General features: G+C 70.3%; 114 protein-coding genes, 1 tRNA gene and 1 pseudogene (2 of these 116 cut by a window edge). 56 read left to right on the plus strand and 60 right to left on the minus strand.

The features are described 5' to 3' along the window. The 6 genes from EXE51_RS07275 to EXE51_RS07300 all read left to right on the plus strand — a co-directional run. Nucleotides 1–294, plus strand: partial view of a hypothetical protein gene (locus EXE51_RS07275; RefSeq protein WP_137692337.1) — the 3' portion only. It extends 270 nt beyond the left edge of the window; the window shows 294 of its 564 coding nt (coding positions 271–564); the start codon falls outside the window, past its left edge; the stop codon is at nucleotides 292–294. A 61-nt stretch (nucleotides 295–355) separates the two neighbouring features. Beyond that, on the plus strand, nucleotides 356–826 hold the full coding sequence (locus EXE51_RS07280; RefSeq protein ID WP_089308181.1) for a DUF5812 family protein: 471 nt from the start codon (nucleotides 356–358) through the stop codon (nucleotides 824–826). 82 nt (nucleotides 827–908) lie between these two features. After that, nucleotides 909–1,793, plus strand: coding sequence for a protein translocase subunit SecF (gene secF / locus EXE51_RS07285; RefSeq protein ID WP_049931679.1), 885 nt, complete (start codon nucleotides 909–911; stop codon nucleotides 1,791–1,793). Beyond that, nucleotides 1,793–3,385 carry a preprotein translocase subunit SecD gene (locus tag EXE51_RS07290; protein ID WP_049931680.1) on the plus strand — a complete coding sequence of 531 codons (1,593 nt, stop codon included), beginning with the start codon at nucleotides 1,793–1,795 and terminating at the stop codon, nucleotides 3,383–3,385. Before secF ends, EXE51_RS07290 begins: the two co-directional genes overlap by 1 nt. Nucleotides 3,386–3,565: 180 nt before the next feature. Then, on the plus strand, nucleotides 3,566–4,270 hold the full coding sequence (locus EXE51_RS07295; protein WP_049931681.1) for a metal-dependent transcriptional regulator: 705 nt from the start codon (nucleotides 3,566–3,568) through the stop codon (nucleotides 4,268–4,270). Next, complete coding sequence (locus EXE51_RS07300; protein ID WP_049931682.1) at nucleotides 4,267–4,968, plus strand: TMEM165/GDT1 family protein; 702 nt, start codon at nucleotides 4,267–4,269, stop codon at nucleotides 4,966–4,968. The genes EXE51_RS07295 and EXE51_RS07300 overlap by 4 nt, the downstream gene beginning before the upstream one ends. Before the next feature lie 31 nt (nucleotides 4,969–4,999). On the opposite strand, the gene rnhB is transcribed toward EXE51_RS07300, so the two are convergent. From rnhB to EXE51_RS07315, 3 genes are all read right to left on the minus strand, one after another. Continuing rightward, nucleotides 5,000–5,707, minus strand: a complete 708-nt coding sequence (rnhB, locus tag EXE51_RS07305; protein WP_137692338.1) for a ribonuclease HII — start codon at nucleotides 5,705–5,707, stop codon at nucleotides 5,000–5,002. Nucleotides 5,708–5,755: 48 nt separating this feature from the next. Further along, nucleotides 5,756–6,127 (minus strand): 30S ribosomal protein S8e, encoded by a 372-nt coding sequence (locus tag EXE51_RS07310; protein WP_049931684.1) that lies wholly within the window; start codon nucleotides 6,125–6,127, stop codon nucleotides 5,756–5,758. A 149-nt stretch (nucleotides 6,128–6,276) separates the two neighbouring features. After that, nucleotides 6,277–7,911, minus strand: coding sequence for a TrkA family potassium uptake protein (locus tag EXE51_RS07315; protein WP_049931685.1), 1,635 nt, complete (start codon nucleotides 7,909–7,911; stop codon nucleotides 6,277–6,279). 110 nt (nucleotides 7,912–8,021) lie between these two features. On the opposite strand from EXE51_RS07315, the gene EXE51_RS07320 reads away from it, so the two are divergent. The 4 genes from EXE51_RS07320 to EXE51_RS07335 all read left to right on the plus strand — a co-directional run bounded on the left by EXE51_RS07320 (nucleotide 8,022) and on the right by EXE51_RS07335 (nucleotide 10,118). Then, on the plus strand, nucleotides 8,022–8,420 hold the full coding sequence (locus EXE51_RS07320) for a helix-turn-helix domain-containing protein (RefSeq protein WP_049931686.1): 399 nt from the start codon (nucleotides 8,022–8,024) through the stop codon (nucleotides 8,418–8,420). Next, the gene (locus EXE51_RS07325; RefSeq protein WP_049931688.1) at nucleotides 8,417–8,695 is read left to right on the plus strand and encodes a hypothetical protein; all 279 of its coding nucleotides are present in this window, start codon (nucleotides 8,417–8,419) and stop codon (nucleotides 8,693–8,695) included. Before EXE51_RS07320 ends, EXE51_RS07325 begins: the two co-directional genes overlap by 4 nt. Before the next feature lie 94 nt (nucleotides 8,696–8,789). Then, on the plus strand, nucleotides 8,790–9,491 hold the full coding sequence (locus tag EXE51_RS07330) for a helix-turn-helix domain-containing protein (RefSeq protein WP_049931690.1): 702 nt from the start codon (nucleotides 8,790–8,792) through the stop codon (nucleotides 9,489–9,491). An 81-nt stretch (nucleotides 9,492–9,572) separates the two neighbouring features. Continuing rightward, a complete protein-coding gene (locus tag EXE51_RS07335) occupies nucleotides 9,573–10,118 on the plus strand; it encodes a DUF1684 domain-containing protein (RefSeq protein ID WP_137692339.1) in 546 nt (181 codons plus the stop codon). Between the two features lie 118 nt (nucleotides 10,119–10,236). Here the strand turns inward: EXE51_RS07335 and dpsA are convergent, their stop codons facing one another. Continuing rightward, entirely contained in the window at nucleotides 10,237–10,785 is a 549-nt protein-coding gene (gene dpsA / locus EXE51_RS07340) for a DNA starvation/stationary phase protection protein DpsA (protein WP_049931694.1), read from the minus strand. A gap of 79 nt (nucleotides 10,786–10,864) precedes the next feature. Next, nucleotides 10,865–11,674, minus strand: coding sequence for a carbon-nitrogen hydrolase family protein (locus EXE51_RS07345; protein ID WP_089308183.1), 810 nt, complete (start codon nucleotides 11,672–11,674; stop codon nucleotides 10,865–10,867). A gap of 87 nt (nucleotides 11,675–11,761) precedes the next feature. Here EXE51_RS07345 and EXE51_RS07350 point away from each other — a divergent pair, with 87 nt between their 5' ends. From EXE51_RS07350 to EXE51_RS07360, 3 genes are all read left to right on the plus strand, one after another. Continuing rightward, nucleotides 11,762–12,433, plus strand: a complete 672-nt coding sequence (locus EXE51_RS07350) for a hypothetical protein (RefSeq protein WP_049931697.1) — start codon at nucleotides 11,762–11,764, stop codon at nucleotides 12,431–12,433. Nucleotides 12,434–12,457: 24 nt separating this feature from the next. Continuing rightward, entirely contained in the window at nucleotides 12,458–13,456 is a 999-nt protein-coding gene (locus EXE51_RS07355) for an A/G-specific adenine glycosylase (RefSeq protein ID WP_137692340.1), read from the plus strand. Nucleotides 13,457–13,655: 199 nt separating this feature from the next. Continuing rightward, on the plus strand, nucleotides 13,656–14,936 hold the full coding sequence (locus EXE51_RS07360) for an RNA-guided endonuclease TnpB family protein (protein ID WP_137692341.1): 1,281 nt from the start codon (nucleotides 13,656–13,658) through the stop codon (nucleotides 14,934–14,936). A 327-nt stretch (nucleotides 14,937–15,263) separates the two neighbouring features. On the opposite strand, the gene EXE51_RS07365 is transcribed toward EXE51_RS07360, so the two are convergent. Next, nucleotides 15,264–15,494: a hypothetical protein gene (locus tag EXE51_RS07365; protein ID WP_049930670.1), complete on the minus strand. Its 231-nt coding sequence runs from the start codon at nucleotides 15,492–15,494 to the stop codon at nucleotides 15,264–15,266. Between the two features lie 356 nt (nucleotides 15,495–15,850). On the opposite strand from EXE51_RS07365, the gene EXE51_RS07370 reads away from it, so the two are divergent. The 4 genes and pseudogenes from EXE51_RS07370 to EXE51_RS07385 all read left to right on the plus strand — a co-directional run bounded on the left by EXE51_RS07370 (nucleotide 15,851) and on the right by EXE51_RS07385 (nucleotide 18,981). Continuing rightward, the gene (locus EXE51_RS07370; protein WP_049930668.1) at nucleotides 15,851–17,317 is read left to right on the plus strand and encodes an amidohydrolase family protein; all 1,467 of its coding nucleotides are present in this window, start codon (nucleotides 15,851–15,853) and stop codon (nucleotides 17,315–17,317) included. Nucleotides 17,318–17,404: 87 nt separating this feature from the next. Further along, a pseudogene (locus tag EXE51_RS07375) lies at nucleotides 17,405–17,842 on the plus strand (A/G-specific adenine glycosylase); the annotation flags it as partial. A gap of 73 nt (nucleotides 17,843–17,915) precedes the next feature. Further along, complete coding sequence (locus tag EXE51_RS07380; protein WP_049930667.1) at nucleotides 17,916–18,314, plus strand: DUF5778 family protein; 399 nt, start codon at nucleotides 17,916–17,918, stop codon at nucleotides 18,312–18,314. 28 nt (nucleotides 18,315–18,342) lie between these two features. Then, nucleotides 18,343–18,981 (plus strand): CocE/NonD family hydrolase, encoded by a 639-nt coding sequence (locus EXE51_RS07385; protein ID WP_049930665.1) that lies wholly within the window; start codon nucleotides 18,343–18,345, stop codon nucleotides 18,979–18,981. A gap of 15 nt (nucleotides 18,982–18,996) precedes the next feature. Here the strand turns inward: EXE51_RS07385 and EXE51_RS07390 are convergent, their stop codons facing one another. From EXE51_RS07390 to EXE51_RS07425, 8 genes are all read right to left on the minus strand, one after another. Next, on the minus strand, nucleotides 18,997–20,241 hold the full coding sequence (locus EXE51_RS07390) for a glycosyltransferase family 2 protein (protein ID WP_049930663.1): 1,245 nt from the start codon (nucleotides 20,239–20,241) through the stop codon (nucleotides 18,997–18,999). A gap of 187 nt (nucleotides 20,242–20,428) precedes the next feature. After that, on the minus strand, nucleotides 20,429–20,980 hold the full coding sequence (locus tag EXE51_RS07395) for a hypothetical protein (protein ID WP_086215639.1): 552 nt from the start codon (nucleotides 20,978–20,980) through the stop codon (nucleotides 20,429–20,431). A gap of 5 nt (nucleotides 20,981–20,985) precedes the next feature. Continuing rightward, a complete protein-coding gene (locus EXE51_RS07400; protein WP_049930661.1) occupies nucleotides 20,986–21,315 on the minus strand; it encodes a transcription factor S in 330 nt (109 codons plus the stop codon). A gap of 465 nt (nucleotides 21,316–21,780) precedes the next feature. Beyond that, entirely contained in the window at nucleotides 21,781–22,878 is a 1,098-nt protein-coding gene (locus EXE51_RS07405) for a putative sulfate/molybdate transporter (RefSeq protein WP_137692342.1), read from the minus strand. A gap of 87 nt (nucleotides 22,879–22,965) precedes the next feature. Then, on the minus strand, nucleotides 22,966–23,694 hold the full coding sequence (locus tag EXE51_RS07410) for a hypothetical protein (protein ID WP_137692343.1): 729 nt from the start codon (nucleotides 23,692–23,694) through the stop codon (nucleotides 22,966–22,968). Further along, nucleotides 23,691–24,704, minus strand: coding sequence for a hypothetical protein (locus EXE51_RS07415; RefSeq protein WP_137692344.1), 1,014 nt, complete (start codon nucleotides 24,702–24,704; stop codon nucleotides 23,691–23,693). Before EXE51_RS07415 ends, EXE51_RS07410 begins: the two co-directional genes overlap by 4 nt. A 133-nt stretch (nucleotides 24,705–24,837) precedes the next feature. Further along, entirely contained in the window at nucleotides 24,838–25,674 is an 837-nt protein-coding gene (locus tag EXE51_RS07420) for an HTR-like protein (protein WP_086215630.1), read from the minus strand. Nucleotides 25,675–25,728: 54 nt separating this feature from the next. Further along, complete coding sequence (locus tag EXE51_RS07425; RefSeq protein WP_137692345.1) at nucleotides 25,729–26,760, minus strand: beta-ribofuranosylaminobenzene 5'-phosphate synthase family protein; 1,032 nt, start codon at nucleotides 26,758–26,760, stop codon at nucleotides 25,729–25,731. A gap of 163 nt (nucleotides 26,761–26,923) precedes the next feature. On the opposite strand from EXE51_RS07425, the gene hemC reads away from it, so the two are divergent. The 4 genes from hemC to EXE51_RS07445 all read left to right on the plus strand — a co-directional run bounded on the left by hemC (nucleotide 26,924) and on the right by EXE51_RS07445 (nucleotide 30,360). After that, nucleotides 26,924–28,078 carry a hydroxymethylbilane synthase gene (hemC, locus tag EXE51_RS07430; protein ID WP_137692346.1) on the plus strand — a complete coding sequence of 385 codons (1,155 nt, stop codon included), beginning with the start codon at nucleotides 26,924–26,926 and terminating at the stop codon, nucleotides 28,076–28,078. Then, nucleotides 28,071–28,958: a uroporphyrinogen-III C-methyltransferase gene (cobA, locus tag EXE51_RS07435; protein ID WP_137692347.1), complete on the plus strand. Its 888-nt coding sequence runs from the start codon at nucleotides 28,071–28,073 to the stop codon at nucleotides 28,956–28,958. Before hemC ends, cobA begins: the two co-directional genes overlap by 8 nt. Further along, a complete protein-coding gene (locus EXE51_RS07440) occupies nucleotides 28,955–29,731 on the plus strand; it encodes a uroporphyrinogen-III synthase (RefSeq protein WP_089308189.1) in 777 nt (258 codons plus the stop codon). The genes cobA and EXE51_RS07440 overlap by 4 nt, the downstream gene beginning before the upstream one ends. Before the next feature lie 227 nt (nucleotides 29,732–29,958). Beyond that, nucleotides 29,959–30,360 (plus strand): hypothetical protein, encoded by a 402-nt coding sequence (locus tag EXE51_RS07445; protein WP_049930647.1) that lies wholly within the window; start codon nucleotides 29,959–29,961, stop codon nucleotides 30,358–30,360. On the opposite strand, the gene EXE51_RS07450 is transcribed toward EXE51_RS07445, so the two are convergent. The 3 genes from EXE51_RS07450 to pdxS form a co-directional block, all read right to left on the minus strand. Then, nucleotides 30,361–31,419, minus strand: coding sequence for a DUF4382 domain-containing protein (locus tag EXE51_RS07450; protein ID WP_094593391.1), 1,059 nt, complete (start codon nucleotides 31,417–31,419; stop codon nucleotides 30,361–30,363). A gap of 128 nt (nucleotides 31,420–31,547) precedes the next feature. Then, the gene (locus tag EXE51_RS07455) at nucleotides 31,548–32,873 is read right to left on the minus strand and encodes a 5'-deoxyadenosine deaminase (RefSeq protein ID WP_137692348.1); all 1,326 of its coding nucleotides are present in this window, start codon (nucleotides 32,871–32,873) and stop codon (nucleotides 31,548–31,550) included. 271 nt (nucleotides 32,874–33,144) lie between these two features. Next, on the minus strand, nucleotides 33,145–34,053 hold the full coding sequence (gene pdxS / locus EXE51_RS07460) for a pyridoxal 5'-phosphate synthase lyase subunit PdxS (protein WP_049930642.1): 909 nt from the start codon (nucleotides 34,051–34,053) through the stop codon (nucleotides 33,145–33,147). 165 nt (nucleotides 34,054–34,218) lie between these two features. Here pdxS and EXE51_RS07465 point away from each other — a divergent pair, with 165 nt between their 5' ends. After that, nucleotides 34,219–34,899: a molybdenum cofactor guanylyltransferase gene (locus tag EXE51_RS07465; RefSeq protein ID WP_094582915.1), complete on the plus strand. Its 681-nt coding sequence runs from the start codon at nucleotides 34,219–34,221 to the stop codon at nucleotides 34,897–34,899. Between the two features lie 16 nt (nucleotides 34,900–34,915). On the opposite strand, the gene EXE51_RS07470 is transcribed toward EXE51_RS07465, so the two are convergent. Beyond that, nucleotides 34,916–35,461 (minus strand): DnaJ domain-containing protein, encoded by a 546-nt coding sequence (locus EXE51_RS07470; RefSeq protein ID WP_137692349.1) that lies wholly within the window; start codon nucleotides 35,459–35,461, stop codon nucleotides 34,916–34,918. Between the two features lie 180 nt (nucleotides 35,462–35,641). On the opposite strand from EXE51_RS07470, the gene mutS reads away from it, so the two are divergent. The 3 genes from mutS to EXE51_RS07485 all read left to right on the plus strand — a co-directional run bounded on the left by mutS (nucleotide 35,642) and on the right by EXE51_RS07485 (nucleotide 40,888). Then, the gene (mutS, locus tag EXE51_RS07475) at nucleotides 35,642–38,509 is read left to right on the plus strand and encodes a DNA mismatch repair protein MutS (protein WP_137692350.1); all 2,868 of its coding nucleotides are present in this window, start codon (nucleotides 35,642–35,644) and stop codon (nucleotides 38,507–38,509) included. Further along, a complete protein-coding gene (gene mutL / locus EXE51_RS07480; protein WP_137692351.1) occupies nucleotides 38,499–40,286 on the plus strand; it encodes a DNA mismatch repair endonuclease MutL in 1,788 nt (595 codons plus the stop codon). The genes mutS and mutL overlap by 11 nt, the downstream gene beginning before the upstream one ends. Before the next feature lie 83 nt (nucleotides 40,287–40,369). Beyond that, entirely contained in the window at nucleotides 40,370–40,888 is a 519-nt protein-coding gene (locus EXE51_RS07485) for a hypothetical protein (RefSeq protein ID WP_049930633.1), read from the plus strand. 65 nt (nucleotides 40,889–40,953) lie between these two features. On the opposite strand, the gene EXE51_RS07490 is transcribed toward EXE51_RS07485, so the two are convergent. Beyond that, nucleotides 40,954–42,189: a mechanosensitive ion channel family protein gene (locus EXE51_RS07490; protein ID WP_198943844.1), complete on the minus strand. Its 1,236-nt coding sequence runs from the start codon at nucleotides 42,187–42,189 to the stop codon at nucleotides 40,954–40,956. Between the two features lie 106 nt (nucleotides 42,190–42,295). Then, nucleotides 42,296–43,654 (minus strand): hypothetical protein, encoded by a 1,359-nt coding sequence (locus EXE51_RS07495; RefSeq protein ID WP_137692352.1) that lies wholly within the window; start codon nucleotides 43,652–43,654, stop codon nucleotides 42,296–42,298. Between the two features lie 248 nt (nucleotides 43,655–43,902). Between EXE51_RS07495 and EXE51_RS17530 the strand changes: the two genes are divergently transcribed. Next, nucleotides 43,903–44,056: transfer RNA gene (locus EXE51_RS17530), tRNA-Met, on the plus strand. A 69-nt stretch (nucleotides 44,057–44,125) separates the two neighbouring features. On the opposite strand, the gene EXE51_RS07505 is transcribed toward EXE51_RS17530, so the two are convergent. Continuing rightward, nucleotides 44,126–44,620: a metal-dependent hydrolase gene (locus EXE51_RS07505; RefSeq protein ID WP_137692353.1), complete on the minus strand. Its 495-nt coding sequence runs from the start codon at nucleotides 44,618–44,620 to the stop codon at nucleotides 44,126–44,128. A 145-nt stretch (nucleotides 44,621–44,765) separates the two neighbouring features. Between EXE51_RS07505 and EXE51_RS07510 the strand changes: the two genes are divergently transcribed. Beyond that, on the plus strand, nucleotides 44,766–45,266 hold the full coding sequence (locus tag EXE51_RS07510) for an HPP family protein (protein ID WP_086217016.1): 501 nt from the start codon (nucleotides 44,766–44,768) through the stop codon (nucleotides 45,264–45,266). A gap of 61 nt (nucleotides 45,267–45,327) precedes the next feature. On the opposite strand, the gene EXE51_RS07515 is transcribed toward EXE51_RS07510, so the two are convergent. Genes EXE51_RS07515 through EXE51_RS07525 form a run of 3 tightly spaced genes read right to left on the minus strand, consistent with a single transcriptional unit; the run spans nucleotide 45,328 to nucleotide 48,795 of the window. Beyond that, a complete protein-coding gene (locus tag EXE51_RS07515; RefSeq protein ID WP_049930625.1) occupies nucleotides 45,328–46,500 on the minus strand; it encodes an ABC transporter permease in 1,173 nt (390 codons plus the stop codon). A 13-nt stretch (nucleotides 46,501–46,513) separates the two neighbouring features. Then, nucleotides 46,514–47,389: an ABC transporter ATP-binding protein gene (locus EXE51_RS07520; RefSeq protein ID WP_080508558.1), complete on the minus strand. Its 876-nt coding sequence runs from the start codon at nucleotides 47,387–47,389 to the stop codon at nucleotides 46,514–46,516. After that, entirely contained in the window at nucleotides 47,386–48,795 is a 1,410-nt protein-coding gene (locus tag EXE51_RS07525; protein WP_137692354.1) for a CARDB domain-containing protein, read from the minus strand. The genes EXE51_RS07520 and EXE51_RS07525 overlap by 4 nt, the downstream gene beginning before the upstream one ends. A gap of 227 nt (nucleotides 48,796–49,022) precedes the next feature. Here EXE51_RS07525 and psmA point away from each other — a divergent pair, with 227 nt between their 5' ends. Next, nucleotides 49,023–49,799 carry an archaeal proteasome endopeptidase complex subunit alpha gene (gene psmA / locus EXE51_RS07530; protein ID WP_176450675.1) on the plus strand — a complete coding sequence of 259 codons (777 nt, stop codon included), beginning with the start codon at nucleotides 49,023–49,025 and terminating at the stop codon, nucleotides 49,797–49,799. 166 nt (nucleotides 49,800–49,965) lie between these two features. Continuing rightward, complete coding sequence (locus tag EXE51_RS07535; RefSeq protein ID WP_049930620.1) at nucleotides 49,966–50,364, plus strand: helix-turn-helix domain-containing protein; 399 nt, start codon at nucleotides 49,966–49,968, stop codon at nucleotides 50,362–50,364. Nucleotides 50,365–50,446: 82 nt separating this feature from the next. Here EXE51_RS07535 and EXE51_RS07540 read toward each other — a convergent pair whose 3' ends face one another. The 3 genes from EXE51_RS07540 to EXE51_RS07550 all read right to left on the minus strand — a co-directional run bounded on the left by EXE51_RS07540 (nucleotide 50,447) and on the right by EXE51_RS07550 (nucleotide 51,501). Continuing rightward, nucleotides 50,447–50,650 carry a hypothetical protein gene (locus EXE51_RS07540; RefSeq protein ID WP_094553004.1) on the minus strand — a complete coding sequence of 68 codons (204 nt, stop codon included), beginning with the start codon at nucleotides 50,648–50,650 and terminating at the stop codon, nucleotides 50,447–50,449. A gap of 219 nt (nucleotides 50,651–50,869) precedes the next feature. Then, a complete protein-coding gene (locus tag EXE51_RS07545) occupies nucleotides 50,870–51,259 on the minus strand; it encodes a DsrE family protein (RefSeq protein ID WP_241897863.1) in 390 nt (129 codons plus the stop codon). Beyond that, a complete protein-coding gene (locus EXE51_RS07550) occupies nucleotides 51,256–51,501 on the minus strand; it encodes a sulfurtransferase TusA family protein (RefSeq protein ID WP_004596950.1) in 246 nt (81 codons plus the stop codon). The genes EXE51_RS07545 and EXE51_RS07550 overlap by 4 nt, the downstream gene beginning before the upstream one ends. A gap of 158 nt (nucleotides 51,502–51,659) precedes the next feature. Between EXE51_RS07550 and EXE51_RS07555 the strand changes: the two genes are divergently transcribed. The 3 genes from EXE51_RS07555 to EXE51_RS07565 all read left to right on the plus strand — a co-directional run bounded on the left by EXE51_RS07555 (nucleotide 51,660) and on the right by EXE51_RS07565 (nucleotide 53,860). Further along, nucleotides 51,660–51,917: a hypothetical protein gene (locus EXE51_RS07555; protein ID WP_199234034.1), complete on the plus strand. Its 258-nt coding sequence runs from the start codon at nucleotides 51,660–51,662 to the stop codon at nucleotides 51,915–51,917. A 133-nt stretch (nucleotides 51,918–52,050) separates the two neighbouring features. Beyond that, a complete protein-coding gene (locus tag EXE51_RS07560; RefSeq protein WP_049930612.1) occupies nucleotides 52,051–52,896 on the plus strand; it encodes a universal stress protein in 846 nt (281 codons plus the stop codon). A 43-nt stretch (nucleotides 52,897–52,939) separates the two neighbouring features. Then, nucleotides 52,940–53,860 (plus strand): acetamidase/formamidase family protein, encoded by a 921-nt coding sequence (locus EXE51_RS07565; protein ID WP_049930610.1) that lies wholly within the window; start codon nucleotides 52,940–52,942, stop codon nucleotides 53,858–53,860. Nucleotides 53,861–53,998: 138 nt separating this feature from the next. Here EXE51_RS07565 and EXE51_RS07570 read toward each other — a convergent pair whose 3' ends face one another. Further along, nucleotides 53,999–55,927 carry an ATP-binding protein gene (locus EXE51_RS07570; protein WP_089308201.1) on the minus strand — a complete coding sequence of 643 codons (1,929 nt, stop codon included), beginning with the start codon at nucleotides 55,925–55,927 and terminating at the stop codon, nucleotides 53,999–54,001. A gap of 126 nt (nucleotides 55,928–56,053) precedes the next feature. Here EXE51_RS07570 and EXE51_RS07575 point away from each other — a divergent pair, with 126 nt between their 5' ends. After that, nucleotides 56,054–56,416, plus strand: coding sequence for a DUF5518 domain-containing protein (locus tag EXE51_RS07575; protein WP_049930606.1), 363 nt, complete (start codon nucleotides 56,054–56,056; stop codon nucleotides 56,414–56,416). Nucleotides 56,417–56,879: 463 nt separating this feature from the next. Here the strand turns inward: EXE51_RS07575 and EXE51_RS07580 are convergent, their stop codons facing one another. Both EXE51_RS07580 and EXE51_RS07585 read right to left on the minus strand, forming a co-directional pair. Continuing rightward, nucleotides 56,880–58,571, minus strand: a complete 1,692-nt coding sequence (locus EXE51_RS07580; RefSeq protein ID WP_094520975.1) for a tryptophan--tRNA ligase — start codon at nucleotides 58,569–58,571, stop codon at nucleotides 56,880–56,882. 125 nt (nucleotides 58,572–58,696) lie between these two features. Next, nucleotides 58,697–59,683 (minus strand): TOBE domain-containing protein, encoded by a 987-nt coding sequence (locus EXE51_RS07585; protein ID WP_137692356.1) that lies wholly within the window; start codon nucleotides 59,681–59,683, stop codon nucleotides 58,697–58,699. A gap of 116 nt (nucleotides 59,684–59,799) precedes the next feature. Here EXE51_RS07585 and EXE51_RS07590 point away from each other — a divergent pair, with 116 nt between their 5' ends. The 3 genes from EXE51_RS07590 to EXE51_RS07600 are packed head-to-tail and all read left to right on the plus strand — an operon-like array spanning nucleotide 59,800 to nucleotide 62,318. Next, nucleotides 59,800–60,771 carry a substrate-binding domain-containing protein gene (locus tag EXE51_RS07590; protein ID WP_049930602.1) on the plus strand — a complete coding sequence of 324 codons (972 nt, stop codon included), beginning with the start codon at nucleotides 59,800–59,802 and terminating at the stop codon, nucleotides 60,769–60,771. 2 nt (nucleotides 60,772–60,773) lie between these two features. Next, nucleotides 60,774–61,520: an ABC transporter permease gene (locus EXE51_RS07595; RefSeq protein ID WP_049930601.1), complete on the plus strand. Its 747-nt coding sequence runs from the start codon at nucleotides 60,774–60,776 to the stop codon at nucleotides 61,518–61,520. Between the two features lie 45 nt (nucleotides 61,521–61,565). Further along, nucleotides 61,566–62,318, plus strand: coding sequence for an amino acid ABC transporter ATP-binding protein (locus tag EXE51_RS07600; RefSeq protein WP_094593397.1), 753 nt, complete (start codon nucleotides 61,566–61,568; stop codon nucleotides 62,316–62,318). A 401-nt stretch (nucleotides 62,319–62,719) separates the two neighbouring features. Here EXE51_RS07600 and EXE51_RS07605 read toward each other — a convergent pair whose 3' ends face one another. Both EXE51_RS07605 and map read right to left on the minus strand, forming a co-directional pair. After that, nucleotides 62,720–63,271, minus strand: a complete 552-nt coding sequence (locus tag EXE51_RS07605; protein WP_086215521.1) for an HIT domain-containing protein — start codon at nucleotides 63,269–63,271, stop codon at nucleotides 62,720–62,722. Beyond that, on the minus strand, nucleotides 63,271–64,179 hold the full coding sequence (gene map / locus EXE51_RS07610; RefSeq protein WP_086215522.1) for a type II methionyl aminopeptidase: 909 nt from the start codon (nucleotides 64,177–64,179) through the stop codon (nucleotides 63,271–63,273). Before map ends, EXE51_RS07605 begins: the two co-directional genes overlap by 1 nt. Before the next feature lie 286 nt (nucleotides 64,180–64,465). Between map and EXE51_RS07615 the strand changes: the two genes are divergently transcribed. Next, entirely contained in the window at nucleotides 64,466–64,777 is a 312-nt protein-coding gene (locus EXE51_RS07615; protein WP_049930595.1) for a CGCGG family rSAM-modified RiPP protein, read from the plus strand. Between the two features lie 24 nt (nucleotides 64,778–64,801). Here the strand turns inward: EXE51_RS07615 and EXE51_RS07620 are convergent, their stop codons facing one another. Continuing rightward, the gene (locus EXE51_RS07620) at nucleotides 64,802–66,877 is read right to left on the minus strand and encodes a histidine kinase N-terminal 7TM domain-containing protein (protein ID WP_094520981.1); all 2,076 of its coding nucleotides are present in this window, start codon (nucleotides 66,875–66,877) and stop codon (nucleotides 64,802–64,804) included. Between the two features lie 74 nt (nucleotides 66,878–66,951). Between EXE51_RS07620 and EXE51_RS07625 the strand changes: the two genes are divergently transcribed. Then, nucleotides 66,952–67,419, plus strand: coding sequence for a peroxiredoxin (locus EXE51_RS07625; RefSeq protein WP_049930591.1), 468 nt, complete (start codon nucleotides 66,952–66,954; stop codon nucleotides 67,417–67,419). 31 nt (nucleotides 67,420–67,450) lie between these two features. Here the strand turns inward: EXE51_RS07625 and EXE51_RS07630 are convergent, their stop codons facing one another. The 3 genes from EXE51_RS07630 to EXE51_RS07640 all read right to left on the minus strand — a co-directional run bounded on the left by EXE51_RS07630 (nucleotide 67,451) and on the right by EXE51_RS07640 (nucleotide 70,893). After that, nucleotides 67,451–68,365 carry a DMT family transporter gene (locus EXE51_RS07630; protein WP_094494484.1) on the minus strand — a complete coding sequence of 305 codons (915 nt, stop codon included), beginning with the start codon at nucleotides 68,363–68,365 and terminating at the stop codon, nucleotides 67,451–67,453. Nucleotides 68,366–68,497: 132 nt separating this feature from the next. Continuing rightward, the gene (gene idsA3 / locus EXE51_RS07635) at nucleotides 68,498–69,544 is read right to left on the minus strand and encodes a geranylfarnesyl diphosphate synthase (protein WP_049930588.1); all 1,047 of its coding nucleotides are present in this window, start codon (nucleotides 69,542–69,544) and stop codon (nucleotides 68,498–68,500) included. Further along, nucleotides 69,541–70,893 (minus strand): ribonuclease J, encoded by a 1,353-nt coding sequence (locus EXE51_RS07640; RefSeq protein WP_049930694.1) that lies wholly within the window; start codon nucleotides 70,891–70,893, stop codon nucleotides 69,541–69,543. Before EXE51_RS07640 ends, idsA3 begins: the two co-directional genes overlap by 4 nt. 256 nt (nucleotides 70,894–71,149) lie before the next feature. Here EXE51_RS07640 and EXE51_RS07645 point away from each other — a divergent pair, with 256 nt between their 5' ends. From EXE51_RS07645 to EXE51_RS07675, 7 genes are all read left to right on the plus strand, one after another. Further along, on the plus strand, nucleotides 71,150–71,803 hold the full coding sequence (locus EXE51_RS07645; protein WP_086215526.1) for a hypothetical protein: 654 nt from the start codon (nucleotides 71,150–71,152) through the stop codon (nucleotides 71,801–71,803). Further along, on the plus strand, nucleotides 71,800–73,128 hold the full coding sequence (locus tag EXE51_RS07650) for a hypothetical protein (RefSeq protein ID WP_137692357.1): 1,329 nt from the start codon (nucleotides 71,800–71,802) through the stop codon (nucleotides 73,126–73,128). Before EXE51_RS07645 ends, EXE51_RS07650 begins: the two co-directional genes overlap by 4 nt. Nucleotides 73,129–73,229: 101 nt before the next feature. Continuing rightward, nucleotides 73,230–73,472, plus strand: coding sequence for an LSM domain-containing protein (locus EXE51_RS07655; RefSeq protein WP_049930582.1), 243 nt, complete (start codon nucleotides 73,230–73,232; stop codon nucleotides 73,470–73,472). Then, nucleotides 73,469–73,645, plus strand: a complete 177-nt coding sequence (locus tag EXE51_RS07660; protein ID WP_006112801.1) for a 50S ribosomal protein L37e — start codon at nucleotides 73,469–73,471, stop codon at nucleotides 73,643–73,645. The genes EXE51_RS07655 and EXE51_RS07660 overlap by 4 nt, the downstream gene beginning before the upstream one ends. 154 nt (nucleotides 73,646–73,799) lie before the next feature. Next, complete coding sequence (locus EXE51_RS07665; protein ID WP_089308210.1) at nucleotides 73,800–74,837, plus strand: MsnO8 family LLM class oxidoreductase; 1,038 nt, start codon at nucleotides 73,800–73,802, stop codon at nucleotides 74,835–74,837. A 155-nt stretch (nucleotides 74,838–74,992) separates the two neighbouring features. Next, nucleotides 74,993–75,616 (plus strand): hypothetical protein, encoded by a 624-nt coding sequence (locus EXE51_RS07670; RefSeq protein ID WP_137692358.1) that lies wholly within the window; start codon nucleotides 74,993–74,995, stop codon nucleotides 75,614–75,616. A gap of 138 nt (nucleotides 75,617–75,754) precedes the next feature. After that, nucleotides 75,755–77,164, plus strand: coding sequence for a carotenoid oxygenase family protein (locus EXE51_RS07675; protein WP_137692359.1), 1,410 nt, complete (start codon nucleotides 75,755–75,757; stop codon nucleotides 77,162–77,164). A gap of 39 nt (nucleotides 77,165–77,203) precedes the next feature. Here the strand turns inward: EXE51_RS07675 and EXE51_RS07680 are convergent, their stop codons facing one another. From EXE51_RS07680 to EXE51_RS07705, 6 genes are all read right to left on the minus strand, one after another. Continuing rightward, on the minus strand, nucleotides 77,204–77,923 hold the full coding sequence (locus tag EXE51_RS07680) for an SDR family NAD(P)-dependent oxidoreductase (RefSeq protein ID WP_137692360.1): 720 nt from the start codon (nucleotides 77,921–77,923) through the stop codon (nucleotides 77,204–77,206). A 109-nt stretch (nucleotides 77,924–78,032) separates the two neighbouring features. Continuing rightward, a complete protein-coding gene (locus EXE51_RS07685) occupies nucleotides 78,033–78,506 on the minus strand; it encodes a hypothetical protein (RefSeq protein ID WP_137692361.1) in 474 nt (157 codons plus the stop codon). A 114-nt stretch (nucleotides 78,507–78,620) separates the two neighbouring features. Next, nucleotides 78,621–79,736 carry a deoxyhypusine synthase gene (locus EXE51_RS07690; protein ID WP_137692362.1) on the minus strand — a complete coding sequence of 372 codons (1,116 nt, stop codon included), beginning with the start codon at nucleotides 79,734–79,736 and terminating at the stop codon, nucleotides 78,621–78,623. 39 nt (nucleotides 79,737–79,775) lie between these two features. Beyond that, a complete protein-coding gene (locus EXE51_RS07695; protein WP_049930569.1) occupies nucleotides 79,776–80,060 on the minus strand; it encodes a ubiquitin-like small modifier protein 1 in 285 nt (94 codons plus the stop codon). Between the two features lie 22 nt (nucleotides 80,061–80,082). Beyond that, on the minus strand, nucleotides 80,083–81,426 hold the full coding sequence (locus EXE51_RS07700; protein ID WP_137692363.1) for a potassium transporter TrkA: 1,344 nt from the start codon (nucleotides 81,424–81,426) through the stop codon (nucleotides 80,083–80,085). Continuing rightward, nucleotides 81,423–82,688, minus strand: coding sequence for a potassium channel family protein (locus EXE51_RS07705; protein WP_137692364.1), 1,266 nt, complete (start codon nucleotides 82,686–82,688; stop codon nucleotides 81,423–81,425). The genes EXE51_RS07700 and EXE51_RS07705 overlap by 4 nt, the downstream gene beginning before the upstream one ends. 121 nt (nucleotides 82,689–82,809) lie before the next feature. Between EXE51_RS07705 and EXE51_RS07710 the strand changes: the two genes are divergently transcribed. Next, the gene (locus EXE51_RS07710; protein WP_049930564.1) at nucleotides 82,810–83,985 is read left to right on the plus strand and encodes an NAD-binding protein; all 1,176 of its coding nucleotides are present in this window, start codon (nucleotides 82,810–82,812) and stop codon (nucleotides 83,983–83,985) included. Nucleotides 83,986–84,012: 27 nt separating this feature from the next. On the opposite strand, the gene EXE51_RS07715 is transcribed toward EXE51_RS07710, so the two are convergent. The 6 genes from EXE51_RS07715 to sdhC form a co-directional block, all read right to left on the minus strand. Next, nucleotides 84,013–84,648 carry a uracil-DNA glycosylase family protein gene (locus tag EXE51_RS07715; RefSeq protein ID WP_049930561.1) on the minus strand — a complete coding sequence of 212 codons (636 nt, stop codon included), beginning with the start codon at nucleotides 84,646–84,648 and terminating at the stop codon, nucleotides 84,013–84,015. A 111-nt stretch (nucleotides 84,649–84,759) separates the two neighbouring features. Beyond that, nucleotides 84,760–84,987, minus strand: coding sequence for a helix-turn-helix domain-containing protein (locus tag EXE51_RS07720; RefSeq protein ID WP_086215536.1), 228 nt, complete (start codon nucleotides 84,985–84,987; stop codon nucleotides 84,760–84,762). Nucleotides 84,988–85,314: 327 nt separating this feature from the next. Beyond that, nucleotides 85,315–87,144: an FAD-binding protein gene (locus EXE51_RS07725; protein ID WP_049930559.1), complete on the minus strand. Its 1,830-nt coding sequence runs from the start codon at nucleotides 87,142–87,144 to the stop codon at nucleotides 85,315–85,317. Between the two features lie 53 nt (nucleotides 87,145–87,197). Continuing rightward, nucleotides 87,198–88,088 carry a succinate dehydrogenase/fumarate reductase iron-sulfur subunit gene (locus EXE51_RS07730; protein WP_089308217.1) on the minus strand — a complete coding sequence of 297 codons (891 nt, stop codon included), beginning with the start codon at nucleotides 88,086–88,088 and terminating at the stop codon, nucleotides 87,198–87,200. A 7-nt stretch (nucleotides 88,089–88,095) separates the two neighbouring features. Continuing rightward, nucleotides 88,096–88,467: a succinate dehydrogenase hydrophobic membrane anchor subunit gene (locus tag EXE51_RS07735; RefSeq protein ID WP_049930555.1), complete on the minus strand. Its 372-nt coding sequence runs from the start codon at nucleotides 88,465–88,467 to the stop codon at nucleotides 88,096–88,098. Between the two features lies 1 nt (nucleotide 88,468). Next, nucleotides 88,469–88,894 (minus strand): succinate dehydrogenase, cytochrome b556 subunit, encoded by a 426-nt coding sequence (gene sdhC / locus EXE51_RS07740; protein ID WP_049930554.1) that lies wholly within the window; start codon nucleotides 88,892–88,894, stop codon nucleotides 88,469–88,471. 244 nt (nucleotides 88,895–89,138) lie between these two features. Between sdhC and EXE51_RS07745 the strand changes: the two genes are divergently transcribed. The 5 genes from EXE51_RS07745 to EXE51_RS07765 all read left to right on the plus strand — a co-directional run bounded on the left by EXE51_RS07745 (nucleotide 89,139) and on the right by EXE51_RS07765 (nucleotide 92,650). Further along, on the plus strand, nucleotides 89,139–89,333 hold the full coding sequence (locus tag EXE51_RS07745) for a cold-shock protein (RefSeq protein ID WP_004596869.1): 195 nt from the start codon (nucleotides 89,139–89,141) through the stop codon (nucleotides 89,331–89,333). A 172-nt stretch (nucleotides 89,334–89,505) separates the two neighbouring features. Next, nucleotides 89,506–90,228: a TetR/AcrR family transcriptional regulator gene (locus EXE51_RS07750; protein ID WP_049930552.1), complete on the plus strand. Its 723-nt coding sequence runs from the start codon at nucleotides 89,506–89,508 to the stop codon at nucleotides 90,226–90,228. After that, nucleotides 90,225–91,598: an MFS transporter gene (locus tag EXE51_RS07755; RefSeq protein WP_137692365.1), complete on the plus strand. Its 1,374-nt coding sequence runs from the start codon at nucleotides 90,225–90,227 to the stop codon at nucleotides 91,596–91,598. Before EXE51_RS07750 ends, EXE51_RS07755 begins: the two co-directional genes overlap by 4 nt. 132 nt (nucleotides 91,599–91,730) lie before the next feature. Further along, on the plus strand, nucleotides 91,731–92,207 hold the full coding sequence (locus EXE51_RS07760) for a 50S ribosomal protein L11 (protein ID WP_049930549.1): 477 nt from the start codon (nucleotides 91,731–91,733) through the stop codon (nucleotides 92,205–92,207). 155 nt (nucleotides 92,208–92,362) lie between these two features. Beyond that, nucleotides 92,363–92,650: a hypothetical protein gene (locus EXE51_RS07765; RefSeq protein ID WP_049930547.1), complete on the plus strand. Its 288-nt coding sequence runs from the start codon at nucleotides 92,363–92,365 to the stop codon at nucleotides 92,648–92,650. A gap of 27 nt (nucleotides 92,651–92,677) precedes the next feature. Here EXE51_RS07765 and EXE51_RS07770 read toward each other — a convergent pair whose 3' ends face one another. Together EXE51_RS07770 and EXE51_RS07775 are read right to left on the minus strand one after the other, a co-directional pair. After that, entirely contained in the window at nucleotides 92,678–93,130 is a 453-nt protein-coding gene (locus EXE51_RS07770; RefSeq protein ID WP_049930546.1) for a universal stress protein, read from the minus strand. A 138-nt stretch (nucleotides 93,131–93,268) separates the two neighbouring features. Next, the gene (locus tag EXE51_RS07775) at nucleotides 93,269–95,170 is read right to left on the minus strand and encodes an ATP-binding protein (RefSeq protein ID WP_086215541.1); all 1,902 of its coding nucleotides are present in this window, start codon (nucleotides 95,168–95,170) and stop codon (nucleotides 93,269–93,271) included. 104 nt (nucleotides 95,171–95,274) lie between these two features. On the opposite strand from EXE51_RS07775, the gene EXE51_RS07780 reads away from it, so the two are divergent. From EXE51_RS07780 to EXE51_RS07790, 3 genes are all read left to right on the plus strand, one after another. After that, nucleotides 95,275–95,610 carry a hypothetical protein gene (locus EXE51_RS07780; RefSeq protein WP_049930543.1) on the plus strand — a complete coding sequence of 112 codons (336 nt, stop codon included), beginning with the start codon at nucleotides 95,275–95,277 and terminating at the stop codon, nucleotides 95,608–95,610. Nucleotides 95,611–95,653: 43 nt separating this feature from the next. After that, nucleotides 95,654–96,361, plus strand: a complete 708-nt coding sequence (locus EXE51_RS07785) for a DUF2270 domain-containing protein (RefSeq protein WP_049930541.1) — start codon at nucleotides 95,654–95,656, stop codon at nucleotides 96,359–96,361. Nucleotides 96,362–96,440: 79 nt separating this feature from the next. Continuing rightward, complete coding sequence (locus EXE51_RS07790; protein ID WP_137692366.1) at nucleotides 96,441–97,832, plus strand: M28 family peptidase; 1,392 nt, start codon at nucleotides 96,441–96,443, stop codon at nucleotides 97,830–97,832. 63 nt (nucleotides 97,833–97,895) lie between these two features. Here the strand turns inward: EXE51_RS07790 and EXE51_RS07795 are convergent, their stop codons facing one another. The 4 genes from EXE51_RS07795 to EXE51_RS07810 form a co-directional block, all read right to left on the minus strand. After that, nucleotides 97,896–99,128 (minus strand): alkaline phosphatase family protein, encoded by a 1,233-nt coding sequence (locus EXE51_RS07795; protein WP_137692367.1) that lies wholly within the window; start codon nucleotides 99,126–99,128, stop codon nucleotides 97,896–97,898. 182 nt (nucleotides 99,129–99,310) lie between these two features. Beyond that, on the minus strand, nucleotides 99,311–99,502 hold the full coding sequence (locus EXE51_RS07800; RefSeq protein ID WP_049930539.1) for a hypothetical protein: 192 nt from the start codon (nucleotides 99,500–99,502) through the stop codon (nucleotides 99,311–99,313). 67 nt (nucleotides 99,503–99,569) lie between these two features. Then, complete coding sequence (locus tag EXE51_RS07805) at nucleotides 99,570–100,310, minus strand: helix-turn-helix domain-containing protein (RefSeq protein WP_094580003.1); 741 nt, start codon at nucleotides 100,308–100,310, stop codon at nucleotides 99,570–99,572. A 159-nt stretch (nucleotides 100,311–100,469) separates the two neighbouring features. Beyond that, nucleotides 100,470–101,042 (minus strand): peroxidase-related enzyme, encoded by a 573-nt coding sequence (locus EXE51_RS07810; protein ID WP_049930536.1) that lies wholly within the window; start codon nucleotides 101,040–101,042, stop codon nucleotides 100,470–100,472. Nucleotides 101,043–101,178: 136 nt separating this feature from the next. Between EXE51_RS07810 and EXE51_RS07815 the strand changes: the two genes are divergently transcribed. Together EXE51_RS07815 and EXE51_RS07820 are read left to right on the plus strand one after the other, a co-directional pair. After that, nucleotides 101,179–101,652, plus strand: a complete 474-nt coding sequence (locus tag EXE51_RS07815; RefSeq protein ID WP_049930535.1) for a PaaI family thioesterase — start codon at nucleotides 101,179–101,181, stop codon at nucleotides 101,650–101,652. Beyond that, nucleotides 101,645–102,490: an amidohydrolase family protein gene (locus EXE51_RS07820; RefSeq protein ID WP_089308222.1), complete on the plus strand. Its 846-nt coding sequence runs from the start codon at nucleotides 101,645–101,647 to the stop codon at nucleotides 102,488–102,490. Before EXE51_RS07815 ends, EXE51_RS07820 begins: the two co-directional genes overlap by 8 nt. Before the next feature lie 55 nt (nucleotides 102,491–102,545). On the opposite strand, the gene EXE51_RS07825 is transcribed toward EXE51_RS07820, so the two are convergent. The 6 genes from EXE51_RS07825 to EXE51_RS07850 form a co-directional block, all read right to left on the minus strand. After that, nucleotides 102,546–103,709 (minus strand): phenylacetate--CoA ligase family protein, encoded by a 1,164-nt coding sequence (locus EXE51_RS07825; RefSeq protein WP_049930533.1) that lies wholly within the window; start codon nucleotides 103,707–103,709, stop codon nucleotides 102,546–102,548. A 137-nt stretch (nucleotides 103,710–103,846) separates the two neighbouring features. After that, nucleotides 103,847–104,893 (minus strand): branched-chain amino acid ABC transporter permease, encoded by a 1,047-nt coding sequence (locus tag EXE51_RS07830; protein WP_049930531.1) that lies wholly within the window; start codon nucleotides 104,891–104,893, stop codon nucleotides 103,847–103,849. Between the two features lie 87 nt (nucleotides 104,894–104,980). Further along, the gene (locus EXE51_RS07835; RefSeq protein ID WP_049930529.1) at nucleotides 104,981–105,934 is read right to left on the minus strand and encodes a branched-chain amino acid ABC transporter permease; all 954 of its coding nucleotides are present in this window, start codon (nucleotides 105,932–105,934) and stop codon (nucleotides 104,981–104,983) included. Further along, the gene (locus EXE51_RS07840; protein WP_137692368.1) at nucleotides 105,935–108,013 is read right to left on the minus strand and encodes an AMP-binding protein; all 2,079 of its coding nucleotides are present in this window, start codon (nucleotides 108,011–108,013) and stop codon (nucleotides 105,935–105,937) included. It abuts the gene before it with no gap. After that, nucleotides 108,014–108,847 carry an ABC transporter ATP-binding protein gene (locus EXE51_RS07845; protein WP_129452547.1) on the minus strand — a complete coding sequence of 278 codons (834 nt, stop codon included), beginning with the start codon at nucleotides 108,845–108,847 and terminating at the stop codon, nucleotides 108,014–108,016. Beyond that, a protein-coding gene (locus EXE51_RS07850) for an ABC transporter ATP-binding protein (protein ID WP_049930523.1) crosses the window boundary here: on the minus strand, nucleotides 108,847–109,111 show its end. The gene runs 587 nt beyond the window's last position; 265 of the gene's 852 nt are visible here — the last part of the coding sequence; its start codon lies beyond the right edge, outside the window; the stop codon is at nucleotides 108,847–108,849. The genes EXE51_RS07845 and EXE51_RS07850 overlap by 1 nt, the downstream gene beginning before the upstream one ends.

The following is a 109,111-nucleotide window of genomic DNA, read 5'->3' on the forward strand; positions in this document are numbered from 1 at the left end:
CGCCGCGGCGACCGGGTCGCGGCCACGTACGACCGGTGGATGGGAGTCGCCGGCTTCCTGTTCCTGCTCTCGTTGTACCTCGGAATGGTCATCTCGGCGCCCGAGGGGCTCCGAGACCCGAGCGGCTCCGTCCTCGTCAACGCGCTGTACGCGCTCCCGCAGCTGGCGGGGTTCGTCCCGCCCGTCGCGGCCGCGCTCGCCGTCTTCGCGACGCACTTTCGACTCCGCGGCGGGACTGACGACGGCGCGGCCGTCGACGGCGACGCGTCGGGCGACGCCGGCGGGCCGGCGTGAAACGACGGCCCGCGGCCGCGGCTCGAAAGCCGGAAGTCGTCAGAGCGACTAGCCGAACGCAATGACCGACGAGAAGGAGAGCACGTTCCTCGTCACGCACGTCGAGAGCGACTCGGCGGTGCTGAAAGATGTCCACGACGGACAGGTTCACACGCTGAGCTCGAACCCCGGCCTCGACGTCGACGACGCCGTCGAGGCGACCGTCGCCCCCGACCCGCCGATGGAGGTCACCTATCAGGTGGTCGAGGTCGACGCGCGCCGCGCGCTCTCGATAGAGGAGAGCCCGGAGCCGCCGACCGTTCACGAGCGCGAACTCGCCGCGGAGACCCCGACGGGAGAGCTCGCCCGGCAAGAGCGCGCGGGCGTCGGCGAGGTCCACGTGCTGACCCCGCCGGAGTCGGAGACGGAGGCGGCGGTCACGGACGTGATCGACGACCGGGAGGGGACGCTCTCGCGCGCCGCCCGACTGGGCGTGAACCGCGTCGAGATCCGATCGGAGCCGGGCGTCGTCGCCGTGCGGTACCTCCCGTAACGCGGGGGGTTATAGCCTCGGTCGCCGCCGTCGGCCCACCAGATAAGAAGGCTTATTCGCGCCCGCAGAGGAAGCGGTATTTATGGTAGCGATCGAGGTGCCGGAAGTCAACTACACCGACTACTCGAACCGGCAGCTCGCGGCGGTGCCGCTCGCGTTTCTGGTCCTCGCGCTGGCGATCATCGGCGGCTGGGTCGTCGCCACCGGTGCGCCCGCGAACCTGGGACTGGAGTTCACCGGCGGCGTCGAGCTGCGAGTCGCGGACGACGCGAGCGGCGACGTCGAACAGCAGATCCAAACGGCCTTCGAGCGGGAGCCCGACTCGGTCCGAACGATCCCCGGCGACGACGTCGTCGTCGTCACGTTCCAGGCGTCACAGGACGATCCGGAGGGGCTCGCGAACGACCTCCAAGACCAGGCGGAGGCGGCGGGACTGACCACGACCGCGGTCGATCAGGTGTCGCCGAGCTTCGCGAGCGACACCGCGCGGACCGCCATCATCGGCGTGGCGATCGCGTTCCTCGGGATGAGCGTCCTCGTGTTCGCGCTGTTCCGGACGTTCGTCCCCTCGCTGGCGGTCGTCGCGTCCGCGTTCTCCGACCTCGTCATCCCGATCGCGGCGATGAACCTCCTCGGCATCCAGATGACGCTCGGAACGATCGCGGCGCTGCTGATGATCATCGGGTACAGCGTCGACTCGGACATCCTGTTGAACGACTCCGTGCTGCGACGGACCGGCGAGTTCTACGAGTCCGTGAGCCGCGCGATGCGGACCGGGGTGACGATGACGCTCACTTCCATCGCCGCGATGGTCGTGATGGCGATCGGCGCCTCGGTGTTCGGGGTGGGGCTGCTCCGTGACATCGGGATCATCCTCGCGGTCGGGCTCTGCGCCGACCTGATGAACACGTACCTGATGAACGTCTCGCTGCTTCGCTGGTACAAGTTCGAGGGGGTGGCGCGGTAATGCTCGAACCGATCAAGAAGAACTGGCGAATCCTGCTGCTCGTCGTCGTCGTGATCGGGTCGTCCGTGGCGCTCTTCGCTCCCGGGTTCGGGCCGGAGCCGGCGCCCGGGGAGAACGTCAGCGAGGCCCAGCAGGGGGTCACGAACCTCCAGTACGGCCTCGATCTGGCGGGCGGGACGCGGGTCCGCGCGCCGCTTTCGGGATACACCGCGACGGATGTCGCGTTCGGCGGTGACACGCCCGAGAGCGTCGCGGACGCGGTCGCGGCCGAACTGGACAACGCCTCCGTCCGAAACGTCGGCGTCGTTCCGGAAGAGGGTGCGGTCGAGGTGACGAAGCCGTCCGTGACGGAGTCCCAGTTCCGCGCGGCGATGGACGCCGCGGGCTACGAGTACGCGGAGGTTCGGTCGGGTGTCACGCAGGAGACGCGCGACGAGACGATGAACGTCATCCAGGGGAAGATCAACGAGGCGGGCCTCTCGGGCGGCAGCGTCCAACAGATCCAGTCGATCACCGGGGAGTACTTCATCCTCGTCGAGGTGCCGGGGCAGGGCCGGCAAGAAGTGATCGACCTCCTCGAGGAGCGCGGGACCGTCCGGATCGACATCGCGTACCCGGACGGAAACGGCACCGCGGTTCAGGAGGGAACGCTGACCCAAGGCGACTTCGAGACGATCGGGACCGCGGCCCAGAGCGACCGCGGTACCGGAGCGTACGTCCCGGTCACAGTGCGCAACACCGCCGAGAGCGGCCAGTCGCCGGCGCACTCCTTCCAAGACGCCGTGGCGCAACGCGGCTTCGCCGACGCGTACCAGACGGGGGCGGACCGGTGCGGATACAACGAGGAGACCGGTGAGATAGAGAACTCGAACCCGTGTCTCCTGCTCGTCGTCGACGGCGAGGTCGTCAACTCCTTCGGGATGGACCCGGGCCTCGCGGACAGCATGGCGGCCGGCTCGTGGGCCGACACCGGGAACTTCCGGCTCACGACGGGCGAGTTCGCCGAGGCGCAGACCATTTCGCTGAACCTCCGCGCCGGCGCGCTCCCGGCCGACCTCGACATCAGCGGCGAGGGGACTTCCTCGTCCATCTCGGCCTCGCAGGGTGAGAACTTCCGGACGTACTCGCTGGTCATCGGCGTGCTCTCGGTGTTGGCGGTCGCCGGGATGGTGTTCCTCCGCTACCGCGAACCGCGCGTCGCGCTCCCGATGATCGTCACGGCGCTGACGGAGGTGTACGCCCTGCTCGGGTTCGCGGCGCTGCTCGGCTACCCGCTCGAACTCGCGGTGATCGCCGGCTTCATCGCGGTCGTCGGGACCGGTGTCGACGACCTCGTCATCATCGCCGACGAGGTGATGAGCGAGGGCGACGTGAACTCGAAGAAAGTGTTCGACTCCCGGTTCCGGCGGGCGTTCTGGGTGATCGGCGCGGCCGCGGCCACGACCATCATCGCGATGTCGCCGCTGATGGTGCTGTCGCTCGGCGACCTCTCCGGGTTCGCCATCTTCACCGTCCTCGGCGTGCTGGTCGGTGTGCTGATCACCCGGCCAGCGTACGGCGACATCCTGCGCCGCCTGCTGACGGTCAAATAAGCCGGCCGACCGCGCGTCGGCGACCCCTAATTCTCGACCGGATGTGACGTTCGATCGGTTTCCGATCGCTCACAGCGACGGTTTTCGAGATCACCGTTTCGACTCGCCTCTCGTTATGCCTTTGGCAAGAACAGAAAACGCATCCGACAAACTATTAATTTAGACCGGTCAAAAACGTCTATGCCGACCGACGCCGTCGAAGATTATCTCAAGTCGATCTATCGGATCGAGTCGCGGGTGGGACCGCCCGTCTCGACCTCGCAGATCGCGGACTCGCTCGACAAGACCCCCGCGACGGTGACAAGCATGGTGGAAACGCTCGCCGACCGCGGCCTGCTCTCCCGCGAGAAGTACACGGGCGTCGAGCTCACGCCCGCGGGCGAGGTCGCCGCGCTGGAGGTCGTCCGCCGACACCGCCTCATCGAGGCGTTCCTCGCAGAGCAGCTGGACTACGAGGCGACCGAGGTCCACGACGAGGCCGACGCGCTCGAACACCACGTCAGCGAGGAGTTCACGCGTCGGGTCGAGCGCGTCCTCGACTACCCCGCCGCCGACCCGCACGGTGACCCGATCCCGCCGGCCGACCTCTCGACGCCGGAGGACGCCGGGACGACGCTCGTCGCGGCGCTGGATCCGGGCGAACGGGGAACGGTCGCCCGCGTCAGCGACCGCGACCCCGACGTGCTGGAGTTCCTCGTCGACGCCGAGATAACGCCCGGAACGACCGTCGAGGTCGTCGATATCACCTCTTTCGGGCTGGTCACCGTCCGGACGAGCGACGGGGACGAACACGGGCTGCCGGAGGCGGTCGCGGACCGCGTGTACGTCCGCCGCGCCGCGGAGTCGACCGCCGCGACCGACGGTCAGGAGGCGGGCGACGCATGACCGGCTACGTCGAGATCGTCGCGATCGCGTTCGTGACGCAGCTCGCGGTGCTGCCGGGCGAGAAGGTACAGCTGATGATCGCCGGGCTCTCCACGCGGTACGATCCCAAGGTCGTCGTCGCGGCCGCCGGCTCGGCGTTCGCCGGGTGGACCGCCGTGGAGATCGCGTTCGGGCAGGCACTCCAGTCGGCGCTCCCGCCGGTCGTGTTGGACGCGATCACCGCGGTGTTGTTCTTCGTCTTCGCGGTCCTGCTGTACCGGTCCGCGCCGTCGCGCGGGACGACCCCGGAAGCGGAGCGCACCGACGGCGGCTTGGCCGCGTTCGACGACCTCTCGCTCCCGGGGCGGCTCGACAGGTACTCTGGGTCGCTCGGCGGCTTCTTCCCCATCTTCCTGCTCACCGCGACCGGCGAGTTCGGCGACAAGACGCAGCTCGTCACCATCGGCCTGGCGGTCCAGTACGGCGCGACTTCGGCCATCTGGGCCGGCGAGATGCTCGCGATCATCCCGGTGAGCCTCGCGAACGCCTACTTCTTCCACACGTTCGCCGGCCGGGTCGACATGCGGCTCGCGCACTTCGGCTCCGCGCTGCTGTTCGCCTTCTTCGGCGCGGACACGGTGCTGGCGATCGCGACCGGCTTCTCGGTGTGGGAGACGATCGTCGGGACGCTCGGCGGGGTCATCGCCGGGCTGTTCTGAGGGCTGAGCGCCGAGCGGCTCCGGCCCGCTTTCAGAACTCGTCTAACGCCGACTGCTCGGCGGCCGCCAGCGCGTCCTCACAGGTCGCCCACGACTCGCGCGCACAGTCGGGTAGCGCCTCGTGGTCGCCGACGTACGCGGCGAGGAAGGCTCGCGTGGCCGGGTCGCTCGGGTAGCCGCTCCCGATGTCGTAGTCGGGATACGTGGCGTCGAGGTCGGCCATCGCGGCGTCGCGGACCACCTTGGCGACGACGCTCGCCGCGCCGACGACGGGGTCGTCCTCGTCGGCGCCGTGGGCGGCCGTCACGTCGACCGCGGGGTGGGCCCCATCGTCGCCGCGGGCTCCGTCCGCACCGTCGCCCTCGACGAACTCGCCGAGCCGCCGCGCGAACCGCTCCTCGCTGGTGTCGCCCGCGTCGGCGACGACGCGGACCGGTTCGGCGACGCCAGCGGGGAGGTCGGCGAGGGCGTCCCGGACCGCCAGCGCCTGACCGCGGACGGTGAGGGTGTTCATGTCGGTGTCGGGGCGGTCGATCTCGTCGGGGTCAACGCGGGCGACGCCGACGGCGACGGCCGGGTCGCCCCGGAGGGCCGCCGCTATCTCCTCGCGTCTGGCCGGCGCGACCCGCTTCGAGTCGTCCACGTCGGCGGGGAGGTCCGCCGGGTCGGCGGCGACCGCCGCCGCGACCATCGGTCCGAGCGCGGGTCCCTTGCCGGCTTCGTCGACGCCGAGGTACACGCGTCGCTGGTGGGCGTGCGGGCTGAAATACCTTCAGAAAGGCCGCGTTCAGTCGAGCAGGACCGCGTTGACCTGGCCGGTCTGGCCGGGGCGGGAGGTGACGCGTGCGCGGCCGGCGGATGTCTCGATGACGGCGCCCTTCGTGACGATGTTCCGGCGGGCGTAGTTGACGTTCGCGGGGTTGTCGACGACGTTCTCGATCTCGGCCTCGCTGACCTCGCCGTCGTCGGCGACCTGCGCGACGTTCGTCGAGAGGGCGCGGACCTTCTTCTCCGTGCCGCGGGAGTCGATGTACTGGAGTCGGGTCTCGCCGACGGTCGTCTCGGCGGGCTCGCGGCCGAGCTGGTGGCGCTTCTTGTTCGAGGCGTGCTTGAGTCGGCCGCCGGTCCGCTTGCGCGTGGAGCGTCCCTGGTCTTTCATACGGATACGAACAGCCAGCGAATACTTGAACCGTTCGACTCGTCGCGCCGAGACCGGCGGCGCGAGCGGGAGCAGCGGCGCGAGCCCGCTCGAATCCGCGGCGCGGGCCGAGTCAGCGCCGCGAGCCGAGCGGGCGAACCGACCCGGCTCTACGCGAACGCGCGCTCGAACGCGCGGACTCCCTCGTCGGTGCCGACGACGACGAGCTCGTCGCCCCGCTCGACCCGCGTCTCCGGGCCCACGTCGGTGACGAGCTCGTCGCCCCGTTCAATCGCGATGACGGTACAGCCGGTGGTCTCGCGGACGGCGGCCTGTCCGACCGTCCGGCCGACCAGCGCGGACGCCTCGGTCCTGACGACCTCGACGTGGGTGTCCAGCGAGAGCACGTCCCGGTCCGCGAGCACGGCCGACGCCGACATCCGCCCGGTCACCGTCGAGAGCGAGAGCACGTAGTCGGCCCCGGCGCGGTGCATCTTCGGCACGCTCTCGGCGTCCTCGACCCGCGCGAGCAGCTCCACGTTCGGCGCCAGATCGCGCACCACGAGCGTCGCGAACTCGGCCGTCGTGTCGTCGGGGAGCGCGAGGACGACCGTCCGCGCGTCCGCGACGCCGGCGTCCCGCAGCGTGTCCGGCTCCGTCGCGTCCCCGACCACGTCGATCGCCTCGGCGCCGTCGCGGTCGACGACCGTCACCGGCAGGTCGGCCGATTCGAGCGCGTTCGCGACGGTCTTCCCGACCTGCCCGTGTCCGATGACGACCGTCTCGCCCGCGCCGAACCGGCGGGCTGCCGAGTTCGTCAGGTCCACGAGCCGCTCCACCTGTCCCTCGGTCCCGGAGACGAGCAGAACTGTCCCCGCAGACAGCGTCGCGTCCGGCGGCGGCGCCGCCTCGAACGCACCGTTGAACCACGCACCGATCACGTCGACGCCGGTGCGCTCGCCGATCCGACTCCCGGCGAGCGTCGATCCGGCGAGGCCGCTCCCGTGGTGGATCGACACCTCCGCGATCCGCAGGTCGCCGACCGCGACCGCCTCGTCGAGGTCGGTCCGCACCGCCGTCGTCACCTTCGAGGCGAGGCTCTCGCCGAGCAGCGACCGCGGGGAGAGCACCTCGTCGGCGCCGGCGAGCCGGTGGTACCGCTCTCGGCTCGGGTCCTCGACGACGCTTATCGCGCGGACGTCGGTCGAGAGTTCCTTCGCGGCGAGGACAATGCTCGCGTCGACCCGGTCCGAGAGGTCGGTGACGAGGGCGCGGGCGTCGCCGAGGCGGGCGCTCTCGAGCCCCGCCGTCGTCTCCGGGTCGGCGCGGATCACCATGTGACCCGCCTCGTACAGCGCCAGCGCCCGGTCCGGGTCGGGTTCGACGACGACGTAGGTGACCCCCTCCGAGTCGAACTCGTCCAGGAGCGCGTCGGAGCGCGTGGTGTCGGAGGCGACCACGACGTGGCCGCTCAGGTCCGCGTCCAGCGACCGGGGGACGGTCGTCGAGAACGCGGACTCGAGGAGCGGCGTGGCGACGACCGGCAGCGCCCCGATGAGAAGCACCATGCCGACCAGGTCCATCACGGCGATGAACGCGTGCATCTCCTGGGTCTGCCACGACGAGGCGTCGCCACCGAACCCGGTCGTCGTGAACATCTCGATCGCGAATTGGAACGACTCGATCAGGGTGCGCGGGTCGTTCTCGTACACCCGCATCCCCCACCGGTAGGAAACGGTGGTGGAGACGAGCACGACGGCCACGAACGCGATGTACCCGCCGACTCGACGCTTCCACGTGTCCATGGTATCGCCGTACGGCGGCGCCACACAAAAGAGGGAGGAGTGGCGGCCGCGAGCCCCGCCGCCTCGGCGGAAATTCAATGGTTTAAGTCCCGGGGGCCGAACCGTCACGCATGGTGCGGGACCCGTCGCGAGAGCCGGAGCCGCCGTCGGTCGACGAGGTGCTCGACGCGCTGGCCGACGACGCGGCCCGTCGGATCGTCGCGGCGCTCACCGAGCCGAAGACCGCGAGCGAACTCTCCGAGGAGTGCGACATCCCCCTGTCGACGACCTACCGGAAACTGGAGATGCTCACCGACGCCTCCCTGCTGTCGGAGTCGACCGACATCCGGCGGGACGGACAGCACACGACGCGGTACTCGGTGTCGTTCGACGCCGTCACCGTCTCGGTCGGCGACGGCGACGAGGGCGACGCGGGCAGCCGCGAGTTCGACGTGGAGTTCTCTCGGCCGGAGCGGACCCGAGACGAGCGACTGGCCGACCTGTGGTCGGAGCTACGAGAGGAAACATGACTCCCTACATCGACCTGACGATCATCGTCGCAAAGACCGCCATCCTAGTGCTCGGTGGCAGTATCACCTACTACGCGCTCCGCGCGTACGACCGGACCGGCGACCGGTCGCTGCGCGAACTCGGCGTCGGCTTCGGCATCGTCACCGTCGGGGCGCTGTTGGGCGGCGTCTCGCACCAGATTATCGGCGCCGACCTCGCGGTCGGCATCGCCGTCGACGGCCTCCTCACGGCGATCGGGTTCGCGGTCATCGTCTACTCGCTGTACTTAGAGTGAGCCGCGGCCGCGTCCTCGACCAGGCCGGGCTCCGGTCGGTTTCGACGCGCGACGAACGGTACCCTTTTGCGGCGTTCGGTCGTCCGTTCAGGCCATGAGCGACGCACGCGAGGAGCTCTCCCGCCGGATCGCCGGCGAGATAACGCTGAGCGACGACCCGGGCGCGACGCTCCGGAAGTGGCGGACCGACTTCGACGTCTCGCAGACGGAGCTGGCCGACCAGCTCGGCGTCTCCTCGTCGGTCGTCTCCGACTACGAGAGCGGCCGGCGCGAGAGCCCCGGGATCGGCGTCGTCCGGCGGACCGTCGAAGGACTCCTCGACATCGACGAGCGCCGCGGCGGCGGCCGCCTCCGACAGCACGCTCGGGTGCTCTCGGCCGGGTTCGAGAGCGACATCGTCCACGACCTCCGCGAGTACTCGACGGCGGTCCCCCTGGCGGACTTCTACGACGCGATGGGCGCGACGGAGGTCGTCCGCGGCGACCACGACCACGTGAACGGCCACACCGTCATCGACTCGATCCAGGCGATCACGCGGCTCTCCAGCGAGGAGTTCTACCGGCTGTACGGCCAGTCGACGAACCGCGCGCTCGTGTTCACCCGGGTGACGCGCGGCGAGTCGCCGCTCGTCGCGCTGCGGGTCGTGAGCCCGACGCCGAACGCCGTCGTGCTCCACGGGATCGAGGACGGCGACCTCTGGGACCACGCCGCCGACCTCGCCCGGGTCGACGGCGTGTCGTTGGCCACGTCGAACCGCGACCTCGACGACTGTCTGGCCGACCTCCAAGCGCTGTGACGGCGTCGCGACCGCTTCGGCGGTAGAGACACCGGCGCCGGAACCGCGAGCCTGAAACCGCCGGCGCTCGTCGGACCGGGCATGAGCGAGGACTACGCCGAGCGGCTCCGCGCGAACCGCCGGGAGAAGGACGAGTTCTTCGACGACCACCCGCAGTCGCCGATCCCCCCGGAACACCGGGACGAGTTCGACGGGCTCGACTACTTTCCCCCGAATCCGGACTACCGCGTCGAGGCGACCGTCACCGTCCACGACGACCCCGAGCCGGTCGAGATGGAGACGACCGCGAGCAACCCGGTCCGGTACCTCTGGATCGTCACCTTCGCGCTCGAGATTAACGGGACGGAGCACACGCTCGCGGGCTACCGCCAGAAGGGCGACGACGGCGCCGTCTTCGTCCCCTTCCGCGACAAGACGACCGGCCAGCAGACGTACCACCAGGGTCGGTACATGGAGCTGGCACCCGAGCGCGAGCTCGCCGACGGCGACGCGGTCACGATCGATTTTAACCTCGCGTACAACCCCTTCTGCGCGTACAGCGAGACGTTCTCCTGTCCGCTGCCGCCGGAAGAGAACTGGCTGGAGGTCGTCGTCCCCGCGGGCGAGCGGGCCCCGGACCTCGACTGATCGGCGAGGCGATCGGAAGTACAGTCGGTGACGCGGTCGACGGCGCGGCCGCTACGTAGCGCGAAAAAGCGGAAAATCGAACGTCGGGACGTGCCGGAAGCAGTCCGCCGGGGCCGGTCTACTCGAGCGTCTCGCTCGTGACGAGCGTGTCGTCTTCGAGGTAGTGCTCGAGGTGGTGGCCGTGTTCCTCGATGTCTTCGAGGATGTCACGGAGCTGCTCTTCGGTGTTGTAGTCGCCGAGGTTGTTGGCGAGCTGGATGTGCTCGCGGAGCTGCTCGGTGATGTCGCCGAACATCTCGAGGTCGTGCTCCAGCGACGTCCGGATGTCGTAGGCGTCGGCGTCCTCGGGGGTCACCGGTGCGTGCTCCTCGTAGTTCGCGCCGCCCGAGAGCGGCACGCCGCCGAGCGCCTGCGCGCGCTCCGCGAGGACGTCGGCGCCCTCTTCGAGGTCCTCCGCGACCTCGCCGAGGTACTCGTGGATGCCGAGGAACTCGGCGCCCTCGACGAGCCAGTGGTGCTTCTTGACCTGGTGGTAGAGGACGTACGTCGCCGCGAGGTCGCTGTTGAGCGCGTCGACGAGCTGTTCTGCCTTCTCCTCGGGGACGCGGAGCGCTTCGCTCTCGTGAACGTCGCCGTATCGCTGACGTGACTGCTTCTGGGTGCTCATTTCAACTATACATACGCGCGCGACCTACTTAATAGTTCCTACTGAGAAAACTACTTTTTCGAAACTGAAAAGAATAGTTTCAGATGTCGTCGACAGCCCCCACCAGATCGCGCTGCGCGGAGAGCGTGTCTCGGTCGAGGGTCGCGGTCAGCGTCGCCGGTTCCCGGCCGAGCTCGGCGGCGACCGCGCCGTCGGGGCGGACGACGAGGGAGTTGCCCGCGTAGGTCGCCGCCTCCGCCGGACGCGCGCCGCCCGCGGTTCCCGTGCGCCCCGCGCCGACGGTCCACCTGACCCCGTCGAGCGCGCGCGCTCGGACGAGGAGCCGCCAGTTCGCGACGTGGTCGGCGGGCCACGCGCCGACGACGACGAGGGCGTCGACCGCGCGCTCAGCGAACCACGCACTCTCCGCGACGAAGTTGAGGTCGTAGCAGGTCAGCAGTCCGGTCGGTCCGGCGGGCGTCTCGACGATCACGCGGTCGCCGCCGGGCTCGACCCACTCCGCCTCGTCGTCCCACAGGTGTCGCTTGCGGTAGGCGGAGAACTCTCCGCCGCCGTCCTCGGAGGACCCTCCCGGCGGGACGTACGCGGTCGCGTTGTATACGGCGTCGCCGTCCCGTTCGGCGTACCCCGCGACCACGGCCGAGCCGGCGGTCTCGGCGACGGATTCGAGCCGTGCGCGCGCCACGTCCCGGGACAGCGCGGCCTCCCGGAGCCGTTCGTCGGCCACGAACCCCGTGAGCGCGTACTCGGGAAACACGGCGAGGTCGACGCCGCTCGGCAGGTCGGCGGCCCGATCTCGAAGTCGGTCCGCGTTCGCGTCGACAGCGAGGTCCTCGACCGGGACCTGCGGGACGGCAACGGTCGGATCGTCGGAGGAGCGATCGGTCACGCGGCGGACTTCGACGCGGCGGCCAATAACGTTCGGCCTCTCCGTCCGGCCGCAAGGACGATACGCCCGCGGCGACGACCGGCGGGCATGACCTTCGGCGACCTGTTCGAGCGCGCGGCCGCGCTCGGCGGCGACCTCGACGAGGCGGACGTGCGACGAGCGCTCGACGCCGTGCGCTCGACGGCGGACGGGAACGGTGGCGATTCCGGGGGCGACGGCGACTCCGGCGGTGAGGGGAACGAGGTGACCGACCCCCTCGATCCCAGCCCGGCCCGCGTCGTCGCCGGTGCGGACGCGCTCGCGGCTGATCTCCTCCTCGGCGGCGACGCCCGCGAGGCGCTCGACGCGCTCCGGTCGCACGCGTGGACGACGCTCGTCGCCAGCGACCCGCTCCTCGACGACGCCGAGGCGGTGATCGCGTCCCTCGCGGAGCCGGAGCTAGCAGCAGACTGGCGCGACGCGGTCGAGGCGTGGCGCGAACCGGTCGCGCAGCCCTCGGGCGATCATCCCGCGCTGGCGTCCGCCTACCGCGGCGGCGCGATGCAGGTGATAAGCCTCGACCCCTCGCTGACCGGGCCGGGGGCAGCGGCCGGGCTACGCGACAGACTCCCCGTGAGCGTCCGGGAGTCGCGCGCGTTCGCGACGGTGTTCGACCCGGCGAAGCTGTATCCGGACGCGGTCGGCGGGGAGTACCCCGGCCCCGACCGCGACCCGCGGACGATGGCGCCGGCCCGCACCGACGGGGACCAGCACCGATAAACCGCCGCCGCCCGGACCGGGGATATGACCGACTCGGACGGTGCGGGCGACCGCGCCGAGGGCGAGAGCGGCGGCAGCGAGGGCGGAGGCGCTAGCGGCGAGGGTGGTCCCGAGGACGCGCCGGAGCTCCCCGCCGACCGCGACGCGGTCCGCGACGCGCTCGTCGACTGGTACGAGGCCGACCACCGCGCGTTCCCGTGGCGCCGCACAGAGGACCCCTACGAGATCCTCGTCAGCGAGGTGATGAGCCAGCAGACCCAGCTCGACCGGGTCGTCCCCGCGTGGGAGGACTTCCTCGACGAGTGGCCGACGACCGCCGACCTAGCCGCCGCCGATCGAGCCGACGTGGTCACCTTCTGGTCCGACCACTCGCTGGGGTACAACAACCGCGCGAAGTACCTCCACGAGGCGGCCGGACAGGTCGAGGACGACCACGACGGGACGTTTCCCGAGGACCCAGACGGACTGAGCGAGCTGATGGGCGTCGGACCCTACACCGCCAACGCGGTGGCGTCGTTCGCGTTCAACAACGGCGACGCCGTCGTCGATACCAACGTGAAGCGGGTGCTGTATCGGGCATTCGACGTCTCGGACGACGACGACGCGTTCGAGCGGGTCGCGTCCGCGCTCATGCCGGCGGGCGAGTCGCGGGTGTGGAACAACGCGGTCATGGAACTGGGCGGCGTCGCCTGCGGGAAGAGCCCCAGCTGCGACGAGGCGGGGTGCCCGTGGCGCGAGTGGTGCCACGCGTACCAGACTGGCGATTTCACCGCGCCCGACGTGCCCGAACAGCCCAGCTTCGAGGGGAGCCGGCGGCAGTTCCGCGGTCGGATCGTCCGGCTCCTCGGCGAGCGCGATGTAATAAGCCTCGATACCCTCGGACACCGTATTCGCGTCGATTACTCGCCAGATGGCGAACATGGACGCGAGTGGCTTCGAGGGCTCCTTTCGGATTTGGCAGATGATGGATTAGTCGAGGTCGAAGACTCCGGGGATGAGACGAGCGTCCGGCTCCGAGGGTAACACCCGTTCGTACTCTGCTCACAGATTTACCCGGCAGTGATAGTGCTCTTGATACGGAGAATCGAGGAGAAAGCCTCGCGCTTTAGCGCGGGGATGAATCCGACACTACCCGTCACAGTTCACCGGTCGATGGCACGGCTGGATATTCCACGCTGAGCAAATACATAGGTTCAAGCAAGTTGGTCTACATAGGTTACGTATAGCGAAACAGGTCGTTACCCGTACCTATACTGCTTCCATACGGAACCAGTCGCGGGTACGAGACGATCTTGATTCGCTCGGGTTCGCAGCCAGTAAGCTCTGGAACGTCGGACGGTGGACGTGTAACCGGATTTGGGACGAAATCGGTCACATCCCGAACCACACCGAACTCACCGCGTACCTCAAAACCCACGAATGCTATGGTGACCTGCATTCGCAGTCAAGTCAGCGAGTCCTTCAAGAACTCGCTGAAGCGTTCAACGGCTGGTACGGTAAACGACAAAACGGAGATACACGAGCGAACCCGCCCGGCTACCGCAAACACGGCGACGAACACCCGCGTTCCACGGTCACATTCAAGCAGAAAGGCCTCAAACTCGACACTCAGTACGACCGTGTTCGACTCTCAAAAGGATCGAACCTGAAGGAGTACTGGTCGGACTTCGTCCTGTGTACGTACCAGACTCGCCCCGATATTGACCTCTCTGCCGTGGAGAACGTCCAACAAGTCAAGATTGTGTGGACCGGCGACGAGTGGGAACTACACTTCGTCTGTAAGGTTGAAATGGACGTGGCTGAAGCCCCCGGTGAGAAGACGGTCGGTGTTGACCTCGGTATCAACAACTTCGCCGCGCTCGCGTATGAAGACGGTCACAGCGAGTTGTACCCGCTGAACTGCTTGAAACAGGACGACTACTACTTCAGCAAGCGAATCACCCGGTGTGACGATTCGCATTCTGCGCAAGCCACGCGGCTGAACCAGAAGAAGTCGGCCCGTCGGACCCACTACTTCCACACCCTCTCGAAGCATATCGTCCAGCGGTGTGTTGACGAGGAAATTGGAACAATCGTGGTGGGCTATCTCTCCGGCGTCCGTGAGGATGAGGAGAACGGCGAGTCAAAGGACTGGGAGAAACACGGCAATCTTGACCTACACTCATGGGCGTTCGACCGGTTCACCGATCTCCTCGAATACAAAGCCGAGATGGAAGGCATCACGGTTGAGCAAGTGTCTGAGCGGGATACCTCGAAGTCGTGCTCGTGCTGTGGCCGGAAGTATGACGCGAACCGTGTTGAACGCGGACTGTACGTCTGCGATGAGTGCGGTACAGTGGCCAATGCGGATGTGAACGGTGCTGAGAACATTCGGCAGAAAGTATCTCCGAGTTCACCGAATCTCTCGGTGGATAGGAGTAACGGCTGGTTGACACAGCCATCGACGTTCTTGTTTGACAAGGAACCTGGTGCGTTCGCACCTCAAGAACAGGTAACGTCGTAAACCACAATATCCCAACCCAGCGGTGCGGTACCGTGGGAATCCTCGCGCTTCAGCGCGGGGAGGATGTCAAGAAGGGAGAACCCGCGGAGCGTACCCGCGCTCTCAATTGAGGGGCTCTGTTGAAATCCTCTAAATCTGATATAAACGGCGTGCTGAATAGAGGGCGCAAGTCGGTCACGACAGCTTCTCAGTCGATCCTCTCTCCACAGAATGTACGTAGCCAAACGACACGACCAATCAACTGGACTGGCGTGCTGACTTCGAGTTTTAATCGTCGGGATGTGTTGTACCGGTGGATTGTCTTCTGTGTGTCGACTGCCGCACACACTACTGTTGACCGTCTCGGAACCGGTTTCGAAGACGTGGTCCAACAACAAACGCGACGAGCAGTGCGGAGCTGATTCCAATAGCCAATCCGGCCGCGTCACCGAACAACGCACTGCCAGCGATCAGGGTCACGACGAAAACGACCGCCGCAATGAGCACGACCAGCCACCCACTCAGCTCCATAATAGCCCACCCTTTTAGGCCTGCTACGAGTTCTTTGAGGAGACTCATATCTATCACTCAAAAAGTCACTGTAACAAGTTTTTTTGCTCGCGTCGCAAAGCGGTCTAGAGTTTCGAGTGGTGGTTGCGTAGACTACTCGGGCTGCTATCTCTAACGCTCTCAAATCACGTACACTTGGTGCACGCCATTCTAACGCAGTATTTTCAGTTGTACGAAGTGCTGTCGAGACGCTCAGCGGCAAACTCTAGAGGACTTTGCGACGCGACCAATCGATTGCTGAATCTAACCTCTATATTCAGCACGACCGCAAAAACATATCAACCTCTAAGGATTTCAACAGAGCCAACTGAGGGAAATAGATACTAATAATTACAGCTACACACGACGCTGACGGGTGGGAGGAAATGACGGCTGACTGTGTGATTCACGATGCGTTCGTTCTCACGGTGGACGAGCGAAATCGACTCTACGAGCGAGGAACGGTGCTCATCGAGGATGGCCGGATCACCGACGTGCGGTCATCTCGGGACGATGACGCGGAGTTAGCGGCCGACTTGGTCATCGACGGCGAAGGCAAACTCGTGATGCCAGGTCTCGTCAACGCGCACACCCATCTCGAACTGACGCCGCTGCTTGGCGCGTTCAGCGACCTCGACCTCATGGAAATGATGAGTGGGATGACCGCCATATTCGGCCACATCGCCGAGGGCGAGTACGACTACTTCGCCCGGGCGGGGTACGAACTCGCCGCACTGAACTTCCTCAGTGGTGGGGTCACGACCGTCAACTCGATGGACGTCCGTCCCGGCGGGGGCGCAGAAACGTTCGGCGAGGCGGGCCTGCGCGGATTCTTCGGGATGGCGCTCTCCGACCTCTTCTGGGACGTTTCCGTCGAAGAGCAGTTCGACCGCGCCCGCGAGTTCATCGATGAGTACCACGGCGCGTACGACGGCCGCATCCGGGCGACGATCAACCCCCACGACGACTGGTCATGTACCCGCGAACTGTGGGAACACACCGCCGAACTCGCTGACGAGTATCCCGACCTGCTCGTCCACACGCACCTGCTCGAACTGGAGGCGAGCAACACGATGGCGCGGTCGAATGGCGCCGAGGATTCGCTCGCCCTTCTCGATGACGTTGGCCTCTTGGACGACCGACTTGTAGCCGCGCACTTCCGGCTCGCCGACGACGAAGACATCCAACGGACTGCCGAAGCAGACGCGTCGGTCGCACACTGCCCGTCGATTTTCTGTTACTGGAACACGGGCGGCGACGTACAGTGGACGCCGGTGCCGGAACTCCGCGCCGCGGGCGTTGATGTCGGCCTGGGTATCGACGACCACTACTGGCACGACTCCTACAGTCTGTTCGGCGAGGCGAGGCAAGCCCGGCTCGCAGCAAACCTCAAGCGCTCGACCGGCCAGTACGACTCGATGGAGCTCGTACGAATGCTCACCATCGAAGGAGCAGAGGCACTCGGGGTCGGCGACGAGATCGGGAGCCTCGAACCCGGCAAGCGCGCCGACGTCATTCTGCTGGACGTCGAGAAGCCGAAATTCACCCCGCTGACCAACATCCCGGCGCAGGTGACTAACAACGCAGCGCCGGCTGATGTGGAGACGGTTATCGTGGACGGCGACGTACTGATGAAAGCCGGTGACGTGAAGACCATGGAAACTGATGCGGTGCGCGACCGCGTCGAGGCCGCGGTAGACCGTTTCGAGTCGGAGACGGAGTGGGAGCTAGGCATCGGTGAGAGTGAGCCACCGAGTACGATGAACGTCGCCCGCGACCTGCCAAAGCGCGGCCCCAGCCAGTTGCTCGGACGACTCGCGTTCCAGTCGCTCAGAGATAGATTGCCACTCTGATACGGACATTCGGGGAATGTTCGGCAACAGCCACTCTCAGTTGCTACCGATATTTGAGCTATTTTATGTGTAATAAATTGCCGCAATCACCGCGCGTTCGACGTCTCGGACGACGACGACGCGTTCGAGCGGGTCGCCTCCCGGCCCATGCCCGCGGGCGAGTCCCGGGTGCGGAACAACGCGATCATGGAGTTCGGCGGCGTCGCCTAGGGCAAGAAGCCCCGCTGCGACGAGGCCGGCTGCTCGTGTCGCGAGTGCTGTCACGCCTCCCGGACCTGGGACTTCACCGCGCCCGAACAGCCCGGCTTCGAGGGGAACCGCCGGCAGTTCCGCGGTCGGATCGTGCGCCTGCTCGGCGAGCACGACGAGATGGCGCCGGACGCGCTCGGCAACCGGATTCGGGTGGACTACGCGCCGGGCGGCGAACACGGCTGTGAGTGGTTCCGCGGGCTCGTCGACGACCTCGCGGACGACGCGCTGGTCCAAGCCGACGGGGGCGCCGTCGTCGTGTCGCTCCGTCGCTGAGACGCGTCGCGGCCGGCCCCGACCCGCCCCGCGAACCGTCACCCGTTTATTACGGGAGCCGGAAGGGAGAGACATGAGCGAGACCGTCGATTCGGACCTGTACACCCGCGCGAAGGCCCTCTTAGAGCCCGGCGACATCGAGCTGGTGGGCTGTATCGTCCACACGAATCTCGAGGGTGAGGAGGACCTAGAGATGCACGAGCTGACGGTCGCCGCCAACGAGGTCATCGCCGAGCACGCGGGCAAAGGCGAGACGTACATCGAGGCCGGCAACGACGACACGGACTTCTCGTCGAACCAGTTCCAAGGACTGACGCTCGACGACGAGGCGTTCGTCTGGGAGTGCCAGCAGCTCCTCCGCGACGGCACGTTCGACATCGTGTTCTACTACGAGGCGACCGTCGATCAGGAGGCGCTCGCGGGCGACCTCGTCGAGCTCGACGGCGTCGATCGCGTGACGCAGGTGCCCTGACGGGCGTCGACCCGACCGCCCGATCCCGATGAGCGACACCGTCCTGATCCCCGGCGGTCGCGACGTGCGCGCGACTCTTGATACGGCCGCGAGCGACGCCTCGGCCGACGCGCCGTCCGCGGATGCGGTCGTCGTCGCTTGCCCGCCGCATCCCCAGCAGCGCGGCCACCGAGGCGACGAGCGGCTGGTGGCCGTCTCCGACGCCGTGACCGACCGCGGCGTCGACTGCCTCCGCTTCGACTACGGCGACTGGGACGAGGGGTACGGCGAGACCACCGACGCGGACCGGGCGGTCGGCTGGGCGCGCGAGCGCTACGACCGCGTCGGGCTGTTCGGCTTCTCGTTCGGCGGCACGGTCGCGCTCGTCGCGGCCGCGTCGCGGCCCGAGCTGACGGGCGTCTGCGCGCTCGCGCCGACCGCCCGCCTGAACCCCGACACCGACGCGGTCGACGCGCTCGGAGAGATAGTCGACCGGGGCGTCCCGGTTCGCGTCCTGTACGCGACGCGGGACTCGACGGCGGACTGGGAGCCGGTAGTCGAACGTGCGACGGAACTGGGCGTCGAGACGGTCGCGTTCGAGTCCGACCACTTCTTCGTCGGGCGGAGCGGAAAGGTCGGCGAGGCGGTCGCGGCGTTCCTCGGGCCGCGGCTTCGCGACGGGTCGTAGCCGCGCTCGGAGCGGTTACTCGCTGCCGACCTTCGTCGTCACCCGGAACGTCTCCGGCGGGTTGACGATCCCAGCGACCGTCCCCATCGAGTGGACGACGGTGATGAGCGGCGCCAGCGGCACCGCGAGCGCCCAGCGGCGGTGGTCGTCGCCGTAGTACCGGACGCCGAGCAGGAACCAGCCCAGCGTACAGAGCGCCAGCCCCATCGACGCGGCGAAGAACAGCCCGCTGTGCGCGATGGTCACGCCCAGAAGCGACAACGGGACGACGAGCAGGGTGACGATCGGCGAGAGCGCCCACGCGTAGTTGCGGACCCTAGTCAACAGCTCGTAGCGCAGGGGGAGCATCGTCGACGCCCGGACGTTCCCGGCCGCCCAGCGGCGGCGCTGCTGGAGGATCTCGTACAGCGAGGGCGGCGCCTCGTTGCGGCAGACCGCGTCCGAGAGCGCGAACGTCACGTCGAGCTCGCGGAAGGCCGCCCAGACGAACGCGGTGTCCTCGACGAGCGTCTCACGGTCCCACGTGGTTTCGTCCTCCACCTCGCTGCGGACCGCGATGCCGCCGCCCCACGCGAACAGGGGAATCGAGAGGCGCGCGAACGCGCGCTGTTCGATCTGGACGCCCATCCGGTACATGTCCGCCAAGTAGCTGAGGTTCGACCCCGTGAGCCGGGGCTTCTCGCGGAGCTGAACGATGTCAGCGTCCGGGAGCCCGTCGAGCGACTCGACAACGCTGTCCTCGTCGAGGTAGAGGACGAACGCCTTCCCGCAGTCGAGCGACTGCCGTGCCCACTCCTGCGCGCGGCCCTTCCGGACCGCGTCGCACGTGAACGCCTCCGGGACGGCGTGGACCGTCGCGCCGGTCACGTCGACGGGCGACTCCGCGATCACGTGAACGTCGTCGAGCCCCTCCGGCAGGGAGTCGACGGTCTCCTGAACGACCTCGGCGGCGTCGACGGTCATGATGCGGACTTGGATCTCGTCGAGGCCGTACTCGTTCGGCGGCGTCTCGTGGCCCGCACCCACGACCGCCGCGAACACGAACCAGACGAGCGCGGTCGCGCCGAAGAGGAGCGTCACGCCCCAGAGCGCGAGCCCGAACAGCGACCCGAGTCCGCCGTCGGCGACGGCGGTGGTGACCGCCGCCTGCCCGGGAGCGCCGCCCGGGCCGGCGACGACGGTCGGTGCGAACAGCGTCGCGAGGCCGCCGACGACGAGCGCCAGCGTCACCGCGATCAGTGCGATGCGTTCGGTGTTCATCGTGGCCCCACCTCCCGCCCCGTGCCCTATGAACCGTCCAAACGCTACAGCGGGATTCGGCCGCGTTTCGGCCGAATTTACGCGCTCAATTCCGTCCAACTCGAATAAATCGCCAGAACGCAGTGCTATGGTGTGTGTTAGTTGGTGACGCGTTATTGAAACGCACGAACTGCCGGTGCGCGCCGGCTCACGCCGCCCCGTCGTCGCGCGCGCACCGCAGGTCATCGATCAGTTCGGCCGCCATCCGCTGGCCGCGGGCCGGGTCGTACCCCTCCATCCGCAGGTGCGCCAGCGGGGCCACGTACGGGTTCCGCTCCCAGTGCGCCCACACCTCGGTGGCGCCGTCGGGCGCGGGGAACAGCCGGACGTGGACCTGCCAGTCGCCGGTGAGGCCCTCGGGCCGGTGGACGAAGCTACCGACCTCGTGGACGGCCTCCCCGTCGCGGTCGTACGCGTGGAAGTAGGCCCGGATGAGCTCGGAGAAGCCCTGCTCGGGGAGCTGCTCGCGGGTCTCAGCGGGGGTCGTCTGGAGCGTTCCGGCGTACTCGTCGGCCGGCGGCGGCAGCACTCGGACGTGATCGGGGGCGCCGTCGTCGGGCAGCAGCGCGAGCAGCTTCCCGACCGCGAGCCTGACGCGCCAGAAGCCGACGGCGCGGCCGACGAGGAAGACCGCGGGCGCGGCGAGCGAAAGGGCGGCGAGCGCGCGGACGAGCCGAGTCCGTCGACCTCCCGGCGGCATCGCGGTCAGTTGTATCCCCGCCAGCGGCGGCCACACTCCTTACACTTAAAAAAGCGCGTCGGCGGCTCGTCGGCGGCGCCGGTCTGTTTGATCGTGTACCACGCCTCGCCGTGGCCGCACTCGTCACAGACAACGTCGGTCGCGGTGGGCTTCCCCTCGAAGTTCGCGCCCTCCTCCGTCTCGATCACCTCGTCGCCGGTCTGTTCGGTGGTCGACTCGAACTCGGCGGCGAGCGCCTCGTCGCGTTCGGTCGTCGCGCCGCAGCCGTCGTTCTGACACACCATCTCCCCGTCGCGAGAGACCATCATCGAGCCGCAGTCGTCACAGAACTGCATATACGAGTATCGCATGGGGGCGAGCGGTTTAGGTTCGGGGGGTACGGTCGAATACGCCGCGTGGGGTGAGGCACGTGTCCCGGGGTCTCGGTGTCGTCGAGTGATCGACGGCGTATACCCCCAAAACCCCAGCTGCTCGATTATAAATAAACACCGTCGTGTCGTCGGTGAGTACCTCCAAAGCTCCAGCCGCGAGGGCGCCGCACGTTCGCTTCGGTCCTCAGTCGTTCGCTTCGCTCACTCCCTGCGGTCCTTGCGTCACCTGCGGCGCCCTCGCGTGCCCCTTTGAGTCCCACCCCACACAGCACCGCGCCGCACCTCACGCCTCCCCGCCCTCGTCGGTCGCCGTCGCTTCGCTCGGCGAGCGACTCCCTCGCACGCGCTGGCTCGCGGCCGCCGGTGGCGGCCGCTCGCAGGCGCGCGCCGCAGCAGTTTCATATATAACTGGCGCGTCCGCTCAGCGGCCTAGTCGCTCACTCGGACTCGCTCCCAGGCGAGGTGGATCGCGATCCCGACGAGGAAGGCGACGCCGAGGTTCGTCGCCAGCGCGAGGAGGCCGATACCGACGGAGAGCGCACGGTTCCCCGAGTCGGTGACGTTGCGCGCGAGGGAGACGGCGACGACGGCCAGCAGCGCGCCGAGCATCGCCAGCGGGAACGCCGCGATCAGCGCGGGCGTGGCGAAGAGCGCGGCGACGAGGTAGCCACCCCCGAGGACGAGGTTCGCGCCGCCGGTGCGCGCGCCGAACGCGTGCTTGCCGGCGACCCCGTCGCAGCCGTGACACATCGGAACCCCGCCGAGCGGCACCGCGACCAGGTTCGTCACTCCCATGCTCGTCGACAGCTCGTCGGGGGTGATGTCGGCGTCGAGCAGGTCGGAGAAGAGGAGCGCGGTCGCCAGCGCGGCGTTGCCGATCGTCATCGCCAGCTGCGCGACCACGCCGTCAACGGTGGCGCGCGTGAGCGCCGCGCCGAACGCCGGCGTCGGCGGTGCGCCCGGCAGTCGGGGCGTCGGCACGCCGGCGACGACGAGCGCGGCCGCGACGCCGACGAGGGCGACGGCCAGCGCACTCGCTTTCCCGTGCCCCGTGAGCGCGAACACGGCGGCGATCGCGACGCCGACGAGCGCCACGAGCGGGTCGTCGGCCGCGAGTCGGAGCCCCGTCTCCAAGAGGACGAGGCCGACCGCGAACTGGACGCCGCGGATGACCGGCTCGCCGATCCACCGCTCGACGTACCCGAGCGTCCCCGAGAGGCCGATCGCGAGGAGGACGGCGCCGAGGATAACCCCCGCGAGCGCGAGTTCGGCGTAGGTGAGCGCGCCCGCGATCGCGAGCGCGGCCAGCGCCTTCATCGGCTCGACCGAGATCGGTAGCCCGTACCGGACGCCCCAGACGATCTGGAACGCGCCGAACGCGGCGAGCGCGTGCGGCAGCGAGACGTCCGTCAACAGCGCCAGCGCCACGACGAGCGGGATCACCGTAATCGAATCCCCTATCGCGCCGGTGACCTCCCCGGACCCGAAATCGATGGGGCGGTCCGACTTCGAGAGGGATCCTATCACGTGACGCGCCACTTCCGGGCGAACGCGCTTGAACGTGTTCAGAAATCGGTCGGGAGTACGCAGGCGACCCGAAGGAACTGGTTCCGGTTACTCGCCGTCGAAGGCGGGGTCGTCCGCGTCGATCATCGGGCAGTTGCGGACCCGGAACTGAGAGAAGTCGACCGACTCGACTATCTCGGTCCCCTCGTGCGCACACGCCGTCTCGGGCGGCGCCGTGAAGTGCGGGCACCGCTGGCAGTAGCTCCGCTTGTCGACGACGTGCTCGTCGCCGGCCCTCCCGGCGTCCGATGTCGGGCCCGGCGAGCGCGTCGCCGCGCCGCCCACCTCCCCGTCGGCGCCGAGGTCGTCGAACGCCGTCGCGTCGGTCCCGACCGACGCCTCCTCGTCGAGCGCCTCCCAGACGTCCTCCTCGCCGACTTCGCCGGTCCCCATCGACTCGAACGGGTCCTCGTCGGCCGCCGTGCCGTCGGTGTCCAGATCGGCGAACGGGTCGTCCCCCGGCGCGCGCGGCTCCGGGTCCTCGCGTGGCGCGCCGCCGGTCGCGTCGCCGTCCGACCCGGTCACGGGGCCCGCACTTCCCTCGGTCCCGCCGCCGAGCGCCGCGAAGGGATCGTCGGTCTCGTCTCCGTCAGGCGCGCCGAAGGCCTCGTCGGCCTCGTCTCTGTCGGGCGCGTCGAACGCTTCGTCGACCTCGTCGGTCGGCTCGTCGTCGAAGAGTCCGCCGCCGAAGGGGTCGCCTTCCGGTGCGCCGTCGCCGTCCGATCGGTCGTCGGCGCCGTCAGACCGGTCGCCGTCCGATCGGTCGTCGTCGCTCATCGGTACTCTCCGTCGGGTCCGCCGTCGCTCGCGGCGGTTCCCGTTCGGTCCGTCCCGTCGCCGTCCGCGACGTCGCCGTCGATGGCGGGCTTGTCCGTGACGAGGAGCTTCGAGGTCCCGAGGAAGCCGGCGTTCGGCTCCAAGTCCTCGAACCGGCGGCCGCAGTGGGGGCACTCGGGCGCCGACAACAGTCCCAGTTCCACGCCGCCGCCGCAGTGGCCGCAGTCCGCGGTCCGCACGCCGTGGCGGTTCGCCGTCCGCGTCAGGGCGTCCACGCGCTCTCGGTCGGCGCGGTCGCGCTCGGCCGCGTCGAGCCGGCGCTTGAGCTTCACGACCGCGTTCGCGACCCGCGAGAGCTTCTCGTCGATCTCGGTCAGGTCGTCCGCGGAGATCCCCGCGAGGTCCGACTCGACGCCGTCGAGGCGGTCGTCGACGCTGTCGACCCGCTCTTCGACCGCATCGAAGCGGTCTTCCGCCCCACCGAGCCGCTCGTCGAAGGCGTCGAGGCGGTCGCCGACGGCATTCAGGTCATCGAGCCGGGCGTCGACGGCGTCCAGTCGGTCGTCGACGGCGTCCAGCCGGTCGTCGAGGTCGTCGACCCGATCCGAGGACGGCGCGTCGGCGGCGGCCGCGTCGAGGCGGTCGAGCCGGGCGGCGACCTCCTCCAGTTCGTCGGCGAGGTCGTCGACCCGCGATTCGGCCTCGTCCGCGTCGGCGAGCCCGGGGGCCGACGATTGCGCGTCCTCGGCGGCTTCGCCCGAGTCGAGCGCCTCCACCTCGCGGTAGAGGTCGACGAACCGCTCCCGGAGGTCCGCAACCTTCTCGTCGAGCTCCTCGTCGAGGTCGTCGAGGCGCGCTTCGATCGCCGCCACCTCGTCGGAGTCGGGGACGTCGATCCCCTCGGACTCCGCGAGCGCGACGAGCGCGCGCTTGAGGAGCTCCTCGCGGCTCACGCCGGCGTCCTCGGCGGCGGCGGCGAGGGCGGCCGTCGCCGGGTCGAGGTCGCTCATCGCGGGTCCTCCGTCATCTACGTGACATTGAGCGGCGAGGCTTAAGTAACCTGTCGCGGCGTTCTCCAGATCGATACTCGGCGGGCGCCACTCGATCGGGAGACGGGCGGAGGGTCGGGTCGAACTGCGCCCGCTACCGGATCTTGCGAACGTCGCTGATGTCGAACCCGCCCTCGTGGATCTCCGTCTCGAAGCGGACGATGTTCTCGGCCTCCAGCCGCGAGAGGACGCCGCGGAACTCGCGGACGAACATGGTTCGGGCGCGCTGCGAGCCGCCGCTCTCCCACGAGAACTGGAGTGTCCCGCCCGCGGCGTCCATCAGGGTGCCGAACTCGCGGTCGCGGAGCGCGTCGGTGTTCACCAACACGAGGACCAGGGCGTCCCACTCGTAGGCGGCCTTCTTCAGCCCCTTCATCACCATCGCCACGTCGCTCCAGTCGGTGTCGTCGGAGACCATCGAGACGAGGTCGGTGACGGAGTCGATACAGACGAGGCTCCCCCGGCCGTGTTCCGAGAGGTAGTCGCCGAACGCGGTGAGGACGTCCTCGTACTCGCCGCGGTCGCCGAGCTCCGTGATCGACGCCGTCTCCGTCTCGTACCAGTCGCGCGGCACCGGCGACAGCTGGAAGTACTCCGGCGAGAGGTCGCGGAAGGCGATCTCGTCGACGGCCGTGTCGACGATCTCGTCGGCCATCGTGTACGCCATCTCCCGGGTGATCGCGTCGGTGTCGGCGGTGAAGGAGATGTAGTGGACCGAGTCGGGGAGCGCGGCGTCGGCGTCGATGTCGCCGTAGTACAGGTCGAACAGCTCCTCGTCGGTGCGCGCCAAGGCGTTCATCGCGGCGCTCGTGTACGCGAACTCCCGGGCGCCGGCGCCCGCCTCGCCCGCGAGCAGCACGACGCTCCCGGCGGGTGCGCCGCCCCCGAGAATCGAGTCGAGGCGCGCGATCCCGAACGGAACACTGGACATGGCTTACGCCCCGTCGCCGCGGGGCTTAGTGTTACCCCTCCCAGCCCGTCCCACTCACTCGCCCGCGCTCTCGTCGACTCGCGCCCCCTCGTCGGTCGCCCGGACGACCGACACCTCGCCGCCGACGCCGGCCGCGTCGAGGGCGCGCCGGCCGGCGTCGCGCGCCGCGTCCGCGCGGGCCGCGTCGGTGACGCCGTAGACGGTCGGCCCCCACGAGGACTGTCCGGCGCCGAACACCGACGCGGCCCCCGACAGGGAGTCGACGACCTCCCCCACGGGCGGCCGGTACACCCCGCCCTGCTCGTCGGCGTACCACGCCCCGTTGAGCCGGCCGATCTCGGCGACAGCGGCGCCGAACGCCTCCGCGTTCCCCGACGCGACCGCGGGGAGGGCGCGTCGGGTGACGATGCCGGCGATGCGGTCGGCGAGCCCCGGCTCCGCGCGCTCGACCGCGGTCCGCATCGCGTCGTCCTCCGCCGCGCCGTTCCGACCGGCGGCCGCCTCGGGCGCGACGAGCAGGAAGCGCCAGTCGTCCGGGACGGCGTGGCGCGCCGATACCGGCGGCACGGTCCACTCGCCGTTCGCGGGGCGGTCGGTGGTGAAGCGCGCGGTGGGGTGGCCGGCGTCGAGGACGAACCCCCCGTCCTCGAACGTCGCGACGCCGACGCCGGAGCGCCCGCCGCGGCCGAGCGCCGGGGCGCGCTCGCGCACTCTGGCGGGCAGGTCGTACGCGGCCGCGACCGCCGCGAGCGTCGCCGCCGCCAGTTGCGTCCCGCTGCCGAGTCCGGCGTGGCGGGGGAGCGACTCGCGGACCGTAACGCGGGCGCCGTCGACCCCGAGCAGATCGACCGCCGCGGTCGCGTAGCCGCGGACGTCGTCGCGCACGCTCGGCGACGAATCGCCCGACTCCGACGGCGTCCCCGCCGCTTGCTCGACCGCCACGCGCACCGCCGGGGCCGGTTCCGCGTCGACGACGACGCGGGGGCTGTCGAGCCCGACGCCGAGCGCGCCGTACAGGCGCTCGTGCGAGAGGCTGAGGTTACAGAAGCCGAAGTGGAGCCGCGCCCCGGCGCTCGCGCGTGCCATCTCGCCTCCGACTTGGGGCGCGACAGATAAAGGGCCCGTGACGGTGGCGGGAGTTGCCTCGGTGTCCGCCTGAGCCGCGCCGCGCGAACGGGGACCGAGCCGTCTCGGTCGCCGAGGCGGCCGAACTGGTGCGCTTTTGAACGCGGGGGACCTCGGTCCGGGTATGACCGAAACGCTCAGGCTCGCGACCCGCGGGTCGGACCTGGCCCTCCGGCAGGCCGAGACCGTCCGCGAAGCGCTGTCGAGCCGGCGCCGCGACGTCGAACTCCGGCAGGTGGAGACGCGCGGCGACCAGATCCCCGACGAACTGATCCACCGCCTCGGGAAGACAGGCGCGTTCGTGCGCGCCCTCGACGAGGAGGTGCTCGCCGGCGACGCCGACCTCGCGGTCCACTCGCTGAAAGACCTCCCCACCGAGGAGATGGCGGAGCTCGTCGTCGCCGGCGTCCCCGAGCGGGCGCCCTCCGGCGACGTGGTCGTCCAGCCGGAGGGACTCGGGATCGAGGACCTCCCCGCGGGCGCCGTCGTCGGCACCGGCTCGCTCCGCCGCGGGGCGCAGATCCGGGCGGCCCGCCCCGACCTCACCGTCGAGCCGATCCGGGGCAACGTCGACACGCGGCTGGAGAAGCTGCTCGCGCCCGGCCTCCAGGCCGAACACGAGCGGCGCCTGATCGCGTCGGGCGAGGAGAATGCCCTGACGGCGGAGGCCGACGAGGGCGGCGACGAGAACGCTGACGACACGGACGACGAGGATACCGACGGCGACGAGGTCGACGAGGAGTTCGACGAGACCGTCGAGGAGTGGTTCAACTCGCTGTCCGACCTCGAACGCGACGCGATGGAGCGGAAGGTCGAGACCGAGTACGACGCCGTCGTCCTCGCGGAGGCCGGCCTACGCCGCTCGAACCTCTTCTACGAGGTGGAGACGACACGGCTCCCGCGCGAGGAGTACGTCCCTGCGGCGGGGCAGGGGGCCATCGCCGTCACCGCGAGCGACCCCGACGTGATCGAGGCGGTCCGTAAGGCGGTCGACCACCCGCGGACCCGCGTCGCGGTCACCGTCGAGCGGACGATCCTCGGCGAGCTCAACGGGGGCTGCGTCGCGCCGATCGGCGTCTCCGCGATGGTTCAGGGCGAGCACGTCCACGTCAGAGCGCGGGTGCTGTCGACCGACGGCACCGAGGAGGTGGCCGACACCCGCGACCTCCCGATCCGGTCACACGCGACGGCCGCCGCCGAGTTTGCCGCCGACCTCGCGGACCGCGGGGCGGACGAGCTGATAGCCGAGGCCCGCGAGGAGGCCGACGCCGATGAGTAACGACGGCGCCGGCGCGGGCTCCGGAGCGAACGCGGACGAACCCCCGACGCGTCGGCGCGACGACGGCGTCGGCACCGTCTTCCTCGTCGGGTCCGGCCCGGGCGACCCGGACCTGCTCACGGTGAAAGCGAAGCGACTGATCGAGTCGGCCGACGTGGTCCTTCACGACAAGCTCCCGGGCCCGGAGATCCTCGGCGAGATCCCCGAGGCGAAGCGCGAGGACGTGGGGAAACGCGCCGGCGGCGAGTGGACGCCGCAGGAGTACACCAACCGGCGTATGGTCGAGCTGGCCCGCGAGGGGAACCGCGTCGTCCGGCTGAAGGGCGGCGACCCGTTCGTCTTCGGCCGCGGCGGCGAGGAGGCCGAACACCTCGCCGAGGTCGGGATCCCCTTCGAGGTCGTCCCCGGCGTCACCTCGGCCATCGCGGGGCCCTCCGTGGCCGGGATCCCCGTGACCCACCGCGACCACGCCTCCTCCGTCTCCTTCGTCACGGGCCACGAGGACCCGACGAAAGACGAGTCCGCCGTCGACTGGGAGGCGCTGGCGGCGACCGGCGGCACCATCGTCGTGCTGATGGGCGTCGGGAAGCTGCCGGCGTACACGGCCGAGCTCCGCGACGCCGGCCTCGGCGGCGACACGCCCGTCGCGCTCGTCGAGCGCGCGACGTGGCCCGACATGCGCGTCGCGACCGGCACGCTCGACACGATCGTCGACGCCCGCGACGAGGCGGGGATCGAGCCGCCAGCGATCACCGTGATCGGCGACGTTGCCGCGACCCGCGACCGCGTCGTGACCTTCCTCGAGAACGCCGGCTCCGCACCGGTCCGGTCGGCGACGGAGGGAGACGACGACGGGTCGGTCGGAGGTGACGAGACGTGAGCGAAGACGAGGGTGGCCGCCCGCGCGTGGCCGTCTTCCGGCCGGACGACGAGCGGATCGAGGCGGCCGTCGAGCTGCTCCGGTCGCTCGGCGCGGAGCCGGTCGCCGACCCGATGCTCGAAGTCGAGCCGACGGGCGCCGTCCCCGCCGCCGCGCCGCTCGTCGTGTTCACGAGCAAGACCGGCGTCGAACTGGCCGCCGAGGCGGGCTGGGAGCCGGGGGACGCCGACCTCGCTGCCATCGGCCCGACGACCGCCGCGGCCGCCCGCGACGCGGGGTGGACGGTCGCCGTCGTCCCGGAAGAGTACACCTCCGCGGGCCTCGTCGCGGCGCTCGAACCGCGGGTCGCGGGCGAGCGCGTGACGGTCGCCCGCTCCGATCACGGCAGCGACGTCCTCCTCGACGGGCTCCGCGAGGCCGGCGCCGAGGTGACCGAGACCGTCCTGTATCGGCTCGCGCGGCCGGCCGCCGCGGGGGACTCCGCGGAGCTGGCCGCCGCGGGCGACCTCGACGCGGCGGCGTTCACCTCCTCGCTCACGGTCGACCACTTCCTCGCGGCGGCCGCCGACCGCGGGGTCGAGGAGGCGGCGCGCGCCGGACTGGGGGACGCGGTCGTCGGCGCCATCGGCCCGCCGACGGCCGAGACCGCGGCCGACCGCGGCGTCGACGTCGACGTCGTTCCCGACGCGGCGTCGTTCGAGTCGCTCGCGGCCGCGGTCGTCGACGCGGCCGGCAAAGCGTCGACCGCCGCGTCCGGCGACGGTCCGCGCTGACCCCGCGGTCGCGTGACTGAAGCGGAACGACAGCGGCGCGGCCGCGTCGAGGCGGCCGTCGCGGCCGCCGAATATCCGGAGCGAAAACGCGAGGCGGCGTCGGGGTCTCTCGTCGCTTCGGCTCGCTCGCGGGTAACGACGCGGTCGCGTCCCGATTCGGCCGCGAAAATACCACTCGTGATATTCGGGAGCGCGGATTTATTATCGGGAACGTGATATCAGGTGCCATGGAACCGAGCGAGCGCTGGCTGCTGCGGGTCGAGGAGGATATCCTCGTCGTCGAGTTCCCACACGGGACTGGGCTGAGCCCCGCAGACGGCGAGGCGCTGCTCGACCGCTGGCGGAGCGCGACCGACCCCGACGATGTCGACGCGATCGTGATCGTCGTGCGGACGAGCAGGCCGTGTTCGGACGCCGGCCGGCGCGCGCTCCGCGAGTCGGCGCAGATAGCGGTCGCCCGCGGCGTCGACCGCTTCGCCGTCGTCGGGCAGCGCTCGAAGCGGCGGTACCTCAAGCGGACCATCGACGTCGAGGGCGTCGACACCGAGGCGTTCAACGACGACGACGCCGCGATGCAGTGGGCGAGGAGCCCGTCCGCGACCGCATCGTCGGTCGGGACCTCCTCGTAGTTAGCTTCCGGTCTCGGTCCCGTTCTCCGGGTCGTCCGTCTCGTTACCACCGGTGGCGTCGCCGTCACCGGAGTCGTCGGTCGTCTCCCCGTCGTCGCTCTCCTCGCCGCCGCCCTCCTCACCGTCTTCGTCCGCCTCTGACTCTTCGACGTCGTCGTCGCCGTCCTCGTCTTCGTCGATCTCGTTGACCTCGACGTCGCGGCCCGCGACCCCGCTGCCCGAGATCACGGGTTTGAGGATGTAGCCGTTGTTCTTGCCGCGCTTGACGACGTTGATATCGAAGACGAAGCTGACCGGCTCGTCGGCGGTGACCTCGAACTCGTTCGTGATCTGGAGCTTCTCGCTCGGGAGCTTCACGTCGACCTCGCCACCGTCGACGATCCCCTCGATAGCGGAGACCGCCAGTTCGATCTTCTCGTAGTCCCCGGCCGGGAGCTCGCCGTCGAAGACGGCGATCGCGTCCTCGTCGATCACCTGCGTGAGGTCGACCGTCGCGCCGTCGAGGTCGACGACCCTGAAGCCGCGGTCCTCGCCCTCGTCCGCGTCGTCTTCCTCGTCGTCGTCTCCTTCGGTGTCTTCCTCGTCGTCTCCGCTCTCGTCTCCTGCCACGTCGTCCCCCTCGTCCTCGTCATCCGCCGTTCCGTTGGGGGACCCGTCGTCACCGTCGGTGTCGGTGACGTTCTCGCCGGCGTCGTCCTCGTTTTCATCTCCGGCTTCGTCGTCCTCGTCCTCGCCGTCACCAGCCTCGAACACGCGGGCTCGGTCGAGGGTCACGTCCAGCCGGTCGAAGTCGTCGATGTCGGCCGGGGCGTCGCTGATGAGGAGCCGGAAAGTGCCGGTTAGCGGTTCCGAGCCGTCCGAGCCGTCGGAGCCGTCCGAGCCGCCAGACGACGGGGGCGATTCGCCGCCGGTACAACCGGCGAGGAGCGTCGCGCTCGCGCCGGCGCCGACGGCGACGAACTCGCGTCGGCCGAGGCCGCCGGTGGCCGCGTCGGCCGGTCGGTCGTCGTCTGTCGGCTGCGATCCGTCGTCGTCTGCCGTCCGCGATCGGTCCGTCATGGTGATTCGACGGACGGGCCGCGGACGGGTATAAACGAGAGATACTCCGGTCGGATTTGCGCCGATAAAGCCGATTTTATCGGGTATCGAGGTGGTTTACGGTGAGCGGCCCGCTCTCGCCGGCGGACCTACGGTTTGGCCGTGTCGATGCCGGCCTGCTCGACCACGCGCTCCGCGTGGCGCGTCGCTCGCTCGCGGACCGCCGCCGCGTCGGTCCCGACGTGCTCGCCGTCCGCGTAGCGGACCGCGCCGTCGACCATGGTGAAGGTCACGTCGTCGCCGTGGGCCGCGTACACGAGGTGCGAGAGGGGGTCGTGGAGCGGCGTCGCGCGCGTCAGATCGGTCGTGATCCCGATCACGTCGGCGCGGTGTCCCTCGCGCAGCGCGCCGAGGCGGTCGAAGCCGGCGGCGCGGGCGCCGTGTTCGGTCGCCATCTCCAGCACGGTCGACGCGGGGAGCCTCGTGGGGTCGCGGGCGTTGACCTTGCCGAGGAGGCTCGCCTGTCGCATCTCGGTGAAGGGGTCGAGCGTGTTGTTACACGGCGGGCCGTCGTTGCCGAGCGCGACCGTCATCCCGCGGTCGAGGTAGTCCTGAACCGGGGCGATCCCCGAGGCGAGCTTCATGTTCGAGGAGGGGCAGTGGGTGACGACCGTGTCGGTCTCGGCGAGCACCTCGCGCTCGCGCTCGTCGGTGTGGACGCAGTGGGCGAGCGTCACGTCCGGCCCAGTCAGCCCGACCTCGTCGAGCCAGAGGATGTTCCGCTTTCCGGTGTCGGCCTCGACCGTCTCGATCTCGTCCTCGTTCTCGCTGGCGTGGGTGTGGATCGTCACGCCGTCGTACCGGTCGGCCAACTCGCGGCAGCCGCGCAGGCAGGCCTCCGTACAGGTGACGGCGAACCGCGGGGTGACCGCGTACCGGACGCGCCCGCCTGCGGCCCCGTGGTACTCCCGGATGAGCGCCTCGCTCTCCGCGAGCGCGGCGTCGGTCTCCTCCAAGAGGCCGTCCGGCGAGTCGCGGTCCATCAGGACCTTCCCGAGCCGCGCGCGGATCCCGGTCTCGATCGCGGCCTCGAACGCCTCGTTCGCGTGGTTCACCGAGAGGTGGTCGACGACGGTCGTCGTGCCCGACTCGAGACACTCCAAGTAGCCGAGTTCGGCGGCCGCGCGGGTGGCCTCGGCGTCCATCGCGGCCTCCATCGGCAACACCGCGTCGAACAGCCAGTCGAGGAGGGCGGCGTCGTCCGCGATCCCCCGCCCCAGCGACTGGACGGAGTGGACGTGGCCGCCGACGAGGCCGGGCGCGACGACGTCGAACGCGCGCCGCTCGTGGTCGGGATATCGGTCCCGCAGGATGCTCTCGTCGCCGACCGCGGCGATCGTGTTCCCCTCGACGACGACGGCGCCCTCGGGGATGACGGTCTCGGAGTCGGCCACGACGGTTCCGGCGATCAGCATGTCCGTCCGTTCCTGACGGTCGACCGGGAAGAGGCTGTCCGTTCGCGACCCCCGGCCCGATCAGTTCGAGACCGACGAGCGTGCGATCGCCGGGGCGGCGAGTCCGGCGGCGGGAGCGACGAGACGTTCGGCGCAGTCGAGCGGTCGCCGCGTGTCGCTATCAACGTCGGAACGGTCGCAGGCGGGGTTCGCGGTCTGACGGTCGCTCGTCGCTACGCCCGCCACACGGGCTCAGTTATCACAGATCGTCGCGCGGCCCGAGACCGCGTATTTAAACGCCGCGGCCCTGGAGCTGCTCTTCTTCGGCCATGTCCTCGTTGGACTGACCCTTCATCCCCTTGCCGCTGCCGCTCGCGATCCGGGCGAGCTCCTCGGGGTCGTCCCAGTTGTTGACGGCCTCGACGATGGAGGTGCCCATCGCCTCGGGGTCCTCCGCGCCGAAGACGCCGGAGCCGACGAAGATGCCGTCGCATCCGTGGTACATCATCAGCGCGGCGTCGGCCGGCGTCGCGATGCCGCCGGCGGCGAAGTTGACGACCGGGAGCCGCTCGGCCTCGGCGGTCTCGTGGACCAGATCGCGCGGTGCGCCGTGTTCGCGGGCCCACTTCTCGCGCTCCTCGTGGTTGAGGCCGGTGAGCGTCCGGATCTGGTTTTTGATCGTGCGCTGGTGTTTGACGGCCTGGTTCACGTCGCCCGTGCCGGCCTCGCCCTTCGTCCGGATCATCGCCGCGCCCTCGTTGATGCGGCGGAGCGCCTCCGGCAGGTTCCGGGCCCCGCAGACGAACGGGGACGTGAAGTCGCGCTTGTCGGTGTGGTACTCGTCGTCGGCGGGCGTGAGCACCTCGGACTCGTCGATCATGTCGATCCCGAGCGCCTCCAGGATCTCCGCCTCCTTGCGGTGGCCGATCCGCGATTTCCCCATCACCGGGATCGACACCTCGTCGATGATCTCGGGGACGCGCTCGGGGTCGGGCATCCGGGCGACGCCGCCGCGCTTCCGGATGTCGGCCGGGACGTGTTCGAGGACCATCACGGCGACCGCGCCGGCGTCCTCCGCGATGCGGGCCTGCTCGCGGTTGACGACGTCCATGATCACGCCGCCCTTCTGCATCTGCGCGAAGCCGCGCTTGACCAGCTCGGTCCCCCGCTTCAGCTCCTCCAGATCCGTGGCCTCTGGCATGAATATAGCTTGGGTCGCCGGCCACTTAACGGGTCGCTTTCGGGCGGATGGACGGGCGAGCGCGCCGTTCAGTCGCGATCGGAAGCGCGGTCCGTCGCGGCCGCGCTCCGCGCTCGCGCGTCGCCACCGCAACCGCGAAGTCTCCCCGCCGTCTACGCCGCGAGCGTGACGACCGGAGCCATCCTCGCCGGCGGCCGCTCAACGCGCTTCGGCGACGCGGACAAGGCGGTGGCGCCGATCGCCGGGACCCCCATGATCCGTCGGGTCGCGGACCGGCTCGCGGGGACCGACGACCCGGTCCCGCCCGGCGCCGACCGCGCGAGCGGCGGCGACCCAGTCGTCGACGAACTCGTCGTCAACTGCCGCCCGGGCCAGCGCGAGGCGATCGCCGACGCGCTGGCCGCGGTCCCGCTGTCCGTCCGCTGGGCGCTCGACGAGGCGCCGGACCGCGGCCCGCTGGCGGGGATCCGGGACGCCTGCCGGGCGGCGACCGACCCCTACGCCGTCGTCGTCGCCTGTGACATGCCGTTCGTCGACCCGGGCTTCCTCGCCCACCTCCGCGAGGCGGCCGCGGGCGCGGAGGCCGCGGTCCCACGGCTCGACGGGCGGTGGTACCAGACGACGCAGGCGGTCTACGCGACGGAGCCGGCCGCGGTCGCCTGCGACCGCGCGCTCGGTCGCGGCGACCGGAAGGTGCTGGCGCTGGTGGACCGGCTGGACGAGGTCGTCGTCGACGACGCGGCGATCCGCTCGCTGACGACCGACCGCACGTTCACCAACGTCAACACGCGGTCCGACCGCGACGACGCGGAGCGGGCGGTCGCCGCCGCGCTCGACGCGGCGTGAGGCGCTCGGCCGGCGGTCACTCCTTCAGCACTTCGTATGCCTCGTTGAGCTGCTTGAAGTCCTCCTCGTCGCCGTCCTCGCCGTCCGGGTGGAGCCGCTTCGCGCGCTCTCGGTACCGCCGGCGAACCGTCTCGCCGTCGGCCGTGCGGTCGAGGCCGAGGGTCTCGTACGCCTCCCGTTCGCTCATCCGGTCGGCCGCGGGCGCGCGGTCACTGGGGTCCCCACCCCCGGCTCCGCCGGGACCGCGAGCGCCGGCCCGTCGGCCGCGCGCGCTCCGACCGCCGTCGGTCCCGGCGGCGTGGTACGCTCGCTCTCGGTTGGCCTCGGCGCGGGCGCGCTGTCTCGCGCGCTCGCGCTCAGTCGGTCCCGCCCGCTCGGCGGACCGCCGGGCCTGGTCGTCGAGGCGTCCGCTGGCGTGGTACCAGAGGAAGTACGAGACGGCGCCGAACGGCAGCGCGAGCGCTAACGCGATCGGGTGGAGGACGATCCCCGCGATCACGAGCAGCGCCGTCATGCCGACGAACGCCCCGGCGAGCACCACGACGATCGTTCGGTTCGTCACGGACGTACTGGGGGACGGAGGACCGTAAGAGTCCCGACGGCGGCCGTCCGGCGAGGCGGGGGTCACGTCGGGGGCGGCGTTCGCGTCGCCCGCCGCCTCCGCTCGCTCCCTCGCGGCCCCACTCGCTTGCCGCTCCTCGCCTCCGCACCGTTTATCACCGCGGCCGCCCGGGTACGGCGTATGGAACCGGCGGACAGGGAGACGGTGACGGGGCTACCGCCCGGGATCGCCGCCGCCCGCGAGGATCTCACGCCGATGCTCTCGCAGTACGCCGACCTCTGTGCGGCCCACGGGGACGCCCTCGTCCTGTTTCAGGTCGGCGACTTCTACGAGGCGTTCTGCGAGGCGGCCGAGACCGTGGCCCGCGTCTGCGAGGTGACGCTGACCGAGCGGTCCGACTCGACCGGCGACTACCCGATGGCCGGGATCCCGATCGACAACGCGGCCCCCTACCTCGAGTCGCTACTCGACGCGGGCTACCGCGTCGCGCTCGGCGACCAGGTCGAGGACGCTGCGCAGGCGTCGGGGCTCGTCGACCGCGCCGTCACCGAGGTGATCACGCCCGGGACCGTCGTCGAGGACGACCTCCTCGAGTCGGGGACGACGAACTACGTCGCGGCGGTGGCGGCCGAAGACGACGACTCCGCCGAGACGACCGTCGGGCTCGCCGCGGTCGACGTCTCGACCGGCGAGTGCCTCGTCACGTCCGGCGGTCCGGACGCGGTCGCGGGCGAACTCGACCGGATCGCCCCGGCCGAACTCATCGCGGGGCCGGACGCGCCGGCCTTCGAGCCGAGCGACGCGGAGCGCGGGTGGACGACGCACGACTACGACGCCGGCGCCTTCGACCGCCGGACTGCGACCGAGCGGCTGGAGCCGTACCTCCCCGCGCCCGAGCGGCGCTTCGACGCGGACGCGGAGCTGCGGGCGGCCGGCGCGGTGCTCGCGTACGCCGAGTACACGCAGGGTGACGACGGCCCGCTCTCGTACGTGACTCGGGTCCGGCGGTACGACCCCCGCGACCGGCTCCGGCTCGACGCGGCGGCCCAGCGCAGCCTGGAGCTGTTCGAGAACCGGGGGCTTGGCGCGAGCGACACGCTGTTCGACGCGCTCGACGAGACGAACTGCGCGCTCGGGCGACGGTGTCTGGAGCGCTGGCTCCGGCGCCCGCTCGTCGACGCGGACGCGATCCGGAGCCGCCACGACGCGGTCGGCGAACTCGCCGACCGGAGCCTCGCTCGCGAGGGGGTCGCCGACGCGCTCGCGACCGCCTACGACCTCGAACGGCTGGTGAGCCGCGTCTCGCGGGGGCGGGCCGACGCCCGCGACCTGCGCTCGCTCCACCGGACGCTCGCCGTCGTCCCCGACCTGAAGGCGACGCTGGCGGGCGCGGGGGGAGAGGAACGCCACACCACCGACGACCCCGCCCTCCCCCGAACCGAGCACCTCCGCGACCTCGGTGACCGGCTCGACGAGCTGGCCGGGGTCCGCGGGCTGATCGACGACGCGATCGCGACCGATCCGCCACAGGAGATCACCGAGGGCGGGGTGATCCGCGAGGGGTTCGACGGCGATCTCGACGACCTGCGCGCCACCGAGCGCGAGGGCCGCGAGTGGGTCGCGGATCTGGAGGCGAGCGAGCGCGAACGCACCGGGATCGACTCGCTGTCCGTCGGCCACAACCAGGTCCACGGCTACTACATCGAGGTGACGGACGCGAACCTCGACCGCGTCCCCGACGACTACCGGCGTCGGCAGACGCTGAAGAACAGCGAGCGCTACGTCACGCCGGAGCTGAAGGAGCGCGAAGAGGAGATCGTCGGGGCCGCAGAGCGCGCGGACGCGCTGGAGTACGAGCTGTTCGTCGACGTCCGCGAGCGCGTCGCGGCCGAGACCGAGCGGATCCAGGCCCTCGCCGACGCGCTCGCCGAACTCGACGCGCTGGCGTCGCTCGCCGCGGTCGCGGTCGAACACGACTACGTCCGGCCCGAACTGCGGGAGGGCGTCGACGAGTCCCCCGACGCGGACGGGGCGGCCACCGCGGGCGTCGAGATCGAGGGCGGCAGACACCCGGTCGTCGAGCGGGCCGAGGACGCGTTCGTCCCGAACGACGCGGACCTCCCGCGCGGCTCCGTCGCCGTGATCACCGGGCCGAACATGAGCGGGAAATCGACGTACATGCGGTCGGTCGCGCTCGCCGTCGTGCTCGCGCAGACGGGGTCGTTCGTTCCAGCGCAGGCCGCCACGCTCCCCGTCTTCGACCGGGTGTTCACCCGCGTCGGGGCCTCCGACGACATCGCGGGCGGCCAGTCGACGTTCATGCGAGAGATGAGCGAGCTGACGGAGATCCTCCACGACGCCGGCCCCGACTCGCTCGTCCTCCTCGACGAGGTCGGCCGGGGCACGGCCACGACCGACGGGCGCGCCATCGCCCGCGCGGCCGCCGAGTTCCTCCACGACGAGCTGGGCGCGACCGCGCTCTTCGCGACGCACTACCACGGGCTCACCGACCTCGCCGACGAGCGAGAGCGCGTCTTCAACCTCCACTTCACCGCCACCCGGGAAGACGGCGACGTTACCTTCCTCCACCGGGTCGTGCCGGGCGCCTCGTCGTCGTCGTACGGCGTCGAGGTGGCGGAGCTCGCCGGGATCCCGGGGGCGGTCGTCGACCGCGCCCGCGACCTCGTCGCCGCGGAGGAGGCGGACCGGTGGCGGGCGGCGAGCGGAGCCGGACGCGAGGACGCGGTCGACCCGGCGGACCGGTCGGGCGAGGGCGAGGCAGAGGGCGACCGGGACGGCGACGCGTCGCTGCGCGAGTTCCTCGCGGAGGAGGCGTCGGAGGACGGCAGCCGATCCGGGTCCGAGGCGGACACCCCGCCCGAAAGCGAGCGGGCGGAGCCGACGGGCGGCGACGACGACAGGCCTGCCGCCGGCGCGCCTCCCGGCCTCGCCGCGGAGCTTCGCGACCTCGACCTCGCGCGGATGACGCCGATCGAGGCGCTGAACGCCCTCCACGACCTCCAGTCGCGAGTCGGCGATGACGGGTGAGCGAGACGGCGAGCGCGGCCGGTCGGGTACCGGTGATCGGTCCAAGAGCGAGAGTCGCGTCCGTCGGCTTGACCCGGCGACCGTCGACCGGATCGCGGCCGGCGAGGTCGTCACTCGACCCGCCCGCGTCGTCGGCGAACTCGTCGACAACGCGCTCGACGCGGGCGCCTCGCGGATCGACGTCGCGGTCGACGGCGACGGCACCGACCGGATCCGCGTCGCGGACGACGGTCGGGGCATGGCCCGCGCGGACGCGGCCCGGGCCGTCGAGCGCCACGCGACGAGCAAGCTGGCGCCCGACGGCGACCCGGTGGGCGTCCCGTCGCTGGGGTTCCGCGGCGAGGCGCTCGCGGCGATCGCCGAGGCCGCCCGGCTGGAGGTCGTCACGAGCTCCGGCGACGGGGTCGGCACCCGCGTCGTCGTCGACGGGACCGCCGACCGGGGGAACCGGTCGAGCGCGTCCGACTCGACCAACGGCGTCAGCGTCGAACCCGCGGGCCGCGCCCGCGGGACGACGGTCCTCGTCGGGGACCTGTTCGCGACCCGGCCGGCGCGTCGGGAGTCACTCGCGGGGGCGAACGCGGAGTTCGCGCGGATCTCCTCGCTCGTCGCCGACTACGCGCTGGCGAACCCGTCGGTGGCGTTCACGCTCGACCACGACGGGTCGACGACGCTGTCGACGCCGGGGACCGACCGCACGGACGCGCTGCTCGGCGTGTACGACCGCGACACCGCGAGCCGGTCGACGACGGTGGCCGCGAGCGTCGACGCGCCGCCCGGCAGGGGGGGTGACGCGGACGCCGTCGGCGTCGAGGTCTCGGCCACGCTGGCGTACCCGTCGATCACCCGGTCCTCCCGCGATCACGTCCGCGTCTCGGTGAACGGCCGCCCGGTCCGGAACGACCGGCTCGCGGCCGCGGTCCGCGACGGCTACGGGCGGCTCCTCCCCGACGGCCGCGAGCCGGTGGCCGCGGTCGACGTGTCGCTGCCGCCCGCTCGGGTCGACCCGAACGTCCACCCGGCGAAGCGGGACGTGGGGCTCCGCGACGCCGACGCGGTCGCCGACGCGGTCGCGTCGGTCGTCGAGGACGCGCTCACCGGCGCGGACCTCCGGCGGGCCGCGGACGTCGCCACCGACCTCGACGGCGCCCTCGATCCGGTCGGCGCGGACGACGGCTCGCGGCCCGGCGCGTTCGCCGACGCCGTGCCGATAGGCACGTTCCGCGACCTGTACGTCCTCGTCGAGGCCGGCGACGAGCTCCTCGTGATCGACGGCCACGCGGCCCACGAGCGGGTGAACTACGAGCGGCTGGCCCGCGCGTTCGACGGCGAGCCGGTGCCGACGGCCCCGCTCGACCCGCCCACGACCGTCTCGCTGTCGACCGACGAGGCGGCGGCCGCGAGGGCGCACGCGGACGACCTCGCCGCGCTCGGCTTCGAGACCGAGGCGTTCGGCGGCGGCACGCGTCGCCTCCGGACTGTCCCGGCGCCGTTCGGCCGGACCGCCGACGCCGACGCCTTCCGCGACGCGCTCGCCGCGCTCGTCGGGGCGGACCCGAGGACGGCGCGAGACGCGCGCGACGACCTGCTCGCGGACCTGGCGTGTCACCCGTCGCTGAAGCGCGGCGAGTTCTCGGACCTCGCTCGCGACGACCTCCGGGGGCTGCTCGACCGTCTCGGCGAGTGCGACCGCCCGTACGCCTGTCCGCACGGCCGGCCGACCGTCCTCTCGGTCGACGAGGAGACGGTCGCGGCCGGGTTCGGTCGGGACCGCTGAGCCGCGAGGCCGGTCGCCCCGCGGCGAGGCGATCGACAGTACCGACCGATATCTATTAACGCGATGGGACCGGGGATACTCGCATGGGAGAGCGGACCGAAGTGACGCGGGGGTCGCTGCCCGCGGAGCGGTCGGCCGGCCGGTTCTCGGGGCCGGACGGCTTCCGCGACCTCGTCGAGCGACTGCTCGCGTGGCTTCGGAAGCGACGCGCGTCGAGCTTGGAGAGCGTCTCGGCGGCGACGACGATGCGGAACGTCGTCGACGCGGACGCGCTCGCCGAGGAGACGCCGCCGAAGTGGAGCGTCCTCCACGACGTGGTCACCTACGGCGCGGACTCGCTCACGGACGTGCTCGTCTTCCGTCACGGCCCCACGAGACAGGACCTCGTGGTGATGCCGGAGCGGAACACCGACCCCGAGGGCGAGGTCAGCTTCTACCACGCCGACCGCACGAAGGGGGCGCGCCACCTGCTCTCGATCGGCGCGGACTCGCTCACCGCGGCGCTCAGTTACGTCTTGGACAAGATCGAGCGGTTCGAGCGGCTGTTCACCGGCCGCGGGTCGGAGCTGCCGAGCGGCTACACCGGTCCGTCCGACCGGTAGCGGGAGGGTCCGGCGGGTAGCAGAAGGGGCCAGACGGGTAGCGAGAGCGCCGCCGCGGCGGCGCGTCAGGCCGGTCGGTCTCGCGACCGCCCGTCGCCGTTTTCGTCGGTCTGTTCGACGCGTTCGACCGTGTCGTCAGCCGCCGCCTTCTCCGGCGGGTACGAGACGGTCCGCTGCGGGTAGGGGATCGAGATGCCGGCGTCCGCGAACCGCTCTTGGATCCGCTCGACGGCGAGCGCCTTCGAGCGCCACCGCGCCTGCGGGGTCGGCGGGTCGATCCAGAACCGGAGGTCGAGCAGGATCGCCGAGTCGCCGAATCCGGACGGGATCGCGTACGGCTGGGGGTTGTTCGCGATGACGCCGATGTTCTCTAAGACATCCTCGGCGATCTCGCTGGCCTCGTCCGGGTCGTCGTCGTAGCCGATCCCGACCTCCATGTGGATCCGGAGGCGCCCCTCCCGGCTTCGGTTGGTGATCGCCTGATTGGCGACGAGGTCGTTTGGCACCACGACGTACTCCCCGTCGAAGTTGCGCATGTGGGTGTTCATGATCGTGATGTCGGTGACGAACCCCTCCTCGTCGCCGATCGCCACCCAGTCGCCGATCTCGAAGGGGCGGGCGAACATCAACACGAAGCCGGCGATGAGCGAGCCCAGCGTCTGCCGGGCCGCCATCCCGAGGACGATCCCGAGGAACCCAGCCCCGACGAGGAGGCCGCCGAGGTTCACGCCCCAGATGCCAAGGACGGTTATCAGCGCGAGCACGAGCAGGCCGACCTGTGCGAGCCGGGTGAGCAGCTGTTCCTGGTGGGCGGTGATCCGGTCGCTGTCCGCCGACAGCTCGCCGACGTACGTCTCCACCACGTCGCTGACGACGTACGCACCGCCGAGCAGCAGCGCCGAGGCGATCACCTGCCCGCCGACCCGGGCGGCGTTCTCCACGAGCGGCAGCACCGCGACCACGAGTGCGAACCGGCCCCACAGCGTCAGCACGGCGACGCCCGCGAGCGCGAACAGCGCGAGCTGTAGGAGTCCGACCGCGAGCCGCAGGAGGAACGACGCGGGGATCCCCTCCCGCAGCGTCTCCACCGCGCCCTCCGTCGACTCCGACAGCCGCTCGTCGAGGAGCCGCCCGACCCAGTCGGTGACGGTCTGCTCGCCGGCGCGGACCGCCCGCGGCAGCAGCAGCCAGCCGACGCCGAGCGTCGCGAGGGCGATGGCCGCGGTGACCGCCAGCCGCCCCTCCGTGCTCGATACGTCGCTCAACACCGCGCCGATCCGCGTTCCCAGTCCGCCTATCACGGTCTGACGTTCGCCGCCGCTCGGTTAACGGATCCGACGCGAGTCTCAGCGGAGAGAATCGGCACGACCGCTGCGGGGAAGGAGGCCGCGACTGCCCTGCTCCCGGTCACCGGCCGCGTCGGAGCTCTTCGATCAGCTGTTCGATGAGCGTCGACTGCCGGTCCAGGCGCTCGGACTGCGCCTCGACCGTGCGCCGCAGCGCGGCGACCTCGCTCGCGAGGTCCGCGTCCTCGACGCCGGCGCTCTCGAACGGCGAGCCGTCGAACGCGTCGTCGTCCGGGACGACGCCGTCGGTCTCGCCGTCCGCCGCGACCGCTTCCTCGCCGACCGCCGCCGCGGGCTCGCCTCCGGCCCCTCGCTCGGCGCCTTCCGCCGGGGCTTCGGGCGCGTCGCCGGCGGGGGAGTCCGTCGACTCCGCCCCGGCCTCGTCTCCCGCTAGGGGGCCCGTCGACTCCGTCGCGCCCGCGTCTCCCGCGAGAGGGTCCTCGGCCGCGTCGTCGACGGCGGCGTCCGCGGCGAGCGGGTCGTCGAGCGGGTCGCTGCCGCCGCTCGGTTCCGGCGATCCGACCGACGCCGACTCCGCGCTCTCGGTCGTCGCTCCGGGCCCGTCGCCCCCGGCGAGCGACTCCGACCCCCCGGCGGAGTCGCGTCCGCCCGCGCCCTTCGGTTCCGTTCCGAGCCCGCTGGAGTCTGGCTCCGCCTCGGCGCCGGGCGCCGCGTCGGCGTCCGCCTCGGCGTCGGCGGCCGGGGAAGCCGACAGCGGGTCCGGCCCCTCGCCGAAGTCGGTCGTGCCGGTCTGTTCGGCGTCGGACGCCGCCTCCTCGGCCTCAGCGGCGGCAACGCGGAACTCCTCTAAGCTGTCGACGCCGTGGAACGAGCACACCGCGTCGGCGAGCGTCTCCCGGACCGCCCGGGCGGACTCGTTCGGGGCCTTGAACCGCTCCGAGCGGCCGTCGTGGACGAGGACGACCGCGGTGGCGACGGTCCCCTCCTCGAAGTCGAGCCCGGTGAGGTCGTCGTAGCCGAACTCCTCGAACTCGGGGTCCCAGACCGCCGAGCCGACGTGTTTGACCAGTCGCTCGCTGGTGACGATCAGGGTGAGCTCCGAGAAGCGGAAGGTGCGCACGACCGTCTCGCCGGGGCCGGTGACGCCGCTCGCGGAGAGGACGCCCGCGAGGATCGGGTGGAGGACATCGTCGACGCGCTTGGTCGGTACCGAGAGCGTCTCGTCGCCGTCGAGGCCGTACCCGAGGGTGATCTTCGCCTTGCGGCGTCCCGTCGAGACCTCGATTCGCTCGACGTCGTGGCCGTACTCGTCGACGGACTCGTCGGACAGGAGTCCGTCGCCGCGGTAGACGAGGGTCCGGGTGGGCGTGACCGCGAGTCGATCGTCGCCGCCCAACGGCACCTCGGCGACGACGTCCTCGTCGCCGACGGTCCCCGCGAGCAGGTCGGGAAGGCTCATACGCCGGAGATACGCCGCGCCCGGCATAAATCCGCTGGCTCGGGGTCGATCGAGCCCAGTCACCGCGTTCACCGCGCTCCCGACGCGCCGCCCGCGCCGCCGGCCCGAGGCGGGAGCGATCGCCCCCGAAAGCGACAGCCCCCGAAGCGATCCTCCCGAAGGCGACCGGCCGCGGCGATCTGCGATCGGTTCACAACCCTCCGACGGATGGGAAGGTTAAAGGGTCTCATCGCGGTACGAGAAGGTGAGGCCGGGTGGCTTAGCTGGACATAGCGCCGCACTCATAGGGTTCGGAGATTCGGTGCGGTGACGCCTTGGAAGCGTCCGCGTCCTTCCCGTGGCTCCGCCGAGCCTCGGACCTGGGACATGCGGAGATCGTGGGTTCGGAGCCCACCCCGGCCATTTCTACGACCGACCGGTCGGCGAGCGCCGGCCCCGCCGATCCGTCCGCCGTCGCCGCCGGATCGAGTGCTACACCGGAACCGCCTCGCCGGCGACGAGCGCGACCGCGACGACGACGCCGCCCAGTCCCAACAGTCCGTAGTTCGCGAAGGGATTCGCCGCGGTGAACAGGTCGAGCGAATACTCGGTGTCTCGCACGGGCGCGTACGGTCGGATGCCCGTCGGTGTGAGCGCGTCCGCGAGGATGTGCGAGACGATCATCACGGCGCCGAACAGGAACGCGGCGGCGCCGAACAGCAGCGCCTCGGCGAGTCCGCGCTGAAGCCCGACCGCCAGCCCGACGCCCCCGAGGACGACTCCGACGAACAGCGCGAACCAGACGGTGTGCGTGATCCCCCGATGCCTGACGACGGGAACTCGCATGTCGAGGTCGGGGACCATCGCCGTCGAGACGACGCCGGCGGCGCCGACGAGGCCGGCCTCTATCGAGAGGAGGGCGGTGACGAGAAACCCGAACGGGGCGTAGACGACGAGCGAGGCCCCGACGTGTCCCTTCCGGTACATGTTGACGACTGCGTTCCGGGTCCGTAAGTCCGTTACGTCGAGACGCGACCCCCCACGGCGCGTCTCCGGACGCGTCCGCGGAGTTCGCGGTCCCGTCGCGTTGTCGGGGCGAAACGCCTACGGCCTCCCGCCGTGACGCTCCGGTATGACACTGACCGCCCGCGACCTGATGGAGCCGGACGTGAAGACGGTCTCGCCGGACGACGACGTCGCCGACGCGTTCAAGCGGTTCGCTCGGTACGAGTTCAGCGGGTTCCCGGTCGTCGACGAGGACGAGCGGGTGGTCGGGATCGTCACCGAGTCCGACCTCGTCGACCTGTTCGAGCCGGAGGACGAGACGCTGTGGATCCCCGTCGGACTCCCTCCGTTCGTGGACACCCTCTCGTATCAGGTGAAGCGCCCGTGGGCCGACCTCGATCTGGGCGTCGACATGCTCCGCAACGCGGACCGACCCGTCTCCGAGGTGATGAGCGCGGACGTGGCGACCGTGACGCCGGACGTGAGCGTCGACGACGTGCTGGACCTGCTCGTCGGCGACGACCCCGACATCAACCGCGTGCCCGTCGTCGACGACGACGGCCGTATCATCGGGATCATCGCGCGTCAGGACGTGATCCGCGCGTTCCGCGACCGCCGACTGGAGTAGATCCGGTCGGACCGTCGCGAGGGGTCCCGCGGACGCTCGGCTGTGGATGTCGGCGACCGCGTCAGCTCCGAAGCGCCTCGACGGGCCGCTCGTTGGCCGCCTTCCACGCGGGGTACGCGCCGCTGACGAGCCCCACGCCGACGCCGAAGCCGAGCGCCAAGAGGAGGTAGTAGGCGTTCGTACGGTCGAGCACGAGCGCCGTGTCGACGGCGGGCGTCGCGAGGACCAGGCCCGCGACGAGCAGGACGGTGAGCAGGGTGCCGGCCGCGGCGCCGGCCGCGCCGATCAGCCCGGCCTCCGCGAGCAGGACGCGCAACACGTCGCGGCGAGCGACGCCCACCGCGCGCATCACCCCGATCTCCTGCCGGCGCTCGACGGTACTCATCAGCATGACGTTGAGGATCGAGACCCCGGCGACGACGAGGGAGATCGCGCCGAGCCCGAGCAGGAACGTCGAGAGGAGGCCGAAGAACTCGTTGATCTCGTCGACGAGGGCGGCCAGCTCGAACAGCTCCACCCGGTCCTCGCGGGCGTTCACCTCCTCGCGGATGGCGTCCGCGGCCGCCCGCGCCTCGGCGCCGGTGTCGGAGACGACGAGCGCCTGCGCGTAGCCGTCGGCCGAGAACGCCGACTCGGGGAGGTACACCGCGTCGTCGGGCGCGACCGGGCTGAACGTCTGGCTCTCGACCAACACCGCGATGACGCGGACCTGCGAGCCGGCGATCTCGACGGTGTCGCCCGCGCCGGCGCCGAGGTCCTCGGCGATCCCCGCGCCGAGGATCGCGCCCTGTCGGTGCCGCTCGGGGAGTCGCCCCTCGGCTGCCTCGTACGCCAGCGCGGGCTCTTCGACCCCGTACACCGTCGCGAACGTCTGGTCGCCCTGCCGCGCGACCGTGGCGCTGTCGGAGTACAGCGGGATCACTGCGGGCTCGCCGACCGCCCGGCGGATCGAGGCGATGTCCGCGTCGGACAGCGACTCCACGCCGGCGTCGGTGTTCGGCGACACGACGACCTGCGTGCCGATATCGCCGATGGCGTCGTCCGCGCCCAGCGCCAGCACGTTCCCGAAGATGCCGAGCGCCGCGACCGCGAGGACCCCGATACAGACCCCGAGGACCGCCAGCACGGTCCGGACCCGGTTTCGTCGGAGGTTCCGCGACGCCATCGACACCGCGGGGCGCCAGCCGCGGAGCCAGCCGGCGGCGCCCCCCGGTGCGCGGTCGTCGGCGCTCATCCGCGGTCACCGCTCATCCGCGGTCACCGCCCATCTGCGGTCCCGGAGCGGTCCGGCCGGCGTCGCGGCCGCCGCGCCGGTCCGCGTCGGCGTGCGGATCGGACTCGCCGGGCAAGCCGCCGGTCAGCACGCCGTCGGTGAGGTCGACGACGCGGTCGGCGTACTCCTCGACGAGCGGATCGTGCGTGACGGCGATGACGGCGACCCCCTCGGCCTTGACGCGCTCGAACTCGGCGAGGATCGCCTCGCCGGTGTCGGTGTCGAGGTTCCCCGTCGGCTCGTCCGCGAGCAGGACCGCGGGCTCGTTTATCAGCGACCGGGCGATCGCGACGCGCTGTTTCTGCCCGCCGGAGAGCTCGTTCGGTTCGTGGTCGAGCCGGTCGCCGAGCCCGAACCGCGCGAGCAGGTTCGCGGCCCGGTCGCTCGCGTCGCCGGGGTCGAACGCCGTCGGCATCGCGACGTTCTCGACGGCGGTGAGCGTCGGCAGCAGGTGGAAGTCCTGGAACACGAACCCGATCGACTCCTTGCGCGCCCGCGTTCGCTCCGCGACGGAGAGGCTCGTCACGTCGGTGTCGCCGAGCAGCCGTCGGCCGGAAGTGGGGTCGTCAAGGAGCCCGAGGACGTTCAGCAGCGTCGACTTGCCGGAGCCGCTCGGCCCGACTACCGCGACGAACTCGCCGGGCCGGGCCGCGAAGTCGACGTCGTCGAGCGCGACCACCGGCTCGCCGCCCCCGCTCGGATACCGCTTGACGACCCCGCGGAGCGCGACGGCGTAGTCGTCGTCAGCGAGATTGCTGTCGCCGCTCGTCTCCCAGTCGGCCGCAGCGCCGTTCGTCGCCCGACCGGCCGCAAGATCCTCCGCCTCGTCGGTCGTGCGGTTCCGGCTCACGGCGCCGACCCGTCGCGTCGTCGTCCGGTCGGTCCCCCGATTCGTCCGGTCCTGACCGCGACGCCGACCGCCCCGGCGAGGCCGACGAGCGCGAGGCCGCTCGCGACCGTCCCCACGGTCCCCAGCCCGCCGGCGCCGAGTCGGCCGAGGGTGCCGCCGCCGTCGCGATCGTCGGTAGCCGGCTCCGGCGCGGCCACCGAGAACGTCTCCGTGTACCGCACGCCGCGCTCGGTGTACGTGACGCGGATCGGGATCTCCTCGGCGACCGTGACGTTCGCCGCGGTCGTCACGTCGAAGCCGACGAAGTCGCTGGCGCCGAGCGTCCCGACGAAGTACTCGCCGCCCGCGGGGGTCGGCGCGACGCCGGGCGCGTCGCCGACCGAGACGACCGCACCGGTCATCTCGCCGCTCCCCGCGTTGCCGAGGTTGGCGTCGACGACGACACCGTCAGCGGTCTCGCGCACGGTCGCGTCGGTCACGGTCGGCGTCGCCTCGCGGACGGGGTACGTCACCGTCGACTCCGCGCTCCGGTCGGCGCCGCGATCGTTCCGCCGGTCCGTGTCGGCGCGGAAGGCGGCGGTGACCGTCACGTCCGAGCGCCGGTCGAGCGGTCCGAGATCGACGATCACGCGTCGCTCCTCGCCGGGCGCCACGCCCTCGACGACGAACGGGCCGACGTCGACCGTCTCCGCGCCGTCACCGTCGACCGCGGCCCCGACGGCGCGGAGGCTGATCCGGTCGGCGGCCGTCGTACCGGTGTTGACCACGGTCACCTCGACGGGCGAATCGACGGCCGGCGGCGACGCCTCGCCCTGACCGCCGTCGCCGGTATCGAGCCCGCCGCCCCCGCCGAAGACGCCCTGGATGCCGCCGATGCCGAGGTCGCCGGTGGCGCTCTCGCTCTCGTCGTCGCTCCGGAGGTCCTCGGGGTCGAGCGCGCGGGTGCGGAGGTCGAGCGCGACCTCGGTCGGGCGCACCTCGAACACGACGTCGCGGCTGACAGTCACGAACTCGCCGCTCGTCGACTGGTTCGCGACGACCTCGACGGTGAGCCGCTTCTCGCCCGGTTCCCTGAACGTCGTCCACAGCGTCGCGTCCAGCGAGTCGCCCGCCGAGAGCGCCCCGACGCCCGAGGCGCTGTCGAGCACGTCGCCGTCCGCGTCCCGGACGCGGACCGTCGTGAGGTTCGCCGCCGCGTCGCTGCCGCCGGAGTTCGAGACCGTGACGTTCAGGGTCGCGCGCTCGTCGACGGTCGGAGCGCCCGGAGACACGCCGACCTCGGTGAGGGTGATCCGCGCGTCCGGTACCGCCGCCGCGCCGCCGACCGCGAACCCGCCGCCGACGACGGACAGAACCGTTAACGCGGCCAGCAGCGCGGCTGTAGTTCGTGTGGGCGTCAATGTCACTATAACTACGCGACCTGCGTGGTTATATCCGTCGGCGACGGAAGCTGACGGCTCCTACCGGCGCTTCGTCGGCGAACTCGACTCCGCCGCTAGGCGGCGAACGCGGCCCGCGGGGACCCGCGGTTTCGACGGCCACCGAGACGTACCGGTTACGGATGCTTTTTCAACGGGCCGACGTAAGTGAGGGTAATGACCGAACGCGACACCGCGCGAGCGGGTGATCGGCGATGATGGGCGGCAACGACCAGCAGGCGTACGACCGCGGCACGTCGCTGTTCTCGCCGGACGGCCGGATATATCAGGTCGAGTACGCCCGCGAGGCGGTCTCGCGCGGCGCGCCGAGCGTCGGCGTCCGGACGACCGACGGCGTCGTTTTCGTCGCGATGTCTCGCCCCTCCTCGTCGCTGATGGAGGCCGAGAGCATCGAGAAGCTCCACAAGCTCGACGACCACGTCGGCACCGCGAGCGCCGGCCACGTCGCCGACGCCCGGCAGCTGATCGACCTCGCGCGCCGCCAGTCGCAGGGGAACCGCCTCCGCTACGGCGAGCCCGTCGGCGTCGAGACGCTGACGAAGTTCATTACCGACCACATCCAAGAGAACACCCAGCGCGGTGGCACGCGCCCGTACGGTGCCGCCCTCCTCATCGGCGGCATCGACGACGGCGAGCCGCGCCTGTTCGCCGCCGACCCCTCGGGTACGCCCAACGAGTGGAAGGCGACCGTCATCGGCGGCGGCCGGCAGGACATTCAGGGACACCTCGAAGACGAGTGGAGCGACGACCTCTCGCTCGAGGACGGCATCGAACTCGCGGTCGCGGCCTTGGCCGCCCACGACGACGAGTTCGAGGCGTCCGACCTCGCGGTCGCGACCGTGACCGAGGCCGACGGCTTCCGGACGGTCCCGACCGACGAGGTCGAGGCCGCCGTCGAGGCCGCCGGGCTCGCGGCGGACGAGGAGGACGCGGAGGAGACGGACGACGACGCGTCCGACGGCGACGAGTAGCGACCGCGTGCGGGAGCCGGGACCGAACCGCTCCGCCGCGCCTCCTCGCGGCGGGAGCGACCGGCGCGGGCAGCGCCGGGAGGAGCGGGAGTCCGGGCTCGGAAGCGCGCGATTGTACGACACACACAACACTTTTTGCGGCGGAAACCGTCAGTTACCACGTAAAATGTCCGATTCGATGTCCGAACAGCTCCAACGAGACATGGAGTGCGAGGGGTTACTCGAGTGCTTCCACGGTCTGAAACAGTTGGACAAGGACTGCTACCGAGCGATGGTCTCGGCCGAAGAGGCGCTCACGATCGACGAGGTCGCCGAACGCGTCGACCGCGAGCGCTCGACCGCCTACCGCGCGGTCCAGCGCCTCCTGAACGCCGGCTTCATCCAGAAGGAACAGATCAACTACGACCACGGCGGCTACTACCACGTGTACAGCCCCACGGATCCGTCCCAGATCGCCGACGACATGCAGCGGATGCTCAACGACTGGTACGCGAAGATGGGCCAGCTCATCGGCGAGTTCGAGGAGAAGTACGACGAACCCGAGCGCGCCGCCGTCGAGAGCTGAGCGGAGCACCGAGACCCCTCACGAGGCGGACTCGACGCGAGGACGGTGGGCGTCGCAGAGTTTCGCGCGCTACTTTCGGTCGCTATTCCGCGTAGATGAGGGTCCGCCGGCACTCGGGGCACACGTACGGGACCGGCGTGAGGATCTCGTCGGCGCTGAGGCCGCCGAGAAACCCGTCGCTCGACCCGTCGGAGACCACGGAGAGCGTCCCGAGAGCGTCGGTTCCCTGTAGCTCCATCTCCTCTAGCGGCTCCTCGCAGTCCGGACAGGTCTGTTCAGAGGGCATGTGTGTGATTTTTCCAGTACTCTCCAAAATAGTTGTGATCCGTACGCTCCCGATTGAGGACAGATCCGTTCTCACGTCGAGTCGGACACGTCTCGCGGTGGCAAGCTTCGGACGGCGCGGGAGTTCGGACGGTGGGAGAGTTGTTTCGGACGGCGATACGTCTCAGGGGCACACGTACAGCGGCGGGAAGGGTGGAGCGGACCGACGCGACGCCGGCGCTCAGAACGTGAACACGTGGTCGGCCTCCTCGGCCGCCTCGAGGAAAGTGACCGCGCCGGCGAACTGCGTCGTCAGGTCGTCGTCGATGGCCTCCTGCTCCCACTGGAGCATGTCCAGCGTGGTCGTACACGCGACCGAGGTGACCGCCTCCCCGCCGTCGGCGATCAGCTGGTCGAGCATGTCGTAGGGGTTCGGCATCCCCTCGTCGAGCAGCGGCTGGACCGACGAGAGGTCTTTCTCGCCCTCCAGCAGGTGCGTCAGTCCGTCGAAGGTGAAGTAAAGGAACACGTCGGTGTCCATCGTCAGCGCGACGTGGCCGAGGTTGGTCGCCATCGCGAGGCTCTTCGGGTCGTCGCTGGAGACGATGATGCCGATCTCGTCCATGCTCATTCTTCCTTGCGGACGTAGTGCGTGTACACGTCGTCGCCCTCCTCCTGTTCAAGGAGCGTGACGCCGTCGGTGCCCGTCGCCCACCCGTCGATGTCGCTCACGCTTCCGGGATCGGTCGCGACGACCTCCAGCACCTCACCGGGGGCGAGGTCGTCGATCGCGCCCTTCGTCTTCACGATAGGCATCGGGCAGCTCAGTCCTTTCACGTCCAGCGTCTCCGCGATATCGAGTTCGGTGCTCATGGGTTAGTAGCTTGTGCGCAAAAGACAATACTACACACATATGTTTTAATCTTGCGTATTTGTCTCAATACAGTCCCGTCCGAGGGAATCCGACGCCGGGGCGATCGGCCCAGTAGCCGATAGCGGCACTTACGATGGTCGAGACCGAAGAGAGGGCCATGTCGACGACCGTTCGCGTCCGCTGTACCGACTGTGCGTACGACGAAGCGTTCGACTCGCTCCGGCGGGCGCGGACCGCGCTCGACGACCACGAGCGCGCGACGGGGCACGCCGTCGACTGGCAGATCGGCGGACTCACGGCAGGCGTCGAGCGAGCGGGCGACGACGCCGGCGTCTGTGGCCGGGACGAGTGTGCGAACGCGGACTCGCCGCTCCTCGATCACGGACCGTCGGCGGCGGCCAACCCGGACGCCTGAGGCGGGTTGCTCCCCCGGCAGCGACCGGCCCCGAACCGGAGTGTGCCGTCACCGGCCGACCGCTGTGCCGTCTTCGAAGACTCTTGTATTGTACAACAAAAACAATATTACTTATCAGCACGAACAGTCGCGTATGAGGATCGTATTCGCGACAGACCTCTCGGACGCGAACGAGGCGGCGATCGAGTCTCGGACCTGTCTGGAGTGTCTCGACAACATCGGTGTCAGCGAGGTTCACCTGTTGACGGTCGTCCCGGACAACGTCTCCAGCGGGCTGCCGGGGATGGACGCCGCCAGCGACGCCCGAGAGGCGCTCGCGCCGCAGCGGAGCGTGTTCGAGCGCGCGGGGTTCGACGTGGAGACGCACGTCGCCCGCGGGACGCCGCATCGACGGATCAACGGCTTGGCCGAGCGGCTCGACGCGGACATGATCGTCGTCGGGTCACGCGGACAGGCGCCGCTCCAGAATCGGCTCATCGGCGGCACCGTGCGCAACGTCGCGCGGACGGCCGTCAGGCCGCTGCTCGTCGAGCGGATCGAGGAGACGCCGGACGGACACGCGGTCAAGAAGGAACACCTGTTCCAGGACGTGCTGTACGCCACCGACTTCTCCGAGAACGCGGCGCGCGCCTACGACTACTTCCCGGCGCTGACGGGCGCGACCGAGCGGGCGTACCTGCTCCACGTGGGCGGCGGAGACGCGGAGTCGACGGCGACCGCCGAGGAGCGGCTGGACGAGCTTGCGAGTGACCTCGGCGACCGGACCGGGTTCCACGTCGAGACCAACGTCAGGTCCGGCAACCCCGTCGACGAGATCACGGCCGAAGAGGAGCGCGTGGGCGCGACGACGACGCTCATCGGCGCGCGCGGGACGAGCCGACTCCGGCGGCTCCTCCTCGGGAGCACCGCGGAGTCGATCGTCGCGCGCGGGACGAACAACGTCCTGCTCGTCCCGCCCGAGGCGGCGGCGCCGCGCTGACGCCGGCCGGGCTTTTTGTTACCGGGGCGCCCAAGTGGACGTAATGACGCGAGAAACAGTCTCACACCGCGACGGCCACGTCTACGAGTTCGGTCCGGAGATGGACCCCGTCTACGAGGCCGCCGACGGCGAGTCGCTGACGGTCGAGACGATCGACAGTCTGAACGGCGAGATTCAGCGCGACGACGACCTCCTCGATGCGATCCCGGAAGAGGTCAACGCCGCGACGGGACCGATCGCGGTAGCCGGCGCGAGCCCCGGCGACGTCCTCGCGGTGGAGATCGAGGCCGTGCGCGTCGCCGAAGACCGCGGCCGTGTGCTCACCGCACCCGGGTTCGGACTGCTTCAGGACGACCCCGAGATCGACCACCCCGCGACGCGGATCACCGAGGTCGACACCGACGAGTCGGAGGCCGGGGCGGTCGAGTTCGAGGGGATCGACGTACCGATCGAACCCGTGATCGGAACGATCGGGGTCGCCACCGGCGGCGGGACGGTCTCGACGCTCACGCCCGACGACCACGGCGGTAACCTCGACACGACCGACGTGACCGGGGGGACGACCGTCTACTTCCCGGTGTTTCAGGAGGGCGCCATGTTGGCGCTGGGCGACGCGAAAGCGGCGATGGCGGACGGGGAGATGTGCGGGACCGGCGCGGAGATCGCGGTCGAGGTCGACGCGACGCTCTCCGTGGTCGAGGATCCGGCCGTGCCGCTCGACCGTCCGCTCCTCGACACCGGCGACGCGGTGAAGACGCTCGCGAGCGCCGAGACGCTGGAGGGGGCGGTCGAGCTGGCGAACGCCGACATGCTCGACCTGCTGGCGCACCACCACGGCTTCTCGCGCACCGAGGCGTATCTCTTCTCCAGCCTCGTCGGGGGCTTGGAGATCAGTCAGGTGGTCGACCCGCAGGTGACGGCACGGAACGCGGTGCCGAGCGAGTACCTCTCGGTCCCGTTCTGACCGGGCTACCGAGCGGAGAGTTACCTCGAGAGCCGGCCGCGGGGTTCGCCGACCGCAGCGCTCCGGTCTCAGCGCTCTGGCCCCGGCACTCCGACCGCAGCGCTCCGGTCTCAGCGCTCCGGCCCCGGCACTCCGGCCTCAGCGCTCCGATCGCTCGGCGAACCGACGCGCGGCGTCGCTCAGGCCGGCGTCGGTCGGCGCCGAAGGCTCCTCGTCCCCGTCGGCCGCGTCGGTGTCCGTGTTCTCCTCGGCCTCGTCGTCTCCGGCGGGCGCCCGGTCACCGACCTCGGCCGGAGCGGCGTCCGGCGGGTAGTCCAGTTCGGCGGACGGGACGAAGACGCGCTCGACGGCGCGAACGATCTCGTCGACCTGCGCCTCGTCGAGGCGGTCGGCGTACGCCTCCCGGACGAGGTCCGGGACCGCGTAGGCGTAGCTGCCCCGACCGGCGTGGCGGATGAGTCCCGCCCGCCGGATCGGGCGGTGACGGCTGTACGCGTGGCCGGAGTCGCCGTCGCCCCCGGCGTCGATGTGGGCCGCGACGGGGTCGCTCGCGCCCTCGCGCCGATAGTGGCGGAGCATCCCGCGCGAGAGCTCCGGGAGGGACTCGATCCGCGAGCGGAGCTCATCGATGACCGCTTCGCGGGTACCGAGCTCGATCGCCTCGTCGAACCGGAGCGCGCTCTCGGCCACGTCGTCGCGGGTGACCGGGTCGACGTCGTCCGGGGGGTTCGGTTCGTCCGCAGAATCGGCGGCCGTCGCGTCGACATCCGCGGCGTCACCGGTCGCGGCGTCACCGGTCGCGGCGTCGGCGTCGACCTCGGCGCCGCCGTCGGCGGCCGATGGGCCCGGTCCGGGCGCGGCGTCGGTCTCCGCTTCCGCGTCCGCGTCGCTCTCCTCGGTCGCGGCGACCGCCTCGTCGTACGACTTGAGGACGGACTGGCCCTCGTCGCCGTCGTCCGTCCCTCCGAGTCGTTCGTCGCCGGCCGGAGGTCGACCGCCGCCCCGGTACGGGGCCTCCGCCTTACCGAGGAGCGCCTGCGCGAACTGGTCGGCCATGTCGCTCAGGTCGCGGGCCTCCTCCAGCTCGCGTTCGAGGTCGGCGATCCGCCGGTCCTTCTTTTGTAACTCCTGCTTGAGGTCGGCGATCTCGGACTCGCGGCGCTCCTTCTCGTCGGAGATCGACTGGAGCTCGCCGACGAGGTCGCTGGAGACGGACTTCAGTTCGGGGCGCTCGAAGTCGTCGAGCCCGGGGGTCGCGCCCGCGTCGAACGTCTCCTTGCGGTGGAACTGGATCCGGCGGATCGACTCGTCCCAGTCGGTCATCAGGAACGCCTCGCCGTCGCCGAGGTCCTCGACCGCGCTGGCGTACTTCGAGCCGAGGATGCGCCCGACCACCTTCGTGTCGTTGTCCCAGGTGAGCCGGTGCCAGCAGAGCCAGTCGCACTGGGTGATGAAGTCCTTCTTGACGTCGGCCGGGCGCTGGCTGATGCCGACGATGCCGAGCCCGTGCTTCCGGCCGCGCTTCCCCACCTTGATCAGCATCTTCCCCGTCTCGTCCATGCCGCCGCCCTCGGGGATGTACTCGTGGCACTCCTCGATGACGAGCAGGAAGGGCTTCTTCATGCGCTTCTCCTTCGCGAACAGCTGCTTGACGACCTCCAAGAGGAGCTCGTTGGCCGTGTCCTCTTCGAGGTAGCCGGAGACGTCCAAGATGATCGGGACGTTCTGCTCTAAGGCGAGGGTCGCGAGCTTCTCGGCGTGCTCGGGGGAGACGACGATGTCGCACTCGTCGTCGGCGCCGGCGTGAAGAATTTCATATTCTTCCTTTAAACCGTAATATTCACCGTCTGTGTCCACGATCATGACAGGAAATCCGTTAGATAGCAGATTTTCTATCACGACACTTGCGGTGTTGCTCTTCCCGGACCCGCTCTTCCCGGTGATGAAGGACCGGCCGGTGAGCACGTCGACGACCGGGAGTTCGACCGGCGAGCCGGGTTCCGCCGTCGCGTCGCCGCCGATCCCCTCGCTGACGTCCGCGACGTGGATCGCCTCCTCCTCGCTCATACCCGTGAGAGGTGGCGCCCGCCTCATAAACTATCGGCTCGCTCGCCGTCCGGTCGTGCCGAGCGCGGGCCGGCCCGGCCGCCGCGCTTCGCAAAACGTATGCCGCCGCCGGGAGTTCGACCGCGCATGGACACAGAGAACACCCTCCTCAACGCGGTCGTCGGCGCTATCGCGTCGACGGTGCTCTCGTTTACCGGCATCTCACCGCTCCTCGGCGGCGCGGTGGCCGGGTACTTAAATGGAGACGACGGCCTCCGGGTCGGCGCGCTCTCCGGCGCGATCGCCGCGATCCCGATCGTCGGACTGCTGTTGCTCGTGCTGGTTTTCCTCCCGTTTTTGGGGTTCTTCGGGTTCCCGCTCGAAGTCGGCCTCGCGGCCGGCGGAGTCGTCTTCGTCGCCGCCCTCATCGTGTTGGGCGGCGTCGCCTACTCCGTGGTTCTGAGCGCGCTCGGCGGACTGCTGGGCGTGTACGTGAAGAACGAGCTGTAAGGCGGTCGCTGTTAGTTATAGAAATCGACTGCGACGAGCTGTAAGGCGGTCGCTGTTAGTTATAGAAATCGACTGCGGATCGGCGGCGAACGCCTCCAAAGCCCCAGTCGCTCGGTTATAAACAGCTACCCGTGAATTGGCGGCGAACACCTCCAAAGCCCCAGTCGCGAGGACTCGCGCGGCTCGCTGTGCTCCTCACTCGGTCGCTCACTCCGTTCGCTCCCTCATTGCGGTGCTTACGTCGCCGTGCTTCGTCCTCGCGACTGCCCCTTTGAGTCCCGCCCAGCACAGCACCTCACGCCTCCCCAGCCTCGTCGCTTACACCCTCCGCTTCGCTCCGGGAGCCAGCGACTCCCTCGCGCGTGCTGCTCGGCCGCAAGGCGGCCTCGCAGGCACGCGCCACCGCACCGTTCGTTTATAAAACAGCTCGTGAGAGTTGCCCTGCGGCCTCAATAGAGACGCCTCAGTGCTCGCCGCCGGTGCCGCGCCGGTCGGAGTCGAGGTCGATGTCGAGGTCGTCGAGGAGTTCCTCGGCCTCCGCGCGCTTCTCCTGGTGGTCCTCGAGGAACTCGCGCATGAGCTCCGCGGCCTGCTCCTTACAGCCGCCGCAGAGGCGCTCGCCGTTGACGCACTCGGAGTACACCTCCTTGGTGAGTTCGTCGTCGTCGCCCGCGAGCAGGTAGGCGTACAGCTCGTAGACCGGGCACTCGTCGGCCTCGCCGCCCAGCTCGCGCTGCTCCTCGGCGGTGTCGCGGCCCCCGGTCGTCGCCGCCTTCACCTTGTCGTAGCCGTCCTCGGGGTCGTCGAGCAGCGAGATGTGGCTCGCCGGGATCGACGAAGACATCTTGCCGCCGGTGAGCCCGGTCATGAACCGGTGGTAGATCGAGGAGGGCTGCCGGAAGCCGAACCCGTCGTGGTCGATCTCGACCTCGCGCGCGATGGACTCGGCCTCGTCGCGGGTCAGGTCGAACGCGTCGACGTGGCCCTCGAACACGCGTTTTTCCCCTTCCACGGCCTCGATCAGCGCCTCGAACGCCTCGTCGGTGGCGTTGCGGTCGAAGAACCGCACGCGGGGGCGGAGCGGCTCCTTCCCGCCGGCCTCGAGCTTGTCGAGGGCGCTCGCCTTCGCGGCCGCGAGGTCGACGCTCTCGCGGTCGCTCTCCGGCGGCTCGTAGTCGGCGAGCCACTCGGCGGCGTCCTCGCAGCGCACGTCGGTCTCGGCGGCGTCGTCCGCGTCTCCGGCGGCGTCGTTCTCTTCGTCGCGGGCCGCGAGCGCGTCGTAGGCGGCTCGCACGAGCCGGCGCTCGTCGTCGTCGAGCTCGAAGGAGGCGAACGCCTCTGTCACCTTGAAGTAGCGCACGCGGGTCGCGAGGTCGCGGGTGAGCCGGACGTGCGGGTCCTGATCGGGACCGACCGGGATCACCGTGGGCTTCGGCTCGTCGACGAGCTGCGGGTAGAGGATGTCCGCGGTCTGGGTGATCACGCTCTGCATGTGCGAGATGTTCGTCTCCCCGTCGAAGCCGTAGATCGCCTCGAACTCCGAGAAGTTCGCCTTCGAGCCGAGCTCGAAGCCGAGGTCCTGGACCTCGCGGTTGTCGGACTGGCGGTAGATCTCGCCGTCCTCGGCGTCGAAGCCGAGCGCGAGGAGGCTCAGGAGGTAGTTCCGCGCGTGCTCGTCGATCTCGTCCCACGACATCCCGCGCGCGGAATGCGCTTCGAGGTCGGCGATGAGCCCGAACGCGTCGCCGCCCATCTCTTGGTGCCAGATGATCTCGTCGAACACGAGCTTGTGACCGATGTGCGGGTCCCCCGTGGGCATGAACCCGGAGAGCGCCGCGAACGGCTCGTCGTTCGCCATCGCCTCCGCGACCGCGTCGTACTCACGGTGCCCGAAGATGACGCCGCGGCGCATCAGGTAGTGCGGGTCCGGCACGTCGTCGTCGACCTCGTCGAACGCCTCGATGCCGAACTCCGCGAAGAGGTCCGCGTAGTCCCCGACCGACGCCGACCCCCACGGGTCGAGCGCGACGTCCTCGGTCGGCTCGTCCGCGTCGGTCCCGCCGTCGGTCCGGGGGGGCGTCAACGGCCCGCGGTCGGCGTCGGGCTCGCGCCCGTCACCGCCCGGCGTCGTCCCTTCGGGGGTGTCCTCGTCCATACCACCTCTCCCGTCGGTCGACGCAAAAACCGTTCGCTTGCGCGGGAGCGCTTGGCACGGCCCGCCTGTCCGGAACGCCGGTCCGCCCCCCGGTTCAGAACGCTGGTCTACTCCGGTCGGCCGAGTCACTCGACCTGCGCAACGAGTCGCGTCGCGGTCGCCTTCCACCGGAGCGACACCGGGTCACCGGGCGCGAGGCCGAGCCGGTCGATGCTCTCGGCGGTGATCAGCGCCGCGACCTCGACGGCGGCGTCGTCTGTCCCTCCCCGGTCGACCGGTTCGACGACGATCCGAACCGTCGACACCGTCTCGCCCGAGTCGATGCGCGAGACGCGGCCGGCCAGGCGGTTCCGGGCGCTCGTCGCGTCCGGGTCGACTGCGTTGGCCGCGTCGTTGACGGTGACCGCGTCCGCGCCGATCCGGACTTGAACCGCGTCGCCGACGGCGACCGCGCCGCCGTCGGCCCCGTCGTCTGCGTCTCTGCCGTCGGCCCCGTCGTCTGCGTCTCTGCCGTCGGCCCTGTCGTCTGCGTCTCTGCCGTCGGCCCCGTCGTCTGCGCCTCTGCCGTCGGCCCTGTCGTCTGCGTCTCTGCCGTCGGCCCCGTCGTCTGCGCCTCTGCCGTCGGCCCTGTCGTCTGCGTCTCTGCCGTCGGCCCTGTCGTCTGCGTCTTCGTCGTCCACGGTGCCGCCGTGGAGTCCGGAGAGCTCTCCGACCGGCGTGTCGACGACGGCGAGTTCGCCGTCGACGGCGGCCACGGTCCCGTCGAGGACCGTCTCGGGCACCGACGCGGTCGCCGCGAGGACGGCCTGAAGGCGGTCGTAGCGGTCGAGGAGGTCCCGAGCCGACGCGGCGAGCCGGCTCCCGCCGCCGCCCTCGCCGCCCCGACGGCGCTCAACGAGCGTGCCGTAAGCGTCCTCCAGCGTCTCGATCCGGGTGAGAGCGCGGGCGCGGGAGCGGCCGAGCTCCGAGGCCGCGCCCGCGACCGATCCCGCCGCGTCGACCGCGCGCAACAGGGCCGCGTCGCGGCCGTCGAACTCGACGCCGTCCTCGATCAGCGCGGCCCGTCCGCGCCCCGCGGCCGGGGCGGGACCGGAGTCGGTCGGCTCTCCCATGCTCGGGGGATGCGTCCGGGACGTGTTGGGGGTTTCGACGCGCCCTCGGGCCGCTCCGGGCCGACGTTCCCCACCGTGACGCAACTTATATGTCGTGTCGCCCCGCCGTTGTATCTATGCCGATACAACGACGGAAGTTCGTGGCCGCGGTCGGCGCCGGAGCGATCGTGGGTACGGCCGGCTGTTCGTCGACGAACGACGGCGGCAGCGGCGACGGGACCGGGGGCAACGGCACCGACGGCGGAAACAGCGCTGAGAGCGTCGGCGTCGCCGGCGAGACGCTGACGCTCACGACGACGACGAGCACCTACGACACGGGGCTCCTCGACGCGATCCACCCGGACTTCGAGGAGATGTACGGCGTCACGGTCGACGCCGTCGCGCAGGGGACGGGCGCCGCGCTGGAGACCGCGCGCAACGGCGACTCGGACATCGTGATGGTCCACGCCCGCGGCCTCGAAGACGAATTCATGCGCAACGGGTACGGGATCAACCGCCGCGACCTGATGTTCAACGACTTCGTGATCGTCGGCCCCGAGAGCGACCCGGCGGGAATCGGGGGGACGGGCTCAGCGACCGAGGCGCTGACGACCATCGCGGAGGCGGAGGCGACGTTCGTCTCTCGCGGCGACAACTCCGGGACCCACACGAAGGAGCTGAACCTCTGGGACGCGGCGGGCACGGATCCCGGCGGAGACTGGTATCAGGAGACCGGCACCGGGATGGGCGAGGCGCTGAACATCGCAAACCAGCAGGGCGCGTACACGCTCTCGGACCGCGGAACCTACATCTCGCAGCGCTCGGAGATCGACCTGACGATCCTCGTTCAGGGGCCGATCGAGGGCGGGCCGGAGATCCTCGCGAACCCGTACGGCGTCATGGCGGTCAACCCCGGCGTCCACGAGAACGCCAACTACGACCTCGCGATGGCGTACATCGGCTGGATCACCAGTCCCGGCGTCCAGGAGGCCATCGCAGAGTACCAGGTGAACGGCGAACAGCTGTTCTTCCCCGAGGCCGTCTCGGAGGACCCTGACTTCCAACAGTACGTTCCGGAAGGCTGGAGTAGCGACGACTCGGACGCGTAAGCGTGCCGCTCGAACCGGTCGCACAGCTGGCCCCCGCCCTCCTCGACTCGGGCGCGGGCCCCGCGGCGTCCCTGCTCGGCGCCTCGTTCAGGGAGGGGTACGTCGGGAGCATCATCGCGGTCTCGCTGTACGTGAGCCTCACCGCCGTGGCGCTGAGCACGCTCGTCAGCGTGCCGGCGGCCGTCGCGATCGGCCTCGCGGAGTTCCCGGGGAAGGGGTTCGTGAAGTCGGTCGTCAACACCGGGATGGGGTTCCCGAGCGTGGTGGTCGGGCTGGTAGTGCTGTTCGCGGTCTCCAACCAGGGGCCGCTGGGGTCGCTAGAGCTCATCTTCACCCGCGAGGCGATGATCATGTCGCAGTTCGTCCTCGCGACGCCACCGATCACGGCGATCAGCCTCGCGGCCGTGAGCGGCGTCGACGACGGCGTCCGGGACGCTGCTCGCGTCCTCGGCGGGACGCGGATCGACGTGGCGCTGGTCGTGATCAAGGAGGCCAAGTACGGGATCGCGACCGCGGTGCTGGCCGGGTTCGGTCGCGCGGTGAGCGAGGTCGGCTCCGTGCTGATCGTCGGCGGGAACATCACGAGCGCCGACGGCATCTCGAAGACGCGCACGCTCACCACCGCGATCCAGCTCGAAGCGCGGCAGGGGCGGTACGAGACCGCCATGGTGCTCGGCGCGGTGCTGGTCGCGCTCGTGTTGACCGTCAACGCGATCGTGGTCCGCTTCGGCGATCGGGGGGTGGCCTGATGCGGCGGGAGGTGTCCGGCTGATGCGGCGGGGGGCGTCCGGCTGATGCTCCGCGCGACGGGCGTGTCGCGGTCGTACGGCGACGAGAGAGTGTTCCGCGACCTCACGGTCGACGTCGACGCGGGCGAGGTCGTCGCCGTCATCGGTCCCTCCGGCGTCGGCAAGACCACGCTGCTGCGGACGCTCGCGCTGTCGCTGGAGCCGGACGAGGGGACGGTGACGCTCGACGGGACCGACGCGTGGGCCGTCGACGAGTCGGCGCGGCTCGCGCTGCGCCGCCGCGTCGGGATGGTGTTCCAAGAGGCGAGCCTCTTCGGGGGATCGGTCGCCCGAAACGTCGAGTACGGGCTCCGGGTCCGCCGCTCGTGGAGCGAGCGGATCGCCTCGCTCTTCCGGCTGTCCGGCGCCGCCGACGCGGTCCACGAGTCGCTGGAGGTCGTCGGACTCGCAGACAAGACGGACCAGCCCGCCGACTCGCTCTCCGGCGGCGAGGCCCAGCGGGTGTCGTTCGCCCGCGCGCTGGCGTACGACCCCGACGCCCTCTTGCTCGACGAACCAACCTCCGACCTCGACCCACGGAACACGGCCGTCATCGAGGAGGCGATCGGTGAGGCGAAAGCGCGGGGGATCGGCGTGGTCGTGGCGACCCACGACATGCACCAGGCCGAGCGGGTCGCGGACCGCGTCGCGGTGCTGCTCGACGACGGGATCACGGAGATCGGTCCGACCGAGGAGATCTTCGACGACCCCGCCGACGAGCGCACCCGGAAGTTCATCTCGGGCGAACTGGTGTACTAATTTGCGTCGAGGGGAGGCGGGAGATCGGTCGAATACAGCGATCCGGTCGGGTGATCGACGACGCTGCGGTGAATACCTCCAAAGCCCCAGTCGCGAGGAGACGGTACGCCCGTTGTGCTCCTCGCTCGCTCCGCTCGCTGTGGTGCTTACATCGCCTCCCGCCTTCTCGCGACTGCCCCGTTGAGTCCCACCCCGCACAGCGACCGCACCTCACGCCTCCCCAGCCTCGTCGCTGGCACCCTCCGCTTCGCTCCGGGAGCCAGCGACTCCGGCGAGAATCGAAGATTCTCCGGCAGCCGGTGCTTCGCGCCGGCGACCTCGCGCGGGCGATTCGCGCCATACGGGCGCTCATCGGCACGCGCCGCCACGCCGTTTGTTTATGAGTGATTGACACCGCCGAGTTAGACGCCGAAGTCAAGTTCGACCGCCTCGCCCGCCTCGGCGTCTCCCGGATCGACGACCGCGTCGTCGGCCGCGAAGCCCGCGTGGAGGTGGTCGTAGGTGCGGTCTATCGCCTCCACGATCACCTTCGTGGCGCCGGTGACGGGCATGAAGTTCGTGTCGCCGCTCCAGCGCGGGACGACGTGGGTGTGGAGGTGGTCGATCGACCCCCCCGCGGCGTCGCCGCCGAGGTTCTGGCCCGTGTTGACGCCGTCGGGGTTCACGTCGCGGCGCAGCGCGGCGAGCGTCGCCGCCTTCAGCTTCGCGTGATCGAGGAGTGTCGCGTCGTCGAGGCCGGTCGGATCCTCGACGTGTGCGTCCGGGATCACCATCGCGTGACCGGGGTTGTACGGCGCGTTGTTCAGGAGGACGTAGTTGCGCTCGCTGCGGGCGACGACGCGCGCCTCGCGGGCGTCCTCGCGCTCGGGCAGGACGCAGAACGGGCAGCCGTCGATCGGGTCGGCGTCGCGCTCGACCCATTCGATCCGCCACGGCGCGAAGATCCGGTCCATCAGTCGTCGAAGCCGTGGATGCCCGCGGTCGTCACCTCGACGCCGTCCTCGGTGACGAGCAGCGTGTGCTCCGCCTGACTCACGATGGCGTCGTCGTCCTCCTTCAGGACGGGGTACCCCTTGATCGCGTTCGCCTGCTTCAGGCGACGAAGCGCCATCCCCGCCCGGTCCGTCTCCAGCCAGCGCGCCGCGAACGGGAGGTCGTCGAACGCCTCGATCTCTTCGAGCGCCTGCCGCGCCCGCCGGTCGCGCACGCTCGCGGAGCCCTGCTGCTCGAAGATCTGTTCGTCGGTCCCCTCGCCGACCTTTCCGCGGCCGTCGGTGGCGAACGGCTCGATGGCGACCGCCTGCCCCGGCTCCAGCTCGACCGACCGGTCGACGCCGCGGTTCGGTACCGTGGGCCCGGTGTGGGCGTCGTAGCGCTGGACGCCGTGCCCGGAGAGGTTGAGGACGGGCGTGTAGCCGTAGCCGCGGATCACGTCTTCGATCGCCTGCCCGACGACGCCGACCTCGACGCCCGGCCCGGCCTCGTCGAGCGCGGCCTCCAGCGCCATCTCGGCGGCCTCGACGAGTTCGGGCGTCCCGCTGTGGTCGACCGTCACCGCGGCGTCGGCGATGTAGCCGTCGACGTGGACGCCGACGTCGAGACACACCATCTCCTCGCCGAACTCGGTCTCGTCGTCCCGACCCGGCGTCGCGTGCGACGCCTCGGGGTCGACGCTGATGTTGACCGGGAACGCGAGGCCCGCCCCCTGCTCGCGGACGAAGTCCTCCGTCCACTCGGCGACTTCGAGGTGGGTCCGGCCCGGCTCGACCATCTCGCGGGCCTCGTTCATCGCCTCGACCAGCACCGCGCCGGCCTCGCGGTAGCTTTCGACCGCGTCCTCGTCCAGAGGTCCGTGACTCATGGCTCCGGCTTCGGCGAGGGCGCGCAAAGAGGTTGCGGAGGGCGGTCGACTACGCCCCGTTCGTGACCTCGACGTACCACGCGTCGCCGGTCGGGGTCGTCGTCTATCTCGCGAGCGTCCAAGGGCTCGTCCGCGTCACCGAACGGGTCGCGACTGATGAGTCTGTCGTCGGGTCCCGCGGGAGTGTCTCCTGTCCCCAAGACGTTCGCGCGCCGGTCGTCGGTCGACGCTCCGCGCGAACATGTTCGCTCGAAGACGTAGGGGAACTGAGGGCGTCGGATCGGACATGTCGAGTACACCCTCAGACCACGATCACGACGCGGACCCGGTGACCGACCACGTCCACGAGAATTCGTGGTCCGCGAACCTCGAAGGCCCCGAACACGCGGACGACCGGGATCTGCTCGTCCGACAGGCGATCGAAGCGGTCGAGCACACGGCCGCGGGCAACCACGTCAACCTCGTCACCCACGGCGACCACGGCCACCCGGAGACGTACCTCGTCGACGCGCTCGAATCGGAGCTCGGCGGCGACCTCGACTGGGAGTACATCGAGCAGTGCGGCTGCGGGGGTCACGTCGTCCGCGTCCGCGTCTGAGCCGACACCGGAAGGTCGGCGGATCTACTCGCACTCTTCGGCCGCTCGCGGGAGCCACATCCGGACTACCGTGCCGGTCGGCTCACGGGTGTCGATCTCGAGGTCGCCGCCGGACTCCGTGACGATCCAGTGGACGAGCCAGAGGCCGAGCCCGCTCGCGTGTTCGAGCGCCGTCTCCCGCGCCTCCGAGAACACCGTCCGCTCGACCGGCGGGATGCCGGGGCCGTCGTCGGCCACGTCGAGCCGGAACCGGTCGCCGTCGGCGACGACCGTCGCCTCGACGTGCGGATCATCGTCGTCGTTGTGGACGACAGCGTTCTCCAGCACGTTCCGGACCGCGGACTCCAGCAGTTCGTCCGCGGCGACGACGGCGGAGTCGGGCACCGTCACCGTCACCGTCGCCCGCGGGAACGACGAGCCCAGCGACTCGCAGAGGCGGTCGACGAGTTCGGCGAGGTCGATCTCGGTCTTGTCGGCGTCGCTGTGCAGCGCGACATCGATCTCGCGCGCCTGATCGCTGAGGTGCGTCAGCGTCTGTACCTTCCGGTCGATGACGTCGAGGTACGGGTCGCCCTCCTCGTCGACGTGGTCGCGGAGCAGGTCGGCGTACCCGCCGATGACGTTGGTGTCGTTCTTCAGGTCGTGGCGCAGCACGCGGTTCAGAACCTGGAGCCGCTGTTCGTACCGCCGGGCCTCCGTCACGTCGGTTGCGGTGATGACGACCTCGCGCGCGTCCTCGAACAGCCGCTCGATCACCGTCTCGAACCGGCGCCAACTGCCGTCGCCCCGGGCGATCCGGTGCGTGATCGACTGGGGTTCGGCGCCCTCGAAGGCGCGCTCGAACGCCTGCTGCGCCTCGCGTCGGTCCTCCGGGTGGACCAGGTCGATCACAGGACGTCCCTCGATCGCCGCGGGAGCGTGACCGAGCAGGCGCTCAATCGAGGGGCTCACGTACCTGATCAGGCCGTCCTCGCCGCAGACCGCGATCACGTTCGGCGACTTCTCGATGAGGGCGCGGTAGCGCCGCTGGAGCGTTTCCCGCTCGGTGACGTCGCGGAACAGCAGGACCGTCCCGCCGCGGGTCGTCCCCGGGCCGGTGATGTCGTGGACGTCAACCGTCAGGAACCGCGGCGCGGCGTCGTCGCCGCCGACGGTCACGCGGAACTCGTCGTCGGACGACGCTTCCCCCTCGTCGGACCCCGCCTCCGTCACCGCGTCGACGACCGGCGGGGCGTCGGCGAACGCCTCGTCGGCGCGGGCGCCGAGTTCGGCGTCGGGAAACAGCGCCTGAGCCGGGTCGTTGCGATCGATCACCCGGCCGTCGGCGTCGCAGACGACCACGCCATCGGAGAGGTTCGCGAACACCGCGTCGCGGGCGATCGGCGACACGTCGAGCAGCCGGTACCGGAACACGACCCACGCCAGCAGCGCCGAGGTCCCGCTGAAGGCGATCGGCGTGAAGTCGACCACGCCGTCCGCCGGACCGACGAGCCCGAAGATGCCGGCCGCGCCGAGCGCCGGCGGCGCGACGCCGGCGGCGAAGAGGAGGGCGGCCTGCCGGCGGAACACGCCGTCACGGGAGACCGCGGCGTAGCCGAGCACGCCGAAGGAGAACAGGTTGACCGCGTAGGTGTACCCGACGAATCCGAGCAGGGCGGGCGTCGGCGCGTAGCCGAGGAGGCGGTACCCGCCGGCGTCGACGAGCGAGGGGTCGGCGTAGAACAGCGGGTCGGCGCCGACCGTCAAGACGGCAACGGCGGTCGCGGCCGGGACGACCCAGAAGAGCGCGAACCGGCGGCGACCGAGCCACTCGGTCCGGTCGACGTACGAGAGGACGAAGGCGGGCCACGCGACCGCCAGCCCCGCGGTCCCGAGCCAGACGAAGCGGTTGAAAAGCAGCGTGGGACCGAGCGCGGTCGCCGATAGCTGCGCCGCGTACGCCAGCGACCAGACGCCGGCGCTGCCGGCGACGCCGACGAAACTCCACAGGAGCGCCCGGCCGCCGCGAGAACGGTTCGCGGCCGCGTACGCGGCGAATCCGAACGACGCGACGGCCGCGACGAGCAGCGGAACCGTGTACGGCGTCGGTTGCCACGCCATCGATACCGGTAGGATGCGAGTAGTCGGTAAAAAGGGACCGAATCCTCTAACCAGTTCGAGCGGCGTCGATCCGTATGCTCGAACCCGGCGACGACGCGCCCGCGATCACGCTCACCGACCACCGCGGCGAGACGGCCACCGTCGACCCGACCGCGGCCGGCCACACGGTGGTGTACTTCTACCCGCGCGCCGACACCCCCGGCTGTACCGCCGAGGCGTGCGGCTTCCGCGACGAGTGGGACGCGTTCGAGGACGCCGACATCGCCGTCGTCGGGATCAGCGACGACCCGGTCGAGGACCTCGAACCCTTCGCCGAGGAGTACGACCTCCCCTTCACGCTCCTCTCGGACCCGGACGGCGCGGTGTCGAGCGCGTACGACTCCTACGGCGAGAAGTCGATGTTCGGGAACACCTTCGACGGCGTGTTCCGGAACACGTACGTCATCGACGACGAGGGAACCGTCGTCTTGGCGTACGAGGGGGTCTCCCCCGAGGACCACGCCGTCGAGATACTCGACGACATCCGCGCGCTCGACGGCTGATCGGGGCGGTCGACGCCGTCGAGGGCGACCGCTATCCCGACGGGCTGATCCCGGCGACCGCGTCGGCGATCTCGCGGCGCTTCAGCAGGCCGAAGCCGAGGACGATGACCGCGAAGCCGGCGACGGTGAACGCCGTTACCGGCTCGGCGAGCAGCAGGGCGCCCGCGACGGTGGCGACGACTGGCACGACGTACGAGACGAGGTTGATCTCGAAGGGGCCGAGCCGGTCGAGCAGCGTGAAGTAGATGGTGTACGCCACCGCCGACGAGCAGAGCCCGAGGAACGCCAGCGCGATGAGCGCGCGCGGCGCCGCGGCGGGGAGGCGCTGGCTCTCGCCGATCCCGAGGCTCAGTGCGTGGATGGCCAGCGCGCCGAACCCCATCGCCCACCCGGTGAGCGCGACGCTGGAGAACGACGTCTCGACGGTCCGGAGCCCGACGCTGCCGACCGCGACGGCGACGACGCCGATCGCGATCAGCCCGACGCCGACCGCGACGCCCCCGCCGAGGCTCGCGGGGTCCGGCTGTGCGACGAGGCCGACGCCGAGGAACGCGAGGACGACCCCGACCGCGCCGCGCGCGTCGAGGTCCGCCCCGCCGATCCACAGGGCGGCGACCGCCGCGGTCGCGATGGGGACGAGGCTGTAGGTGATCGAGGCGATGCCGCTCGTGGTGTACTGCTGGCCGACGAACAGCAGCGCGTTGTTCGCGGCCACGGAGAGTCCGCCGCTGAACCCGATCGCGGCGAGGTCGCCGCGCGTCCGCGGAAACGGACCGTCCTGCGTGACGAACACGTACGACAGCAGCGCCAGCGCGGCCACGTCGAACCGGTAGGCGGCGTACAACACCGGCGGATAGTAGTCGAGGCCGACCTCGATGGCGACGAACGATCCGCCCCACAGCAGGGCGAGGGTGAAGAACAGGAGGGCGTCTCGGTACCGTGACACGGTCGACCGAACGCGGGCCGCGGGTAAAGCGGTGTCCGTCGCGGCCCGGACCGCCGGTGCCGGCTCGTCCGGCCGTGACGCCGTGTCTGGAAGTCCCGACCCGTCCGGCGGGTCCGTCGCGCCGCGGCCCGCTCAGTAGCCGCGGACGATGAGGTAGTCCGCGAGGTCTTCGAGCAGGCTCCGAGAGCCGCTCTCGGGGAGCACTCCGAGGTGGTCCTTCGACCGCGCGGTGAGGTCCTCGGCGGTCTCGCGGGCGTACTCGATCGAGCCGACCTCTTCGAGGGCCGCGACCGCGTCGTCGATGGCCGCCTCGGTCACCGCCGCGGGCGTGTCGGCGTCAACGAGCCCGTCGACGTCGACTCCCTGTTGTCGGGCGTGGAGCGTGATGAGCGTCTCCTTCCCCTCCACGAGGTCGGAGCCGCGCTGCTTCCCGAGCTCCTCCGAGGGGACGGTGAGGTCGAGCACGTCGTCTTGGATCTGGAACGCGCGTCCGGAGTCGATCCCGTACTGATACAGGGCGTCGACGACCGCCTCGTCGGCGCCGAGTAGGAGGGCGGGCGTCGCGGCCGAGGCGCCGTACAGCACCGCGGTCTTCAGCTCGACCATGTCCAAGTACTCGTCGGGGAGGATGTCGTCGCGGCTCTCGAAGGCGACGTCGAGGGCCTGCCCCTCGCAGATCTCGGTACAGGTCGACGCGAGCATCCGCATCGCTTCGAGCCCGTGTTGCGGGTCCGCGCCCGTCTCGGTCATGAACTCGAACGCTTTCGAGTAGAGGGTGTCGCCCGCGAGGATCGCCGTCGAGACGTCGTACGCCTCGTGGACTGCCGGGACGCCCCGCCGGAGATCGTCCTCGTCCATGATGTCGTCGTGGATCAGCGTGAACGACTGGATCACCTCGATGGCGACCGCGGCCCGCATCACGTCGACCTCGTCGCCGTCGAGCGACGGGAACGCGCGGAAGTCGGCGCCCATCGGCTCGGTGCCGGTGACCGCCTCAGCGGCCAGGGTTGTCACCGTCGGGCGGAGCCGCTTGCCGCCGGCCTCGAGGATGTATCGGGTGGCCTCGTACAGTCGCTCAGGCTCCTGGACCGGCAGCTCCTCGTCGATAGCGGCGTTGACGAGCTCACGCCGCTCGCGGATGGCGTCGAGCACCCGCGCCTCCTTCGTCTCGCTCGTCATTCGACGAGCTGGATCGTGGACCCGTTCTGCGTGACGTGGACGTCGCGTCCGAGCTTGTACCCCTGCGTCTTCGCGAGGTCGACGTACGGCGAGCGACCCTTGAGCGTCTGGTGGCCGGGGATGAGATGCTGCGGCTGGAGCGCCTGTAGCATCTCGTAGTGGCCCTCCTCGCGGAGGTGGCCGGAGACGTGGATGTCGTCGTAGAGGCGGGCGCCCTGCATCCGGAGCAGCTGTTCGGACTGGTAGCGCTGCCCCTCGTTGGTGGGTTCCGGGATGACGCTCGCGCTGAAGACGACCTTGTCGCCGTCGTCGATCTCGTAGGGGGTCTCGCCGCGGCCCATGCGGGTGAGCATCGCGCGCGGCTCGCCCTGGTGGCCCGTCACGATGGGGAGGAAATTGCCCTTCCCCTCCTTCATGATCCGCTTGAACGCGCGGTCGACCGACTTCCGGTGACCGTACATGCCGACGTCGCCCTGGAAGTCGACGAAGTCGAGCCGCTCGGCCGTACCGGAGTACTTCTCCATCGAGCGCCCGAGCAGGACCGGCTGGCGGCCGATCTCGCGGGCGTACTCGACGAGGGTCTTCACGCGGGCGATGTGCGAGGAGAACGTGGTGGCGATGATGCCGCCCGTGTAGTCCTCCATCGATTTCAGCGTGTCCTCGACGTGTTTCTTCGCGTACGACTCGGAGGGGGTCCGGCCCTTGCTCCCGGCGTTCGTACAGTCCTCGATGTACGCGAGGACGCCCTCGTCCTGCCGGCCGATCTCGCGGAACCGGTCCATGTCGACCGGGTCGCCGATGACGGGGTCGTGGTCCAGGCGCTTGTCGAGGCCGTAGACCACCGCGCCCTCGGGCGTGTGGAGGACCGGGTTGATCGCGTCGATGATCGAGTGGGTGACGTTGACGAACTCTAGTTCGACCTGCTCGGAGTCGCCGATCGCCATCGACGCGCCGGGCTTCATCTTCACGAGGTCGTTGTCCACCTGGAACTTGCCCTCGTCTTCGATCTGCTGGCGCACCAGTTCGATCGTGTACGGCGCGGAGACGATCGGCGCGTCGTAGCGGTGGGCGAGCTTCGGGATCCCCGCGATGTGGTCGAGGTGCCCGTGGGTGGGGACGATCGCCTTGACGTCGCCTTCGAGTTCGCTCATCACCCGATCGTCCGGGATAGCGCCCATGTCGATCAGGTCGAGGCTGTGCATGCTCTCGGTCTCCACGTTGTCGTGGATGAGGACCTTACTGAGGTTCAGGCCCATGTCGAAGATGACGATGTCCTCGCCCGCCCGGACCGCCGTCATCTGTCGACCGACCTCTTCGTAACCGCCGAGTGTCGCAATTTCGATTTCCATGGTGTTGTCGTGTTTGACGCCGTGGTCGGCGCCGGTCACTGAAACCCCGCAAGGAGCCGTCGGCGCTACGTCCTACCGCGCGTCGTTGAAGGCCCCGCTACGGCCGAGTCACCGCGACTCACCGTGTCCCGCGGGAGTGTGGTACATCGGCGTACTCCCGCGCACGTTAAAAACTCCCGGGTTCGGCCCCGCGGCGGGGATTCGCGCCCGAACTGGCCCCACAAAGGGTTTCACGCTCTCGATCGAACCCCCGGCGATGGCAGACGTACCCCGCCGCCGAGCCCTCCTCGCGGCCGCGTCAGGGATCGCCGCGCTGGCCGGCTGCGCCGGTAGCGACTCCGCGTCGAACAGCTACCCCGTCCGGGGCGATCAACCGATAGACGGGTACGAACTCGAACGAGCGCGCGACGAGAGCGGCGAGCCGATCCTCACCGGCGGTGAAGAGACGCCGTCGAGCGAAACCGACGAGCGCGGGCGACGGCGGCCTCGCGCCCGGCGCGTATTGGTCTCGGGCGACGGCCTCGACGCACTCGACTTCGCCGAGACCGCGGCCGCCGACCGCCTGCGGTCGTTCCTCGACGGGACGGACTTCGAGTCGGCGTCGGCCTACCTTCTCTCGATGCCGGTGACGGCCTGTCGCGATGTCCGGCTCCGGTCTGTCGCCGTCGAGCCGTCGGAGCTCGCCGACGGCGACCTCCACCCCCGAGCCGACTTCTGCCGGGCGTACCGCCCGGCCGACGTCGAGTGCGATCCGGAGGCCGTCCACACCGTCGGCTTCGCGATCCGACTCCCCGTGGCGGCGGAGCGGTCGAGCGGGAGCGGAATGGGGATGCGTGGCTCCTGTCGACAGGGAGATCCGCCTGCCGTGTTCAACTCCTCGGCACCCGGCGCGGGAGGTGATGGCGAGTGAGCCGCGAGTCGACGGGTCGCGGGTCCGGTTCGCACGGCGGCTCAAGCTCTCGCCGCCGGTTCCTCGCAGGGGTCGGAGCGGCGGTCGGGACGGCTGCGGTCGCCGGCTGCTCCGGACTCCCGTTCGGCGGCGGCGAGGAGCGCCGCGGCTCGCCCGTATCGCTCCCGTCCGGCGCCGTGGGGACCGTCGACTGGCCGGCGTCGCCGTTTCCGGCGACCGTACCGGAGTCGCTCGCGGACGCCCACGAGGCGCGGGCCCGGAGCCTACTCGACGACGTGCCGGCCGAGCCGGGGATAGCCAACGCTGCGGTGGCGACGGAGATCGGTTCCGACCGCGAGCGGGCGCTGGAGCGGGCGGACGCCGGAGTGACAGCCGAGTGGCCGGTGGACATCCTCTCGGCGTGGCGTCGTCGTCGGGAGGACGCCGCGGCGGTGCGCGGCGCGTACCGCGCGGCCACCGGCGTCGACGACGGCGCCGACCTGGCCGCTCGGCGGAGCGCGGTCCGGGACGCTCGGGGCGCGCTCGCCGCCGAGGTGGAGTACCGAGCCGAGTCGCCGGTCGCGGCGGCGCTGGCGTACGAGCCGGTCGAATCACTGCTCGCGGAGTGCGAGCGGCACGTCCGGCCGGAGCTGACGTACCCCGCCGACCCGGTCGCCGAGCCGTTCCGAGCCGGCGAGGCGACGGCTCGGGTCGAGCGCGGGCGGGCGACCGCGGACGACGCCGAGAGCCTCCGGAACGCGTACCTCGACGGGCGCGACGGACCGGTCCCGCGGTGGGCGTCGCTGGTCGCGGCCGCCGACGAGCTGCGGGGCTCCGTGAGTCGGACACGCTCGACCGTCCGGGAGCGCGCCGGCGGCGACGACCCGCTCGGCGGCGAGGACCTGAGCGGGACGGTCGCACAGGAGCTTGTGGCCACGGGCGAGCTCCGGACCGACTCGGCCGTCGAGGACGTCGAGCGGGCGGTCGACGCCGGCGACTGCGCCACGGCCGTCGTCGAGTCCGGCGTTGCGTTGGCCGAGCTCGACGCGTTTCGGGCGGCCGTCGGCGAGATCCGCGACGGCGAACACCGGGAGGCCCCCTCGGAGTCGTCCGTGCGGTCGGCCGCGGAGCGGGCGCGGACGGCGGTCGGCGAGGCCGTCGCCGGCGACGATCCGCTGGCGACGCGGCTCGTCCGCCCCGGGCTGGACGGCTTCGAGTACGTCGCCGACCGCGTCGAGGAGGGGTACAGCTCGGCCCGGCGGACGCAGGCGACCCTTGAGTACGTCGCCCTGTACGCCGCGGCGGTCCCGGCGGCGAGCGAGTTCGTCCGCGAGCGGCTGGACTGACGGACTGCGGCGGGCGCGAGCGCGAAGTTCGTGTCAAACCGACCGGCCTCGGGGGCTCCGTCCCGGTATTTTTATTACCGCGACGGGCGGCGATACGGACAATGAGTGGACGACCCCTCGACGTGCTCGAAGCGTCGCTCGAGGAGCCCGTGACGGTACACCTGAAGGACGGCACGACGTACTACGGCGTCCTCGGCGGCTACGACCAGCACATGAACGTCGTCATCGAGCCGGAGGCTGACGTGGACGGCCGCGTCGACGAAGACCTCGACGGCGAGTTCGCGGTCGCGATCGAAGACACAACGATTATACGCGGCGATAACGTCGTCACAATCAAAGCATGACCGGCGCAGGTACGCCCTCCCAAGGGAAAAAGAACAAGACGGTTCACGTGAAGTGTCGACGCTGCGGCGAGAAGTCCTACCACGTCAAGAAGGAGCGCTGCTCCTCGTGCGGCTTCGGCGAGTCCGCCTCCCGGCGCGACTACGCCTGGCAGTCGAAGACCGGCGACAACTGAACTGCGGTTCTTCTCTTCGCTTCGTCTTCACCGTCGACTAGCCGCGGCGTTTCGCTCGGCTGGTCCTCCCGGCCCCGCGGTCGGCGCGGTTTCGATCCCCCGACCGCTCCGCCGCCGAGCCAACCGTTAACCGGATCAGTCGCCGAACGCGGGTATGGACCTTTCAGTCGTCGACCTCTCGCCGGTCCCCCGGGGCGGCACCGCGGCGGACGCGTTCGCGAACACGGTCGACGCCGCGCGCCACGCCGAGCGACTGGGCTACGAGCGGTTCTGGGTCGCCGAACACCACGGGATGGGCGACCGCCTCGCCGGCACCACGCCAGAGGTGCTGCTCGGTCGGGTCGCGGGCGCGACCGACTCGATCCGGATCGGAAGCGGGGCCGTTCTCTTGAACCACTACAGCCCGTTCAAGGTGGCCGAGTCGTTCGGCGTCCTCGACGGGCTGGCGCCCGGCCGCGTCGACCTCGGGATGGGCCGCGCGAACGGCTCGCCCGCCTCCGACCGCGCGCTCGGCACCGACCGCCGCGTCGAGAACCCGAACGAGGACCACCGAGAGCGGATCACCGCGGTGGTGAACCACCTCCGCGACGCCTATCCGGACGAACACCCGTACGCCGACCTGTCGGTGCCCGGGTCGGCCGAGGGGCCGGCCGTCCCGTGGGTGCTGGGGTCGAGTCCGGCGAGCGGGGAGATCGCCGGCGAGCTGGGCCTGCGCTACTGCTTCGCCGGCTTCATCCGGCCCGGGTTCGCCGAGCGCGCGTTCGCGGCGTACCGCGAGGCGTTCGACCCCGACGCCGGCCCCGGCGGCCTCGACGAGCCGCAAGGGATGGTCGCGGTCAACGCGGTGGCGGCCGAGACGGACGCGGCCGCGGCCCGTCGGCGCGCGCCCGCAGAGGCGACGTTCCGGCGTATGAAACGCGGTGAGCTCGGCGACGAGACGCCGACCGAGGAGGAGGCGATCGACGAGCTAGGCGGCGCGCCGGACCCGACGCCGGCGACGCTGGACGACGACGAGTGGCCGCGGTCGATCTCCGGGAGCCCGGAGACGATGTCGGGCCTGCTGGAGCAGTTGGCCGACCGCGTCGGCGTCGACGAGGTGATGATCCAGCACACGGTGCCGGACCGCGAGGCCGCGCTCGATTCGCACGCGCTCCTCGCCGAAGCGACGGACCTAGATCTACGCGCCGACTGATGCGCAGACGGCTGGCGAGCGGACGACTGACGCCTCGACGGGGAGCCGTAGCGACCGTGGCGACGACAGACCGTCGAAGTGACGGGAGGTGACGGACGGCCCGCCTCGGTTCCGGTACGGACAGGCGTTTAGTCGTGTGCCTAATAGTCGCACACATGTCCGACGACGAGCCGACGGGGCGACCCTCGCTCGAGGCGGTGACCGAATGGGACGGCGGCGTCAGTTGGGTCGCGCATCCCGAGGAAGACGCGATGCGCGGGAGTCACGCGCTCACGACCGAGGGCGGGGTCTGGATCGTCGATCCGCTCGACGCCGACGGGCTCGACGACCGGCTGAGTGACCTCGGCGAGGTCGCCGGCGTGGTCGTGACCCACGACCGACACACGCGGGACGCCGAAGCGATCGCGGCGCGCCACGGCGTCGCCGTGTTCGTCCCGGAGTGGATGGACCTGACGCGAGAGAAACTCGACGGCGAGCCGGAGCCGTTCGACGCGGAGCTCCCCGGCACGAACTACGAGGCCCACCGCCTCATCGACACGGACGAGTGGGAGGAGGCGGTCCTCGTCGACGAGTCCGGTGGGACCCTCGTCGTCATGGAGACGCTTGGCACCCTCCCGGGGTTCTGTGAGGGCGACAACGACGTCGGCGTCCATCCGGCGCTCGACGAGGCGCCGGAGGGCCTCGCCGACTACCGCCCGGAGCGAATCCTGGTCGGGCACGGCGAGAGCGTCTCCGAGGGGGGCGCGACGAAACTGGCGGCGGCGCTCGACGCCGACTGAACCGGCCCTCATGACGAGTTCCGGTGGTGCCCCTGCGAGTTCCGGAGCCGGGATGCGTGGTTGCTCGGGGTCGTTCCGCCCGTTCCGCCTCGAGAGACGGGTCAATTGATTACCGTACGGTCCGTATCAGCGGTCCGTATGGGGCAGGGCTACGGAGTCGGGTTCCGATCGCTCACGACGGAAGTGACGGACCACCGTCCCCCGGTCGAGGGCGACATCCCGTCGTGGCTGTCGGGGACGCTCATTCGGAACGGTCCGGGGCTGTTCGATGTCGGCGGTGAGCGACTCGGGCACTGGTTCGACGGACTCGCGATGCTTCGGCGATACGCGTTCGAGGACGGGGCACTGTCGTACTCGAATCGCTTCCTCCGCACGGACGCCTACGCGGACGCGATGGACGGCTCCGTCTCCGGGCAGTTCGGGACCGACCGGACGGGCGTGGGGAAAATCGCGTCGTGGCTGCGGGCGCTCGGCCCGCCGGAGATCACGGACAACGCGAACGTTCACGTCGCCCGCCTCGACGGCGAGCACGTCGCGCTCACCGAGGCGCCGCGTCGGATCGCGTTCGACCCCGCGACGCTCGAGACCCGAGGCGCATTCGGCTTCGACGACGACCTCGGCGAACACGTCACCGCCGCGCACCTCGTGCGCGACCCCGAGACCGACGCGTGGTTCGGCTTCGTGACCGAGTTCGGTCGAACGCCCGAGTATCACGTCTACCGGCTCGCCCCGGACCGTCGCGCCAGGGAACGGGTCGCGTCGATCGCGGCGGACGGCCCGGGGTACATCCACGACTGTAGCATCACGACCGATCACGTCGTCCTCGTCGAGACGCCGCTCGTGATGCCGATCCGCCGCGCGCTGAGCCCGTTCTCCGAGGGCATCCTCGACGTCCTCGATTGGCAGCCGGAGCGCGGCACGCGCGTCCTCGTCGTCGATCGCGAGACCGGCGACCTCGTCGCGGATCCCGCGCTCCCGCCAGTCTTCGCCTTCCATCACGTCAACGCGTACGCGACGGGCGACGAGGTCGTCGTAGACCTCGTCGAGTTTCCCGACCCCGGTATCGTCGACGCGATGCGCCTCGACGCGCTCGACGGTGACCCCTCGGACGCCGACGTCCCCGACGGGCGCCCAGTCCGGTATCGGGTCGACCTGCGGTCCAACGAAGTCGACCGGTCGACGCTCCACCGGGTCGGCGTGGAGCTCCCCCGAGTCGCCCCCGACGTCGTCGGCCGCGAGTACCGGTACGCGTACGCGCAGGCGACGGACCGCGAGGGCGCGAACGGACTGGTAAAGCTCGACGTCGAGACCGGTCGGACGCGCGAGTGGTGGGAGGACGGCGTCTTCGTGGAGGAGCCGATCCCCGTGCGGCGGCCGGGCGCGACCGCCGAGGACGACGGCGTCGTCGTCGCGCCGGCGCTCGACAGCCGCGCGGAGGAGACCCGCCTGCTCGTCTTCGACGCCGGGACGCTCGCACTCCTCGCCGACGCGTCGCTCCCCCACGCGGAGCCGTTCGGCTTCCACGGCCGGTTCTTCCGTGACACTTGAGCGTCACCGCACCGTCCGTTGTCCGCTGTACCGACCCCGTTATATGAACTCGGAGTTCCGCGGCCCGTTCGTGACGTGGACCTCGAACGGCTGCGTGCCGACGTCGTCCCGTTCGACGAGGTGCCAGTACGTTTCCGCCATCTCGTCGGGGTCGAGGAACGTGTCGCCGTCCCGGTCCGGGGACCGTTCGCGAACCCCCGGCGAGTCGATCTGCCCGTCGATGACGACGTGAGCGACGTGAACGCCCTCCGGGCCGAACTCCTGCGCGATATCCATCGCCATCCCGCGGGCCGCGAACTTCGCGGCCGTGAACCCGATCGCGCCGCCGAGGCTCCGCACCGACGAGGTGGCGCCGGTGAAGACGACCGTCCCGCCGCCCGTCTCGAGCATGTCGTCGACCGCCTCCTGCGAGCAGGCGAACGCGCCGCGGCCGTTCACCGCCCACGACTCCTCGAACTCCTCGACGCTCGTGTCCATGAGTCCCGTCCAGGAGGCGGCGCTCACGTGGTTCACGAGAACGTCGACCGGTCCGAACGCCTCTCGGACCGTCTCGAACCCGTCCCGGATCTGCTCGACCGCCGTGAGGTCCGTCGGGACGGCGAGCCCCTCGCCCGGGTCCGGCAGGTCCGCGGCGAGGTCTTCGAGATAGTCCGCCGACCGGGCGAAGAGCGCGACTCGACAGCCTTCGGCTGCGAACTTTCTGGCGAGCGACTCGCCGAGTCCCGGACCGACGCCCGCGATGACCGCTGTTCGCGTCATACGTCGCGTACTCGGGCCTCCCGTGTAAATTGTGGCGACGGCGTGGGGTAGCTGTCCCCGCGTGCGATGCCGACATCGGCGGGGCGGACCGGTCGATGCGCACCGAACGTCAGCCGGACGTGCCGGCGCCGCTTCCGGCGGGCGCCCTCGACGGCCGGCGGTGAACCGGGGGTAAGACGTCGTCCTCGTCGATCTCGTCCCAGTCGAAGGCGGGGACGAGGACGTCGAACTCGGGAGCGATGTCGACGGGGTCGATAGCGGTGACCGCCCCCTGGTCGGGGGCGACTCGATGCGGTTCGGCGACGTGGAGCGTCGGCGGCGACGCGAGGCCGAGTCCCTGCGGTGGCTCGTACGCGAGTCCGTCCCTGGCCGTGAGGTAGATCTCGCGACGACCGTAATCGAGGACGACCACTCGCTCCTCGCCGTCGGCTCGCCGCACGACCGCGTACAGCGTCTCGCGGGACCACGGACCGACCGGGTCGAGGTCCGCCGCGCGGGTGACGTGGACGTTGTGCCGCGAGCGCGGATCGAGGACGTCGTCGGGCCCCCCGAGCAGTTCCGGCCGGCCGCCGATCGAGCCCATACGCGCACGTATCGGTGTCTTCACGCATATATCTCTCCCCGTATCGCGTGCGGCGTCCGGCCTCGCTCGTGGCCGAGATCGCCTGCTCGCTCGCCGGCGACCGGCGACGCGACCCTACTCCACGCGGTCGCGGGCGGCGGCGACGAGCATCGGGAGCATCACGGTCGCGTCGCCGTGGACGGAGGCGTTGCGCGCGTCCTTCTCCAGCTTCCCCCACGAGCGCGCCTCCTCGAGCGTCGCGCCGGAGAGCCCCCCGGTCGCCTCGGGGTCCATCGTGATCTGGACGGCGTAGTCGTACGCCCGCGGCGTGACGAGCATCGTCTGGAGCGTGAAGTTCTTCGGCACGCCGCCGCCGACGAGCAGGCAGCCGGCGTCGTCGGCCTCGAACGCGAGGTCGGTCAGCTCGGTCATGTCGGCGAGCGCGTCGAGCGTGAAGTCCGCGGTCTGGGCGTACATCCACGCCTGAAGCCCCAGCACGGAGTCCTGGACCGCCGGACAGTATATCGGCACGTCCGACTCGTAGGCGGCGGCCGCGACCCCCGGCCCTTCGGGCACGTCGTCGCGGTCGTTGACTTCGGCGTTGGCGCGGCCGAGCTCGCGCGTGAGGTCGGCGATGGAGACCGCGTCGGTCCCGTCAGCGTCGGGGTCGGCCTCCAGCGCGGGGAACACCTCCTCGCGGAGGTGCCCCTCGAACTCGGCGAAGTGCTCCTGCGGGAGGTAGACGTTGTAGATGCGGTCGACCCCCTCGTCACGGAGCCCCTCGTCGTGTTCGCGGAGGCTCTTCTCCGGGTCGTGGGTGCGCCCGTGGTGGTGCTTCCCGCCGATGGCCTCGATGGCGTCGTGGGTGAGGTTCGCCCCGGTCGTCACCAGCGCGTCGACGTAGCCGTCGCGGATGAGGTCGGCGACGACCCGGCGCATCCCGGCGGGCACCATCGCGCCGGCGAGCGAGAGGAACACGGTACAGTCGTCGTTCGCGAGCATATCGGCGAGCACGTCGCCCGCCTCGTTGACGGACGCCGCCCCGATCCCCGCGTCGCCGTAGCCGTCGACGAGTTCGCTCACCGTCATCCCCGCCGTCGCGCGCGTGTGGCCGACCGGGTCCTCGTGGAACTCCTCGCGGTTCGGCTCGCCGCCGGTGCCGTCACCGTCGGCGTGATCGCCTTCACCGCCGTGATCCTCGCCACCGGCGTCCGCGGCGTCGTCTCGGGAGTCCCCGTCGCTGTCGGTCATGGCTCCGACTGGGGTCGGCGCGCGTTTGAAACGACCGATCTATCGGTCGGCGGCCCCACCGCTCACCGGCGGGAACAGCGCCAGTTCGTCGCCCGCCTCCAGCGTCGCGTCGAGCCCGTCGTCGTGGCGGACGCTCCGCCCGTTCCGGAGGACGTTGATGTGGTCTGCGACGCTCCCGTCCTCGATCACGCGGTCCCGGAGGTCGGGGTGCGCGTCCAACAGCGCGTCGAGCGCGTCGCCGACCGTGTCGCCCGGCTCCGCGTCGACGGTCACCGCGCGGTCGCCCGCGATCTCCGCGAGGTCGGCGAACAGCTTCCACTCCATAGCAGATCCCCGCGCGGGCGGCTCAAGAGCGTTGCGTCCCGTCGGAGTCGACGGCGGCGTCGCCGTCGTCTTCGACCCCCGCCGCGTCGCCGTCCCCGGTCGCGGCGGACTGGGCGGCGCCTGCGGCCTCCGCGGCCGACGCCGCCGTCTGGGCGCTCCCCGCGGTCGACGCGGCCGCCTCGAACGACCGGATCGCGTCCGGACGCCCGACGAGGTACGCCAGGTCGCCAGCGCCGAACGCGTAGTCGTGCGGCGGGATCGGCTGGACGGACCCCGCCGCCGGTCGGACCGCGGCGACGACGGCGCCGACCTCGCCGACGGTGCTCCCGTCGAGGTCGCTCCCGGCCGCGACCGTGGCCGAGGCCATCGTCTCGTCCGCGCTCCGCAGCAGCGAGGCGAACTCGCGATCCGCCCGCGGCTCGGCGGGGAGCGTCACGAGCCGATAGCCGCCTTGGTCGGTCAGGCGTTCGGCGTCCGACTCGTCGAGCGCGACGGTGACCGCGTCGCCGGCGACGCCCCGCAGTTCGCCGGTCGTGACGCGCTCCGGCTCCGGGTCGTCGCGCCACAGCTGGACCGTGTCCCCGGCGGTGGCGTTGTTCGGCGGGTCGGCCGCCACCGCCACCGCCGCCGACTCCGGCGCGAGCGTCGGGCCGAGCCCGGCGGCGCGGGAGCCGACCGCGAAGTACTCGACCGACCCGTCCGCGTCGAGGTCGACGTCGACGTAGCCGACGCCGTACTCGTCTTTGAGCCGGGTGACGAGCCGTTCGCGGAGCGACTCCGGAGAGAGCTTCCGGGGGAAGAGCAGCGTCTTCTCGGCGATCTCGTCCTTCTTCTCCGGGGAGACGGGGTCGTACGTCTCCATGTCACCGATCTCGTCGGCCGGTGGGAGCGTCACCGCCGTGAACCGCCCGACAGCGCGCACGACCCCGCTGAGTTCGCCGTCGAGCTGCTTGGCGCCGGAGAGCGCGAACACGTCGACCGCGAGCCTGTCGCCCGCGTATCGGCCGACGGGCGCCATCACCACTGCGACGCCGAGCGAGACGAGGTTGAAGAACACGCTCTCGGGCGCCAACAGGGTCGGATTATCGCCGATCGCGACCGACCCCAGCGAGGTCGTGTTGAGGTACAGCGCGACGACCGCGACGCCCAGCAGCCCGGTCACCCCTTCGGGGATCGCCGTTCGGAAGTACCAGCGGTAGGAGAGCGCCGCGCCCCCGGTCAGGAGGGCGGCGACCACCGCGAACGTGACGAGCGTGACGACCGCCTGTCGCGGCCGCGCGAATCCGACCTCGACGGCGGCGAGGGGGACATCAGCGGCGGCGAGGGAGACGCCGACGGCGGCGACCGCACCGAGCGCGGGGCTCACGCGGCCACCTCCGCAAACCGGTCAAGCGCGTCGCGGCTCCCCACGACGAACAGGTCGTCGCCCGCCGACAGCGGCTGCGTCCCGTCGGGCGCGACGCGCCACGAGCCGTGACGGGCCGCGAGGACGGCCACGTCGTAGGCTTCGCGGACCTCGGCCTCGCCGATGGTGTGCCCGTCCAACGGTCCGCCGGCGGCGACGGTGACCTTGCGGAACCGCTTCCCCGTCCGCCGGAGCAGGGCCGTGAGCTCGTACTCGCGGCGGGTGCCCCGCGACAGCACCAGCACGCGCCCGCGGTCGGCGCGGAGGAGATCCGTCGCCTCGGAGCGGTTGACGGCGAGCGTCACCCGCCCCTCACCCCCGGTCGTCGTGGGCGCGGTCGCCGCCGGGGGCGAGGGAGCGTCCGTCTCCCCGCCGTCGGTTCGGAAGTCCTCCGAATCCGCGTCGTCGCCCGCGGGGGGAACCACAGTCGACGCCGCCCCGGCGCCCAGCTCCGGCTTCCCGCTCGACTGCGCGGCGATGACGGCGCCCTCGACGTCGATGTCCGGCGTTATCACGCGAACGACGTCGCCGCGGGCGATCCCGGTCGGCACGAGCGCCGACACCGACACCGCGCGCTTCCCGGCGGGCACCCGCTTCGAGAGCGCGCCGGTCGGCGGGGCGGCCGACACCGTCGCGCGCGCCTGTTCATCGATCCGGACCGACACGTCGGCCAGGTCGAACTCGGTGCGGAGCCGCTCCGCGAACCGGTCTTCCAGCTCCGCGAGCGGGAGGTCGGCCGGAAACGTCCAGTCGCCGTCGAGGATCGCGGCGCGCGTGTCAGCCGGCAGCGGCGGGTACCCCTCGATGTCGGTCACCTCGCCGGCGACCTCGACGGAGACGCGCCCGCGGCCGCCGACGAGCTCGATCACGTCCGTCGAGAGCGTGCGGTCGCGGAGCTGCTTGAGCGAGATCCGCTTGGGGGCGCTGGCGCCGAGGCGGTCCCCCTGCGCGTGGGCGTACAGCGAGATCATCAACACCACGACGATCGCCGTGAGGATCGCTGGCGCGCGCTCCGACGACCGAATCGTCTCGTCGTTGAGCGCGAGCAGGCCGCCGTTGACGCCGGCGATCGCGAGCGACAGCACGACCACTCCGAGCCCGGGGATCGTCACGTCGGTGACGTACTTGAACACGAACCCGAGGGTCCCGGCCACCAGCGCGGGAACGATCCCGGTGATCACGCCGAGGTAGACGCCGAAGACGATCTCGACGGGCAGCGACATACGGCGTCCAATCCGCGGCGCGGTTAAACCAGTACCGGCGCGAGCGACGCGCGGAGCGCCCGTCGGATCGATTCCGCGGCGGCCTCGCGGGGTTTAAGTTCGGTCTCGGCGACCCGGGAACATGGAGCTGACCCGGGACTGGGTGACCGTTCGGGCGTCGATCCTCCTGACGTTCGCGGTCGCGGTGCTGTCGATCCTCGCCGGGCTGGCCCAGATCGGGGGGCTCGGCGTCGACGGGCCGCTCGCCCCGTACGTGCTCCCGGTCGTCCGCCAGACGGTCGGGTTCACCGGGACGATAACCGGCTTCGCGATGTTCGGGAGCGGGTTCGCGCTCCGGAACGGCTACCGGATCGGGTGGTACACCACGGCCGTGTTGCTGCCGCTGACGGCACTTCAGGGGCTGATGCAGGCCTCCGTCCTGTCGTTCCCGCTCGTGGCGCTGTCGCTCCTCTCCGTGCCGACGCTCGTGGTCAACCGGGGGCGGTTCGACCGGGACTTCAGGCCCTCCCCGACGCAGTTGGCCGCGGGCGCGGCGCTCGTGGGGGCGGTCGCGTACGGGACGCTCGGGTCGTACGCCCTCAGAGACCAGTTCGAGGGCATCGAGACGATCGTCGACGCCTTCTACTTCACCGTCGTCACCGCCTCGACGGTGGGGTACGGCGACGTCCACCCCGCGACCGGTCCCGCCTCCGACATCGCGCAGCTGTTCGCGCTCTCCTCGCTCGTGGTGAACGTCGCCGCCTTCGCGGTGGCGCTCGGGGTCCTCCTCACGCCCGCCATCGAGGCGCAGCTCTCCAAGGCGCTCGGAAAGATGACCGACAGACAGATCGACCTCCTCGACGACCACGTCCTCGTGCTCGGCTACGGGGACCTGACGGAACCGATACTCGAAGAGCTCGACGCCCGCGACGGCGTCGAGTACGCCGTGGTGACGCCGGACGAGGCCGCCGCGAGGCGGCTCGCTGACCGCGACATCCCGGTGTACACCGCGGATCCCAGCGACGTCGACCCGCTCGAACACGTGAACCTCGACGGGGCCCGGGCGGTCGTCGCCGCCACCGAAGACGACGCGCACGACGCGCTGGCCATCCTCACCGCCCGCCAGCTCAATCCCGACGTGCGCATCGTCGCGGCGGTGACGCAGCGGGAGAACGTGGACAAGCTCCGGCGCGCCGGCGCCGACCAGGTGATCTCGCCGACGACGCTCGGCGGGCACATCATCGTCGACTGCGCGTTCGGCGCGGACAGCAAGGACGCGACGGAGGGAATCATCGAGGACATCGACCTCGACGACTGAGCGACGCTCAGGAGAGGTCGCGACCGCTCAGCGGCTCTGTCGGCCCTTCGTCTGCCGGTAGTCCCGGCTCAGGACGTTCTCGCGCATGTGGTCGCAGAAGGCGTCCGCCTCGGCGTCGCTCATCTCGCTCGGCTCTTTCATCGGCACGAGCTCGAACCCGCGTCCGCGAATCGTCGTCGCGTGTTCCGCGTCAACATCGAACGAGTCGGGCCGGCGAGTCGTGTACTCGACCGCCAGCTCGCGGAGCGGTCGGTCGCCGACCGGCACGATGATCTGGGGGTTTATCATCCGGATCTCCGCGTTGAGGAAGGGCTCGCAGGTGTCGACCTCCCGGTCCGTCGGCTCGCGGTCGGGGTGGCGACACCGCGTGAGGTTCGTGAAGAAGAGGTTTTGTACGTCCGGTTCCGCGGCGTCCGGCGCCGACCGGACGAACCCGAGGTCGGCGAAGATCGACTGGACGCGTTCGCCGCCGCCCGCGCCGGTGAAGGGGACGCCGTTGCGCTCGGCGGCCTCCGTGGGGCCGGTCCCGACGACGAGGAACTCCGCGCCGACGTCGCCGTAGCCGTGAACGACGCGGTCGCGAGCGCCGCACAGCTCGGCGCAGTTCTCGCAGTCGGCGTCCATCGCGAACGGGTTCTCGAAATCCGTCTGATTCGCGTCCACGGTTGCTCTGTGGGCTCCGCGTCCCTAAACGCTCCGCCGGGGAGGGCCGTACGAGGACGAGGCGGTGCGGAACGAGCGTGAAAAGCAGCGTGCGGCGGTGGCGCGGCCCGTTCAGTTCGGGACGTACCGGTCGCCGTCGCAGTCGACGAGTCCCTCGCTGCGGAGGGTCTTCAGGATGCTGTACAGGGAGAGCTTCTTCATCCCGAGCGACTCGCCCATCTCGGACACCGTGGCGTCGCCGTTCGTGGTCAGGTACAGGTACACGAGCTTGGCGCGGGGCGACTGGAGCTCCCGGGGCAGCGCGGGGGCCGCCGCGGACGCGGTCTCCGTCTCGATCATCTTGTCCGATATGACGGGTTCGACGATAATAAACCCCCTATTCAACGTTCGTCGAAACAGCGTGAATCGGTCTGAGAACGGCCCTGAAGCCATTTTTCTCTCAAATCGGACCGATAACGTCAATCGACGAACGGCGAATCGACGCGTATCGACGCTCGGTTTCGACCGTCGACGGATAAGGAACCGTGAACGATCCGGATCGATCGGGCGAAACGATCCGGGGCCGCCGCCGGACGGATCGGGGGCCGCGACCGGACCGGGCGAGCTCCGGCCCAAGAGGTCGGAGCCGCGACGCGCCGCCGCGGGCGACCGAGCGTCCCGGGCGGTTCAGTACGACCGGCTCTTCGGCTCGTACGTCTTGTTCTCGCCCTCGAGGACGACCGGCTTGTACCACAGTTCCGGCTCGCCGTCGTTCCACGAGACGAGCGTGTGCTTCAGCCAGTCCTCGTCTTTGCGCTCCTGGTGCTCCTTGCGCCAGTGGGCGCCCCGGAACTCCTCGCGAGCGAGCGCGCCCATCGTCAGCGCCTCCGCGAGGTCCAAGATGTTCCGCGTCTCGATCGTGTGGATGAGGTCGGTGTTGAACGTCCGGGACGGGTCCGACACCGCGACGTCCTTGTACGCCTCGCGGGCCTCGCGGAGGTCGGCTAACGTCTCCTCAAGCCGCCCTTCCTCGCGGAACACGTTGACGTTGTCCGTCATCGTTTCCTGAACGGCGGAGCGGATCTCGGCGTGGTTGCGGCCCTTCCGCGAGAGCAGTTCGTCGACGCGCTCCTGCGCTCGGTCGACGGCGCCGCCGAGGACGCTCTCGGCGTCGGTCGCCACGGCGCCGCCGTCGGCCGCGGCCGTGCCCGAACCGCTCGTCTCGCCGACCTCAACACCGAACTCGTAGTCGGCGGGCTGCCAGTCGCCCGAGCGGCCGGTCTCGATCTCGGCCTCACCCATCTCCTCGCCGGCGGCGTGGCGGCCGGCGCGCTTGCCGAAGACGATGAGCTCCGGCAGCGCGTTACCGCCGAGGCGGTTCGCCCCGTGGACGGAGGCGCAGGCGCACTCGCCGGCGGCGTACAGCCCGTCGATGACGGTCTCGCCGAACTCGTTCGTCTCGATGCCGCCCATCGCGTAGTGCTGACCGGGCTTGACCGGCATCGGCTCCGTGAGCCCGTCGGCGCCCTCGAAGTCCTCCGCGAGGTGGAGGATGTTCTCCAGGCGGTCGAGGATGCGCTCCTCGCCGAGGTGGCGCATGTCGAGGTGAACGTACTCGTCCTCGATGCCGCGCCCCTCGTTGACCTCGGTCAGCTCGGCGCGGGAGACGACGTCGCGGGAGGCGAGCTCGCCGTCGTTGTTCGCGTAGCCGTGTTCGAACATGAACCGCTCGCCCTCGCTGTTGTAGAGGATTCCCCCCTCGCCGCGGACGCCCTCGGAGATGAGGACGCCGGTCGACGGCAGCGTCGTCGGGTGGAACTGGATGAACTCCATATCCTCCATCGGGACGCCGGCTCGGTACGCCATCGCGACGCCGTCGCCGGTGTTCGCCACCGCGTTAGTGGTGTGGTCGAACACCTGCCCCATCCCGCCGGTCGCGAGGATAACGCCGTTCTCGGCGCGGAAGCCGCTTATCTCGCCGCTCTGGATGTCGTACGCGACGACACCGTGGCAGGTCCGCTCCGCGGGATCGTCCTCGTCGGTGACGGCCAGGTCCATCACGTGCCACTCGTCGTACACCGTGATCCCACGTTTGACCACCTGCTCGTACATCGTGTGGAGCATCTGGTGGCCGGTCTCGGCGCCCGCGTACGTCGTGCGCGGGAAGGACAGGCCGCCGAACGGTCGCTGCGAGACGCGCCCGTCGTCCTCGCGGGAGAACGGCATCCCCCAGTGTTCGAGGCGGATGACCTCCTCGGGGCTCTCCTGACAGAGCGCCTCGACCGCGGGCGCGTCGCCGAGGTAGTCGGACCCCTTCATCGTGTCGTACGCGTGGTCCTGCCAGGAGTCGGCGTCGCGCAGCGCCGCGTTGATCCCGCCCTCTGCCGCGCCCGTGTGCGACCGGACGGGATGGAGCTTCGACACCATCGCCACGTCCGCGCCCGCTTCCTGTGCCGCGATCGCCGCCCGGAGTCCCGCCCCGCCGGCCCCGACGACGACGACATCGTGTTCGTGCATTGTTGGTATGTAATTTCGTAAGTTCCGAAGTCCCTTGATACTGTCTGTCGGGATTACCAGAACTTCAGGTTGTTTTTGACCGCCTCGCGCTTCAGCTCCTGGATGTGCTCGGTGAGGGGGATGTCCTTCGGGCACACCTCCGTACAGGAGAACTGCGTCTGACACCGCCAGACACCGTGCTCCTGCTCGATGATCTCTAAGCGCTTCTGTTTCATCTCCTCGCCCTCGCGCTCGTCCATCGCGAACCGGTACGCCTTGTTGATCGCGGCCGGCCCGAGGTACTCGTTGTCCCCCGCGGCGACGTTACACGAGGACATACACGCGCCACACCAGATACAGCGCGTGGACATCTTGATCTTCTCGCGGTTCTCCCGGTCCTGGCGCTGCTCTTCGAGCTCGCCGTCCGGGTACTCGTCCGTCTGGAAGTACGGCTCGACGGCCTCCATCTGCTCGTAGAAGTGCTCCATGTCGACGACGAGGTCCTTCGTCACCTCGGCGTGGGGGAGCGGCTCGACGCGGACCGGCTCCTCGAGGTCCGATATCTGCGTCTTACAGGCAAGCTTCTGGCCGCCGTTGACGAACATCGCGTCGGAGCCGCACACCGCCTGCCGGCAGGAGTGGCGGAACGTGAGCGAGGAGTCGTACGTGTCTCGCGCGTACATCAGCGCGTCGAGGACGGTCATCCCCTTCGTGAACGGGACGTGGAAGGTGTCGAACCGCGGCTCCTGTTTCCCCTCGACCTGCGGGTCGTAGCGGAACACCTTCAGCTCGACCGTGCTCTCGTCGGCGGCCGCCTTTTCTGCTTCCTCCTCCTGTCGCTGCTGGCGGCGCTCGGCCGCGCGGCGCCGCTTCTCGGCGCGGCGCTCCTCGCCCTTCGAGGCCGGCTCCGTCTCGGTTTCGGCCTCGGTCGATTCCTCGGTCTGCTTCGGAATTTGCGTGCTCATTGTCGGTTCAGTAGAGTCCGATGCCCGCCCACGCGTTCGCGGTGCGGATTCCCTGCGCGATCAGCACGACGCTCGCGGCGACGAGCGTCCACTTGATCACTGTGCGTTTCGTGCCGGTGAGCCCCTGGTTGACCAGCGCGTTGTAGACGCCGTTGACCCCGTGGAACGTCGCTGTCACGAGGAAGAGGATCATCAGCGAGTAGTAGCTCAGCTGCTCCATCCGGCCGGAGCTGGCGAGGAACGACACCTCGTCGGCGTGGTGGACGAAGTGGAGCAGGAAGAAGTGGAACGCCAACACGACCAGCAGGAACACCGCCGTGATCCGCTGGAGCAGCCACATCCGGCCGCCCGACTGGAACGAGGAGTAGCGCTCGGCCATCTCAGAACGCCCCCGCGATGAACGTCGGCACGGACGCGACGGTGATCGCTCCGGTGAGGACCAGCGACGCGTAGAAGCTCTTGTCCTGTGCGTCCAACCCGATGCCGAGGTCGGTGAGGAGGAGCCGGGTGCCGTTGAGCATGTGGAAGACGGCGACCGCCAGCAGGCCGACCTCCAGGATGCGGACGAGCAGCAGCCCCTCCAGCGAGACGATCGTCTGCGTGTACACGTCGTTGCCCGCGGCGATCGCGGCTTCGCTGGCGCCGGCCGCCGGAATCCCCGTACTCAACACGGCGATGTGCGTGAACAGGTACCCGATGAGCACCCATCCGGTGAACTTGTGGAAGATCCACGCCCACATCCCCGCCTCGAACTCCCGCCAACGGCCGAAGTCCTCGATGAGGCCTCGATTGTACGACTGACTCATACCTAACGGTTCTGAACCGGGGTCGTATAGTAGTTACTAACACGGCGGGGCTCGCTCCCGGATCTCGGCGAGCGACGAACGCCCGCGAAACGGACGCAACGACCCGAAATGGCGGATTTTTGAACGCTCCGCGAGAGCCGGCTCGCGGCGGCGCGACGCGGTCGGACCGGCCCGTGAGACCGGGTTTCAGGGACCGCACCGTCACGGAAGCCTTTTATGTTCCACTCCCGCTTCTTCGGTCGCAATGGCGAAAGGCGAAGTCGATTTCTTCAACGACACTGGCGGCTACGGTTTCATTTCGACTGACGACGCGGACGAGGACGTGTTCTTCCACATGGAGGACGTCGGCGGTCCGGACCTCGAAGAGGGTCAGGAAGTCGAGTTCGACATCGAGGAGGCGGACAAGGGTCCGCGCGCGTCGAACGTCACCCGTCTGTAAGTCGGCGACGACACCCGAGGCGAATCGGCTTTTCGACCGCTTTCACCCTTCGAGCGGCCGCTCCGGATCGCGGGCCACCGCGGGCGGTAGGCCCGGTCGGCGCCGACGGCGAAACACCCGATCCGACCCCGACCGATAGGGATTTACCGCTCGTTGACTGACTAGTCAGTCAATGAGCGACGCGCCGAGCGCGGCGGAGGAGATCATGGACGGGGTGTACAGCGCCCTCCGCGCTCACGGGTACGCCGACCTGACGATGCAGGACATCGCCGACGAGTGTTCGAAGAGCAAGTCGCTGCTCCACTACCACTACGACACGAAGGAGGACTTGCTCGTCGCCTTCCTCGACTACGTCGTCACCGACTCGGAGGAGCGGATCGCGGCCCGCGCCGACGACCCGCCCGTCGAGCGGCTGGTCCAGTTCGTCGGGTGGTTCGTCTTCGCGCCCGACGAGGCCGACCGCGAGGCGTTCCACATCGCCCTGTTGGAATTGCGCACGCAGGGACCGTTCAACGAGCGGATCCGCGAGCAGCTGGCGCGCAGCGACCGGCTGCTGCGGGGCACCGTCGCCGACATCCTCGGGGACGGGATCGATGCCGGCGTCTTCCGCGACGTCGACGCGGAGGAGACGGCGGCGCTGCTCGTGGCCACCCTCGACGGCGCCCGGACCAGACAGATCACCCTCGCCGGCGCCGGGCGCGACGACGACGCGGCCGGCTACACCCGCGAGGTCGCAGAGGCGACGCTCCGGCGGATCGTCGGCCCGCTGCTCGCGGAGGGCATGGAACTGCCGCCGCTCGACGAGTCGATCGACGCGCTTCGGGGCGACGCCGACCCTGACGAATCGGTCGACGACGACGGAGCGGCCGGCAGGTCCACGGACCCCGGCGAATGAGCCGCTTCGGGTTCGAGCGACCGCCGCCGGTGCTGCTCGCGGTGATCGCGAGCACGTTCTTCGTCGGCTTCGGCGGCGGCGTCGTCTTCCCGATCCTCCCCAACCTCGGCGCAGTCCTCGGTATCTCCGCGTTCATGGTCGGCGCGATCCTCTCCGCGAACCGGTGGGTTCGACTCATCGCGAACGCGCCCGCCGGCGCCCTCGTCGACCGGTACGGGACCCGGACGCCGTTCGTCGCCGGGCTGTTCGTCGAGGGGGTCGCCACGCTCGGCTACGTCGTCGCGCTCGCGATGCCCCCCGCGGAGGCGCTCCGTCCACTCGCGGCCTCGCTCCCCGCGTTCGCCGTCGGCCCGTTGGTCGTCGGTCCCGAGCAGTGGTTCGCCCCGGTCGGCGTCGCCGTCGCGCCCGAGACGTGGTTCCTGCTCGCGCGGGTCCTCTGGGGGCTCGGCTCCGCGGCGGTGTTCGCGACGGCGTACACCATCGCGGCCGACCTCTCCGACAGCGGTTCCCGGGGGACGAACATGGGGATCGTCCGCGGCGGGATCACGATGGGGTTCCCGGCCGGCCTCGTCCTCGGCGGCGTCGTCTCCGCGCTCGCGGGCAACGTCGCCGCCTTCGCCGTCGCCGCCGCCTTCGCGCTCACCGCGAGCGCGGTCGCCTACCGGTACGTCCCGGAGACGCACGTCACCGGCGACCGCTCCGACGACTCGATCAGGCCGTGGGAGATCGACACCGCTGTCCCGGCGCTGACGGTCGGGCTGGTCAACTTCGGACTGATGTTCGCGTACATCGGCGCGCTGTTCTCCACGCTCGTCTTGTTCCTCGGCGCGAACGACATCTCGCTGTTCGGTCTCGCCCCGCAGGGCACCTCCGGGCTGTTCATGGCCGGAACGGTCCTCTCGGCGGCGTTCTTCATGCTCGTCGGCGGACGCGTCTCCGACACCCGCGACTCCCGCACGCCGATCCTCCTGACCTTCCTCGTCGTCTCGTTCGTCGGGTTCCTGCTGCTCGCGCGGGCCGGCTCGGTCCTCTCCTTGGGTCTCGCCTGCGTTTTCATCGGCGCGGGACAGGGCGGGACGAGCGGCCCGATGATGGCGCTGCTCGCTGACCTCACCCCCGACGAGCGCATGGGGCGCGCCTCGGGAACGAACAACGTCCTCGGCGACGTGGGGGGCGGGCTCGGCCCCATGGTGTCGCTCCCCCTCATCGAGGCGGTCGGCTTCACGCCGATCTACGCCGCCTGCGCCGTCCTCCCGCTGCTGGCCGGCGTCGTCCTCCTCTTCGGAGTCCGACGGGAGACCGGGACGTTCCTGCCCGGGCAGGCCGCGGGCGAGGCCGGCGGGAACGACCCCGTCGCGACGGACGCGTAGCCGCGCTCGTCGCCGCCCGACCGGCGGGACGGGAACTCCTTCCGGCGGGGCGTCGGGACGCCGTATGCGAACCGCTATCGCCCCCTGCCCGAAAGAACAACCGTTAAAAGTCGGCGTCGGGTTCGTACGGACATGGCTGGAACTATCGAAGCGCTCGTCCCCGGCGGGCAGGCCAACCCCGGCCCGCCGCTCGGTCCCGAGCTCGGACCGACGCCGGTGGACGTTCAGGACGTCGTCGAGGAGATCAACGACGAGACCGCTGCCTTCGACGGCATGGAGGTGCCCGTCACCGTCGAGTACGACGACGACGGCTCCTTCACCATCGAGGTCGGCGTGCCGCCCACGGCGGAGCTCATCAAGGACGAGGCCGGCTTCGACACCGGCTCCGGCGAGCCGCAGGAGAACTTCGTCGCCGACATGTCGATCGAACAGGTGAAGAAGGTCGCAGAGCAGAAGTCGAGCGACCTGCTCGCGTACGACACGAAGGCCGCCGCCAAGGAGGTCGGCGGCACCTGCGCCTCCCTCGGCGTCACCATCGAGGGCGAGGACGCCCGGACGTTCGACGACCGCGTCGACGCCGGCGAGTACGACGACGTCCTCGACGAGTAACGCTTTTTTCCGGCTCTCCGCTTTCCGGCGCCGCTTTTGATTCCGACCCGTTACACCGCGGTCCGCGTCATCGGGGTGCGTGCCCTCCGCACCGTCCGGGTTCGGGCCGTCCGCGGAGGCGGCCACTTATGAGCGGACCGGACCGACACGTCGGTATGCCGGATCTCAACCCGATCGCGAAGCGGATCCACAACGTCCAGCCCCGACCGGTTCGGCTCGAACTCGACTCCGGCGAGACCGGCGTCTTCGAGTTCTCGTCGACGGAGTTCTTCCAGCGGGAGTTCCGCGGCGAGGGCGTCCGAACCGACGGCGACGCCGACGCCGAGTTCCGCCTGATCAGCTCCGAGGACTACGAGGACATCCTGCTCGGCCGCTCCGGACCCGACGAGGAGGGGTGGTCGATGGTCGGCGAGGTGGTCGCGGCCGAGCGCGCCGAGGGGTAGCCGGACCGCCTCGTCAGCGGAGCGCGCTCAGCGGACGACCGTGACGGGCACCTCGGCGCGGCGCACCACGCCCTCAGCGACGCTGCCGAGGAGGACCCGCGAGAGGCCGGTCCGGCCCCGGCTCGCCAGCACGAGGTGGTCGAACGGCTCGCCGTCCTCGCCGTCTTCGCCGACCGGCTTCTCGCCGCCCGCGACGCCGAGGATCGTCTTCGTCGGGCGGCCGACCTCCAGCCGCGTCTCGACATCCCGGTCGACTATCTCCGACACTTCGGCGAGGACCCGTTCGCCGCGCTGCTTGGCGCTCTCGTACCACTGGTCGGACGCGCCCGGGAACCCGCCGTCGGCGCCCGTCGCCGAGTCGGCGGGGTTGATCACGTGAAGGGCCGTGAGGTCGGCGTCCGGCCACTCGTCGGCCGCGAACCGCAGCGCCTCGGCCGCCTCTTCCGACCCGTCCACCGCGACGAGGATGCGCTTGCTCATACGCGGCGGTTCGACTGCTCCGGACAAAAAGGGCGGCGATGAGTTCGAGTCGGCGACAATTCACCGCGAGGCCGTAGGCCGGGACCGGGCGGCGGGGCAGTCGGTCGCGGAGCGCTCGCCGGCCGCGCGGCGCTCGTCTCAGTCGTGCCGCGTCACGCACTCCGAGAGGCCGATCAGCTCGACGGGCTCGGAGTTGTCCGGCGAGTAGACGACCATCTGCCCCTTCTCCATGTACGGCACCTTGCCGGCGAGGTTCGACGGGATGTTGACGCTGGAGATCGCGTCCTCGTCGCCGAGGTTCAAGACGATCTTCGTGTTCACCTGCTTGAACACCGACTCGGCCACGTCCTGGGGGTCCTGCGTGATCAGGAACAGGCCCAGCCGCTCCTTTCGGCCCTGCTTCGCGGCCTCCGTGAACTTCTGGACCACCTTCTGGGCCTGGACGTTGTCGGCGTCGGCGAGGAAGTTGTGCGCCTCGTCCATCCCGACGAGGAGCGGCGTCTCCTTGATCCGGTCGCTCTCCGGGTCGTTCGAGAGCTTGTCGTCGACGAGTAGCCCCGCGACCGCGAGGACGACGATCTCCTTCTGCCGGGAGGTCGGCAGGTGGTAGGTTGGGACGACCGAGAGCCCGCCGGGGCGCACGAGGGTGTGGTCCAGCTCCGTGATCGGCTTCGCGTCCTGATCGAAGATCCCGCTCGGGACCCCGCGGACCCGCCGTTTGACCGCGTCGAACGTCGCCTCGTGGATCCGACCGCTCTCGTGGAGCTCCTCTTTGAGCGCCGGGTCGTCGAGGTACGAGAGGAACTCGCTGTAGGTGCCCGCGTCGCCGTAGTTGTCGAAGAACCGGTTGATGAGGGTCAACAGCGCGGGGTACTGGTTGTCGTTGAGCCCGGAGCCGGCGACCAGCCACGGCATGTCCTTCGCCAGCGAGAAGGGGATCGTGAACTCGACGCGCTCGGCGCGGTGCCCCTCGCCGGGGTACGTCGCGTTCGCGACGCGGGGCACGAGGGCGACGGTGTCGTCGTGGCCCCCGTGGGCGATCCCCTCGCGTTCCAGTCGGCGCGCGAACGCGTCGTCGAGGTCGGGGTTGTCGTCGTGCATCTGCGCGTACTCGTCCTGCGGGTCGAACTGGACGACTGCCATTCGCGATTCGCGGCCGTCGCCCATCGGGTAGGTTCGGTCGGAGTCGAGGTACTGGCGGAGGACGTTCTTCGAGGCGTGGGTCTTCCCGGAACCGGTGCCGCCGGCGACGAGCGTGTGCCGGAACGCGAGCGGGTCGCCGTCGCCGTAGTCGTCCTTGACGCGGTAGTCGACCGTCGGGGGCTCCGCCGCGGTGCGGACCTTCTCGCCCCCGACGGAGAGGTGGCCGAGGAAGACGCCGTCGTCGGGGATCTTCAGCCCCGTCTTGATCTCGGCGTCGTCGTCGGCCTCCTCGACGACCGCGCCCGGCTTCGGCACGCGGTCCGTCATCCGGCGTTTCATCCCCTCGCCCTCGCCGTAGACGACGGACATCGGCTCCAGGTCGGCGACGAACTTGTAGTCGCGCTCGGCGAACTCGTCGCGGCGCATCTGCCGGCGGGCGTGGATCTCGGTCGCGTCGTCGGACTGGAACTCCTGCGCGTACTCCAGTCCCGTGATCCGACAGAACAGCCGCTCGCCGTCCGGGTACGGGATCAGGAGGTACTTTCCGAGCCGCACCGACTCGCGGTTGCCGGTCGTGACGAACGCCTTCAGCGACGTCTCGTCTTCCTCCTCGGCCACGCGGAGCCCCTGAGAGACCGACACGACGCCGAGCCCCGCGTCGCTGCCGGCCGGCGTCGCGTCGTAGGCGGCGAACGCCTCGTCTTCCGCGTCGCCGCGCGCGTCAGCGGTCCCGGCTTCGGTCGCCGAATCACCCCCCGCATCGGCCGCACTCCCGCCGTCGGCCGCCGAGGCAACCCCGCCGTCGGCCGTGGAGTCGCCTCCGCCGTCGGCCTCGCTCGGCGCGCCGCCGTCGCCGTCACCGTCTCCGGTGAACTCGGTGAAATCCTCCAGCGTCATGGCGTATCCACCGGCCGCCGGGCCGAAAGCGTTTGCCCTCCCACCGGGACGCACGGGAACCCCTCCCGCGGCGCCCTTATCCCGCTCGACCCCGTACCCGTGCCATGATACTCGTTCGCGGCAGCGGAGGCGGGACGGACCTCACCGGTACGGTGTTCGAGCGCGGCGAAGAGCCGCCGGCGTACAAGGGCGCGCCCGACGAGGACGCGCCGTACGTGTGGGTGTGCGACTCCTTCTACGAGGTCGAGAGCGGCGGCTCCCCGCTCGTCGTCGACGGCGAGGAGATCCGCGTCGCCTTCGAGGAGCCGATGCCCCGCGGGTTCGACACGCGCGACCAGGCGGTCGAGGCGGCCCGCGACCACGTCCGGACGCAGTTCGCGCGGATCGGCGTCGACCCCGATGACGTCGACATCGAGGTGACCGCGGCGGACCCCGCCTGAGTCTCGCCTCGCTTTTACCTGCCCCGCCTCGGTACGGGTCGGTATGTCCGAACCGTCGGAGGACTTCGACCCCGAGTCTCGGGAGGAGCGCGAGGTCGCCGCCGAGGCCGCCGGCGACCGGTCCGATTTCCTCTCGCTGATGGGCCACGCATACCGCGGCGAGCTCGGACGGACGAGCTCGTGGCGGACCCGCATCGACCGCACGACCAACTGGGCGGTCGTGGTGACCGCGTCTCTGCTCACGTGGACCTTCTCGAGCGCGTCGCGGCCGCACTACGTGCTGCTCATCGGGCTCGTCATGCTCAGCGTCTTCCTCGGCATCGAGACGCGTCGGTACCGCACCTTCGACGTGTGGCGGTCCCGCGTCCGGCTGCTGGAGGAGAACGTGTTCGCGAACGCCCTCGATCCGGAGGGCGTCGAGCAGTCGAACTGGCGGGCGCTGCTGAGCGAGGACCTCCGCGAGCCGACGATCAAGATGCCGGCCGTCGAGGCGGTCTCGCGGCGTCTCCGACGGGTGTACGCGCCGCTCGTCTCCGTCCTCGTCGCCGCGTGGGTCGTGCGGCTCACGGTGTTCACCGCCGCCGGAAACGGCGTCGTCGCGACGGCGTCGGTTGGGCCGATCCCCGGCGCGCTCGTGCTCGCGCTCGTCGGCGGGTTCTACGTCGTCGTGATCGCGCTGACGGTTCGGCGGGCGCCGAGACGAGCTAAAGGAGAGATGCAGGCCGCCGAGGACGCCGAGGAGTGGAAGTGAACCAGACGGCCTCGCGAAGCCAGACGAGGCGATCCGCGACTCCCGCAACCCCTTTTCGCTCGGGGCACTACCGAACCGTATGACCGAGCTACCGGACCGCGTCGTGGGCGACGCGCGGACGAGCGACTTCGGGTGGAGCCTCCTCACGGACCTGACCGACATCGGGAATCGAATGGCCGGTTCGGCCGGCGAGCGGCGCGGCGCGGAGCGCGTCGTCGAGGCGTTCGAGGCGGCCGGCCTGCGGAACGCCGGGCTCGACGAGTTCGAGATCCCCGGCTGGTGGCGCGGCGACTCCTCGCTGTCGGTGTCGGGCGCGGTGGAGCGACACCACGGGAACTCCCACGAGGTGATCGCGCTGCCCGGGACCCCGAGCGGCGAGGTGACGGCCCCCCTCGTCGACGTCGGCGACGGCACCGACGAGGAGTTCGCGGCCGCGGGCGAGGCGCTGGACGGCGCGGTCGCGATGGCCTCCTCTCGCACGCCGGAGAGCCACGACCGGTGGATCCACCGGATGGAGAAGTACGTCGCGGCGGCGGAACGCGGCGCGGTCGGGTTCGTCTTCCGGAACCACATCGAGGGGGCGCTCCCGCCTACCGGCGAGATCGGGTACCACAACCGACCGGGGCCGATCCCCGCCGTCGGCGTCTCGAAGGAGGTCGGCGACCGGCTCTCGCGGCTCGCCGAGACGGCCGCGGACGGCGACGGCGGAGGCGGCCGCGGCTCGGGAGCCGACCGCCCGACCGTCTCGCTCGACGTCGACTGCCGCAACGAGCCGACGACCTCGGTGAACGCGGTCGCGGAGGTCGGCCCGGACACCGAGGAGGCGGTGTACCTCACCGCCCACGTCGACGCCCACGACGTGAGCGACGGCGCCAACGACAACGGCGCGGGGTCGGCGCTCGTCGCGGAGGTCGGTCGCCTGCTCGCGACGGTCGAGGGCGACCTCGACACGCGGGTGCGCCTCGTCACCTTCGGCTCGGAGGAGATCGGGCTGTGGGGGGCATACCACTCGGCGGAGACGACCCCGAAGGAGGATATCGCCTGCGTGGTGAACCTCGACGGCGCGTGTAGCTCGCGGAACCTCCGCGTGGGGACGAACGGGTTCGACGGGATGCGCGAGCCGTTCGAGGCGGTCGCGGACGCGTTCGATGCCCCCCTGACGACCGGCGAGACGATCTCGCCCCACGGCGACCAGTGGGCGTTCGTTCAGGAGGGAATCCCGGCCGTGATGGCGTCGACGACGAGCGACCAGTCAGGGCGCGGCTGGGGCCACACTCACGCCGACACCATCGACAAGCTCGACTCCCGCGACCTCCGCGAGGTGGCGACGCTCGTGACCGCGGCCGTCTACCGGTTCGCGACGGGTGACGTGGGGGCGGACCACCGATCGCGGGAGTCGATCCGCGACGCCATCGACGAGGGGTACGTCGAGGAGCTGAAGACGGGCGGGCGGTGGCCCTACGACGGGTAAGCCCGGGAGGTCGACGAAAGACACCCGGCAGAGGCCGGCGTCGAGTCCGGACCGCGCGCCGCGTCAGTCGAGCGCCGAGGCGCGGGCCGCCGCGAACGGGACCAGCATCTCCGCCGGGTTGAGCCCGCCGTGCATCCCGACGTACGACAGTTTCTCCGGCTCGACGTCGCCGAACCACACTCCCGAGTCGCGGTGCGTGACGATCAGGTCGCCGCAGCGCCGTCGGAACCGGTCTGAGACCGGGCGGTCGCCGAAGAGGTCGCGGTCGATCGCCTCCCGCCGGGTGAACGTCCGCGCGTCGTGGTCCGAGAGCGCTCGCCGCGCGTCCGGGACCGTTCCCGGTCGCAGGTGGAGGTGAACGTTGCGGGGGCTGCCGGACATCTTGACCGGCGTGCCGTCGGCGTGCCGTCGGAGGTTCCCCGTCACCGCCTCGTTCGCCGAGAGGTCGAGATTGGCGTCGGGGTCCGTGTTCACGTGGCCGTGGTCGGCCGTCACGAGCAGCAGCGTCCGCTCCGCGGTCCGCCGATCGACCCGCCGCAGAGCGGCGGTGACCTGCTCGCAGACGGTCGCCACCGTCTCGCCGTACGCCCGGCCGTCGGTGCCTTCGGCGTGGGAGACGTGGTCGACGTGCGGCACGTACGCGTAGACGTATCCGGGGTCGCCGCTCGCCGCGACCGCCGCCGACAGGCGCTCGCCGAACGAACCGAGGCCGTCGTAGACGTGCTGGGTCACGTCCTCGCCGCCGGCGTCGAACGGCTGGAGGCGGTGACAGTCGACCCCCGCGTCGCGCATCCGAGCGTAGAGCGACTCGCATCCGACGACCGACCCCTCGAGGACTCGCTCCGCCGCCGCGCCCGATTTCACATCCCCCCCGAGCGGCAGGAACGCCGTGTCCAACCGGGGGTCGTAGACGTTCCACCCGACGCACCCGTGTTCGCACGGGAGTCGCCCCGTCTCGAGCGTGGTGATCGCCGCCGCGGTCTCGGACGGGTAGACCGAGGTGAGCGGGGTCACCGTTCCCGCCTCGGTGAGCCGGTCGAGGAGGTCACACCGTGGGCGGTGGCGCTTCCAGCCGTCGAGGCCGAACCCGTCGACGAGGAGGAGGACGACCGTGTCCACGTCCGTCTCGACGCCGTCGAACACGTCGCTCGGGAGGGCGCGGCGGCCGCCGGCGTCGAGCACCGATCGGACGGTGTCCGGGACGTTCCCGAAGCAGTAGTCCTCGTACGCCGGGAAGAGGTAGCCGTCGCGCTGCTGACGGTCTCGAAGGACCCGCTCGATATCGTCTCGAAACACGGTAGCGGTCGTAGAGAGGTCCCGACGCCCTCCGGGCGGATCGTTTCTTAACCTGTCGTGAGCGTCTCGTCGGTCCTCGGCGAGCGCCTCTCGGCGTGGCCGCGAGGGGACCGGCGGGGCGGGGCGCCGACCCCGAGTCCGGCGCGGCGGCTCGCGGACGACTCGTCAGGCCGCCGCTCGGCTCACTCCTCGTCGGAACCGTCGCAGACGCCGAGCGGGAGCGACTCGGGGGCGTCGCCGTCCGCGTCGAGGCCGGCGTACGCGTCGTCGATGAGCCGGGCTAACTGCGTCTCGGGGCTCACGCCGCGGGCGGCGGCGAGGGCCGCGAGCCGCTCGTACTGCTCGTCCGGCACGGTCACCGTTCCCTCGTCCATACGCGGCGCTCCGTCCCGAAGCTACAAAAGCGTTGGTCCGGCCCCGCTCGCGGGCGATCAGTCCGGCTCACGACGAGTCGGTCCGGTCTCCCCCGTACGCGGCGTCGATCGGCTCGCCCTCCGCGAAGCGATCGAACAGCGCGTTCATCACCGACGACTCGGCGCGAGAGAGGTGCTCCCAGACGGTCGTCGAGCCGAGGCCGAGTTCGGCGGCGACCTCCTCGACGCCCACGCCGCCGCCGTGGTCGTAGTAGCCCGCGGCGATCGCGGTGGCGAGGACCTCGCGCTGCCTGTCGGTGAGCCCGTCGAGGAGGCCGGACGCGGGGAGCTGCGGCGAGCGCTCGATGGACGCGAGCTCCACGTTCCGCGCCAGTTCCACCTCGTTCCCGCCGCGTTCGAGCTCGCGCATCACCGCCGAGAGGTCGTCGTCGTCCTCCAGGTACGCCGTCCAGCGCTCGACGCCGCCGGAGATGGTCGTCCCCGTCCGGTAGTGGATCCCCAGCCGCGAGAACCGCTCGCCGATCCCGTCCCAGTCGGCGGCCGAGACGTCGATCGTCAGTGCGACGTAGGCGTGGGCGCCCTCGATCGGCGCGAGCGGCTCGGCCGACACGATCAGGTCGAACTCGCGGAAGTCCTCGACGAACGCCGCGATCTCCGCCGCCGGACCGGTGAGCTCGGCGATCCGCTTGCGCTCGGACCCGCTGCCGGTCATCGAGGAGACGGACCGGTACCGCACCTCCGGGTGGCGCGCGCTCACCTCGCACTCCGGCTCCCCCGCGTGGTGGATCCGGAACGTCACTTCCCGCATGGCCGATTCGAGGTCGCCGAGGTTCAAACGGGTTCCGGACCGGTCGCGAGCCGTCCTCGTCGGTGGCGGCGCGTCGTCGGTGGCGGCGCGTCGGCGGTGGCGGCGCGTCGGCGGTGGCGGTGCGTCGTCGGTGGCGGCGCGTCGGCGGCGCGGGCGCGGTCAGTCGCTGCGCCCCATCGCGTAGAACTCGTCGTTCGGACGCATGTCCGCGACGGTCGCCATGCGGTTGGAGAGGTTGAAGAAAGCCGCCACGGAGGCGATGTCCCACACTTCCTCCGGGGAGAAGCCGGCGTCTCGGAGCCGCTGTACGTCCTCGTCAGTCACGGCCTCGGGCGACTCGGTGAGCGTGACGGCGAAGTCGAGCATCGCCATGTGGTGGTCGGAGACGTCGGCCTGCCTGTGGTTCGTGGCGAGCTGGTCGGCGAGCTTCGGCGCGCCCGCGTAGATCCGACAGAGCGCGCCGTGGCCGACCACGCAGTAGAGGCAGTCGTTCGCGCCCGACACCGCGACGACGATCATCTCGACCTCCTCCCGAGCCAGCGGCGTGTCGGACACGAGCGCGTCGTGGTACGCGAAGAACGCCCGAAAGTGGCTGGGCTTGTACGCGAACGCCGAGAACACGTTCGGCGTGAATCCGGCGTCTTCCGTCTCCTCGTCGATGCGGTCGCGGAGGTCCTCGGGGAGGTCTTCGTAGTCGGGCACGGGGAACCGTCGCATCGCGTCCTCGTTCATACCCCCAAGCGCGCGCCGTGACCACAAAGCCGTTCCCCCGGACTACCCATCGCTTCGCTGCTCTCCAACGTCTCGAACGGTCTCGTCGACCTGGGCGGTTGATTTATGCGGGGGCGTGCCGTGCGTTGGCACACGCATGCCCGACCCGAGCGACGCCGGTCCGGGAGCCGGCGACAGCGACCGCCGGCCGGCGCCGAGTTCGGGAGAGGCAGACCGGACGGCGGTCGTGGAGCGGCTGTACGGCGAGGTCCCCTTCCACCGGCGGCACAACCTGGAGGTGCTCGCCGTGACACCCGAGCGCGCCAGCGTCAAGCTGCCGTTCGATCCCGGGCTCGTGGGCAACCCCGACCTCGGCGCGGTCCACGGGGGCGTCGTGAGCGCGCTCGTTGACCTCGCCGGCGCCGCCGTTTTCGTCGGCGGGCGCGAGGCGTTCACGCCCACCATCGACCTCCGCGTGAACTACCTCGAGGCCGCCGGCCGGGAGCCGCTGTACGCGACGGCAACGGTTGACCGCCGCGGCGCCGACATCGGCGTGGCGAGCGTCGAAGTCGAGTCCGGGGACGCTGTCTGCGCGACCGGCACGGGCGTCTACAAGCTCACCGATGACTGAGTTCCCCGTCGACGGCGTCGTGGACGCGCACGTCCACCTGATGCCCGAGCGGCTGATGGCCGCCATCCGAGAGGCGCTGGGCGAGGCCGCGGGCTGGACGTTCGACCACCCGACCGACCGCGACCGGATGGAAGCGGCACTGACCGCCGCCGGCGTCGAGCGGTACGTCGCGCTCCCGTACGCCTCGCGCCCGGGGACGGCGGCCGACCTCAACGAGTGGGTGATCGAGGCTGCCGCGGACTCCGAGATGGCGGTCCCGTTCGCCACCGTCCACGCCGGCGACGACGACCCGGGGACCGTCGTCGCGGACGCCCTCGACGCCGGGGCCCGCGGCCTGAAGCTCCAGTTGCCGGTCCAGGGGTTCGCGGCCGACGACCCGCGGCTCGACCCCGCCTACGAGGCCGTCGCCGCCCGCGACGTGCCGGTCCTGCTCCACGCCGGGACGGCGCCGATGTTCGAGGACAGCCCCCACGTCGGCGTCGAGCGCTTCGAGTCGTTTCTCGCCTCCTACCCGGACGTGCGGGTGTGCGCCGCGCACATGGGGACGTACGAGGTGGACGCGTTCGTCGAACTCGCCCGCGACAACGGCAACGTCTTCCTCGACACCACCTTCGCCATGTCGAGCGTGGCCGAGACGTACATGGAGTTCGACCCGGCGACGGTCGCCGACGAGACGCTGATCGAGCTCTCGGAGTCGGTCATGTACGGCTCCGACTACCCGAACATTCCGTATCCGTACGCCCGGGAACGAGAGCACCTGCTTGCGCGGGATCTCCCGGTCGAAGCGCAACGGAACATGTTCTCTCGGACCGCGCGCCGCTTCCTCGACGGCGACTGAGCGACGATGCCGCCTCCTCGACGGCGACTGAGCGACGCCGATGCTCGGCGGGCGCTTAGTACCGCTCGTCCACGACGCCGGGCTCGTCGAGGTCGGCGACCAGTTCGACGGCGTCCGGGGTCACGATGAGGCGGTCGCCGAGCGCCGCGCGCAGTTCGTCGGCGTCGGCCTCGCCCTCGCAGATCACGACGAGGCGGTCGGTGGTCTCGGGCTGGGACACTTCGACGCGGTACTCACCGGTCAGTCCCTCGAAGCCGGCGAGCACCGTCTCGATGCTCTCCGGGTACACCTTCACGCCCTTGACCTTCAGCCGCTCGTCCGTGCGGCCGATGACGCCGTCGGGCAGCACGACCGTCCCGTCCCGGACCGCGAGTTCGGCGAGGTCGCCGGTCCGGTAGCGCACAAGGGGAACCCCCGCTTTTCTGAGGTGCGTCACGACGACCTCCCCACGCTTGCCGGCGTCCAGCACCTCGCCGGTGTCCGGGTCGACGACCTCCACCACCGCGTAGTCGTCGACGACGCGGAGGCCGTCCTCGGCCGCGGTCTCGGCCGCGACGGGCATGATGTGCCGCGTACCGAAGTAGTCCACCGCGGTCGAGGCGTCGAGCGCGTCCTTGACCGCCTCGCGGCGGCCGGGGATCGACGTGAACGGCTCGCCCGCGCCGACGAACGTGTCGACCGAGCCGCCCTCGGCGCCGATCTTCAGCGCGAAGCTCGGGTTGCCCACGACGGCGTCCACGTCGTACGCCTCGATGGTGGCGGCGGCCTGCTCGGAGTCGCCGGGGCCGAGCGGGAACACCTCCGCGCCGAGGCGTTCGAGCGCCCGATGGAGCACGTACCCGGTGCCGAACAGCTCGTAACCGAACGTGTTGACGACGCGGTCGCCGGGCTCGACGCCGGCGCGTTCGAGCACGTCCGCGTTGGCGGCGGCCTGGGCCTCGAGGTCGTCGGCCGTGTCGAACACCGGTCGCAGCTGCTCGCCCATCGGCGAGAACGTGACCATGGCTGCGCCGTCGTACAGCGACCCGCTCGGCGGCGCGGCCTCGAAGTCGGCCTCGAGCTCCCCCGCCGTGGTGAACGGGAGCGACCGGAAGTCGGCCCACGAGTCAACCGCCGTCGGGTCGACGCCCGCGTCCGCGAACTTCTCGGCGTAGAAGTCGCGGTCGGCGACCCGCTCCAACTGCTCCCCGACCGCAGCCAGTGTGCTGTCGTCGTACATCGCGTTAACACACGAAAAACTGGCACATAAATCTCCGTCACGGGCGGGGCGTCGAAGTCGACCGCGTCAGATCAGACGGATCGCGTCAGGTCAGACGGGAGCGACGCGACCGTATCGCGGCGCGCGGGCCGTCGCGCTCAGTACGCGAACGGCCACGTGCGCAGGTACTCCTTGATCTTGCCCAGCCCGGCCAACACCCCCTTCGGCTCGACGGCGAGCACGACGATGATGATCGAACCGAAGAACACCGGCAGCAGGGCGGTCGCGTTGGTTCCCGTGAGGTCGGCGAGGTAGTTCAGCCCGTCGTTGAGGTAGTCCTGCACGAGCGTGACGACGCCGACGCCGAGCAGCGCCCCCCACACGCGCCCGAGGCCGCCGAACAGCAGCATGACGTAGTGTTCGAGCGTGAGCCCGAGGGTGAAGTACTCCGCGTTGATGAAGCCGATCTGGAACCCGAACAGCCCGCCCGCGACACCGATCATGAACCCGCCGATGGCGAACGCGAGCAGCTTGTTCTTGAACACGTTGACACCGAGGACGGACGCGGAGAGGTCGTTCTCGTGGATGGCGCGGAACGTCTTTCCGATCCCGGTCCGCGAGAGGTTCAGCGACAGCAACGCGAACACTAACAACAGCACCAGCGCGAGCAGGTACTTGTCGATGGTCGTGCCGAGGGCGCCGACCGGGCCGACGAGGCCCACGTTCGAGGGCACCGACTGGGTCGTTCCGCCGTGGATGAACGCGAGCTGCGGGTTCACGAAGAACCACTCCTCGGCGATGAACTGGAGCGCCAGCGTCGAGATGGCGATGTAGAACCCCTTGACCCGGAACGACGGGAGGCCGAAGCCGACCGCGACCAGCGCGGAGATCAGGCCGCCGACGGCGAGCGCCGGAAACAGCCCCGCGCCGACGGCGAGCAGCCTGCTCGTGCTGTACGCGCCGATGGCCATGAACGCGCCCTGCGCGAGCACGATCTCGCCTGCGTAGCCGAGGATGACGTTGAGCCCCAACACCGCGATGGCGAAGATGTACGCCTGCGTCAGCAGCGTCACGGTCCCGCCGCCGAGCAGGAACGGCGCGATGAAGGGGATCGGCAGCCCCAGGGCGAGCGCGATCTTCTGCGTCCGCCACCGGACGAGGCCCATCCGCGACTCGTAGTCGGTGAAGTACTCACCGCAGGGCATGCGACCACCCCCCTTCGGCCGCGGCCGTTCGAGTCGTCGGTACGCCGCCGGAGCGCCGCGTGGCGCGCGAACTGTGTCCGTTCATGGTCAGAGCCTCTCTATCCGCTCGGTGCCAAACAGGCCGTACGGCTTCACCAGGATGACGACGAGCAGGAGGATGAGGGGGAGTATCTCCCCGAACCCCGCGCCGAAGTTGGCCTGAACGTCCGTGAACGGGACGTACACCGCCGTGCCGCCCACGAGGTAGTACGAGCCGAGTTCCTGGAGGACGCCCACGACGATCGAGCCGATGAACGCCCCGGGGATGCTGTCGAGGCCGCCCAACACGACGGCGGCGAAGATGATGATCCCCGTGTTCTCGATGGAGACCGCCGCCCCGCCGCTGGAGGTCGCGAGCAGGATGCCGCCGATGGCGGTGATGGCGATCGAGAGCGTCCACGCGAGCGCGATGGTGCGCTCGATCGAGACGCCGAGCACCATCGCCGCCTGCTCGTCGCTGGCCGACGCCCGGAGGATCGACCCGGTGACGGTCTCGCGGAAGAACAGCATCAGCACGGCGACGACGACGAGCGCGATGGCGACGGCGATGGCGTACGCCGCCTGTATCGAGGTGCCTAGCGGGAGGCTGAGCTGGCCGCCGAACGTCAGCGCCGACGGGTACGCCTGCGCGTTCTGGCCGTACAGGAAGAAGACGACGCCCTCGAGGATGCTGCCGAGCGCCAGCGTCACGATGATGACTGACAGCACCGGTTCGCCGATGAACTGGCGGAACACGACGCGTTCGAGCGCCAGCCCGAGCACGAGGCCGAGCAGGACCGTCACGAGCACCGCGGCCCACGCGGGGATCGCCGCCGGGAGCACGGTGGCCGTGCCGAAGACCACGACCCCGTACGCGCCGATCATCGCGATCTGGCCCTGCGCGAAGTTCAGGACGCCGGTCACCTTGTAGATGAGCGAGAAGCCCATCGCCACGAGCGCGTACAGCGCGCCCAGTCCGAGTCCGCTCAGCGAGATGTCGATGAACGTGACCCAGTCGACCATCTAGCTCACCTCCAGTTCGCGGTCGTCGTCGAGGACCGGTTGGTCCACGTCGACGATGCGCATGACGCCGCGTTCATCGGACTCTCTGCCGTCTTGGTACGTGATCGTGAGCTCCATTGCTATCTCGGTGCTGCCGTCGTACAGGGCGGTCACGAGGTCGCCGTACCGGTCCACGGCGACCTCGCGGCGGAGCTTCCCGGTGCGGGTGAGCTCCCCGTCGTCGGCGTCGAACTCCTTGAACAGGAGCACGAACCGCCGGATCGGGTTGTCGAGGTCCTCGTTGGTCTCGGCGACCACTCCGCGAAGCAGCTCTAAGACCGGTTCCTTCCGCGTCAGGTCGCTGTACCCCGCGTACTGGATGTCTCGCTGGTCGGCCCACTCCGCGACGTTGTCGTACCGAATGTTCAGCACCGCGGTGAGCTCGGCGCGGTCGTCGCCGACGACCATCGCCTCCTTCACGTAGGGGTTGAACTTCAGCTTCGTCTCGACGCTGATCGGCGCGACGGCGGTGCCGTCGCTCATCTCCAACACGTCGTCCATCCGGTCGAAGATCCGCACGTGGTCGTCGTCGGTGAGCGCGCCGAAGTCGTCGGTGTGGAGCCAGCCGTCCTCGAACGCCGACTCCGTCTTCTCCGGCATCCCGTAGTAGCCGGAGGTGACGACCGGGCCGCGGACGAGGAGTTCACCGCCCGGCGTGATGCCCACCTCGACGTTCGGGAACACCTCGCCGACCGTCTCGACCTGGACATCGTCGTCGCGGTGCATCGTCACGAAGCCGCACACCTCAGACTGCCCCCAGATCTGCTTGAGCGGGACGCCCATCGCGTGGTAGTACTCGAAGTGGTCCTCCCCGAGCGGGCCCCCGCCGGTGTAGACGTTCTTCGCGCGCTTCAGCCCGATCTTGTCGAGTATCGGGCGGTACGCCACCCAGTACGACAGCCAGTGGGCACCGCGCAGCCACGCCGGCGGCTCCTCGTCGTTCCTGTCGCCGATGACGTACTCGGCGTACTTCTCGCCGATGCTCGTCGCCTTCTCGTACACCCAGCGCTTGAACCGGGTGGTGTTCTCGACCTTCGCCTTGATATCCGCGACCCACGCCTCGTACCGCTTCGGCGACGAGAAGATGATCTCCGGGCCGATCTCGCGGAGGTCCTCCTCTTCCGTTTCGGGCTGTTCGGGGAAGTTCGCGGTCCAGCCGGCGACGAACGCGGCCGCGAGCAGGATCATCTGCTCGCCCACCCACGCCATCGGGAGGTAGGAGAAGTAGTCCGACTCCTTCGGCAGCGGGTCGATGTCGATGGCGGCGTTGGCGAGGTTCACGAGGTTGAAATGCGAGAGCCGGACGCGTTTCGGCATCCCCGTCGTCCCCGACGTGGGCGCGAGCATCGCGGTCGCCTCCGCGGGCACGGCCTGGATCTCGGACGCGAGGTAGTCGTCGCTCACGGCCCCGGACTCGCGGCGCTCGCGGCCGCGCTCCTCGACGTCCTCGTAGGCGACGATCTCCGGGTCGCCCGGCTCGGTCTTCTCGCCGTTCTCGTACCGGAACATCCCCTTGTCGTCCCGGTAGATGATGGTCGACAGCGACGGCACGTCGCCCGAGACGAGGAGGAGCTTGTCCACCATCTCTTGGTCTTCCGCGTACACCACCTCGGGCTCGAGCAGTCGGAGCTGCTTCTCGATGTCCTCGGGCAGCATGTCCTCGTAGTTCGGGGCCGCCATCCCGCCGAGGGACTGCGCGGCGATCCACGCCCACAGCTGGTGCGGGCGGTTGTAGCCGATGGTGAACAGCACGTCCTCGTCGCCGAACCCGTACTCCTCTAAGCCGAGCGCGAACCGCTCCACCCGGTCGTAGTACTCCTCCCAAGTGAACTCCTGCCAGACTCCGTACCGCTTCCAGCGCAGGGCGATGTCGTCAGGATGCTCGGCGGCGTGGTCGATGAGGATCTCGGGGAGCGCCCGGTCGGAGACGATGGGAACCGACTCGCCCTCCGGCGCGGTCAGGACGCGCTCGACGGAGAGCCCCGAGTCGTCGGAGTCGCCCGACGCGACGCCCTCGCTCTCGGCGTTGTCGGCCGCCATCTACTCGACCCCCGTGTAGACGCGGGCGACCTCGGGGTCGTTCGTCACCTCCTCGGGCGGCCCGCGGGCGATGACGCCGCCCTTCTGCATGACGATCATCCGCTCGGAGACGGCGGTGACGACTTCGAGGTCGTGCTCGATCATCACGAGCGTCAGCCCCTCCTCCTCGTGGAGGTCGGTCAGGAAGCGGATCATGTCGTACTTCTCGTCGAAGGTGAGCCCGCTCATCGCCTCGTCGAGTAGGAGCACGTCCGGTTCGAGCGCGAGCGAGCGGGCGAGGTCAACGCGCCGCTGGACGCCGAGCGGCAGCGTCGACACCGTCGTGTGGCGGTGTTCCCAGAGCTCGAGGTAGTCGAGTATCTCCTCGACGAACCGCATGTTCTCGGCCTCCGTCTTCCGGCCGGTCCCGTAGTACAGCATCGCCGAGAGTACGTTCGGGCGCTCGGCGACGGCCCGGGTCGTCATCACGTTCTCTAAGACGTCCTCGCTCTCGAACAGCTCCAAGCCCTGGAACGTCCGCCCGATGCCGTGGCGCGCGCGGTAGTGTTCCGGCCTGCCGCTGACCTCCTCGCCGTTCAGGAACACCTCGCTCCCGGCGTCGGGCGTGTAGAAACCGTTGAGGATGTTCAACAGCGTGGTCTTCCCGGCCCCGTTCGGACCGACGATGGACACCCACTCGCCGTCGGCGACACCGAGGTCCACGTCGTCGACGGCGGTGATCGAGCCGAACGTCTTGGTCACGTTCCGGCAGCCGATCGCGGCGTCCTCGGGAGAAACGTGAGTCCCGCCTCTGAGCGCCGCCGCCCGCGTCTCGGCCTCCTGATCGGCGCTCATCAGGTCCACCTCTTGCGGATCTTGTAGTGCCTGATGTCGGTGTAGCGGGAGTCCTCGCTGGACGTGCCGAGGTAGAACTCCTTGATCTCCTCGCGCTGGACGAGATCGTCGGCCGGGTCGTGAAGCTCTATCTGCCCGTTCTCCATGACGTAGCCGTAGTCGGCGATCTCCAGGGTGCGCTTGGCGTTCTGGTCGGCGATGAGCATCGTGATGTCCTCCTTCCTGTTGATCTCCACGAGCGTCTCGAAGATGTCCCTGACAAGT

The organism is Halorubrum sp. CGM5_25_10-8B (assembly GCF_005435095.1).
GTDB classification, from domain to species: domain Archaea; phylum Halobacteriota; class Halobacteria; order Halobacteriales; family Haloferacaceae; genus Halorubrum; species Halorubrum ezzemoulense.

Bases quoted from the DNA above. Each gene is read 5' to 3' on its own strand.
- EXE51_RS07280 (WP_089308181.1), top strand. From the start codon at position 356: ATGACCGACGAGAAGGAGAGCACGTTCCTCGTCACGCACGTCGAGAGC.
- secF (WP_049931679.1), top strand. From the start codon at position 909: ATGGTAGCGATCGAGGTGCCGGAAGTCAACTACACCGACTACTCGAAC.
- EXE51_RS07290 (WP_049931680.1), top strand. From the start codon at position 1,793: ATGCTCGAACCGATCAAGAAGAACTGGCGAATCCTGCTGCTCGTCGTC.
- EXE51_RS07295 (WP_049931681.1), top strand. From the start codon at position 3,566: ATGCCGACCGACGCCGTCGAAGATTATCTCAAGTCGATCTATCGGATC.
- EXE51_RS07300 (WP_049931682.1), top strand. From the start codon at position 4,267: ATGACCGGCTACGTCGAGATCGTCGCGATCGCGTTCGTGACGCAGCTC.
- EXE51_RS07310 (WP_049931684.1), bottom strand. From the start codon at position 6,127: ATGAAAGACCAGGGACGCTCCACGCGCAAGCGGACCGGCGGCCGACTC.
- EXE51_RS07315 (WP_049931685.1), bottom strand. From the start codon at position 7,911: ATGGACACGTGGAAGCGTCGAGTCGGCGGGTACATCGCGTTCGTGGCC.
- EXE51_RS07320 (WP_049931686.1), top strand. From the start codon at position 8,022: ATGGTGCGGGACCCGTCGCGAGAGCCGGAGCCGCCGTCGGTCGACGAG.
- EXE51_RS07325 (WP_049931688.1), top strand. From the start codon at position 8,417: ATGACTCCCTACATCGACCTGACGATCATCGTCGCAAAGACCGCCATC.
- EXE51_RS07330 (WP_049931690.1), top strand. From the start codon at position 8,790: ATGAGCGACGCACGCGAGGAGCTCTCCCGCCGGATCGCCGGCGAGATA.
- EXE51_RS07335 (WP_137692339.1), top strand. From the start codon at position 9,573: ATGAGCGAGGACTACGCCGAGCGGCTCCGCGCGAACCGCCGGGAGAAG.
- dpsA (WP_049931694.1), bottom strand. From the start codon at position 10,785: ATGAGCACCCAGAAGCAGTCACGTCAGCGATACGGCGACGTTCACGAG.
- EXE51_RS07350 (WP_049931697.1), top strand. From the start codon at position 11,762: ATGACCTTCGGCGACCTGTTCGAGCGCGCGGCCGCGCTCGGCGGCGAC.
- EXE51_RS07355 (WP_137692340.1), top strand. From the start codon at position 12,458: ATGACCGACTCGGACGGTGCGGGCGACCGCGCCGAGGGCGAGAGCGGC.
- EXE51_RS07365 (WP_049930670.1), bottom strand. From the start codon at position 15,494: ATGAGTCTCCTCAAAGAACTCGTAGCAGGCCTAAAAGGGTGGGCTATT.
- EXE51_RS07370 (WP_049930668.1), top strand. From the start codon at position 15,851: ATGACGGCTGACTGTGTGATTCACGATGCGTTCGTTCTCACGGTGGAC.
- EXE51_RS07380 (WP_049930667.1), top strand. From the start codon at position 17,916: ATGAGCGAGACCGTCGATTCGGACCTGTACACCCGCGCGAAGGCCCTC.
- EXE51_RS07385 (WP_049930665.1), top strand. From the start codon at position 18,343: ATGAGCGACACCGTCCTGATCCCCGGCGGTCGCGACGTGCGCGCGACT.
- EXE51_RS07390 (WP_049930663.1), bottom strand. From the start codon at position 20,241: ATGAACACCGAACGCATCGCACTGATCGCGGTGACGCTGGCGCTCGTC.
- EXE51_RS07395 (WP_086215639.1), bottom strand. From the start codon at position 20,980: ATGCCGCCGGGAGGTCGACGGACTCGGCTCGTCCGCGCGCTCGCCGCC.
- EXE51_RS07400 (WP_049930661.1), bottom strand. From the start codon at position 21,315: ATGCAGTTCTGTGACGACTGCGGCTCGATGATGGTCTCTCGCGACGGG.
- EXE51_RS07410 (WP_137692343.1), bottom strand. From the start codon at position 23,694: ATGAGCGACGACGACCGATCGGACGGCGACCGGTCTGACGGCGCCGAC.
- EXE51_RS07415 (WP_137692344.1), bottom strand. From the start codon at position 24,704: ATGAGCGACCTCGACCCGGCGACGGCCGCCCTCGCCGCCGCCGCCGAG.
- EXE51_RS07420 (WP_086215630.1), bottom strand. From the start codon at position 25,674: ATGTCCAGTGTTCCGTTCGGGATCGCGCGCCTCGACTCGATTCTCGGG.
- EXE51_RS07425 (WP_137692345.1), bottom strand. From the start codon at position 26,760: ATGGCACGCGCGAGCGCCGGGGCGCGGCTCCACTTCGGCTTCTGTAAC.
- hemC (WP_137692346.1), top strand. From the start codon at position 26,924: ATGACCGAAACGCTCAGGCTCGCGACCCGCGGGTCGGACCTGGCCCTC.
- cobA (WP_137692347.1), top strand. From the start codon at position 28,071: ATGAGTAACGACGGCGCCGGCGCGGGCTCCGGAGCGAACGCGGACGAA.
- EXE51_RS07445 (WP_049930647.1), top strand. From the start codon at position 29,959: ATGGAACCGAGCGAGCGCTGGCTGCTGCGGGTCGAGGAGGATATCCTC.
- EXE51_RS07450 (WP_094593391.1), bottom strand. From the start codon at position 31,419: ATGACGGACCGATCGCGGACGGCAGACGACGACGGATCGCAGCCGACA.
- EXE51_RS07455 (WP_137692348.1), bottom strand. From the start codon at position 32,873: ATGCTGATCGCCGGAACCGTCGTGGCCGACTCCGAGACCGTCATCCCC.
- pdxS (WP_049930642.1), bottom strand. From the start codon at position 34,053: ATGCCAGAGGCCACGGATCTGGAGGAGCTGAAGCGGGGGACCGAGCTG.
- mutS (WP_137692350.1), top strand. From the start codon at position 35,642: ATGGAACCGGCGGACAGGGAGACGGTGACGGGGCTACCGCCCGGGATC.
- mutL (WP_137692351.1), top strand. From the start codon at position 38,499: ATGACGGGTGAGCGAGACGGCGAGCGCGGCCGGTCGGGTACCGGTGAT.
- EXE51_RS07485 (WP_049930633.1), top strand. From the start codon at position 40,370: ATGGGAGAGCGGACCGAAGTGACGCGGGGGTCGCTGCCCGCGGAGCGG.
- EXE51_RS07495 (WP_137692352.1), bottom strand. From the start codon at position 43,654: ATGAGCCTTCCCGACCTGCTCGCGGGGACCGTCGGCGACGAGGACGTC.
- EXE51_RS07505 (WP_137692353.1), bottom strand. From the start codon at position 44,620: ATGTACCGGAAGGGACACGTCGGGGCCTCGCTCGTCGTCTACGCCCCG.
- EXE51_RS07510 (WP_086217016.1), top strand. From the start codon at position 44,766: ATGACACTGACCGCCCGCGACCTGATGGAGCCGGACGTGAAGACGGTC.
- EXE51_RS07515 (WP_049930625.1), bottom strand. From the start codon at position 46,500: ATGAGCGCCGACGACCGCGCACCGGGGGGCGCCGCCGGCTGGCTCCGC.
- psmA (WP_176450675.1), top strand. From the start codon at position 49,023: ATGATGGGCGGCAACGACCAGCAGGCGTACGACCGCGGCACGTCGCTG.
- EXE51_RS07535 (WP_049930620.1), top strand. From the start codon at position 49,966: ATGTCCGATTCGATGTCCGAACAGCTCCAACGAGACATGGAGTGCGAG.
- EXE51_RS07540 (WP_094553004.1), bottom strand. From the start codon at position 50,650: ATGCCCTCTGAACAGACCTGTCCGGACTGCGAGGAGCCGCTAGAGGAG.
- EXE51_RS07545 (WP_241897863.1), bottom strand. From the start codon at position 51,259: ATGAGCATGGACGAGATCGGCATCATCGTCTCCAGCGACGACCCGAAG.
- EXE51_RS07550 (WP_004596950.1), bottom strand. From the start codon at position 51,501: ATGAGCACCGAACTCGATATCGCGGAGACGCTGGACGTGAAAGGACTG.
- EXE51_RS07555 (WP_199234034.1), top strand. From the start codon at position 51,660: ATGTCGACGACCGTTCGCGTCCGCTGTACCGACTGTGCGTACGACGAA.
- EXE51_RS07560 (WP_049930612.1), top strand. From the start codon at position 52,051: ATGAGGATCGTATTCGCGACAGACCTCTCGGACGCGAACGAGGCGGCG.
- EXE51_RS07565 (WP_049930610.1), top strand. From the start codon at position 52,940: ATGACGCGAGAAACAGTCTCACACCGCGACGGCCACGTCTACGAGTTC.
- EXE51_RS07570 (WP_089308201.1), bottom strand. From the start codon at position 55,927: ATGAGCGAGGAGGAGGCGATCCACGTCGCGGACGTCAGCGAGGGGATC.
- EXE51_RS07575 (WP_049930606.1), top strand. From the start codon at position 56,054: ATGGACACAGAGAACACCCTCCTCAACGCGGTCGTCGGCGCTATCGCG.
- EXE51_RS07580 (WP_094520975.1), bottom strand. From the start codon at position 58,571: ATGGACGAGGACACCCCCGAAGGGACGACGCCGGGCGGTGACGGGCGC.
- EXE51_RS07585 (WP_137692356.1), bottom strand. From the start codon at position 59,683: ATGGGAGAGCCGACCGACTCCGGTCCCGCCCCGGCCGCGGGGCGCGGA.
- EXE51_RS07590 (WP_049930602.1), top strand. From the start codon at position 59,800: ATGCCGATACAACGACGGAAGTTCGTGGCCGCGGTCGGCGCCGGAGCG.
- EXE51_RS07600 (WP_094593397.1), top strand. From the start codon at position 61,566: ATGCTCCGCGCGACGGGCGTGTCGCGGTCGTACGGCGACGAGAGAGTG.
- EXE51_RS07605 (WP_086215521.1), bottom strand. From the start codon at position 63,271: ATGGACCGGATCTTCGCGCCGTGGCGGATCGAATGGGTCGAGCGCGAC.
- map (WP_086215522.1), bottom strand. From the start codon at position 64,179: ATGAGTCACGGACCTCTGGACGAGGACGCGGTCGAAAGCTACCGCGAG.
- EXE51_RS07615 (WP_049930595.1), top strand. From the start codon at position 64,466: ATGTCGAGTACACCCTCAGACCACGATCACGACGCGGACCCGGTGACC.
- EXE51_RS07620 (WP_094520981.1), bottom strand. From the start codon at position 66,877: ATGGCGTGGCAACCGACGCCGTACACGGTTCCGCTGCTCGTCGCGGCC.
- EXE51_RS07625 (WP_049930591.1), top strand. From the start codon at position 66,952: ATGCTCGAACCCGGCGACGACGCGCCCGCGATCACGCTCACCGACCAC.
- idsA3 (WP_049930588.1), bottom strand. From the start codon at position 69,544: ATGACGAGCGAGACGAAGGAGGCGCGGGTGCTCGACGCCATCCGCGAG.
- EXE51_RS07640 (WP_049930694.1), bottom strand. From the start codon at position 70,893: ATGGAAATCGAAATTGCGACACTCGGCGGTTACGAAGAGGTCGGTCGA.
- EXE51_RS07645 (WP_086215526.1), top strand. From the start codon at position 71,150: ATGGCAGACGTACCCCGCCGCCGAGCCCTCCTCGCGGCCGCGTCAGGG.
- EXE51_RS07655 (WP_049930582.1), top strand. From the start codon at position 73,230: ATGAGTGGACGACCCCTCGACGTGCTCGAAGCGTCGCTCGAGGAGCCC.
- EXE51_RS07660 (WP_006112801.1), top strand. From the start codon at position 73,469: ATGACCGGCGCAGGTACGCCCTCCCAAGGGAAAAAGAACAAGACGGTT.
- EXE51_RS07665 (WP_089308210.1), top strand. From the start codon at position 73,800: ATGGACCTTTCAGTCGTCGACCTCTCGCCGGTCCCCCGGGGCGGCACC.
- EXE51_RS07670 (WP_137692358.1), top strand. From the start codon at position 74,993: ATGTCCGACGACGAGCCGACGGGGCGACCCTCGCTCGAGGCGGTGACC.
- EXE51_RS07675 (WP_137692359.1), top strand. From the start codon at position 75,755: ATGGGGCAGGGCTACGGAGTCGGGTTCCGATCGCTCACGACGGAAGTG.
- EXE51_RS07680 (WP_137692360.1), bottom strand. From the start codon at position 77,923: ATGACGCGAACAGCGGTCATCGCGGGCGTCGGTCCGGGACTCGGCGAG.
- EXE51_RS07685 (WP_137692361.1), bottom strand. From the start codon at position 78,506: ATGGGCTCGATCGGCGGCCGGCCGGAACTGCTCGGGGGGCCCGACGAC.
- EXE51_RS07690 (WP_137692362.1), bottom strand. From the start codon at position 79,736: ATGACCGACAGCGACGGGGACTCCCGAGACGACGCCGCGGACGCCGGT.
- EXE51_RS07695 (WP_049930569.1), bottom strand. From the start codon at position 80,060: ATGGAGTGGAAGCTGTTCGCCGACCTCGCGGAGATCGCGGGCGACCGC.
- EXE51_RS07705 (WP_137692364.1), bottom strand. From the start codon at position 82,688: ATGTCGCTGCCCGTCGAGATCGTCTTCGGCGTCTACCTCGGCGTGATC.
- EXE51_RS07710 (WP_049930564.1), top strand. From the start codon at position 82,810: ATGGAGCTGACCCGGGACTGGGTGACCGTTCGGGCGTCGATCCTCCTG.
- EXE51_RS07720 (WP_086215536.1), bottom strand. From the start codon at position 84,987: ATGATCGAGACGGAGACCGCGTCCGCGGCGGCCCCCGCGCTGCCCCGG.
- EXE51_RS07725 (WP_049930559.1), bottom strand. From the start codon at position 87,144: ATGCACGAACACGATGTCGTCGTCGTCGGGGCCGGCGGGGCGGGACTC.
- EXE51_RS07730 (WP_089308217.1), bottom strand. From the start codon at position 88,088: ATGAGCACGCAAATTCCGAAGCAGACCGAGGAATCGACCGAGGCCGAA.
- EXE51_RS07735 (WP_049930555.1), bottom strand. From the start codon at position 88,467: ATGGCCGAGCGCTACTCCTCGTTCCAGTCGGGCGGCCGGATGTGGCTG.
- sdhC (WP_049930554.1), bottom strand. From the start codon at position 88,894: ATGAGTCAGTCGTACAATCGAGGCCTCATCGAGGACTTCGGCCGTTGG.
- EXE51_RS07745 (WP_004596869.1), top strand. From the start codon at position 89,139: ATGGCGAAAGGCGAAGTCGATTTCTTCAACGACACTGGCGGCTACGGT.
- EXE51_RS07750 (WP_049930552.1), top strand. From the start codon at position 89,506: ATGAGCGACGCGCCGAGCGCGGCGGAGGAGATCATGGACGGGGTGTAC.
- EXE51_RS07755 (WP_137692365.1), top strand. From the start codon at position 90,225: ATGAGCCGCTTCGGGTTCGAGCGACCGCCGCCGGTGCTGCTCGCGGTG.
- EXE51_RS07760 (WP_049930549.1), top strand. From the start codon at position 91,731: ATGGCTGGAACTATCGAAGCGCTCGTCCCCGGCGGGCAGGCCAACCCC.
- EXE51_RS07765 (WP_049930547.1), top strand. From the start codon at position 92,363: ATGCCGGATCTCAACCCGATCGCGAAGCGGATCCACAACGTCCAGCCC.
- EXE51_RS07770 (WP_049930546.1), bottom strand. From the start codon at position 93,130: ATGAGCAAGCGCATCCTCGTCGCGGTGGACGGGTCGGAAGAGGCGGCC.
- EXE51_RS07775 (WP_086215541.1), bottom strand. From the start codon at position 95,170: ATGACGCTGGAGGATTTCACCGAGTTCACCGGAGACGGTGACGGCGAC.
- EXE51_RS07780 (WP_049930543.1), top strand. From the start codon at position 95,275: ATGATACTCGTTCGCGGCAGCGGAGGCGGGACGGACCTCACCGGTACG.
- EXE51_RS07785 (WP_049930541.1), top strand. From the start codon at position 95,654: ATGTCCGAACCGTCGGAGGACTTCGACCCCGAGTCTCGGGAGGAGCGC.
- EXE51_RS07790 (WP_137692366.1), top strand. From the start codon at position 96,441: ATGACCGAGCTACCGGACCGCGTCGTGGGCGACGCGCGGACGAGCGAC.
- EXE51_RS07800 (WP_049930539.1), bottom strand. From the start codon at position 99,502: ATGGACGAGGGAACGGTGACCGTGCCGGACGAGCAGTACGAGCGGCTC.
- EXE51_RS07805 (WP_094580003.1), bottom strand. From the start codon at position 100,310: ATGCGGGAAGTGACGTTCCGGATCCACCACGCGGGGGAGCCGGAGTGC.
- EXE51_RS07810 (WP_049930536.1), bottom strand. From the start codon at position 101,042: ATGAACGAGGACGCGATGCGACGGTTCCCCGTGCCCGACTACGAAGAC.
- EXE51_RS07815 (WP_049930535.1), top strand. From the start codon at position 101,179: ATGCCCGACCCGAGCGACGCCGGTCCGGGAGCCGGCGACAGCGACCGC.
- EXE51_RS07820 (WP_089308222.1), top strand. From the start codon at position 101,645: ATGACTGAGTTCCCCGTCGACGGCGTCGTGGACGCGCACGTCCACCTG.
- EXE51_RS07825 (WP_049930533.1), bottom strand. From the start codon at position 103,709: ATGTACGACGACAGCACACTGGCTGCGGTCGGGGAGCAGTTGGAGCGG.
- EXE51_RS07830 (WP_049930531.1), bottom strand. From the start codon at position 104,893: ATGCCCTGCGGTGAGTACTTCACCGACTACGAGTCGCGGATGGGCCTC.
- EXE51_RS07835 (WP_049930529.1), bottom strand. From the start codon at position 105,934: ATGGTCGACTGGGTCACGTTCATCGACATCTCGCTGAGCGGACTCGGA.
- EXE51_RS07840 (WP_137692368.1), bottom strand. From the start codon at position 108,013: ATGGCGGCCGACAACGCCGAGAGCGAGGGCGTCGCGTCGGGCGACTCC.
- EXE51_RS07845 (WP_129452547.1), bottom strand. From the start codon at position 108,847: ATGAGCGCCGATCAGGAGGCCGAGACGCGGGCGGCGGCGCTCAGAGGC.